Annotated in this window: 90 protein-coding genes (1 of these 90 running past the window's edge); 46 read left to right on the plus strand and 44 right to left on the minus strand. The window is 38.3% G+C overall.

The features are described from left to right. Positions 1–257 precede the first annotated feature (257 nt). Entirely contained in the window at positions 258–668 is a 411-nt protein-coding gene (locus HDC90_RS12695; protein WP_184466886.1) for a VOC family protein, read from the plus strand. 181 nt (positions 669–849) lie between these two features. Here the strand turns inward: HDC90_RS12695 and HDC90_RS12700 are convergent, their stop codons facing one another. The 3 genes from HDC90_RS12700 to HDC90_RS12710 all read right to left on the minus strand — a co-directional run bounded on the left by HDC90_RS12700 (position 850) and on the right by HDC90_RS12710 (position 2542). Then, a complete protein-coding gene (locus tag HDC90_RS12700) occupies positions 850–1152 on the minus strand; it encodes a hypothetical protein (protein WP_184466887.1) in 303 nt (100 codons plus the stop codon). 88 nt (positions 1153–1240) lie between these two features. Next, positions 1241–1681, minus strand: coding sequence for an Hsp20/alpha crystallin family protein (locus HDC90_RS12705; protein ID WP_184466889.1), 441 nt, complete (start codon positions 1679–1681; stop codon positions 1241–1243). Between the two features lie 315 nt (positions 1682–1996). Then, complete coding sequence (locus HDC90_RS12710; RefSeq protein ID WP_184466891.1) at positions 1997–2542, minus strand: ferritin-like domain-containing protein; 546 nt, start codon at positions 2540–2542, stop codon at positions 1997–1999. A 359-nt stretch (positions 2543–2901) separates the two neighbouring features. Here HDC90_RS12710 and HDC90_RS12715 point away from each other — a divergent pair, with 359 nt between their 5' ends. From HDC90_RS12715 to HDC90_RS12750, 9 genes are all read left to right on the plus strand, one after another. After that, positions 2902–3654, plus strand: a complete 753-nt coding sequence (locus HDC90_RS12715) for a helix-turn-helix domain-containing protein (RefSeq protein WP_221451844.1) — start codon at positions 2902–2904, stop codon at positions 3652–3654. A 111-nt stretch (positions 3655–3765) separates the two neighbouring features. Next, complete coding sequence (locus tag HDC90_RS12720; RefSeq protein WP_184466893.1) at positions 3766–6231, plus strand: TonB-dependent receptor domain-containing protein; 2466 nt, start codon at positions 3766–3768, stop codon at positions 6229–6231. Positions 6232–6656: 425 nt separating this feature from the next. Next, positions 6657–7247, plus strand: a complete 591-nt coding sequence (locus HDC90_RS12725; RefSeq protein ID WP_184466895.1) for a TetR/AcrR family transcriptional regulator — start codon at positions 6657–6659, stop codon at positions 7245–7247. Positions 7248–7352: 105 nt separating this feature from the next. Next, positions 7353–8120, plus strand: coding sequence for an SDR family oxidoreductase (locus tag HDC90_RS12730; protein ID WP_184466897.1), 768 nt, complete (start codon positions 7353–7355; stop codon positions 8118–8120). A gap of 1 nt (position 8121) precedes the next feature. Continuing rightward, entirely contained in the window at positions 8122–8694 is a 573-nt protein-coding gene (locus HDC90_RS25535) for an NADP-dependent oxidoreductase (protein WP_255497627.1), read from the plus strand. Beyond that, positions 8691–9119, plus strand: a complete 429-nt coding sequence (locus HDC90_RS25540) for a zinc-binding dehydrogenase (protein ID WP_255497628.1) — start codon at positions 8691–8693, stop codon at positions 9117–9119. The genes HDC90_RS25535 and HDC90_RS25540 overlap by 4 nt, the downstream gene beginning before the upstream one ends. A gap of 236 nt (positions 9120–9355) precedes the next feature. Continuing rightward, positions 9356–10210, plus strand: a complete 855-nt coding sequence (locus HDC90_RS12740) for an NEW3 domain-containing protein (RefSeq protein WP_184466899.1) — start codon at positions 9356–9358, stop codon at positions 10208–10210. Positions 10211–10247: 37 nt separating this feature from the next. After that, positions 10248–11219, plus strand: coding sequence for an ABC transporter ATP-binding protein (locus HDC90_RS12745; protein WP_184466901.1), 972 nt, complete (start codon positions 10248–10250; stop codon positions 11217–11219). Beyond that, positions 11206–12219, plus strand: coding sequence for an ABC transporter permease (locus HDC90_RS12750; RefSeq protein ID WP_221451845.1), 1014 nt, complete (start codon positions 11206–11208; stop codon positions 12217–12219). Before HDC90_RS12745 ends, HDC90_RS12750 begins: the two co-directional genes overlap by 14 nt. A 101-nt stretch (positions 12220–12320) precedes the next feature. Here the strand turns inward: HDC90_RS12750 and HDC90_RS12755 are convergent, their stop codons facing one another. Further along, the gene (locus tag HDC90_RS12755; protein WP_184466903.1) at positions 12321–12953 is read right to left on the minus strand and encodes a class I SAM-dependent methyltransferase; all 633 of its coding nucleotides are present in this window, start codon (positions 12951–12953) and stop codon (positions 12321–12323) included. A 50-nt stretch (positions 12954–13003) separates the two neighbouring features. Further along, positions 13004–13624: a Crp/Fnr family transcriptional regulator gene (locus HDC90_RS12760; protein ID WP_184466905.1), complete on the minus strand. Its 621-nt coding sequence runs from the start codon at positions 13622–13624 to the stop codon at positions 13004–13006. Between the two features lie 367 nt (positions 13625–13991). On the opposite strand from HDC90_RS12760, the gene HDC90_RS12765 reads away from it, so the two are divergent. Beyond that, positions 13992–15503: an alpha-L-fucosidase gene (locus HDC90_RS12765; protein ID WP_184466907.1), complete on the plus strand. Its 1512-nt coding sequence runs from the start codon at positions 13992–13994 to the stop codon at positions 15501–15503. 132 nt (positions 15504–15635) lie between these two features. Here the strand turns inward: HDC90_RS12765 and HDC90_RS12770 are convergent, their stop codons facing one another. From HDC90_RS12770 to HDC90_RS12810, 9 genes are all read right to left on the minus strand, one after another. Beyond that, complete coding sequence (locus HDC90_RS12770) at positions 15636–16196, minus strand: hypothetical protein (RefSeq protein WP_184466909.1); 561 nt, start codon at positions 16194–16196, stop codon at positions 15636–15638. Positions 16197–16243: 47 nt separating this feature from the next. After that, positions 16244–16513 (minus strand): hypothetical protein, encoded by a 270-nt coding sequence (locus tag HDC90_RS12775; protein ID WP_184466911.1) that lies wholly within the window; start codon positions 16511–16513, stop codon positions 16244–16246. 552 nt (positions 16514–17065) lie between these two features. Next, entirely contained in the window at positions 17066–19360 is a 2295-nt protein-coding gene (locus tag HDC90_RS12780) for a GH92 family glycosyl hydrolase (protein ID WP_255497630.1), read from the minus strand. A gap of 42 nt (positions 19361–19402) precedes the next feature. Next, positions 19403–21610: an alpha-N-acetylglucosaminidase gene (locus tag HDC90_RS12785; protein WP_184466913.1), complete on the minus strand. Its 2208-nt coding sequence runs from the start codon at positions 21608–21610 to the stop codon at positions 19403–19405. A 1-nt stretch (position 21611) separates the two neighbouring features. Beyond that, complete coding sequence (locus HDC90_RS12790) at positions 21612–22844, minus strand: acyltransferase family protein (protein ID WP_184466915.1); 1233 nt, start codon at positions 22842–22844, stop codon at positions 21612–21614. Between the two features lie 24 nt (positions 22845–22868). Further along, a complete protein-coding gene (locus tag HDC90_RS12795; protein WP_184466917.1) occupies positions 22869–23846 on the minus strand; it encodes a tartrate-resistant acid phosphatase type 5 family protein in 978 nt (325 codons plus the stop codon). Positions 23847–24047: 201 nt separating this feature from the next. Then, a complete protein-coding gene (locus HDC90_RS12800; protein WP_184466919.1) occupies positions 24048–25646 on the minus strand; it encodes a RagB/SusD family nutrient uptake outer membrane protein in 1599 nt (532 codons plus the stop codon). 11 nt (positions 25647–25657) lie between these two features. Further along, entirely contained in the window at positions 25658–28699 is a 3042-nt protein-coding gene (locus HDC90_RS12805) for a TonB-dependent receptor (protein WP_184466921.1), read from the minus strand. A 61-nt stretch (positions 28700–28760) separates the two neighbouring features. After that, positions 28761–29648 (minus strand): inositol oxygenase family protein, encoded by an 888-nt coding sequence (locus HDC90_RS12810; RefSeq protein ID WP_184466923.1) that lies wholly within the window; start codon positions 29646–29648, stop codon positions 28761–28763. Positions 29649–30145: 497 nt separating this feature from the next. Between HDC90_RS12810 and HDC90_RS12815 the strand changes: the two genes are divergently transcribed. From HDC90_RS12815 to HDC90_RS12830, 4 genes are all read left to right on the plus strand, one after another. After that, positions 30146–31153, plus strand: a complete 1008-nt coding sequence (locus HDC90_RS12815) for a LacI family DNA-binding transcriptional regulator (protein WP_184466925.1) — start codon at positions 30146–30148, stop codon at positions 31151–31153. Positions 31154–31279: 126 nt separating this feature from the next. Continuing rightward, a complete protein-coding gene (locus HDC90_RS12820) occupies positions 31280–32908 on the plus strand; it encodes a sodium/sugar symporter (protein WP_184466927.1) in 1629 nt (542 codons plus the stop codon). Positions 32909–32963: 55 nt separating this feature from the next. Next, positions 32964–34382 carry a glycoside hydrolase family 28 protein gene (locus HDC90_RS12825; RefSeq protein ID WP_184466929.1) on the plus strand — a complete coding sequence of 473 codons (1419 nt, stop codon included), beginning with the start codon at positions 32964–32966 and terminating at the stop codon, positions 34380–34382. 293 nt (positions 34383–34675) lie between these two features. Beyond that, the gene (locus tag HDC90_RS12830) at positions 34676–34996 is read left to right on the plus strand and encodes a hypothetical protein (protein WP_184466931.1); all 321 of its coding nucleotides are present in this window, start codon (positions 34676–34678) and stop codon (positions 34994–34996) included. 25 nt (positions 34997–35021) lie between these two features. Here HDC90_RS12830 and HDC90_RS12835 read toward each other — a convergent pair whose 3' ends face one another. Further along, the gene (locus HDC90_RS12835) at positions 35022–35318 is read right to left on the minus strand and encodes a hypothetical protein (protein WP_184466933.1); all 297 of its coding nucleotides are present in this window, start codon (positions 35316–35318) and stop codon (positions 35022–35024) included. A 268-nt stretch (positions 35319–35586) separates the two neighbouring features. Between HDC90_RS12835 and HDC90_RS12840 the strand changes: the two genes are divergently transcribed. Next, positions 35587–35910 (plus strand): TfoX/Sxy family protein, encoded by a 324-nt coding sequence (locus tag HDC90_RS12840; RefSeq protein WP_184466935.1) that lies wholly within the window; start codon positions 35587–35589, stop codon positions 35908–35910. Between the two features lie 162 nt (positions 35911–36072). Then, positions 36073–37953, plus strand: coding sequence for a gamma-glutamyltransferase family protein (locus tag HDC90_RS12845; protein ID WP_184466937.1), 1881 nt, complete (start codon positions 36073–36075; stop codon positions 37951–37953). A gap of 44 nt (positions 37954–37997) precedes the next feature. Here HDC90_RS12845 and HDC90_RS12850 read toward each other — a convergent pair whose 3' ends face one another. The 7 genes from HDC90_RS12850 to HDC90_RS12880 all read right to left on the minus strand — a co-directional run bounded on the left by HDC90_RS12850 (position 37998) and on the right by HDC90_RS12880 (position 46390). After that, positions 37998–38978 (minus strand): type IX secretion system membrane protein PorP/SprF, encoded by a 981-nt coding sequence (locus HDC90_RS12850; protein WP_184466939.1) that lies wholly within the window; start codon positions 38976–38978, stop codon positions 37998–38000. 17 nt (positions 38979–38995) lie between these two features. Continuing rightward, on the minus strand, positions 38996–39940 hold the full coding sequence (locus HDC90_RS12855) for a gliding motility-associated C-terminal domain-containing protein (protein ID WP_184466941.1): 945 nt from the start codon (positions 39938–39940) through the stop codon (positions 38996–38998). Between the two features lie 34 nt (positions 39941–39974). Continuing rightward, a complete protein-coding gene (locus tag HDC90_RS12860; protein WP_184466943.1) occupies positions 39975–40667 on the minus strand; it encodes a hypothetical protein in 693 nt (230 codons plus the stop codon). A gap of 18 nt (positions 40668–40685) precedes the next feature. Beyond that, positions 40686–43640 (minus strand): DUF11 domain-containing protein, encoded by a 2955-nt coding sequence (locus tag HDC90_RS12865; RefSeq protein ID WP_184466945.1) that lies wholly within the window; start codon positions 43638–43640, stop codon positions 40686–40688. Between the two features lie 708 nt (positions 43641–44348). Next, a complete protein-coding gene (locus HDC90_RS12870; protein WP_184466947.1) occupies positions 44349–44855 on the minus strand; it encodes a GNAT family N-acetyltransferase in 507 nt (168 codons plus the stop codon). Positions 44856–44857: 2 nt separating this feature from the next. Then, entirely contained in the window at positions 44858–45469 is a 612-nt protein-coding gene (locus HDC90_RS12875; RefSeq protein WP_184466949.1) for an FMN-binding negative transcriptional regulator, read from the minus strand. Between the two features lie 30 nt (positions 45470–45499). Next, positions 45500–46390, minus strand: coding sequence for a DMT family transporter (locus HDC90_RS12880; protein ID WP_184466951.1), 891 nt, complete (start codon positions 46388–46390; stop codon positions 45500–45502). A 71-nt stretch (positions 46391–46461) separates the two neighbouring features. On the opposite strand from HDC90_RS12880, the gene HDC90_RS12885 reads away from it, so the two are divergent. Continuing rightward, complete coding sequence (locus HDC90_RS12885) at positions 46462–47895, plus strand: PLP-dependent aminotransferase family protein (protein ID WP_255497632.1); 1434 nt, start codon at positions 46462–46464, stop codon at positions 47893–47895. Between the two features lie 65 nt (positions 47896–47960). Here HDC90_RS12885 and HDC90_RS12890 read toward each other — a convergent pair whose 3' ends face one another. The 5 genes from HDC90_RS12890 to HDC90_RS12910 form a co-directional block, all read right to left on the minus strand. Then, positions 47961–48098: a hypothetical protein gene (locus HDC90_RS12890; protein WP_167294008.1), complete on the minus strand. Its 138-nt coding sequence runs from the start codon at positions 48096–48098 to the stop codon at positions 47961–47963. 109 nt (positions 48099–48207) lie between these two features. Next, complete coding sequence (locus HDC90_RS12895) at positions 48208–49230, minus strand: NAD(P)/FAD-dependent oxidoreductase (RefSeq protein ID WP_184466953.1); 1023 nt, start codon at positions 49228–49230, stop codon at positions 48208–48210. Then, a complete protein-coding gene (locus HDC90_RS12900) occupies positions 49223–51991 on the minus strand; it encodes a hypothetical protein (protein ID WP_184466955.1) in 2769 nt (922 codons plus the stop codon). The genes HDC90_RS12895 and HDC90_RS12900 overlap by 8 nt, the downstream gene beginning before the upstream one ends. Before the next feature lie 268 nt (positions 51992–52259). Beyond that, on the minus strand, positions 52260–52982 hold the full coding sequence (locus HDC90_RS12905) for a hypothetical protein (protein WP_184466957.1): 723 nt from the start codon (positions 52980–52982) through the stop codon (positions 52260–52262). After that, on the minus strand, positions 52966–53919 hold the full coding sequence (locus HDC90_RS12910; protein ID WP_184466959.1) for a hypothetical protein: 954 nt from the start codon (positions 53917–53919) through the stop codon (positions 52966–52968). Before HDC90_RS12910 ends, HDC90_RS12905 begins: the two co-directional genes overlap by 17 nt. A gap of 330 nt (positions 53920–54249) precedes the next feature. Between HDC90_RS12910 and HDC90_RS12915 the strand changes: the two genes are divergently transcribed. The 8 genes from HDC90_RS12915 to HDC90_RS12950 all read left to right on the plus strand — a co-directional run bounded on the left by HDC90_RS12915 (position 54250) and on the right by HDC90_RS12950 (position 65621). Beyond that, complete coding sequence (locus HDC90_RS12915; RefSeq protein ID WP_184466961.1) at positions 54250–55668, plus strand: membrane dipeptidase; 1419 nt, start codon at positions 54250–54252, stop codon at positions 55666–55668. A gap of 34 nt (positions 55669–55702) precedes the next feature. Next, entirely contained in the window at positions 55703–56920 is a 1218-nt protein-coding gene (locus HDC90_RS12920; RefSeq protein WP_184466963.1) for a hypothetical protein, read from the plus strand. After that, positions 56917–57420 (plus strand): hypothetical protein, encoded by a 504-nt coding sequence (locus tag HDC90_RS12925; RefSeq protein ID WP_184466965.1) that lies wholly within the window; start codon positions 56917–56919, stop codon positions 57418–57420. Before HDC90_RS12920 ends, HDC90_RS12925 begins: the two co-directional genes overlap by 4 nt. A gap of 548 nt (positions 57421–57968) precedes the next feature. Continuing rightward, on the plus strand, positions 57969–59051 hold the full coding sequence (locus HDC90_RS12930) for an efflux RND transporter periplasmic adaptor subunit (RefSeq protein ID WP_184466967.1): 1083 nt from the start codon (positions 57969–57971) through the stop codon (positions 59049–59051). 24 nt (positions 59052–59075) lie between these two features. Then, positions 59076–62246 carry an efflux RND transporter permease subunit gene (locus HDC90_RS12935; protein ID WP_184466969.1) on the plus strand — a complete coding sequence of 1057 codons (3171 nt, stop codon included), beginning with the start codon at positions 59076–59078 and terminating at the stop codon, positions 62244–62246. Then, entirely contained in the window at positions 62239–63672 is a 1434-nt protein-coding gene (locus HDC90_RS12940; RefSeq protein WP_184466971.1) for a TolC family protein, read from the plus strand. The genes HDC90_RS12935 and HDC90_RS12940 overlap by 8 nt, the downstream gene beginning before the upstream one ends. A 293-nt stretch (positions 63673–63965) precedes the next feature. After that, positions 63966–64418 (plus strand): VOC family protein, encoded by a 453-nt coding sequence (locus HDC90_RS12945; RefSeq protein ID WP_255497633.1) that lies wholly within the window; start codon positions 63966–63968, stop codon positions 64416–64418. 66 nt (positions 64419–64484) lie between these two features. Continuing rightward, complete coding sequence (locus HDC90_RS12950; RefSeq protein WP_184466973.1) at positions 64485–65621, plus strand: serine hydrolase; 1137 nt, start codon at positions 64485–64487, stop codon at positions 65619–65621. Between the two features lies 1 nt (position 65622). Here the strand turns inward: HDC90_RS12950 and HDC90_RS12955 are convergent, their stop codons facing one another. Both HDC90_RS12955 and HDC90_RS12960 read right to left on the minus strand, forming a co-directional pair. After that, the gene (locus HDC90_RS12955; protein ID WP_184466975.1) at positions 65623–65820 is read right to left on the minus strand and encodes a hypothetical protein; all 198 of its coding nucleotides are present in this window, start codon (positions 65818–65820) and stop codon (positions 65623–65625) included. A gap of 1 nt (position 65821) precedes the next feature. Then, positions 65822–66049: a DUF3606 domain-containing protein gene (locus HDC90_RS12960; RefSeq protein ID WP_184466976.1), complete on the minus strand. Its 228-nt coding sequence runs from the start codon at positions 66047–66049 to the stop codon at positions 65822–65824. Between the two features lie 293 nt (positions 66050–66342). Between HDC90_RS12960 and HDC90_RS12965 the strand changes: the two genes are divergently transcribed. From HDC90_RS12965 to HDC90_RS12985, 5 genes are all read left to right on the plus strand, one after another. Then, complete coding sequence (locus tag HDC90_RS12965) at positions 66343–67554, plus strand: glycosyltransferase family 87 protein (protein WP_184466978.1); 1212 nt, start codon at positions 66343–66345, stop codon at positions 67552–67554. A 105-nt stretch (positions 67555–67659) separates the two neighbouring features. Then, on the plus strand, positions 67660–67833 hold the full coding sequence (locus HDC90_RS12970) for a DUF3606 domain-containing protein (RefSeq protein WP_184466980.1): 174 nt from the start codon (positions 67660–67662) through the stop codon (positions 67831–67833). 10 nt (positions 67834–67843) lie between these two features. Further along, on the plus strand, positions 67844–70540 hold the full coding sequence (gene ligD / locus HDC90_RS12975; RefSeq protein ID WP_184466982.1) for a DNA ligase D: 2697 nt from the start codon (positions 67844–67846) through the stop codon (positions 70538–70540). A 47-nt stretch (positions 70541–70587) separates the two neighbouring features. Then, positions 70588–70884: a Dabb family protein gene (locus tag HDC90_RS12980; RefSeq protein WP_184466984.1), complete on the plus strand. Its 297-nt coding sequence runs from the start codon at positions 70588–70590 to the stop codon at positions 70882–70884. 368 nt (positions 70885–71252) lie between these two features. Next, complete coding sequence (locus HDC90_RS12985) at positions 71253–71450, plus strand: hypothetical protein (RefSeq protein ID WP_116252648.1); 198 nt, start codon at positions 71253–71255, stop codon at positions 71448–71450. Positions 71451–71600: 150 nt separating this feature from the next. Here HDC90_RS12985 and HDC90_RS12990 read toward each other — a convergent pair whose 3' ends face one another. Beyond that, positions 71601–74102, minus strand: a complete 2502-nt coding sequence (locus HDC90_RS12990) for a TonB-dependent receptor (RefSeq protein ID WP_184466986.1) — start codon at positions 74100–74102, stop codon at positions 71601–71603. Between the two features lie 304 nt (positions 74103–74406). Between HDC90_RS12990 and HDC90_RS12995 the strand changes: the two genes are divergently transcribed. Continuing rightward, positions 74407–75552 carry a PAS domain-containing sensor histidine kinase gene (locus tag HDC90_RS12995; RefSeq protein ID WP_184466988.1) on the plus strand — a complete coding sequence of 382 codons (1146 nt, stop codon included), beginning with the start codon at positions 74407–74409 and terminating at the stop codon, positions 75550–75552. Between the two features lie 221 nt (positions 75553–75773). On the opposite strand, the gene mgrA is transcribed toward HDC90_RS12995, so the two are convergent. Continuing rightward, positions 75774–76763 (minus strand): L-glyceraldehyde 3-phosphate reductase, encoded by a 990-nt coding sequence (mgrA, locus tag HDC90_RS13000; protein WP_184466990.1) that lies wholly within the window; start codon positions 76761–76763, stop codon positions 75774–75776. Positions 76764–77152: 389 nt separating this feature from the next. Here mgrA and HDC90_RS13005 point away from each other — a divergent pair, with 389 nt between their 5' ends. After that, positions 77153–78325 (plus strand): aldose epimerase family protein, encoded by a 1173-nt coding sequence (locus HDC90_RS13005; protein ID WP_184466992.1) that lies wholly within the window; start codon positions 77153–77155, stop codon positions 78323–78325. Between the two features lie 72 nt (positions 78326–78397). Here the strand turns inward: HDC90_RS13005 and HDC90_RS13010 are convergent, their stop codons facing one another. Continuing rightward, positions 78398–79063 carry an HAD family phosphatase gene (locus HDC90_RS13010; RefSeq protein WP_184466994.1) on the minus strand — a complete coding sequence of 222 codons (666 nt, stop codon included), beginning with the start codon at positions 79061–79063 and terminating at the stop codon, positions 78398–78400. A gap of 222 nt (positions 79064–79285) precedes the next feature. Between HDC90_RS13010 and HDC90_RS13015 the strand changes: the two genes are divergently transcribed. Then, positions 79286–79894, plus strand: a complete 609-nt coding sequence (locus HDC90_RS13015) for a Crp/Fnr family transcriptional regulator (RefSeq protein WP_184466996.1) — start codon at positions 79286–79288, stop codon at positions 79892–79894. On the opposite strand, the gene HDC90_RS13020 is transcribed toward HDC90_RS13015, so the two are convergent. Beyond that, complete coding sequence (locus HDC90_RS13020) at positions 79891–80523, minus strand: phosphatase PAP2 family protein (RefSeq protein WP_184466998.1); 633 nt, start codon at positions 80521–80523, stop codon at positions 79891–79893. The genes HDC90_RS13015 and HDC90_RS13020 overlap by 4 nt on opposite strands. A 137-nt stretch (positions 80524–80660) precedes the next feature. Between HDC90_RS13020 and HDC90_RS13025 the strand changes: the two genes are divergently transcribed. The 3 genes from HDC90_RS13025 to HDC90_RS13035 all read left to right on the plus strand — a co-directional run bounded on the left by HDC90_RS13025 (position 80661) and on the right by HDC90_RS13035 (position 83088). Beyond that, positions 80661–81704 (plus strand): hypothetical protein, encoded by a 1044-nt coding sequence (locus HDC90_RS13025; protein WP_184467000.1) that lies wholly within the window; start codon positions 80661–80663, stop codon positions 81702–81704. Positions 81705–81718: 14 nt separating this feature from the next. Next, complete coding sequence (locus HDC90_RS13030) at positions 81719–82249, plus strand: metalloprotease family protein (RefSeq protein ID WP_221451846.1); 531 nt, start codon at positions 81719–81721, stop codon at positions 82247–82249. A 323-nt stretch (positions 82250–82572) separates the two neighbouring features. Beyond that, positions 82573–83088 carry a very short patch repair endonuclease gene (locus HDC90_RS13035; RefSeq protein WP_255497636.1) on the plus strand — a complete coding sequence of 172 codons (516 nt, stop codon included), beginning with the start codon at positions 82573–82575 and terminating at the stop codon, positions 83086–83088. Between the two features lie 5 nt (positions 83089–83093). Here the strand turns inward: HDC90_RS13035 and HDC90_RS13040 are convergent, their stop codons facing one another. Further along, positions 83094–83444: a hypothetical protein gene (locus tag HDC90_RS13040; protein WP_184467002.1), complete on the minus strand. Its 351-nt coding sequence runs from the start codon at positions 83442–83444 to the stop codon at positions 83094–83096. A gap of 199 nt (positions 83445–83643) precedes the next feature. On the opposite strand from HDC90_RS13040, the gene HDC90_RS13045 reads away from it, so the two are divergent. After that, entirely contained in the window at positions 83644–84861 is a 1218-nt protein-coding gene (locus HDC90_RS13045) for a sterol desaturase family protein (RefSeq protein ID WP_184467004.1), read from the plus strand. Next, on the plus strand, positions 84851–85543 hold the full coding sequence (locus HDC90_RS13050; protein ID WP_184467006.1) for a lysoplasmalogenase: 693 nt from the start codon (positions 84851–84853) through the stop codon (positions 85541–85543). Before HDC90_RS13045 ends, HDC90_RS13050 begins: the two co-directional genes overlap by 11 nt. A gap of 443 nt (positions 85544–85986) precedes the next feature. Here the strand turns inward: HDC90_RS13050 and pbpC are convergent, their stop codons facing one another. From pbpC to HDC90_RS13070, 4 genes are all read right to left on the minus strand, one after another. Beyond that, on the minus strand, positions 85987–88359 hold the full coding sequence (pbpC, locus tag HDC90_RS13055; protein WP_184467008.1) for a penicillin-binding protein 1C: 2373 nt from the start codon (positions 88357–88359) through the stop codon (positions 85987–85989). Further along, a complete protein-coding gene (locus HDC90_RS13060; RefSeq protein ID WP_184467010.1) occupies positions 88360–89445 on the minus strand; it encodes a Fic family protein in 1086 nt (361 codons plus the stop codon). 260 nt (positions 89446–89705) lie between these two features. Then, positions 89706–90341 carry a hypothetical protein gene (locus HDC90_RS13065; protein ID WP_184467012.1) on the minus strand — a complete coding sequence of 212 codons (636 nt, stop codon included), beginning with the start codon at positions 90339–90341 and terminating at the stop codon, positions 89706–89708. A gap of 82 nt (positions 90342–90423) precedes the next feature. Continuing rightward, positions 90424–96021: an alpha-2-macroglobulin gene (locus HDC90_RS13070; protein WP_184467014.1), complete on the minus strand. Its 5598-nt coding sequence runs from the start codon at positions 96019–96021 to the stop codon at positions 90424–90426. Between the two features lie 133 nt (positions 96022–96154). Between HDC90_RS13070 and HDC90_RS13075 the strand changes: the two genes are divergently transcribed. Further along, on the plus strand, positions 96155–96658 hold the full coding sequence (locus HDC90_RS13075; protein WP_255497637.1) for a nuclear transport factor 2 family protein: 504 nt from the start codon (positions 96155–96157) through the stop codon (positions 96656–96658). A gap of 60 nt (positions 96659–96718) precedes the next feature. Here HDC90_RS13075 and HDC90_RS13080 read toward each other — a convergent pair whose 3' ends face one another. Both HDC90_RS13080 and topA read right to left on the minus strand, forming a co-directional pair. Continuing rightward, positions 96719–97123, minus strand: a complete 405-nt coding sequence (locus HDC90_RS13080; protein WP_184467015.1) for a hypothetical protein — start codon at positions 97121–97123, stop codon at positions 96719–96721. 85 nt (positions 97124–97208) lie between these two features. After that, a complete protein-coding gene (gene topA, locus HDC90_RS13085; protein WP_184467017.1) occupies positions 97209–99770 on the minus strand; it encodes a type I DNA topoisomerase in 2562 nt (853 codons plus the stop codon). Between the two features lie 593 nt (positions 99771–100363). Between topA and HDC90_RS13090 the strand changes: the two genes are divergently transcribed. Further along, the gene (locus tag HDC90_RS13090) at positions 100364–100876 is read left to right on the plus strand and encodes a glutathione peroxidase (protein WP_113947247.1); all 513 of its coding nucleotides are present in this window, start codon (positions 100364–100366) and stop codon (positions 100874–100876) included. Positions 100877–100948: 72 nt separating this feature from the next. Here HDC90_RS13090 and aqpZ read toward each other — a convergent pair whose 3' ends face one another. The 3 genes from aqpZ to HDC90_RS13105 form a co-directional block, all read right to left on the minus strand. Beyond that, on the minus strand, positions 100949–101656 hold the full coding sequence (gene aqpZ / locus HDC90_RS13095) for an aquaporin Z (protein ID WP_184467020.1): 708 nt from the start codon (positions 101654–101656) through the stop codon (positions 100949–100951). A gap of 343 nt (positions 101657–101999) precedes the next feature. Beyond that, positions 102000–102836, minus strand: a complete 837-nt coding sequence (locus tag HDC90_RS13100) for an MBL fold metallo-hydrolase (protein ID WP_184467022.1) — start codon at positions 102834–102836, stop codon at positions 102000–102002. A 46-nt stretch (positions 102837–102882) separates the two neighbouring features. Beyond that, entirely contained in the window at positions 102883–103326 is a 444-nt protein-coding gene (locus tag HDC90_RS13105; RefSeq protein ID WP_184467024.1) for a MarR family winged helix-turn-helix transcriptional regulator, read from the minus strand. 170 nt (positions 103327–103496) lie between these two features. On the opposite strand from HDC90_RS13105, the gene HDC90_RS13110 reads away from it, so the two are divergent. After that, complete coding sequence (locus HDC90_RS13110; RefSeq protein WP_184467026.1) at positions 103497–104726, plus strand: MFS transporter; 1230 nt, start codon at positions 103497–103499, stop codon at positions 104724–104726. 141 nt (positions 104727–104867) lie between these two features. On the opposite strand, the gene HDC90_RS13115 is transcribed toward HDC90_RS13110, so the two are convergent. Beyond that, positions 104868–105887 (minus strand): LacI family DNA-binding transcriptional regulator, encoded by a 1020-nt coding sequence (locus HDC90_RS13115; RefSeq protein WP_370576619.1) that lies wholly within the window; start codon positions 105885–105887, stop codon positions 104868–104870. A gap of 457 nt (positions 105888–106344) precedes the next feature. Between HDC90_RS13115 and HDC90_RS13120 the strand changes: the two genes are divergently transcribed. The 4 genes from HDC90_RS13120 to HDC90_RS13135 form a co-directional block, all read left to right on the plus strand. Further along, the gene (locus tag HDC90_RS13120; protein ID WP_184467028.1) at positions 106345–109512 is read left to right on the plus strand and encodes a TonB-dependent receptor; all 3168 of its coding nucleotides are present in this window, start codon (positions 106345–106347) and stop codon (positions 109510–109512) included. Positions 109513–109516: 4 nt separating this feature from the next. Then, positions 109517–111235 carry a RagB/SusD family nutrient uptake outer membrane protein gene (locus tag HDC90_RS13125; RefSeq protein WP_184467030.1) on the plus strand — a complete coding sequence of 573 codons (1719 nt, stop codon included), beginning with the start codon at positions 109517–109519 and terminating at the stop codon, positions 111233–111235. An 83-nt stretch (positions 111236–111318) separates the two neighbouring features. Continuing rightward, on the plus strand, positions 111319–114345 hold the full coding sequence (locus HDC90_RS13130) for a TonB-dependent receptor (RefSeq protein WP_184467032.1): 3027 nt from the start codon (positions 111319–111321) through the stop codon (positions 114343–114345). Positions 114346–114366: 21 nt separating this feature from the next. Beyond that, positions 114367–115343 carry the 5' portion of a RagB/SusD family nutrient uptake outer membrane protein gene (locus HDC90_RS13135; protein ID WP_184467034.1) on the plus strand. 748 nt of this gene lie beyond the right edge of the window, so the window shows 977 of its 1725 coding nt (coding positions 1–977); its start codon is at positions 114367–114369; its stop codon lies beyond the right edge, outside the window.

The raw sequence follows: 115343 nt of genomic DNA on the forward strand, positions 1-115343 counted from the left end.
AACCTCAAGAGGTGTAAGGGATATTAAATTCTTCTTATTCAGATTGTCGAAAATATATGCTTAAAACATCCCCCCCCAACTTTTCCGCTTGATCCCGGAAAAGTTGGGGGGATTTGAATAATTTCTTTGCAGATAAGCAAAATCTTCATGTGAAATAACACCTGTTTCCTCTTCTGGACAAAATAAAAATTACACCTCTGACAAACAGCTGTCATAAAGCTTTCAGAAATTTGTTCTGAATAAATTAAAGACAAATTATGAATCTCGTTTCGATCAGGATCATTACTGATAATGTCAGTAAATTAATGGAATTTTATGAGCAGATTACCCAATTAAAGGGTATTCGCTTTACAGAAGACTTTGCGGAGCTTCAAACTGCTAACGCAACGCTCGCTATTGGAAGTACAAGAACATTACAGTTCTTCGGGGGATCAGAAGTGGTTAAAGCTGCCGAAAACCGCACGGCAATAATTGAATTCATCACAAATGATGTAGACAGGATTTACCAGGAGCAGTCTGCTTTCCTGGATGCTTATTTAGTACAGGAACCAACAACAATGCCATGGGGCAATCGCTCGTTGCTGTTCCGCGATCCAGATGGGAACCTGGTCAATTTTTTTACCCCCATTAGCGCTGGCGCTATCGAAAAATTTGAAGGCAAAATTTAAGATCGATTATACCTGTTGATGTCATAATAAAAACAAAGACCTGCATACTTGAGTAATTTACATAAGGGGATATTGAAAACGATTCCCTTTTTCTATGTTACTTATTTAATTATTCAGTAATACTTTGCTGACCTTTGAAGATTAAAATATCAAATCTATTGACTTTTTTAAATCACTCAAATCAATAATCAATATTTCCATTCTCCAGGTGGGCAATTCGGAATATTTCCTTGGAAATAATGGCAATATTTTCTTTTAGCTCATCCAAACAGCAGTTTATTCTGCCGATAGGAACGGGCAAACCCATGATTTCTTCCAGGAATTCTATTTTTAATGAACATCCGGAAACATTTTCAGCATTACCTTTTAAACTTGAAAAAATTTCGTTCGCTTCCTTTTTATCCCGGCCAAGAGAAAATTTGCCATAGGTGATTTTTCCACCCGGACCCTGGAGGCTGATATTGATGGTGAAACGGGTTTCCATAGCCAAGCTGTTATATTTTTTCTAAAGGGATTTCAATACATTAATTAATAAAAAATAAAAAGTGCCGCATTTGGCGGCACTTGGGAGATTACTGTATTTCGATCTGTCTGGAGATCGCTTTAGCTTCTTCTTTTTTTGGAATATTGAGTTTGAGTATACCATCTGTATAAGCGGCCTCAATGCGCTCAACATTGGCACTTTCTGGAAGGGTAAATGCCCTGGTAAATGAAGAATAGCTATACTCTCTTCTGTTATAGGTTTTACCCTCAGTATTGTTTTCAGTATGCTGCCCCGTAGAAATGGTCAGCATATCCCGTTCTACCGACACCTTGAAATCTTCTTTTTTTAATCCAGGTGCCGCCAGTTCGATGTGATATTCTTCATTAGATTCGGAAATGTTGACTGCAGGTACGCTGCTTAGACGACGATCGTTAAAAAAGGTATCCCCTAATACGGATTCGAAGATATCATTAAAGCCTGGCAATAATGAACTGTTCTTCTTTTCTGGATTGAATTTAACCAATGTCATAGTTTTTCTCCTTTTAATGTTTTAATAATAAATGGACTATAAATCAATTAATTTAACGCTTTAACCTTCTTTTAAGGTTACACCTCAAGGGTATCAAGTGCTGTGCCAAGGCGATTAGGGTCGACTGATTAACGGTTCTCTCTGAAAATTTTTCATTTTTTATGAAATTTTTTCAGTATCAGAGCTGAAATTTTTTCAGCCTTGTAATGTATCGACATTATTGGTGTGCAGGTGGGCCAGAATGATTATAAGGGTTGTTTTGATATTTTTTTATGAAGCTGGCCTGTAAATTGGTTCAGGCCAGCTCTTATTCTATTATTCAGAAACCGCTTGCGCGTTTACTGCACCCACTGCAATTTCAGTGAGCGCAACATCTGTTGCTTTTTCATTTTCTAACGTCTGGCTCAAAAGGTCAACAATATCATCACGGCCAATATTTTGCGCAAATACCCGCAAGGTTCCATAAGTGGCAATTTCATAGTGTTCTACCTTTTGTGCTGCTAAAATAAGCCCGGCATCACGTGTCATCGTTCCTTTTTCTGTGTCAGAAATAATTCCATTTGCTTCTTCCAGAAGCCCGGCCATCGCATCACATTTTTTTGCGACAGGTTTTTCTTCCAAAAGTTCAAATACTTCTTCCAGTGTTGCAACATGTTCTTCCGTCTCTAAAGCATGTTTTTCAAAGGCTGCTGCAAGTTCTGGACTTGTTGATGCCTTTTGAAGTTTCGGTAATGCTTTTGCCAGGTGTTTTTCTGCCCAATAAATATCTTTTAACTCATCGACGAAGAATTCATGGAATTCAGCGTCCTCAATTTTTCTGGTTTTTGCTGCGCTCTTGGCAGCTGTTTTTGTACTTGCCATAATTACTGTTTTTTAAAGGTTGATATCTAATGAACAAGGCGAATTAGCCGATGGTTTTGATTGATTGAAATATTAAATGGTAAACATTTAAAATGGCTGATGTTGGAGATGGGCCAATTCTGAAAAATGCCTCCGGCAAAAAAACATCATCTGTATTAAGACTGCTAAAAAAGAGTTTTGGAAGACTCAAAAGGGAGTTATATTTGTTGGAAAAAAAATGATGTGATTAAACACGTTAATTTATCTCCATAATAATGCGAATAAGAAAATCTAAGTTTAGCTCATGAGCATACCTATTACTGTTAAAAACAAAATTCAGGAGAACAGGATGCTTAAAGTATCGCCTTTTAGAAAAGGGGGTGCGCACTACCGCTCCACATAAACACAATAGCTATTTCGAAATTATCTATTTATCCAGTGGAAAGGGGTTTCATTATATAGATTCGCAGCGTTTTGAGATTTTTCCTAATAGTGTTTTTTTTGTTAGGAAAGAGCAAATGCACTACTGGGAGCTTACATCTGAACCTGAGGGCTTTGTTGCTATCGTTAAAAAGGGCTTTATTGATCAGAGTATCGACAAGGAGATTGGTAGGCTATTGTTGCAATTAAGCAGAAATGCCGTTTTACAGTTGAAAAATGCAGCATCCGTTAATAAGATCTTTCAATTGCTCGTAGATGAGATAGAAGCAGCAGGTAATCTATCCAATACAGTGATAGAAGGATTGCTAAAGGCTTTATTAGCCAAGATCCAGGCTAGAGGGGAATTATTACTTACAGGCAGAAAACAAGATGGTAATGGCCTGTGTTATCAGTTCCGGGAAATTTTGAGCCAGGAAAAACAGTTAAAAAATAGTGTTGCCCATTATGCTGACAAACTGAATACCTCTCCGCAGAACCTAAACCTGGCATGTAAAAAAGAAATGAAAACCTCTGCTTCAGTGGTACTTTCAGAATTCATTATCAATGAAGCTAAGCGCTTGCTTATTTATACAGATAACACTGTTGCCGAAATAAGTTTTAGCCTCAGTTTTAATGATACATCGCATTTTGTAAAGTATTTTAAGCGTTTCACTGGCTTTACACCCCAAAATTATCGAGCAAGTCTTGTTTAGTACCATATTATTTTCATATATACCGTGATAAATGGAATTTTAGCTGCTTCTTTACAAAATTTAATACCCTTTTTATAATAGCAGATCATTAATCATATTAGTATACCGTTTATGCAACTCTCCAGATCCATCACACTTCTTTTACTTGTTTTTTTTAGTTTGGCCATTAAAGCTCAAAATGTTACGCTTAAAGGTATTCTTATCGATCAGCAGACCAAACAGCCACTCGAATATGCCAGCATGGCACTCTTAAAAAAAGCAGACTCTACAGTGGTTGGAGGTGTATTAACCCGGCCAAACGGATCATTCGAAATCAGCAAGCTGCAGATTGGCCAATACGTACTGAAAATAGCTTATATTGGATATAAAAACAGGTTTATTCCTGTAAACATTAATGATACAAGAGTGGTTAACCTAGGTTCGGTTACACTCATTCCAACCAGCGAGTTGCTAAACCAGGTAAACATTAGCAGTGGGAAGGTTAATGCCTCCAATAAGATTGATAAACAATCTTATCGTGCAGACCAGTTTGAAAGCGCAAAAGGTGGAACCGCAGTTGATGTGCTAAAGAACCTGCCTTCTGTTTCTGTTAATGGAGAGGGGCAGATCAGCGTTAGGGGATCGACAGGATTTCTTGTGCTTGTGAATGGCAAGCCAGTACTTACCGATGCACAGACTGTTTTAAGTCAGTTACCGGCCAACAGCCTGCAAAATATAGAACTGATTACCTCGCCCTCTGCAAAATATGATCCTGATGGAAAGGCAGGTATTATTAATATTGTGACCAGGAAAGGTGCCAACGACGGATTTACATTAACAGCAAATGCCCAGGCCGGACTTCCAAGTACAACCGATTATGATAATAAGGAAAAGCCCAAGCGCTTTGGTGGCGATGTTACGCTGAACTTCAGAAAAGATAAATGGGATATCTCTGTAGGAGGGAATTACCTTAGAAATGATAACGCAGGCTATCGCGAAGGAGATGTGTACACTAAGAATTTTACCAATAATACCATTACACGTTTTCCCTCGAACGGAGAGCGTAGTTTTGATAAATATAACTATGCAGGCAGATTATCTGCAGTTTACACCCCAGATAAAGGCAACTCCTTTTCTGTTGGCTTTTTTAGCGGGAAGCGTTATCAGGCACGATTGGCAGACCTCGTTTACAACAATAGTACATCAGATCTTTCAACAGGGCTACCAATCAGATCAACCACTTATTACAACTCTAACCTGCAAACAAAGGAAGGTACGTTTACGCTGGGTAATCTGGATTATACACACACTTTTGCAGATAAATCTTCGCTGAGCGCATCAGTGCTGTATGAAAATGCTAATCTTTATGGTAATACCAGGAACCGGAATCTGGGATATCCAAATACGTCAGACACTATTCAGTATGTTTTTAATCCCTATAAAAACCCCATTAATGGCTATAGGTTTAAGTTAGATTACGCCGTTAATATTGGTAAGGGGAAACTGGAAAGCGGTTATCAGTTCAGATATGATACCCAGGACGGCCAGTTTGATTATTTTGTTACCCCGGCAACTTCGCAGTTAGATGCCAACCGGTTTAGAGGGAATGCCAAAGCAAAGAACCAGATCCATTCCCTTTACACACAGTATTCTGGCAAACAGGATAAACTGGAATACATTGGCGGACTGCGTTATGAGTATGCCACCAGAACGTTAAATCTATCTTATGATCCGGCAGCCCATGAGCTAGACCTTTCCAACCTTTTTCCTTCCCTGAATTTGCTTTACAATGTTAACGATGGGCTAAAGTTAAAGACTGGCTATTCCAGAAGGATACAGCGTACCAATAATTATGAGCTGAACCCTATACCTGAAAGAGAACATTCAGAAACATTAGAACAAGGCGACCCAGACCTAAAACCCTCTTTTATTGATCTTGTAGAACTCGGATTGACCAGAAACTTTAAAAAGGGCTCTTTTTTTACAACCCTATATTTTCAGAACATCAAAAATCCTATACAGCGCGTAAATAGTGTTTATGCCGATACGATCCTGAACAGGGTATTTACGAATGCAGAAAAAGCACGTTCCTTTGGCCTTGAGCTAGGGACCAATCTACAGCCAGTTATGTGGTGGACCCTATACCTGGGTGGGAACGTTTATAATTATAAGGTATCTGGAGATTTAAATGTACTGGGTAGTAGGTCGGTCGTAAATAATGCGAACTGGGTTTATTCTATAAATGCCAATACCAGTTTCAAACTGAGCAAAACCTGGAGTATGCAGGGAAATGTAAATTATTTATCGAAACGGCCCACTGCACAGGGCGAAGATTCAAAATTTCTGGTTCCCAATACCGCTGTTAAGAAAACATTTATGGACGGTCGTTTTTCTGCAACCCTACAGTGGCAGAATATGGATCTTGGCATGAAACAATCAAACAGGCAAAGGATAACAACATTCGGAAAAGACTTTTATACTACTACCAACTATATTTATGAAACCGATGTTTTTTTACTAAATTTCAGCTTTAACCTGAACAAACTTACAGGTAAATCTAAACTTCCTACCAGTGAATTTGGTGATAAGGAATTTTAACCCTCAAAAGGTAGGACATTTTTGGTATTGTTATGAAATAATATGAACTTGCCAAATGGTAATGAGATCTGAATTCAGAGCGACGACTGTGTTAAGGAAAGGAGCGTTTATTTATGTTTTGTTGTACTGACCTTGGTTAAATAAACCTTATTGTAGCGGCTATACTTTTTGCTACACAGCTAATCATTTATGCAATAACATTCACAAAAAGATAGAAGCGGAAAGAAGGACTGATCCAAGCACAGGACCTTGCTTTACATAAAAATCAAATCCTTTTTTCCGCTATATCCCTCTGCTATGCTTCAGTGATATCACTTCGCCTGGGCTAAGTACTCTTTTTTAAGATGTAATAATAAAGTAATTTGATTATGTTTTTCTTTTGATAAATAAACCTTTTGGTATATTTGATGACGGAAATTATTGCCATGTTATCAAAAGCAGAGAAAACAAAACAGTTTATTTTAGAAACAGCCATGCCTTTATATAACGAAAAGGGTGTTGCCGGAGTAACTATTGATGAGATTCTGGCTGCAACGCGCTTAACAAAAGGTGCGCTTTATGGACATTTTGATGGAAAAGACGATCTTTCCGCACAAGTCATAGACTATTCTTTGGATAAGCTCTCTCAACGCATCAGGTCAGTTGTTTCTACAAAAAAGACCATTAAAGCCAAGGTTTGGGCATTTATTGATTTTTATAAGGATCCAATTAATACGCTGATTCCAGGTGGTTGTCCTATTTTTAATACCGCTGTTGAAACTGATGATAATTATCCCTGGCTGAAGAAAAAGGTGGCAAAAGTTCTTAGGAATGGCCAGGAGGAGCTTACTGCTCTTCTGCAAAGTGGTATCAACAATGGAGAGTTTACTCCGGAACTTGATGCTGCAAATTTTGCTTTTAAGCTTGTCGCTACTGTTGAAGGTGCAACGGTAATGTGCCGGGCCATGGAAGTAACCAAGCCGATGCTTGCCTTAGTGAAAAGTTTAAAAGATGAATTGGCCCGTTATGAAAAATAACTTTTTTTTTGTTTTAGAATATACTAAAAGGTATAAAATATGTTGATGTATTACAAATTATTTAGTCCGTTTTTCGATGGGAAACCCAACTAAAATCAAAAAATAATGAACTTAAAAGGAAAAACAATCCTGATCACCGGTGGTGCATCGGGTATAGGGCTTGAAGCTGTGAAACAGTTTTTAGCAATAGGAGCGGAAGTGATTATTACCGGTAGGAACCAGGAGAAACTGAATGCAGCCAAAAATAAATATCCAGCCATTACTGCCATTCGAAGTGATGCCGGCAATGAGAGCGATGCAAAAGATCTTTTTAATCAAGTAAAAGAACTGGGCGGTATCGATATTTTGTACAATAATGCGGCGGTGCTGGTTCCTCCAGCCAATTTAGGTATTGCAAACACTAAACACACCGAAGGTGCAGCATACGAAATGGAGGTTAATTATCTGGGCGTAATCAGGCTAAATAATCTTTTTATGGATATGCTTAAATCCAGGGAGGAGGGTGCGATAATTAATACTACCTCTATACTCAGCCTGGCTCCGTCTCTGATAGAGGCCACCTATTCTTCCTCAAAAAGTGCACTGGCATTTTATACCGTCTCACTTCGCGAGCATTTAAAAATTATTGGCAGTAAGCTAAAGGTATTTGAGCTTATTCCCCCACTCGTTGCTACCGAGATGACTGCAGAAAGAAATGATAAAAAAATATCGACTCAAGAGATGGTAAAAGGACTAATTAACGGTTTATCCCATAACCATTATACAATTCGTGTGGGCGATGCGAAAATATTTAACATCATTAACAGGCTTTTTCCAAAAACTGCATTTAATTTAATCAATCCAAAGAAAACCCATCAACTTTTACAAAACTAACATGAAAGCATACACCATAAACAAATATACCAAAGACAGACTTCTGCTAGTAGATGTTTCCTCACCTAAAGTTGGTGATGATGAAGTTTTAATCGAGATTCATGCAGCAGGCATAAATCTTTTGGATACAAAAATTAAAACGGGAGAGTTTAAATTATTGCTGCCTTATAAGTTTCCCTTGATTTTGGGGCATGATGTTGCAGGCATCATTACCCAGGTTGGAAAGAATGTAAAGAAATTTAAAGTTGGAGACGAAGTTTACTCGCGCCCGGCAGATTTTCATATCGGTGCATTTGCCGAATATATTGCCATCAGTGAAAACGATGTAGCTTTTAAACCTAAAAACTTGACAATGGAGGAAGCTGCCTCTATTCCACTGGTTGCACTTACCGTGTGGCAAGCTTTTGTTGAGCGTGCCAGACTGAAAGAAGGGCAGAAAGTGTTTGTTCAGGCAGGTTCTGGAGGGGTGGGGACTATAGCCATCCAATTGGCAAAGTATTTTGGTGCAACAGTTGCGACCACTGCCAGTACCAAAAGTTTTGAAATGGTAAAAACACTGGGGCGGATATATTGATTGACTACAAAACGGAGGATTTTGAAAAACTGCTGAAAGATTACGATGTGGTACTTAATAGCCAGGATAATAAAACTCTCGAAAAATCAATTAATATCTTAAAGCCAGGAGGCCAGGTTATTTCCATCTCCGGGCCACCAACGCCTGGTTTTGCACAAGAAATGGGCCTACCATGGTACTTAAAGGCCATATTATCACTGATTAGTTTTGGCATTAGGCGCAAAGCAAAAAAACGTCATGTCGATTTTAATTTTCTCTTTATGAAAGCCAATAGAAGCCAGCTTGGCGAGATTACAAAATTGATTGAAGCCGATATCCTAAAACCTGTGGTAGATAAGGTATATGCTTTTGAGCAGACAAATGAGGCATTGGAATATGTTACGAGCGGACGTGCAAAAGGTAAAGTGGTTGTTAAATTAAAATAGGTTAGTGTATTCATTATAAGTTGCTTAATTGTTACTGTTTTAATCATTATCTTAATAATTGTAGTTTAAAAGGTCCGGGTAGGACTTACAATAGATTGCATTTTAATCCGCTAGAATTGTTAAAAAATGTTAAAATGTTTTGAAAAAAATGCAACTTTTTTTTGTTTTGAAGCCTAATCAGATAACGAAATCAGAAAGCATTTTTTAGAGCAATTATTAATATTTTGGTTTAGATTATGTCAGTACAATTACTACCCGATCCCTTGCGAAAAGGCTTATTTCGCACACTTTTATTATTAACTTTTTTTGCTGCAACGAAACCTCTTTATGCGCAAAATCAAGATGCTCCGAAAGGGACATCCGAATTTTCGGCTAAGCTGGTTAACATCGAATCGGCCGTTAATGAACCATTCCGCTTTTCAGCCTCACTACACAACGGAACAGCTACCCAACAAGTTTATGAACTCAAATCGGAGCTGCCTATAGGATGGCAGATTAGCTACCGTGTAGATGGTAACCAGGTTACTTCTGTTAACTTAGCGGGTGGCCAAACCCGGGAAATAGCCATCGAAATTACTGCATCCGGTAATGCTGCTGCCAGGAAATACATTATTCCTATCAAAGCCGTATCGTCTTCGCTAACATTGCCGTTGCAACTGGAAGCTGTGGTTAAGGGATCTTATGGTGCCAGCCTTAGTACGCCGAGTGGAAGGTTGAGTGAAGAGCTTACAGCCGGTTCTCATAAAGATATTGAGCTTGAATTGCATAATACAGGCACCTTGCCACTATCCTCGCTGAGTATCTCTTCTCAACTGCCCACCGGATGGGAAGCAAGTTTTTCGCCAAGCCAGATTGAAAGATTGGATGGCGGGAAAAAAGTAACCATTAAAGCAACGCTTAAAGTGCCAGATAAAACAATTGCCGGAGACTATAGCGCTACTTTTACATTAGGAGGTAACAATGCCAATGCTCAGGCAGCCTTTAGAATCTTCGTTAAAACCTCAGTACTTTCTGGCTGGATCGGTATACTTATTATCGCCTTGGCAGTTTCGGTAGTATATGTGCTCATCCGTAAATACGGTCGTAGGTAACCACTTTTAAGAAATACTAAAATCTTCAACTAGAAAGATGGAAGCCATCATAGATTTAAAGAACCTATGCAAAAGTTATGGTTCGCATGTTGCTGTTGATAAACTCAACCTAAAGATTCCCCATGGCGAAATATTTGGACTATTGGGGCCAAACGGCGCAGGTAAGACGACCAGTATACTCATGATGCTCGGCCTAACTGAACCCGATAGCGGCTCGGCCATTGTTTGTGGCCATGATGCCACAAGAGATCCGATTGAGGTAAAGCGAATGGTGGGCTATATGCCCGATAATCTGGGTTTTTACCCACAGTTAACCGGTCTTGAAAACCTGATATATATGGCAAGGCTTAACGGGCTGGCAGAAAAGGGAATAACCGAGAATGCCCGCAATGTGATGGAACTGGTAGGACTGAAGGCCGCTTCAGATAAGCCTGCCTCCAATTATTCACGAGGTATGAGGCAAAGGTTGGGACTGGCTGAAGTGCTCATCAAAAAACCGAAACTGGTTATCCTGGATGAGCCTACTTTAGGACTAGACCCGAACGGGGTAAAGGAGTTTCTTGAGCTGATCAAATCGCTGCAACAGGAGCAGGGCTTAACTGTATTGCTTTCATCACACCACCTTCATCATGTTCAGCAGGTGTGTGACAGGGTAGGCATATTCGTAGATGGAAAGTTGCTTGCTACCGGAGATCTGCCTACACTCTCCTCTGAGCTCTTCGGAAGCACCGGTGTAGAAACCAACATTCAGCTCACCAAAATACCAACAGATTTTGATGTAATAAAGGATAGATTTAGTACTTGGCCAGAATTTAATAGCCTGAATATTAGCGGTGTGAACCTGCAATTTAATACAACTCAGAATATTACCCCAAAACTCATTCGTGGGCTTATTGAATTGGGGGCCGATATCGAGGCTGTAAGCCAAAAACAATACGGACTAGATGAGATCTATGAGAAATATTTCGAAAAAAACACAAATTTAATCCCAGAGCATGAAAGCGCTTAGTGAAAGCCATTTTTGGGCAATAAACAAAAATAATTCAAAGGAAACTTACCAGCTTAGCCCTTTTAAGGTGATGGTGAGAAAAGAAGTGTCGGATCATGTGCGTAGCTGGCGTTTTATCCTGCTGCTGGCTCTGGTGGTGCTCACTTTTTTTGCTTCATTGTACATTTCCATGTCTAACATTCGGACAGCCTTTACCAATGTCAATGACCCTGATCATGCATTTTTTTATCTTAAGCTGCTTACTGCTACAGACGGATCTATGCCGCCTTTTCATATCCTGATGAGTTTTTTAGCTCCATTGCTTGGTATTACTATGGGCTTCGATGCTATTAATTCTGAACAGAACAGCGGCTCGTTGACCAGATTGTTAGCCCAACCTATATACCGCGACAACATCTTACTAGCTAAATTCTACAGCGCAATGCTGATTATCGCGACGCTATTTATTTCCCTCACATTGCTGATGATTGGTGGAGGACTGTTTATTACCGGGGTAAGGATTGAACCTCAGGAACTCTTGAGAATTCTTGGCTTTGCTGCACTTACCATGGTTTATGTTGGTTTTTATTTAAGCCTGTCTATTATGCTTTCGGTTGCCTTTCGTCATGCGGCCACCTCAGCCTTAACTGCCCTGGGAATCTGGCTGTTTTTTACGGTGTTTTATCCGATCGTAGTTAATCTGGCTATTAGGGCATTTTTACCAGATGCTGCTTATCTGACTCAAAGTGAGACAATGGCTTATAATGAATTGATTATGAATGTTATGCGCATTGCTCCTGGGCAGTTATATAGCGATGGTGCAACTACCATGCTTATGCCATCTATCAGAAGTTTAGGGCCAATGAGCATGGAGCAGCTTTCCGGTGCTATTCCTTCGCCGCTTCCGTTACGGGAGAGCCTGATGATTGTGTGGCCACAACTTACCGGACTTCTGGCAGGTAGTATTGCCTGTTTTGCGCTGTCTTATTATCTTTTTATGCGTAGGGAAATCAGAAGTTAGTGTGAGGAGGATTGAATAAGTCAGTTTTTCTGTTTAATTTCTGTCCCAGGTTACATATAGTTGCCCAAAATTATATAAACCCGCTCAGTGTGTGGCTTAGGTTATTTAATTTTACAAACAAGCACCAGATCTGTGATGATTAAACCATCCTTATCAGGAGAACTATAGCGTTTTAAAATGAGGGTTTCAAAGTTGTTCTCCTCGAGTGCAGTAGATAAGTAATCTTCTTTATGGTAATTTACATATACTTGGTCGCCTGTACTGGATATTTGGTACCTTGATTTATTATTTTCGTCCTCTTCCATGGTACTTAGATAAAAAATACCATTTGGTTTTAACAATTTAGAAACATTTGCAATTAGATTAATGGCTTCTTGCTGTGTTAGATAGGGTAGGCAAAAGCCGCAGGTAATTCCGTTAAATTTCGCTCCTATAGTGTCGATCTCGCGGCAGTCCATAAGTTGGAATTGAGCTTTAGGATTGTTGATCTTGGCAAGTTTGAGCATTTTTGATGACAGATCGATCCCCAAAATTCGGTAATCAGGTCTATTATCCAACAGGTATTTGGTGATGTTCCCAGGGCCGCAGGCAATATCCAAAACACTGGCATTGTTTGTTGTTATATTATCGAAAAATACCTTGAAAGCTTCATTATACAAGCTAACATCCATAAATTTTTCCTGGTATATTTTTGCTGATTTGTCAAATGCTTCGGCAGCTTTTAATATTTTCATGCTTTCATCAGATCGTGAATAATAGAATTAAAAATAGTATATGTCCTGTATTATGTTCTTTTGTTTTCGCTTGATCGGATCCTGCTCAGCGTTTCCAGCCGTAGGCCAAGGAATGAAGCAATATACCGGAGCGGTACACGGTTAATCATCCAGGGGAAAGCCTGAAGCAGATGTTTATAGCGGCCAGTAGCAGATGGAATCTGGCAGATAAACCCTCTGTCATATGCTGCTCTGTAATAAAGTTCCATGATCTTTCTTCCAATGATGTTTGCTTCCGCAAAATTTTCATAAAGCATAGTCGAGAGTTCATGAGGTATGGCAATCAAATCTACATCCTCTATCGCCTGGAGGTATTCGTCTGATTCTTCTGCAGTCCATAGATTGCGGATGGTTCCAACTATTTCATATTCCTGGCATATCCATGAAGTAATCTCGGTTCCTGAGTCCTTGTAAAATCCCCTTACTACTCCTTTTAAAATCAGGTAAAGATATCTATTGCGGTCTATTGGGGAAATAATGTACCTGTTCTTACGGAAGCTAACTGGGAAGGTGAGGGCATCAATAAGCACCTCCATTTCTGCTGTTATTGGGTGAAAGCTACTGTATAGGACAATAAGTGGAGAAGTGCCGTTATAAGAGTCCCATTTGCTTTTTTCCTGTGCATCCGCCATGATTTTAGTAAATTTAGCTTTACAGATAGGTAAAAGTAATTAAAAGACCAAACTTTTCAAATTTTCGTGTTCAAGATTAGCTTATTAAACTGATCATTTTGCTGAATATGTTTAACAAATAATCTGTCTTTAGTTTTATTTTCATACACGCTAATGATTAAGAAGTTGTATTCTCTTTTCTAAAAATGGTATTTCAGTTTGCGAACTGTACCATACTAACCAGTTTGTCAAGATTGTAGCTGATTAAAAAGTTAATTAATCTTATTGGCTTAGTTTAATTCGGAACTTTTCTGTGCGCGCCTTTTTAATCCAAATATTTGTTAGCCTTATGAAAAAACAAAACTTAACACACACACAAAATTAACAAATGAAGAAAACACTAATTGTATTATCCTTATTATTAACCGTTAAAGCTTACGGGCAACAAAAAAGTATTGTAAGTATTTCCAAAACAGATAATCAAAGCAGTATAATAGCAAAAGCAGCTAATGTTGTGTCATCGCCCAGGCAACTGCGCTGGCAAACTTTAGAGCTAACTGCTTTTTTTCATTTTGGGATTAACACCTTTACTGATCGGGAGTGGGGCGATGGTAAAGAAGATATCTCTAAATTTAATCCCAAGTTGCTCGACGCTGAACAATGGGTAAAAACCATTAAAGCTGCGGGATTTAAACAGGCTATAATCACGGCTAAACATCATGATGGTTTTTGCTTATGGCCAAGTAAATTTACAACGCACAGTATAAAAAATACACCATACAAAAATGGCAAAGGAGATATCGTAAAAGAAGTTGCAGATGCCTGCAGAAAATACAATATCGGTTTTGGTATTTATTTATCACCCTGGGACCGTAATAACCCATCTTATGGATCAGATGCTTACAACACTTATTTCGTAAACCAATTATCCGAGCTGTTAACCCAGTATGGCAAAGTAGATGAGGTTTGGTTTGATGGCGCAAACGGAGAAGGACCCAATGGCAAAAAACAGGTTTATGATTTTGATACCTGGTACACATTAATTAGAAAATTGCAGCCACAGGCGGTTATTGCTGTTCAGGGACCAGATGTACGCTGGGTGGGTACAGAAACAGGCGTTGGTCGTGAAACAGAATGGAGCGTTTTGCCTATGGCCGAACAGAGCCAGGAGAAGATTGCAGCATTATCACAAAAGGAAGTAAATGTAATCCCAACATTATCTGGCTCCTATAAAGACCAGGATCGTGGCAGCAGAAGTAAATTAGTTAATGCAACAGGCTTGGTTTGGTATCCGGCCGAAACCGATGTTAGTATCCGTCCGGGATGGTTTTATCATACTAATGAAGATGCAAAGGTAAAAACACCGAAGCGCCTGATGGAAGTTTACTTTACTTCTGTGGGTAGAAATGGGGTTTTACTCTTAAATATTCCACCCAATACCGATGGATTAATAGCTGAAAGCGATGTTCGGAATTTAGCTGCCTTTGGACAAAAAATGAGAAGCACATTCTCTAATAACATTGCTAAAATGGCAACACTTAGTGCAATATCCGGTAAAAATACAAAGGCTTTATTTGATGGAAAATTGAATACTTATTTTACAACGCTTGGCAAAGATACCACTACGAAAATTGAATTAAACTGGTCTAAAGATGTAACCTTTAATATATTGTCGTTACAGGAAAATATTGCCATCGGACAAAGAATAGAGAAATTTGAAGCAGAATATTTTGATGGCAAGCAATGGATAAATTTCTCCTCGGGCACAACAGTGGGCTATAAACGTTTATTAAAATTTAATGCCGTTACCACAAAAAAAGTAAGGTTTAAGATTTTATCTTCAAGATTGAATCCGACGCTTGCAGAATTTGGATTATATCTTTTAGATGAAAAAGATTAAATTTAACGCTACAGTCTTAAGCTGCCTTAATACAAGGCAGCTTTTTATTTGCTGTTCTTAAAAGGTTGAGGTGTAAAAATTATCCTGTTTTGAACCTCCTGTTTGGCTTGCAATTAGTCAATGCGCCGCAATTTAGCACCACTTATTACGTTCAAAATAAATGATATTATTATCGAAGTTACCCTGATAAGGATTGCCTTTTGCTCGGAAACCATTGGCTACGAGAAAACGCTGACTGCTGGGGGTTGCTGTGGTAGAAAATACAATACCATGATGATAACTGATTTTTTTGAGTAGCATTCTTTTTAATGTGCTGCTGATTCCCTTTTTACGGACTGATTCTCGAGTGAAGGAATACCCAATCTCTAAAAACGGTTTATCTATGTTTGTAATAATACCAGCTTTTTTATACACTTCTTGCAGGTAAGAAATAGTAGGCCTTTTGATAGCCGAAATGCCAACCAGCTTTTTGCCATTGTAGCAGAATGCCAGAAACGCTGCATTGAAAATCTTTAAGGGCAGGTCAACAGGCGAAACTTTATTTCCCTTTTTCAATAGTAAATAAAAATGATGGAGTTGGATCATCGAACAATCGCATGGCTTTTTGATTTCAAAATAGCAATTGCCGAGAAAATTCGGTTGATCATTATAATCCTGATAAAATACCAGGCCGGTAGATATATTGTGGTTCATCAGAATAAATTTAGGAAAGGGTTCAATCTGCCGGTTCTTGTGGCAGTTTATTTGTTCTTGGCACTTAACGATGTGCGTAAAGGACCTGATAAGGCAAGCATTTCGCATACTTTATCATTCCAGTCTATCAACGCATCTTCGGGTGAGGTTCCAAGACCTGAAACATCGTGTTCCTCTTCAAAGGATAATACCGCGTAAAAGCAATCGCCATCCTGGTATACGGATGGTCTAAACTGCATCACAAAAGTGGGTAATCTGTATTTGTTGTAATCAAAATCTACAAGTTTTCCAGGAATCGTTCGGGCCTGCTGTTTCATAGCTTGCTGTTTTATTGAAACGTTGTTGCTTATTTTTTCTTACGGCAAACAAACGTACTAGTAAAATAGCCAATCAATGTTTCCTTAAGGTTAGCAGGTTATTGTTTGTTTGTTAAGTGTTTGGTGGGATGTGTTTGGCAAAAATAGCGGATTATATTTTCTCTAAGCTTAGAGTAGGTATTGCTGAAAATGATTTTTTAAGGAGAAAGCTGCTGAGTTATGCTATGTAACACGTTGAGCAGGAAAATAAAGATGAGCAATCTTTTAATGTAAATGTTTTAACCAATAAAAATAAAATTTTCTTCTGTTAATCTTTTTGGCATAGATATAGTCAAATCTATTATACAGTACTAGCAATGAAGGTTGAAAAGAAAACAATAAACACATCAGATAAGATCGAAAATGAGGTGGATGAAAGCAGCTTCCCTAAAGGGATGATATTTTTTATCCTTGGGCTAAGTACGCTACTTCTGATTTTGATCTTATTTAGGGTTTAATGAGCTGAAATGTTTCTTTGGTATTTAGATGTCGGGTTTATTCTAGCTACTGCGTTCAAAGCGTAGCCGGCTGATCTTGGAGATAAAAGATCAATTCCCCGCCCTTAACCAGCAATTGATGTGTAATTTGGTTTTGGGTAAAAGATTTTCCATTTAAAATGATTTTTGAGCTATAAATAGATTTTTTACTCTTTTTAATGGTTGTTATGGTTAACTTTTTACCATTGCTGAAAGATATTACTGCCCGTTTAAATAAAGGACTTGTGAGCTGATAGTTTCCTGAAACAGGATCTGCCGGGTAAAAACCAAGAGCTGCAAATACATACCAGGCCGACATTTGTCCGGCATCATCGTTGCCGCTTAATCCACCCGCACCTTCATCATATTCTTCCGCCAAAATACGCGATATTTGCAGCTGCGTTTTCCAGGGAGAGTTGGTATAATTATACAAAAACGGGATCTGGTGGCCAGGTTCGTTTCCATGCCAATATTCCTTTTTATCGAAAAGGGAATCCAGCTCATTTTCGAGATTTTTACGACCGCCCATTAATTTAATCAATCCAGGCATATCATGGGGGATGTAAAAAGTATACTGTCTTGGGGTTCCTTCGGTAATATATGGTTCACGGTGATCGGGATAAAAAGGCTTGTACCAGCTGCCATTGGCAAAGCGGCCTCTAACCATCCCAACACTTGGATCAAAGATATTCTGGTAGTTGAGTGATCGATTAAGAAGTTGTTGGTAATCGGCTTCCTTACCCAGATCTTTAGCAATGCTTGCAAGCGCATAGTCATCATAAGCATACTCCAAGGTCCGGCTCACCTGTTCTCTCTTATGATAAGCATTTGGAATGCTATCTTCCATGGGTATATAACCATATTTTAGATAACTGTTAATGCCGCGGCGGCCTTTGCCATTGAGATACGCTGCAGAATCGGGCATTTGAAAAGCATTTTGGCGCATTAAGCGATAGGCTTCCTTTACATCGTAACCACGAATGCCCTTGTTATAGGCCGAAGCCAGAAAAGTAGTAGCGTGGTCGCCAATCATGGCTGCAGTATAATTATTCCAACAGGGGAAAATGGGTAGCCAACCACCTTGTTGCCCTTTTAGTACCAATGAATTGGCGAAATCGTTGGCCAGATTCGGTTTTAAAAGTTCTACAAGTGGTAGTTGTGCGCGGTAAATATCCCACATTGAAAAATCATCATAATAGTTGCCCTTTTTTAAGACTTTTTTCATGTAGTTACCTGCAAATTGAGGGTATCCTCCATCTACATCATTAAATAAACGTGGGTGTTGCTGTGCATGGTAAAGTGCAGTATAGAAAATCCGCTTATTTTTTTCATCAGGATCGCTAACTTTTATCTGGCCAAGCGATTGCTCCCAAACCTGACTGGTTTTAGCCATAATTGTTTCGAAATTAGCTGTGTTAATCTCGGTTTCGAGGTTAAGTTTTGCTGCAGTTATACTGGTAAAAGAAGTGCCAGCGTAAATATTAATAGTTTCTCCTTTTTGTAGTTTAAAGCCCAGATAAGCACCTAAATCTTTCTGGTTTTTAATAGATTGATGCGCTGAAACACTGGCTCCGGTAAACACACCACTTGTTGTAAAGCCTTTGTTTATGCGAATAAAAAAATAGCCGCTAAAGCCGGCTGGCTGCCCCCAGCCCTGGTAAATACGGTGAACAGGATTATAACCTGAAATTTCACCTCTTTGGCGGTCAATTTTAATATATCCTTTACCCTGATCACTATTTGGAGTAATTAACAGATAAACACTGTCTGCCTTCAGTGCTGTAATTTTGATTAGGCCACAACGCAAAGTTGCAGTAGCTTCAGCCATCAGGTTATAACTTTGTAAATTGGTTTTGTAATACGCAGGTGTAGCTACTTCATCCGTATGTGCATAATCAACAGCGTAATCTGTTGGACTGGTTTTCAGTTTTCCGGCAATGGGCATAATGGTAAAGCTACCATAATCTTGCGTACACGAGCCGCTGATCCAATGACTTGCCCTGATGCCATAAAATTTTTTATTGTTGTAATAATAGGGGGCAAGGCATTTTTTTTCCGAAAGTTGGGTTTGTGGCGTCCACTGGGTCATGCTAAAAGGTGGCGCAACGGCTGGTATGGTATTGGCCAGTCTTTCTGTTTTATCTTCTATATGTTGGCTGGCTGGCGTGGTACTTGTAGAAGTGCCTGAAAATGGCTGCACGTATCTGATCACAGATTGCTGCGCAAAAGCCACTGCGCCAGTAAGTATGAAAAGAAATAAAGTAGATATGAAAAATGTTAGCCGTATAACAGCATGCTGACTTCGCATTGTAAATAAGATAACAATTTTCATATCGGTAAAACTATCATATAAGCCCTTTTTACGATGGGGAAATTACTGGTGTATTATCCCCATGGTTTTGCGGTATTTCTGATACATTTCGAGTGCTAAATTTACAGGGTTTCCAACGGTTTTGGTTGGGTAGTCTTTTCGTTGATTTACCCATTTCCATTCCCAGTTGCTTATTTCCTCATTAAATTGACTGGTATTAAAATCGTTTTGCTGTTTTAATGATTGTTCGGCGCGGGTAAAGAAAAGTTGCCATCTTGGTTTATAAAAATCAGTGAGCAAGCCGCTCCACTGTCTACAGGCATACTCATTCAATGGGCTTTTAGCATCGCCCCAAAGGGTAATCAGGTCTTTGGCATTCATTTCGTACAGTGCTTTTTCGGCAGGGGTTTCTCCCCATTGCCTTGCATCGCTTACCCATGGCCCAAGCATAAAGTCTTTTCTACTGGCCAATAGCCTGTCCATATCATCAATCAGCTGTATAAATTTGCTGCTTTCTTTTTTAAATTTAACTAGATCTTTTTTGCGATAGGCCGCAACTATGTTTCTTTGTATAGGCAGAGCGTAATTGGCCATTACCTGCCGGGTAATATCAACCAGATCGTATTGAAAGCCATCACTGGTTTTGCAAAATGCTGCGGCTTTTACAAATTCATCCCAACCTAACAACAAATCTTTTTCCCGGTAATTTAAGGTGGTTTTTGCCCAACGGGTTAGAGAATCGAAGGTAGGACGTGCCTGAATAATCGATTCGGCACCATCTCTTATATATTTGTCAGCCGGCACGTTGTAAACAGTTTTCCGTAATATCTCCCAGCCTTTTAAAGCATTTACATTACTTTTTCCGTAGCGGTTACGCACAAATTTAGGTAGCCAGGTTTTCAGATCTATAGGTTTAGACTGCCAGGTATTGTCCATCATCAGCTCATAAAGCACTGGATTTTGTTCTATACCTTCCATACTGAGGCCTATGCCTTTCATTTTACCACTTTGTGGATTGTTAAGGGCTTCGGCTGGCGCAGTTGCCACTACATCCATCCGGCCAAAGAGGTTGGTATTGCCGCCAAAGTTGTGCAGCATATTCCATATCCACGGTTTACCATAAAAACCTTGTGTGCGTTTCCAAACCGGCTCAATTTCAGTTGCAAGATCCAGTAAAATCATCTTATCGTTCGGCACAGCCTTTAATAAGGCCTCTGTTTGTGGTTCTTTCCAAAATTTTCTATCACTGTAAAACAGCCATCCCTGCATTACCCATACGGCCTTCGGATCAGCTTGTGCCATGCCATCGTAAACCCTTGCGCTCAGTTTACCTAAAAACTCCGGATCGGCAGAAGGTGGCTCATTCTCGTTAAAAGTATCGGCCGAGTAAAGGTGATCGGTGCCCAATAATTCGGTTTGTTTTTGTAGAAATTTCTTCCCGATCTGGGCAAACATCGGATCTTCCGAATCAAGGATATAGGTATCGGCAAAGCCATTGGTCCAGTTGGTGGCTTTTAATTTAGCATTTGGGAATTTGTTTTTGAACGCTGCCGGCACATGTCCGGTAAAGGCTGGTAGTACCGGTTTCATCCCCAGCGATCTTTGCCGGACCAAAATTTTCTTTTGCAGTTCAAAGTGGCTTTTCATCCAGCTTATCGGAAGTGGGCCACCCCAACCATCAATATTACCCATCCAAAACCACGAGAAATAGGCAGGTCCGGTGAAAAAACCTTTAAGTTCCTCATCTGAAAAGCCCATTTCTTTATATAAAAGGTACCAGGTATATTCTTCGCCTGTAATGGCAAGGGGCATGTTGATACCATGTAAGGCCATCCAGTCTATCTCTTTTTCCCAACGCGACCAATCCCACCAGCTCATACTGTAATTAAAAGTACAGTAGTTTAAATAGTAACGATAATCGTAAGGTGTTTCCTTTCTTATTTTCGTTTTTACGGCAGGTAGGGTAGCAGGTAGATTTAAATTGGTACCATTCCAGGTCATCTGGCAGTGCGCGTATTCAGTTAAATAATGATAAAAAGCCGAAGCTAGGGCAACACCACTGCTGCCGCTAAGTACGATCTTGTTATTTTTGCTTTCAATTTCAAAAACATCTTTCCCGTTTACTGCAGCAATACTTTTGGTAACAAAGGCCTGGTGTTGTTTTGGTAAAATCCGCGCAATAAGTTGATTAGATGAGGCCAGGTAAACCTGAGACCATAGGTTATTGAACGATAGTACAAGCAGCGCTACAAATAGTATTTTTATTTTCATATTAAATTTTTAGGAACCACTTTTTATCAAAGAGGAACTTTAAGCCAAACAATTGTATTAAGAGTACACCAGTCCATACGCCGGCCTGTTGCCATGCAATAGGGATAGTATTAATGATTCCACCGAAGAGGAAGTTAGAAGTAGATTCGAAATTGAACAGGCCGTGAGCGAAAATATAAATTAATATCGAATTGGTACCTATCCATATCATGGGCATGCACCATTTTTGATAACTGCACACATCGATAAAATAATAGAAGAGCGAAAAAAGTATAATGCTCCAGCCACCTGCAAAGAGTACGAAAGTACTGGTCCACATGATTTTGTTGATGGGAAAAAGGAAGTTGCCAACTAGTGCAATTAACAGTAATGCAATACCTGCAATGATTAAATACAATGCTTTTTTATTGGGATCGGGACATACTGTTTTATTCTTTATAAATGAACCGGTAAATATGCCTAGCATGGCGGAGCAAATGGCTGGCAAAGTGCTCAGTAAACCTTCCGGATCGTAAACTGTACGGTGAAGCTTACCAGGAAGTATTAAACGATCTATATAAGCGGAAAGATTGCCTTCTGGGGTGAGTATGCCACTACCAAAACCTGGAACAGGCACAAAACGCATGATAAGGTAATAGCCAACTAGGATAGATACAAACCAGGTTATCTGTTTTTTAAGCGGGTTATTGAGGTAAATTAAAGCGGCAAAAAAGGTTGCCAGACCGATTCGGCCCAGTACACTGGCAAAACGGATGTGCTCATAACCTTTCCACTGCAGCATGCCGTTAACCACCATACCCAGTAAAATTAAAATCAGCGTTCTTTTAATCAGCGCATAATAAATCTTACCAGTTGAAGCACTCCCGGTCTCTTTATCCGTAAAATATTTCTGATAAGAAAAAGGCATAGATACCCCTGAAATAAATATAAAAAGTGGGAAAATAAGGTCGTAGAAAGTAAAACCATTCCAGGGCGAATGGTGTAATTGGTTACTGATGCCAACCAATATCCTTTCTAATAAGGAAAGACCCGGATGGGTTGCAATGGTCCAGTCGTAGGGGCTTTGTACCAATGCATGGTCTTCTTTAATGCCATGGGCCAAACCATGAAAAATACCTTCGCCGCTCACAATCCAAAACATATCAAAGCCACGCAAGGCATCGAGCGAAAGTAGCCGTTTAGGTTTCTCTGCTGTTTGTACTGTTGAAGTAACTGTGCTGTTTGGTTGATCCATGGTACTGACGGTGTTTATTTTGGATTATTTTTTAATGAGTGTGTTATAAATAATCTCGCCCTGATCGTTAATGGCTTGTACGCGTAATTGGTTGTTGTTAACCGAGAATAACATAAAACCATATTCTGATGCCACCATTTCGGCATCGGCAATGAGTTTTACAGGTGTTTTTTCGGAAGCTGAACCAGAAATAAAATAATGTGTTTTTCCGGCAGGTTTAATGTACTGCATACTGTGTTCGTGCCCGGTAAGATACACATCTACGCCGTATTTTTCAAAAGTTGATTTTAACGAATTGCGTACAGCTTTGGTATCATATGCCTCGGTTCGGCTGCCGCCAGTATAAATAGGATGGTGGCCTACAACAATTCTCCATTTAATTGTAGGGTCAGCATCAGCCAGAGTTTTAGTCAGCCAACGTTTCTGCGCCGTGGTGTCTTGGCCTTTAACATTTGGGCCATATTCAGCATTGCTGTAAAATTCGGGTATAAGTGGGTTTGTGTCAATAAAAGCAATTAACACCTGGTTATTGAGATCCCCATTGATGGGGAATTTTTTTGCATAGTAACGGGCAGGCATTTTCCATCTTCTGCTGATTTTGGAGTATTCGACCTGTGCATCTGGATTGGATTTGTAATCGTGGTTACCAAGAACCACATACCAGTCCCATTGCAGGGAAAAATCGGTATAAATATCTTCGAAAGAGTATTTAAAAGATGGGTCTTGAGCGCTGATTACACCACTGGGATAAAAATTATCGCCGGTAGAAATGATAAAATTAGCCTTAACATCAGATGCCGTAATACCCATCTGCTTGGCTACCTGCTTTTGATGATCGGCACCGTTACGGCCCCAATCGCCCATGGCGATGAAATTTAAAGCATTACTCTCTTTAATCAGGTTTTTTGTTGCTGAGTTGGCCTGGGCTGAATTTTTTATTAAAGTTTGTGCATGTAAAACGGAAGGAAGCAACACTATAGATAAAAGTAGTCGTTTAATCATAGAGAAGGATTGAAATGTTTAAAATGATTTAAGCCATCTAATGCGAAGAAGAGGGTGTATCATCGGATTTATTTTTCTAGAAGTTTGTCACGTTGAGCCTGTCGAAACGCCTCTCACGGTGTTTGAGCAGATCCTTCCACAAGCTCAGGATGACAATTCTATATTTATTTATGATACAACCTCTTCTAAGAAAAATGTATATTAATTGTATCCGGGATTTTGTTTTAATTTAGGATTTAATATAATGGCTGATGCCGGTATTGGCATTAACCTATGGAAAGTCTGTGCATCTGTTTTAAAGCCCCACGTTCCTTCATACTTACCGAAACGGATCATATCGTTACGGTGCCAGCATTCCCAGGCCATTTCTCTGCAACGCTCTTTATATAAGTCTTCCAAGGTAACTGATGTCCATGCAGGTGAAGTTGTACGAACAGCACGTATCTGATTTACCAATGATAAAGCAGTTTGCCCTTGCGTAGGTGTTGCACCCCTTAATATTGCTTCTGCTTTCATTAATAAAATATCAGAATACCTAAAAACTGGCACGTCGTTATTTTGGTTTCTGCTTGATGATGTACTATCGCAGTAAAATTTATTGTTTCTGTACCCCATATTCCAGGCGATTTCATCATTTCCAGCATCAAAAGGTCTAGATGCATCTCTAAGGGTAACATTTGGTGTAATGTCTACCTGGTAGGTGAGTGCAGCTGAACCATCAGAACCTGCATAAAATTGATCGTATCCTTTTTTAGTGGTCGCTACTGTTACTGGTGAGCCATCATAATAAGTCTGCAATCCTTTTATCCATTGTGCATTCCTTTTATCATTCGGATCATTGAAATTAGCATAATACTCTGGCAAGGTGCTCATTGGTGCACTTGGCGTAAATTTTAAGCTGTATTTTCGCTGTAAAGAGCGTGGTAATGAGTAACGCGAATAAATCATGGTACCATTACTAAAACCTGGATCGAAAGGGATGGCAAAAATAAATTCTTTGATCTGAGGGCCGTTATCAATAAAGAACATTTTTCTGTAATCGCTTTCCAAACTGTAAGGAGAGCCCGAGGCACCAATAATGGCATCGCACATGGCCACAGCATCATTATAACGTTGAGTTCCGGTATACACTTCGGCATTTAAGTACATCTTGGCCAATATAGCATAGGCAGTATATTTATTTGGACGGCCATATGTAGCTGTTCCTACGGCGCTGCTTAAATTTGGCAATACTTCTTTAAGTTCTGCCTCAATAAAATTAAAAACTTCAAGGCGTGTTTTGGTTTCGGGCGGCGTAGTTTGGCCGAAAGTGGTTACAATCGGAATATTACCCCATAAATCCATCATCATAAAAAATGCTAAAGCCCTGGTAGCCCTCACTTCAGCTACTGCTACTGTTTTTCCCGGAGATTCAGGCGCGTCTTTCAGTAAAAATAAGCTTTGATTTGCCTTACTGATGGTTGCTGAAAGCCATCCCCAGCCACTATTAATATGTCCGTTGTCTTTAGTCCACGAGTGTTTATGGTGCATTTCAAATACCCCTCCATCGTACCAGTTTCCGCCTCGGGCAGGCATAATGGATTCGTCGGTACTTAACGATTGCATAAAGAAATAATCGGTACTCCAGTTTTGGCGAAGCTGTACATATACCTGGCCGGTTAACTGAATAAAGTGCTGGTCTGTTTGAGGAAATGTTTCAGGAGTTAGCTGTGTTTCCACTTTTAAATCCAGTTTATGGCAGGAAGTTAATACGCCTAGCGATAACGCAGTTCCCGCAATATATTTGATAAGATTTTTCATCTTTTTAAGTTTTAGTTAAATGATACGTTTAACCCGAATAAAAATGTTCTGGTTTTAGGATAAAAGTTATTGGTATCTACCCCTGGAGCGGTACCACCCTGATTGATCTCCGGGTCTATTCCTTTATAACCGGTAATTACAAATAGGTTATTCGCTGTGGTGTACAACCGAATAGAATTTACACCAGGAATAAGGCCTTTTTTGAAAGTATACCCAAGTGTAGCATTATCTAAACGCAGGTAACTGCCATTCTCTAAGAACCTGCTCGAATATTTATAGGAGTTGAAATCAGATACTGATTCATTTTCAACTTCTACAGGGATATTGGTGAACTGGGCAGTGCTAGGCCTAAATAAATCAGCACGGGTAACGTTCATAATTTTAACGCCTAATGCTGCCCTCATAAATACACTTAAATCAAAATTCTTATATCTCAAATTGTTTGACCAACCTAATAAAGCTTTCGGTTGTGCATTTCCAAGGATATAATAATCGGTTTTGGTGAGTGGGGTCTTTGTTAAGTTACCGTTAGCATCATAATACTGTGAAACACCATTTGCATCTTTACCTGCATATTTAAAGGTGAAAAATGTTCCGATTGGTTGCTCTGGTTTAAGGATCTGCAATGTTAAACCACTTTGTCCGGCACCATCTGGAGAAACAGTCAATCGATCTTCAATGTTAAATCTTGGATCATCCGATAGGGTAATAATTTTATTTTTATTGTGTGCTAAGTTAAATCCCGTAGTCCAGCTAAAGTTATTGGTGCTTACTGGCGTGCCATTTAAAACCAATTCAATCCCCTTATTACTCAATGCTCCAACGTTTGCCGTATAATTGGGCGCTGGGTATAAATTATTATCTACAGGAAATGTTAAAATCAAATCTGTTGTTTTTTTATCATACACATCCACAGATCCAGTTAATCTACCATTAAATAGTCCGAAATCTAAACCAATATTGGTCGTAGCCGTTTTTTCCCATCTCAAATCAGGGTTTTCATTTTGTATGGCACCATAAGCACCCTCTCTTGGCGAACCGTTATAATAAAATTGTCCTACCTGTCCATAAATAAGTTTAGTGGTAAGCGGCGCAAAACCAAGAGAGTTACCTGCAATACCATAGCTACCCCTTAATTTAAGGGTTTTAAGAACGCCTGCATTTTTAAAGAAACTCTCCTGATCAATGTTCCAGGCTGCACCCACAGATGGGTAATAACCCCATGTTTCATGCATTCCGAACACATTTGATCCATCTCTTCTAATCGATCCCTGAATGAGGTATTTGTTTTTGTAATTATAGTTTACCCTTGCAAAATCAGAAATCATCAAAATTTCCTGATAAGTTACATTTGGATTAAAATCGACTCTGAAATCGGGCACCGCATATGGGTTTCCTAAGCTTAAATTGTTATAACTAACCTGGTTAATCGGGAAATTTGTAGAAGTTGCCTGAAAACCATCGTTATTTAACGATTGCTGATAAGAATAACCAACCACGGCATTGATATCATGGTCGCCAAATTTTTTATTCCAGGTTAAGTATGTTTCTATAATTTTATTGGTGTTTTGATAGGCATTTCTTACCGCCACACCATCTTTACCCACCAGGTTTACAAAGGTTGGAGTTGCAGGTGGCTCAGGGGTATTTCGAACATTGTTATACCTGGAAGTATAAATGCTGTTATAAAATGCACCATAAACGTTCTGGCTATTCTGGTATGATGCAGAAACATCGTAAGAGAAGCCGAATGGTAATTTTAAGTTAACGGTTAAATTTCCTAAGATATTTTTATTCTTCAGGTTCTCAGTACCGTTTTCGAGCATAGAAACCGGGTTATAATAGCTGGTTTGGATTAAGTTGTCAAAATAAGATCCATCCGGATTCTTTACTGGCGATGTTGGCAGATAAGTAAGCATCTGCGCCAGTACCGTATTACGGTAAGGAACCAGGTTGGCGTTAGTTACCGAATTGCTGATATTCAACCCGATCTTCAACTTATCATTTAAAGCCCTTTGTTCAATTCCGATGCGGCCAATAAACCTATTTAAATCGCTGGTTTTAATAATACCATTTTGTTTAAAATAATTTAAACTGGCATTATAAGTGGTTTTCTCGCTACCACCGCTCAAAGATACGTTGTGGTTATGCGATAAAGCATTACTGCGCTGTACCTCATCCTGCCAGTTGGTATTGGCACCCTTATCATTTGCTGGTGTGAGGGCTGAATTATTTTTTGCAAGAAATGACTTTAATTGATCGGCATCCATCATGTCGTATCGGTTAGATACGTTTTCTATACCAAAGTAACCATTGTAAGCAATTTGTGCAGCACCTGTTGTGCCTTTTTTCGTGGTTACCATAATTACGCCATTGGCTGCCCTGTTACCATAAATGGCAGCAGCAGCTGCATCTTTTAATACATCAATAGTAGCAATGTCATCTGGCGCCAGAATCGAAATGTCGGCACCAACTACACCATCAATTACAAATAGGGGCGATTGTGCGCCATCACGAAGGGTAGATGCACCACGCATAATGATTGCTGCATTTTGGCTTGGATCGCCATTTCTGGTAATGTTTAATCCAGGCACTTTACCTTGTAACATCTGGCCAATATCACTAATAGCTCCTTTATTCAAATCATCACCCTTAACAGTTGATATTGAGCTCGTAAGTGTTTTTCTGCTGCTCTTTCCATAACCTACAACTACTACATCAGTAAGTGATGAACTGGCCTCGCTAATGATTACCTGGTAGGTAGATGCATTGGTTACGGTAAGTTCTTTTGTTTGATAGCCCAAAAAACTGAACAGGATTTTATCGCCTGTTTTTGCTGAGATGCTAAAGGATCCGCCAGCACCGGTTGAGGTAACCTTACTGGTCCCCTTAACGGTAACTGAAGCACCCACAATAGGCAGTTTAGCATCATCGACTAAATTTCCTGTAATTTTTCGTTCAGTTTGCGCATTGGCAACATTGAACATTTGGCCGAGGAGTAATAACAGCATAAATATGCCGCTATACTTTAAGCGTGTACATTTAAATCTCATGATTTTTGTAAAATTAGATCCATAAATTGGTTATTTGGTTATAAATGTTTGGAGATAGAATTTAAAATTTAATGTTAGGTGGTAAGTATTTAGCTACCAGTGTTTTGTAATAAGGTTCTAGTTCAGCCCAGCTTTTCTGATTGGGGTTTTTAGAATACAGGTCGTAAGGATTAAACAGGTTAACCCATTTAAACATTTCGTGGTCTTTTTCATTCATCAGGTGATCATACGCATTTTCTCTGTGCTGCGAATAAAAAGAGTGATAGCGGAGCATATACAAGCCTGGTTCTGGCAGGTAGGGCTTCATCATATGGTATACATATTCATCATGGCCCCAAGACATATCTACTTGATCTAAACCACAGTTTTGGGTATAAACGCCCAACTTTGTTTGATAAATTTCATTTGTATAATCGGGATTGTTGCTGAAAAATTCAGGATAAACAATTTTATCCGAATAGGCACAGCCAACAGGAAAAGTATCGCCAACTACAGCCCATTGTGGCTCGCCAAACAAACAAAGTACTTTGCCCATATCGTGAATTAAACCTACCAATACCATCCAATCGGGGTGGCCGTCGTTTCTAATAGCCTCAGATGTTTGCAACAGGTGCTGCATCTGGTCAAGATCGGTATCAGGATCAGAATCGTCCACTAACTTGTTCAAAAAATCAAAAGCACTCCAGATCGGCATCTCTTGTTTGTCGAACTTTAAATAATCTGCTTTTTTCTGTTTTACGAAATCGTATGTTTGATAAGTATGGTTTAGCCTGTAAAATTCTTTTACACTATCCTTTTCTGTTTCATCGTAATTTCTGAACTGCTCTTCTTTTTTGTCAGCATTGATGTTTTTTGGATCTGGATAACGGATCAAAATATCCTCTTCCCACTGATCAAGGTTTTGCAACGGATTTTGGTTATCCTTTGAAGATGCGCTTTGGTTTGTCATAAGGCTATAAATTGATTTGGTTAAAAAAAATCGTTGGTTTTGTAAGTTAAAGTTGAGTTTTTGAAAACTTAAAATTTTATGTTTCGCCAACTTTATTTACTTAAACGATTACGTAAAACCTTATGTAGAATTGCGAAATATGGATTAAAATGTTTAAATTTAAGTAGTTGAAATAGGTTTGTGATCTCGTAGATGCCCTTTTCTGCCTAAGGTGTTGGCGAGAGAAATACGCAAAAGAAAAAAAAATAAACGTTGATATTACGATTATTTCATATTTTCGTTTGTGGCCAGATATTTATTCAAATAGAAGAAGATATCGGCTAGCTTAATCAGCTAAATGTTTTGAACATCAACTTCAATGGTTATATCCATATAGCCAAAAAAGCTGCTGTTTTTGATTAAGATGCTGGTGAAAAAGAGGAAGGCTTTGGCCTATCGCAATTCTCGCGATAAAAGTCAGGTAAACCTTAAAAAACTAACAAACAAATTTTAAAGACATGGCGGAAGCAGTTAATATTAAGCGGTTGGCTCAAGAGTTGAATATTTCAATAGCAACCGTTTCTAAGGCTCTTAACGACAGCTATGAAATCAGTTTAAAAACTAAAAACAGGGTATGGACCTTGGCTAAGGAACTGAATTATACACCAAATCCGGCAGCCAGTAACCTTCGGAGCAACAAAACCAAAACTGTTGCAGTAGTTATACCCTGCGTAGCAAACAATTTTTTCTCCTTATCCATAATGGGAATTGAGGAAATAGCCAGACAGTATGGTTACCATGTGCTTATTTATCAAACCCACGAAAATATAGAAGCAGAAAAGGCCTTTACCAACAGCTTGTTAAATGGGCGGGTAGATGGCATTCTTACTTCTGTATCGAGCAGTGAATACAATAGTGAATATTATGCCAATCTGGTTAAGAAAATCCCTTTGGTATTTTTCGATCGGGTGTATGAAAACCTGGATGCTGTTAAGGTAACTACTGATGATTATGACATTGCTTTTCAGGCTACTGAACATTTAATTGAAAGTGGCTGTAGCAAAATTGCCTATTTATTTGGACTTGAAAACCTTCCTGCAGGTAAGGCAAGGTTTGCCGGTTATCTAGACGCACTGAAAGCACATGGGATAGTGGCTCCTGAGCAGCTTGTTGTTAAATATCATGATGACGAAGAATTTAACCTGCAGCAGATAAAAGAATTGCTGGAGGCGTATAAACCCGATGCACTTTTTTCCTCTATCGAAGAATTTATCATTCCTGCTTATTGTGCCTGTAAGGAATTGGGTTTACAGATTCCAGATGATGTTAAAATACTCAGTTTCTCTAACCTGAGTACTGCAAAGCTCCTCAGCCCGTCGCTTACTACAATTTCGCAGCCTGCCTTCGAAATTGGACGTGAAGCGGCAAAATGCCTCTTCAAAATCCTTAATAACAAACAACTGGATGACGAACAGAATATTATACTGAAATCGGTGCTGACTAAACGCGAATCTACGGGTTGTTAATAGGATGAATCTAAGTTATTGATGCCTGATACGCGAAAACGTTTACGTAATTAAATAATTGAATTAAACCTTCAACATTGGGATTTTTTCTGATTTTTAAAAAAAACCAAATGTAAAAAAATCCTTATGAATCACTTGTCTGCATTCGATTATGCTGTTTTTTTGATGTATTTTATCGTTGTTTCAGCATATGGCTATTGGGTTTATAGGAGCAAGAAAAAAAAACGTACAGATACAAAAGATTATTTTCTGGCAGAAGGTTCACTTACCTGGTGGGCAATTGGTGCATCCATCATTGCTTCTAATATTTCTGCCGAACATTTTATTGGAATGTCGGGTTCGGGGTTTGCCATGGGGCTTGCCATTGCCAGTTACGAATGGATGGCTGCCGCCACGCTAATTATTGTAGCCATATTCTTTCTGCCTATTTACATTAAGAACAAAATTTATACCATGCCACAGTTCCTGTCTAACCGTTATAATAATACGGTAAGTACATTAATGGCTGTTTTTTGGCTACTTGTTTATGTATTTGTAAACTTAACTTCCATTTTCTTTCTTGGTGCTATCGCTATTGAAACGATTACGGGCATTCCTTTTAACATATGTATTATTTTCCTGGCTATTTTTTCTGCCATTATTACCCTGGGCGGCATGAAAGTAATAGGTTATACAGATGTAATACAGGTTTTTGTTTTAGTGGCAGGTGGACTGATTACCTGTTATATGGCGCTTAAACTTGTATCTGAGAAGTTAGATGCGCCCAGTGTTTTGGCCTCGCTTCCTTTATTGCGAAGTGAAGCATCTGATCATTTTCATATGATATTTTCGAAAGGAGATAAATTTTATAACGAATTACCCGGTATTGCGGTACTGCTAGGTGGTTTGTGGATCAATAATTTAAATTACTGGGGCTGTAACCAGTATATTGTTCAAAGGGCATTAGGAGCTGATTTAAAGACCGGGCGCAACGGCTTAATATTTGCCGCGTTTTTGAAATTACTCATTCCCGTAATTGTTGTTATTCCGGGTATTGCAGCCTATGTGCTTTATCAGCGTGGTTATTTTCAATCAGAAATGCTCGATGCAGCCGGAACAGTTAAACCCGATCATGCTTACCCGGTACTGATGAATTTATTGCCTGCAGGGATAAAAGGGCTCGCCTTTGCTGCGCTCACAGCCGCTATCGTAGCCTCACTTGCCGGAAAATGTAATAGCATTGCTACTATTTTTACACTGGATATTTACAAGAAGTTTATCAAGCCCGAAGCTTCAGAAACGCGATTGGTTTCGGTTGGTCGTTGGTCTGTGGTTATTGCATCTTTAATTGCTATCGTAATAGCGCCTGCATTGCGGAGTTTCGATCAGGTTTATCAGTTCATCCAAGAATATGTTGGCTTTATCTCGCCGGGTGTTTTTGCTATCTTTTTACTGGGCTTTTTCTGGAAGAAAACCACTTCGCGTGCAGCACTTATCGCTTCTTTATTAACCATCCCTTTATCTACTTTTTTTAAATTCCTGCCTACTATAACCAGCGGCGCTATCGCACCGATTCCTTTCTTAAATAGAATGTCGTGGGTATTTGTGATTATACTGGGTTTAATGGTTCTGGTAACGTTAACCGATCCGAAAAGTAAAGATAATCCGCAGGGACTTGAAATTGACAGTAGCATGTTTAAGGTTACTCCGGCATTTACCATTGCTTCGGTTATTATTTGTGGTATTCTTGCAGCACTTTATACCGTTTTCTGGTAAGTAAATCTTTACTTAAGATAATATATTGTGCTTATTATTAATAAATTTAAAAAAAATGAAGATTAAGGTTTTACTCTTTTTTGCACTGCTGGTTTCTTTCGGTGCGCTGGCCCAAAATAAATTATATAATATTAAAAACTATGGTGCGGTTGGCGATGGCAAAACCAACGATGCAGCTGCTATTCAGAAAACGATAGATGCCTGTTCGGCAGCAGGAGGTGGACAGGTAATTGTACCCGCCGGAAATGTATTTTTAGCGGGCCCTTTTAACTTAAAATCGTTTGTTGATTTAAGGGTAGAAGGAGGTGCTAAACTCTTAGCCAGTCCCGATGAAAAGCTGTATACCCAAAGTGCTTTTAGAGAAAATAAAGGCGAAGGTACCATCTGGATTGGTGGAGAAAAGCTTGAACAGGTAAGCATTAGTGGAACGGGTGTGATTGATGGGAATGGGATTTCGTTTATGGGCGAGGAGCTTAACGATTCCTATGTATTAAAACCCTTTAATATCGTAGATCCGCGACCGCATTTGCTTACTTTAATCGGCTGCAATAAATTGAATATAGATGGGGTAACTTTTCAGAATTCAGCTTACTGGACAGTTCATTTGGTTGGCTGTAATGATGTGTCGATATCGAATATAACGTTACTGAACAGTATAAAGATCCGTAATAGTGATGGTATTGACCTGGACCACAGTAAAAATGTGCGGATTACCAATTGTTTTATCGAATCGGGTGATGACTGTATCTGCTTAAAGAACAGGCGTGAGTTTGAAGAATATGGTGCCTGTGAAAATATTGTGATCAGTAACTGTACCATGACCTCTAGCTCATGCGCCATCAAAATAGGTTCTGAAAATATGGACCGAATCAGTAATGTGCTTATCAATAATTGTAATATCAGGAAAAGCAACCGCGGCATTGGTATTCAAAACCGCGATGAGGGTACGGTAAACAACGTGATTTTTTCTAATTTATTTATCGAATCCAAACTTTTTTCGGATGTATGGTGGGGAAAGGCAGAGCCGATTTATATTACCGCTTATCCAAGAGCAACCAGCAACAATAAAGATGCTGGTTGGCGTTTGCCGAAAGGGCAAACCAAAGGCAGGGTTGGGGCGGTTAAGAATATTTATTTCAGTAATATCCGATGTACTGGCGAAAGTGGGGTATACATCAGTGGCGAAAGCTCGGATAAAATTTCTGATATCTATTTTGACCAGGTTACTGTATACCTCGATAAAACAACAAAAGAAGCAGGCGGGGTATACGATCGTAGGCCAAGCAATGTCGAAGGTCTTGTTAAAAGTGCGATTGCGGGATTTTATTTTGAAAATACGGGATACATCAGTTTACTTAACAGCAATGTAGTATGGGGTACAAATAAGCCAGACTATGCAGGAAAAGCCCTAGAGGAAAAGAATGTTAGTAAAATTAAAACGGTCAACTTTAGCGAAACTACGGTGGGTAAATAAAAAAACACACGTGCTTTTAAGCCAGAGGCTTAATTTATTACATAAAACCAATATATATGATATGGCCAGAAGGGCACTGATAGATTACAATACGAGAATTTACCACCTTAAACTGTGTTCTCCCGCAGCACGCGGCTATACCAAATAGTGTGCTGTTTTTACTTAAACGTTTACGCAAATAAATACACCTAAATTTAATTAAAGGCCTGATTTTTTTAACAACTTCGCTATACCATAGCCAATGCATAAGGCAATAGTGTGGGAAATAATAGCTGTTGTGAGACTAGAAATATATGTTAAAAAGGATAAACGTATTGGTTGATTTACCCGATTTTGGCACTATAGAGTTGCCCTTAGTTTATACAATGAGCATAGAAGGAAGTGAAAAAGGTACTTGTTTGGTCAACTGTAAGATAATGCTTAGTGCCGAAAATCTGCCTGAATGGTTATTAACCACGGCTTTTAGTATTGTGTATACCCAGGCGGAGGCCGAAAATACAAACATTGTTTCAGTGAGTGCCGATAGCAGAACCACAAACCGCTATCATGAAATAATGCTGAGCATTGTATCGTCGTATATTAAGCTCAAAGAAGATCGTGTTGGTTTAAATTAGTTCCTGGCGGTAATTAAAAATATAATTACTTAATTTGTTGAAATTCACCTTGTTGTTTGGTGTTTTTAGTCAGGATTTCACCCAGTGCACAATTAATTTCGTTAATGGTCTTGATACTGAAAACATGCCTGCCTATTAACCATCTTTTGATTTCATCAGGATTAATATCCAATATAGAAGCAAGGTCGTTTTCTGTCGAATCCTTTTCTGCAAGTGCTTTTATAGTTTTATCAGCAACCTCGAGGTTTAACTGTTCTAGTTTCTCAATTGCAGGATTTCCGGTTTCTTCCAACCAGATAGATACAAAATCGTTTTCTTTCATTTTATCCTTTTTTACCATTTAGAATAACAGTATGCTTAAATATCAATTGTCTGTTTGGGCGGCAAATTTAGTGATTAAGCCCATTATTGCAAACCGGAATTAAAAGAAAGATAATAATGCCATTATTGGGTGTGTATCTTTAATTAACCGGATGATTGTATTTATCTTAGTGCTTAGTACAGCCAAAATTTATCATCAATAAACCTCCTTTTCGATTATTTGTTAGGCCTTGCTTATGTTCTAAAGTTTAAATTAAATCAATTTACAAATGGCATCAGATCAGAAATTCGTAGACTTTATAATCGATCAGATTAATTATTCCGAACATGTTACCTATAAGAAAATGTTTGGCGAATATGGTTTGTATTTTGATGATAAGCTATTTGCGCTTGTGTGTGACAATAGGCTGTTTGTTAAACCAACTTTAGCCGGGAGAGCGTATATAATAGATGTTGTAGAAGCACCACCTTATCCGGGTGCAAAAAATCAATTTCTAATCGAGGAGCAATTGGAAGATCGCGATTGGCTAAAAAAACTGGTAAGCATCACGGTAGCAGAACTGCCTGAACCCAAACCCAAGAAAAAGAAATAAAGGCAGGGTTTACTTTGTTTCTAATGTACCAATTAGTAAAAAAGTGGTTAGCTGTTGTAGTGGTACTTAAATTTCGTAACAAGCTTGTTTTATTACCTTGAATTAAGGGCTGTAGTGCTGACACAGGATTGCTATAGTATATATTTTAGCTATATTGTAACTATGAAAAAATTATTCCTGTTTCTATTATTATCACTTTCAATTCGTCCCTTATTTGCACAACAAACGCAGAAACCGATGCTTTACGGCAATAGTTGGATGGCTATTACCGGAAAGCCAATGGCAGCAACAGCGGGAGCAATGGTTTTTCAGCAAGGTGGAAATGCAGTTGATGCGGCATGTGCCATGTTGGCTGCCACTTGCACCATGTGGGATACCTTGAGTTGGGGAGGCGAAACACAAGCGCTGATTTATAACCCGAATACAAAAAAGGTGATTGCCATTAATGCGATGGGTGTTGCCCCAACCGGGGCTACCGTAGCCTTTTTTAAAGCTAAAGGTTATAGTTTTCCACCAGAATATGGCCCTTTGGCCGCCACTACACCAGGTACACCAGGCGGGCTAATCTATATGCTGAGCAAATATGGTAGTATGAGCCTGGCTCAGGTTTTGGCACCGGCCATGCACATGGCCGCAGGTTATGCCATAGAGGCACAGGCGGCAAATAGTATGGAACGCGATAAAGAATTGATTAAAACCTGGCCTTACAGTAAAAAAGTGCTGTTGCCACATTTTGGCGAAAAACGTGAGGCACCAGAAGCAGGAGAGGTTTTTATTCAAAAAGATTTGTTGGCCACGCTAACCAAAATGGTTGAAGCAGAACAAGCGGCACTAAAGAAAGGTAGCTCCCGAAAGGAGGCATTAATGGCTGCTTATGATCGTTTCTATAAAGGAGATATTGGGCAGGAATTTGTTCGCGGAAGTAAAGAACAAGGTGGTTTAATTACCATGGATGACCTTGCGAAATGGAAACCGGTTGAAGAAGAAGCACTAAGTACCAATTATAAAGGCATTGAGGTATATAAATTAAAACAATGGACACAGGGACCGGTTTTGCTACAGGCTTTGAATATACTAGAGAATTTTGATCTAAAGGCAATGGGGTATAATAGCTCAAAATATATTCATACTGTTTATCAGGCAATGAACCTGTCTTTTGCTGATCGTGATTTTTATTACGGAGATCCAAACCAAAATCCTGCTGAACCAATAAAAGGCCTGTTAAGTAAAGAATATGCAAAACAACGCGCCTCACTTATCCAGTTTGATAAAAATGATGCAAACATAGGTCCAGGCGATCCATACCCATACGAAGGGAAGAAAAATCCTTACTTAAATCTGTTAAAAAGCAGAGGTTTTACCCTCGATACAGCTAAACGTAACTTTGCTCCGAAGCACGACCTGGGTAACAATACGCCAAAAGAAATTTACGAAGACCGTTTATGGCGGGGAACAACATCCATAGAAGCTGCAGACAAGGCAGGTTGGGTAGTATCGGTTACGCCAAGCGGAGGCTGGCTTCCGGCCTGTATTGCTGGTAATACTGGTATTGGAATGAGCCAGCGTATGCAAAGCTTTGTACTCGATTCTGCCTTAAACCCCTTTAATGTTGTCGCACCTGGCAAGCGACCGAGAGTGACCTTGTCACCTTCATTGTTTATCAAAGATGGTAAACCTTTTGTATCTGCCGCAGTTCAGGGCGGAGATACCCAGGATCAGAACTTACTGCAGTTCTTTTTAAACATGGCAGAGTTTGGTATGAATGTTCAAAGGGCAACCGAAGCCGCTAACTTTAATACCAATCAGCTTTGGCTTTCTCTTGGAGGTACTAAAACGAGCGATAGAGAACCAAAGCCTGGCCAGATCTTGTTAAATGCCAATACCAAAGAGGAGGTACGTGCTGAACTGAAAAAAATGGGTTATACGCTTAGTTTCTCGGAACGTACCAGTGGCCCAATCAATGCCATTTATTTTGATTGGAAGCACAATAGTTTACAAGGCGGCTCGAGTAACCATGGCGAAGATTATGGTATTGCATGGTAGTATATTGGTTTGATGAATAATAGGTACTACATTTTTATTAATGCCTAAAAATAACACTTTGGTCTTCGGCTCTTTTTGGTTTCGATATAGTAGCCAACAGAGATTTCGTGTGAGCCATAATCATAATTGCTCAGTTTATTAAGGCTGTAATCATAACCATAGCCAATGCGCAGATTAGATCTGATAAACAATTCGCTGATGAAACCAATTGCAGCCCTACTGGTTAATCCAGACTGCAGGTTCTCTTTAGGGTAAATTTTTACTGAAGTGCGATAAACTGCACCAAGCCAGAAACGCTCTTTTACGAGTAAAAAGGCATTTAAATCTAATGAAGTTGGGCCATGTAAGTCGTCTTTAATTAAAAAGGTTGGTTTAAAAACAAAATCGTCATTTACAGGTAGGGCAACTCCGGCACTTAAATAAAAATGAGGCTGAATTTTAACGTTTAGCGAATTATAATCGTCAAATACAGATAAGGTTTTTGATAAGAGGTTATTTGCTGAAAAACCGATAAAAAACTTCTCATTTGAATAATGAATGCCCGCGCGTATATCGGGCATGGTCTGGCTTATTGACCCAATTGGGATACGGTTATCGCCCGTTTCAATGGGATCTAACAAATTGCCGTTTAAGGCTGTCTGTATTACACCTATGCCTAAACCAAATGCGAGGATATTGGTTTCAGTACGATCGAGTTTTATCCTGTAAGCGAAGTTTGCCGATGCATTTAAAGTATTTTGTGCACCTATTTTATCCTTGGTTACAATCATCCCTAGGCCAATACTTTCGTCATTTATAGCTTCATCTGCCGATATAGATAAAGTTTGCGGTGCTCCCCGAATTCCGGTCCATTGTGCCCTGGCAAAAGCCTGTAGGTAAAGTTCTTCTTTATAGCCCGCATATGCAGGATTGATATACATACCATTAAAAACATATTGCCCAAACTGGGCATCTTGCTGCGCAAAAACCTTAACAGTTGATACCGTAATGATTAAAACAAGATATATCTTTTTTAAAATGTTCATGTCTGTATTTGTTTTATTTACCTGATTACCGTTACATAACCTTTGTAATCTTGCCAGTCAGTTGTTGCATTTTTAACTTTAACCACATAGAAGTACGTTCCATCTGCTAATCCCGGAGCCGTCCAGTTGTTCTGATAATGATTGGATTGATAAACCGTACTTCCCCAGCGGTTAATGATTGTTACTTCGTTCGATTCAAAAGATTCCAGGTGTTCAATATAAAAAGTGTCGTTCTTGCCATCCCCATTAGGCGTGAAAACATTTGGTATTCTTAAACCCGAAATCTCTTTTTTATCGGTTGATGTATTATTGGCGAGGTTAGGGTCAAATTCTGTTGCAGTTACGGTTGCAGTATTGGTTACCATGCCCGATTGCTTGGATTTTACCTTGATTACCAGTTCGGCAAACTTGCCGTTGGGTAGTAAGGGGATACTCCAGTTAATGGTTCTGTTTAGCTGATCGTAGCTGGCTACTCCATCAGTTGGCTGGGCTAGATTTTCTAAAGAGAGGTTATCCGGAAGCGCATCCTTAATCGTCAGTTGGGTGGCATCATCTGTACCATTGTTTCTAACGTTTAGATAATACTCAAAAATCTGGTCGCTTACTACAATCTTCGATTCCGAACGCTTTGTTATGGCTACATCAGCAATAAGTTGTGGCAATACAATAACTTTTATTTCATCGGAGATTTCTGATATACAGCCAAATTTATTTTCACTAGCTACTTTATAAATGCCAGCTGTTGCAGTAATAAGGGTTGATTTCGTTTGCCCTTTTATTAACACATCATCCTTATACCATACATATGAAGCTGCCCCAGCCGAATTTGCACGCAGAACCACTGACGACCCTTGCCTGATCGTAATGGTTTGCTGCCCATCGGAAGCAATATGGCACATTGCTGTTTGAATAAAAAACAACATCAAAGCCAATGACAGAAAGGAGGATATCCTTAACCTCATTTATATAACAATAATCAGAAAAACGAAAATCAGCCTAGAAAGTAACCGCCGTTGCCGTACCGGTGATGGTTCCTGGAGTAATGGTTGGCTTTACAGGTTTAGGGCTTACGGTAACATCATGATCTGCCCACTGTGGACAATATTTGTTGCCATTAATTACATAACCTACTTTTAATCTGTGTGTTTTTGTTCCAACAGTTGCCGGAGCCGATGGCGTATAATCTTTTAATGTAGCACCTGATATGGCTGTTTCTACTCCTCCTGTTACCGTATACCACTGGTAGGCCAAATCTGGAATGTTGGTGGCATCAGGATTGGTAACAGCACCAACTTGAGCCAATGGACTTTCCAGACAAAAGTCAGCCGGTGTAAAATTAACCACCAAAGGTTGAAGTACATATACCGGAATTTCCTGTAATTCAGATTCGCAGGATCCAGGTGTGCTTGATTTAGAACTTAAATAATAATAGCCTGTGTTTAAATCGGCCGCTGCGATTTTATTTCCCGAAGCTAAAATAACACCTGTACTTGGTGTTGTGGTTTGTGTTGCACTATATTTAACAATCCAGTCTGCACCAGCTGGAGGAGCGGGTAAAGTAAGATCTGACCCTTTGCAGAATAAATTAACTCCAGTTGTAGTTGGTAAAACCTGAGCAGATACTGTTGAAAATGTGCAGATTACCAGAAATGTGATGGCTAAAATTGCTTTTGTAATTGAATTGTTCATGGGGGACTTTTTTTTAGATTAATATTGTGAACTAGTTTGTACCAACACATGTGGTGCTGATGGTTTTGGATTTATTTTAATGTTGAAATTAATTTGAGTACTGCAACCCGCTGCATTTTTAATGGTCAATACGCCAGAATGGATACCTAATGCAGCATTGGCTGGAATATTAAGCAGAATATTTCCAGCTGGTAAAGGTTGATTGTTAACCGGATCAAAATCTGGTGCATTCCAGGTAATGTTATATGTTGTTGGGTTATTTAAAGCGTTGGTATAGGGTAGAGATAAACTGGTAAAACCCTGGCATATTTCAGGATCGGCGCCCAATGTTAAAGCTGGAAGCGCGTTTACAATTACAATAAAATCTGTTGTTTTCTCCGCACAGCCCTTTGCCGTGGCCGTTATGGTGGCTGTTCCTGTAAATGTATTATCCCAGGTTACCTTACCACTGTTTGCATCAATAACACCTGCCGATAAGGGTAATATGGAGTAGACTATGCTTGTAGCATTTGTTGCAGTTGCAACATAGGTGTCGGTTCCCGTACCAGTACAGCGTTTATCAGTTAATCCACCATTAAAAACTGGAGAACTTACATTTGCATTTACCGTTATTGAACCGGTTGTAGTAAATGGAGTTCCTGTAGTATTAGAAACGGTATAAGTTTTTGGTGGGCCTGCGGTAGTTGGCGTGCCTGAAATGGTAACTTTTTTAGGAGATGAACTATTGGTATAAGTTATCCCGGCTGGTAAACCTGTAACTTGAATACCATTTGAACCCGATGGAATATTGATAATAATATCGTTCATGGCTGTACCTACACATACTTCTCTGTTATTAGAGCCAGTTGTGGTGCTAACCGAGCTCTGATCGTTATTGCTTACCTGATCGGGCTGGGAACCCGTAATTGTTGCGGTGTTAATATTAGTCCCGGTTGTTACAACTTTTGCTGTGATACTTAATGAAATACTGGCATTACTGGCTAAATCGCCAATAGTCCATATCCCCGAAATAGGATCATAACTTGTGCCCGATGGCGCTATACTTGATACATAAGTAAAACCGCTGGGAAGCAAATCTGTGACTGATACGCCAACTGCATTGCCATTACCTAAATTTTCGGCCTTAAGGGTAAATACCACATTGGTATTCAATTCCGGATAAGTAACGTCAACCGTTTTGGTAATAGAACGATCAATGTTGCAGAGCGAGATATTTACAGGGAGCGAAGGCGCACTAATGCCGCAATCCAAGCTGTAACTAACTGTATAATTACCCGAGGTACTGGCCACATAGGTATTGGTATTTGCCCCGCTTATCGCATTTCCGTTAAGGTACCATTGATAAGAAGAAGCATTTGGGTTTGCCGTAAGCGTTGCCGAAGCACAATTGGTTTGCGATACCGTTGGCTGATCGCCCTTTTCGGGGAAACGTGAAATAAAGTTAGACATGGAGAACCCATCACCTTGTTGCACCATCGAAACGGTAAGCCGTTCTGCGCTGGTAATAGTGATTGTTTTTGGTGAGCCAATATCTGCTTTTGTAAAACTGATTAAATATAAACCGGAAGTTCCCAGTGCTTTACGGCTACCGATACTTGGTATCGCTTCAATATCACTGTTGGTATAATTGGTTGTACCCTGTAGGGTTGTGAGGTAGATTTTAGCGGTACTTCTTGTAATGATATAGCCAAAATAAGATAAATCGGTATTGTTATAGGCGGTGAATTTACTGGTCTCGACTTTTTTAGATCCCGAACAACTGGATATAGGTACTAAAGTAGCCACATCAACTTCGCAACCACCACCGCCAGAGATACCAGCCGTACCAGAAAATACACCTACATTTTTAGTCGCCTCAATTCTCGATGATGAATATCGACCTGTGTTTATGCCTGGTGGGTTTTTGTAACTATAAGTTCCATTAATATAGCCATGTTCGAAAGTTACAGTATCTCCGGCTTGGGCCAGCGTATAGGTAGTTACTCTTTTCTGGGCACCATTCATGTCAAAGTCGGTAACTGTAACTACGGTATTGGCCTCTGTTGCAATCACCGTGGTCTGCTCGGCGGTTGAATTACCTTCGCCTTTAACCACTACATACTCTTGCCCCAATGAGGCAATGGGCGGAATTGGATTGTAAGCACCATCTCCACAACCTCCAGGCGCATCAAGGTCTGCAGCGGTATTCATTACAGCCGGCCCAGATGATTCTACCAAAGTTCCCATTTTTACTTTGAAAAGATAACTTTGTCCGGCATTTAATGTTGCCATGGCTACACCAGCTATTTTAACAATCGTGTTATTTTCGGTGGCCATAATGCTATATATAGGAGCGTGTGAACCGGTTGCAAGATTGCCGCCGCGATAGTAGCCTACGCGGAATGAGGTTCCGATTGCCGCATCACCGAAGCTGAAAAGAGAGGCATTACCCTTAATGTCTGTATCTCCACCGTCAGTTCCTAAATTATCTGAGGCAACATTTCTTAAATTAACTGAAATAGATCCGGTGGCTTCTATAATTAATCCGGCTCCGCTTATAACGGTATTTAGCGGGTGTGCAGGTACATCTTTAGGTAATCCGCTAAAGCGTTGTACGTAGGGAGTGCCTTGCACGCAAGTAAAGTTAAATAATATGGTACCATCACTTTTCTTTATTGTTCCGGTAACGGTTCCAATATCTGATGTAATCACAATCTCGTTGGCTTTACTCCAATATTGCCATGGGGCAGGAGCAATATAATGTTTAGAATAGCTGCTTGCAGATAAACGTTTTGTGGTGTTTATGCTGGCTTTTGAAGAAAAAGTGAAAGGTAAATTGTTAAAGCCAGTATTTGTTAGGGTTTTGATTTCATTGCGCGCAAATGCAATATTTGCTGAACAGAGCAATATTATTCCCAATAACCCGTTAAACAAATACAGCAGAAAAGCCTTAACCATAAATAACCTGTTAGAACCCATACGTGGCTTAAACATGGAGCTAAAATTTATTAAAGGCTGAGTGCGTTTTAATAAATTTTGGCATAATAAACCACTTACCTATGTAGGTTAGGTTTTGGTTTATTGTGTATTCTAATGTGTCAGTTTGTAGGGCTCTTTTGGTCGAAAGTAATTAAAAAAATGCACTAAAAAATACCCTTAATATTAATTTTTAATGCACTTTAAAGCTGTTTAAACGCAATTTTTGCATAAATTAAATTGCCTGTATTTCTACTGATACGCCTTTAATTAGAAACTGATTATCTTCTTCCCAGTTATTTGAATTTTATTAATATACAATTAATTTGTAGTCAGTTAATTATGGTGTTTTTGAGGATCTAAAATTATAATAAAAAGCGTTTTAAGTGAAAAAAATGATTTTTCTATAAAAATGATACAATTGATATGAAAATATTAATCTTATCTGCGGCTTAAAATCCATATATCATCATAAAAAAATAACCTTGTAAGCAAAAAAACTTGTGGTATTTTGATTTTTACCGCAATTATCTGGTTGCTATTTGTTGTGAAAATTAAAAAAGAGGTTTAACTATGGGTAACATCATCGGTCACAATGATTTTCATTATAATTAACGCCCAGTAGCGTTAAGATAAGTGCTGAAAATATCATCCTGTAAACGATTGCAACATACAAGACCAAAACCTTTGAATTTGAAGGTTTTTGGACTTAGCACTTATTCACCATTAAATTTGCATTTCGAATAAACTAACTGGCTTATGATGATAGTGTGCCGGGAGCTGATCGGTATTGCTTAACTCATGTAGCCCTAAAAAATCAAATCCAAATTTTTGATAGTGTTGAATAAGTCCCTCGTTTTCACCAACGGTATCTAACCTAACAAAGCATTTAGCATTTGCTTTGGCATATTCTTTTGCCCAGTTTACAATCGTGCCAACCAGGTTCTGTCCTCTGAAATCTGGATTTGTAGCAATGCGGTGAATATAGATGGCTGGATTGAGGTTCTTTTCTTCCCATATTTGCGGATCGCTAAAAGTAGTTGCCCAAATACAGGCTACCTGTCCGTTAATGATTATTTTCCATTGCCTGTTTTCCTTAATTTCTGTTTCGATCATTGAAAGTTCAAATTTGGGCCAATGAACGCTATATTTCGTTTTCTGGAAATCGGTTGCAATTTCGTATAAGCGGAAGATTTCTGCTATATCGTGTATTGTACTATTTTCTATCCGCATGGTTATGGCTTTAGGTTTTTAATGAATGGAGCCAGCTCTCTTTCAACAGCATTGTTGCTATTTTCGAGCTGCGCTACAATGTTTTTTCGTTCTTGTTCCGATTTGTTCTGGCTTAATTTTTTCTTTCCCTGAATATTGTTTACTTCCATTTCGAAAGCTACAATTCCCTGCATCATACCTTGTTTAAATTTTTCTGAAAGACTATCCCATTGTAAGAGATATTCTTTTTCATAATACCTAATCATTTCTTTTAGTGCCTCTTCTTTAGCTTTTTCATCGCTAATAATATGGGCTTTTCCATAAGCATGCACGCTAATATAATCCCACGTGGGTACACTTTCGTGTTTTTCGTAATGGCTGGGAGAGATATAAGCATGTGGCTCGGCGAATATAATAAGTGAAGTATACTGCTCAATATATTTCACTTGCTCATTAGCTTTTGCAAAGTGGCCGCTAATTAACACTTTCCCATTTTTCTCATTTACAACAAAAGGTAGTTGAGTGGCTATTGGTAAATTATTGTGGCTGGTAATGATCGTGGCAAAGCTATATCTTTTCATAAAGGCAATTTGCTCACTTTGGTTATCAAACTTAAAATTATTGGATATCAACATATTTATTAAATTTTGAAGGATAGGTTATGATTATTTAGCAAACTTTTTTGAGCCCGCAACACAGAGGATCACGCCAACTGTAATGGCTAGCATATCCATACTTACTTTTTCATGTAGCAGGGTAGTGGCAAGGGCCAATCCAAAAAAGGGCTGAAGGAGCTGGAGCTGTCCAACTGCTGCGGTTCCGCCCTGCGCGAGGCCTCTGTACCAGAAAATAAACCCAATGAACATGCTAAAGAGCGAGATATAGGCAAGGCTCAACCAGGCAGCAGTACCTACCTCGGCAAATGAAATTGGTTGGTAAATGAACATTAAGGGCAACATTAATGGGAACGAGAGCACCAATGCCCAGGAAATTACCTGCCAACCACCCAATGTTTTAGATAACTTTGCACCTTCAGCATAGCCAAGTCCGCATAGAACAATGGCCAGTAACATTAAAATATCGCCGATTGGTGCAGCATTAATTCCCTGATAAATGGCATAGCCAATTACCAGCAAACTGCCCATAATTGAGAAAAACCAAAATATGGGTTTAGGCCGTTCGCCTCCCCGTAAAACGGCAAAAGTGGCTGTAACCATAGGTAAAAGACCTAAAAATACCAACGAATGTGCCGAAGTAATGTGCTGCAAAGCAAGCGCACTTAACAGCGGAAAGCCGATTACTGCACCCAGAGCCACAATTATGAGCGAGATTAAATGTTTGGCTGATGGTCGTTTTTCTCTAAATGCAATTAATACACCAAGTGCAAGGAGTGCAGCTATAGATGCACGGGCAACGGTTACAAAAATAGGGCTCATATCCATTACTGCTAATCTTGTGGCTGGCATAGAACCGCTAAAGATAAGTACGGCGATAAACCCGTTAAGCCAACCACCTGAAATATGATCTTTGTTTAGCTTAATTACTGCTGCTTTCATGTTTTTTGATTTCTTAATTCAAAGGTGCAAAGGTAAAAGTGATAAATACAGTATCAGTTTTGTATATTTGTATGGGTACAGTTTTGGTGATTATGGAAAAAGTTTACAGGTATAATGAAATAGTAAGTGGAATTGCCACACAGATTAAAGACGGTATTCTGAGAGCTGGAGATAAACTTCCGTCTGTTAGAATGCTCTGCAAAGAATATGCAGTAGGCATGAATACGGCAAAAAGGGTGTTTTTGGAACTCGAAGCCCAGTCGCTGGTTGAGGCCAAGCCACAATCAGGTTTTTTTGTAAGTAACCGTAGGGTAGAACGGCTTCCGCTGCCTGCAGTTAGTAAGCCATCGCTAATTGCAAATCATCGTGAACCGAGCGAACTGAGTAGCCAGGTTTATTCAAGCATTGGTCGCGATGATTTAACCCTTTTTTCAATTGGTGTCCCATCTGGTAGCTTATTGCCGTTGGCAAAACTCAAAAAAGAGATAATTTATGCTACAAGGGCGCTTAAAGAAGGAGGGACAGAATATGAACCACTGCAGGGTAATGTTAAGTTACGCAGAATGGTTGCGGTACGCTCGCTAGCTTGGGGAGGAAATCTTCATGAAGATGATTTGATTACGACTGCCGGGGGAATGAATGCATTAGCTTTTTGCCTGATGGCCTTAGGGAAGCCAGGTGATACAGTAGCCATAGAAAGCCCTTGTTATCCTGGAATTCTTCAACTGGTAATCAGTTTGGGTTTAAAAGTACTGGAACTGCCTACGCATCCGGTTACAGGCATTGAAATAGATGCGCTTAAGAAAGTAGTAGCTAAAATTGATATTTGCCTTTTAATACCTAATTTTAATACACCATTAGGCAGCTGTATGCCTGAAGAACACAAAAAAGAAGTCGTTCAGCTTTTGGCTGCAAATGATATTCCGCTTATTGAGGACGATATTTATGGTGATCTTTATTTCGGTACGCAACGACCAAGATGCTGCAAATCATTTGATACAGCAGGTAATGTATTGTGGTGCAGCGCAGTTTCGAAAACCTTGGCGCCAGGGTACCGCGTAGGTTGGGTAGCACCCGGAAAGTATAAAGAAAAACTACTTAAACTAAAACTGGTACATGCCATTGCCTCAACTTCTGTTATTCACGAGGCTGTTGGTAATTTCCTCAAGACTGGGCGGTACGATCGGCATTTGCACCAACTCCGTCGTACCTTACAGCACAATTACCAACATTTTATAGATGCGGTTACCGAATATTTTCCAGAAGGTACAAAAACAACCCGGCCGCAGGGTGGGCTAGCCATATGGATAGAATTTAATAAAGAAGTTGATACTGTTAAACTGTATGAATTGGCAATGAAACAAAAAATCAGCATTGCCCCAGGCCCTATGTTTACGTTGCAAAATCAATATCAGAACTGTATACGCCTATGTATTGGTCTTCCATGGTCAGATGAACTTAAATTTAAGCTGAAACAATTGGGTAATCTGGTAAAAATGATGTGATCTACTACTGGCATGTACTGAAATTACGGCCAATTGTAGTTTAATGCCGATACTTCTATATTTGATTAAGAATTTGCACTTTCTGGCTCAGGAGTGTTCGGTGTTTCACCCAAAGGCGCTATGCCGCAAGCTGCCCATATAAATTTAAAAATATTTAGAAATTCGCATTGGATATCCCTGTCAGATTGTATTTCGTTTTCCATATTGTGCCGCTTTAATCTGATTATAAAACAAAGAAAGGCTAATTTTGTGTTAACGAAGATAATCTCTTAATGTAAGTATACTGTTGCGTAAATGTTAAGGATTATATTTTTAACCATTAAAAGAAGATTCGGCGTAATATTTATTTAACTGACTTACCTTATCCCTGAAAACCTGCTGGAACCATTGCTGGTAATGCGAACCGGCAATGGCTTCCGAATGTTCTTTGCTAAAAATCCCGGCAATAGTATCGGCAGCAAAGATTCCCGACATTACAGACATCAATATTCCCTGACCAGATGAAGGGTCTAATAATCCTGCCGCATCTCCACATAAAAAAATACGATCAGTGTAAACCTGGTTGTACAATCTCCACCTCATACTGTGTATTTGGATAGGTGAAACCAGTGAAGCATTTAGTAAGGCCACAGGAGCTTGGTAGATTTTGTTTTTCCCAGTCGATACCTGTGTCCAAGTGCAATAATGATTAATTTCTGGTGCCAGCCATAGCCAATTCTGTCCATATTTCTGGAAAGATGTTTTTAAACTGGCCATCTGGTTGTTATTGGTTATCCGGCTGAGTCCACTCCAGCAAATAATAGGATTGGAAAAATTTGTTTTACCGATCTTTAATAATTTACCTGCTACCTGCTCTTTACCGCTACCATCAATTATAAATCTCGATTTAATCTGGTTTCCTGTTGAAGTATTTACTATTATATAATCTTTTTCCCTTTTGATGGTTTTGATCTTTTCGCCAGTTATGGTATTTAAGCCATAAGAAAGTGCCACCGAAAAAAGGCTTTTTACAAATCCAGGTTTATCAATATGGGTACCGGTCCAGGCGCCATTTTCATCCCTACCTAATTCTTGAAAAAGTTCACCATCATAAATTCTGGTATAAGTGCCTCTAGAATTGGAAGTAATTGCTTTATCGGCAGAAAGCATATTCATGAGCGTATCCAGGCCAGGATGAACACTCTCAGCAGGTGTAGACTGGAATGGATAATCCAGCTTAGTAATATCTCCCGTTATCATCACACAGTTTAATTCATGTTGCAAACAGCGTATGGCTGAGGAAAGACCTGCTGTACCCGCACCAATTAGGATAACATCATAAACTTTCTCAATCATATTGCCAATTAAGTTCAGCTTGGCCACCAAGATCTTTAGCAAGGAGTTTACACCAGGCTAAGCGGTTTTGTGTAACCTGGCAAATAACCAGGTAATCAAAGTCCATTCTTCTACGCTTGCTATTGGGAGCTACCCAATTATATGTATGCGGATCTTCTGATTCATCATACTTAGGTTTTGCGAACAGATAGAGGTATCCACTACCTTTAATTCCATCTTTAGGTAATATTGACCATTGTTTCGACTGCCCGACAAGATTTTCGGGTATGCCTATTCCAAGAGCTCCTGCACCCCAGTCTGTAACTTTCTCTGCGCTGATTAGCCAAAGCTTCGAGAATCTAAATGTATTACCCTCAACAGCTGTTTTACACTTTCTAAGGCATTCTATACGGGCCATCAATTCCTGGCAATCTATATTCCTGATTAACGACATGTTAAAGCCAACAGCTGGATTTAGCAAGTTTTCTACATAGTCTGCACGCCCGATATCTGTAAAGTTGATCCGAAACCCCTCCTTAATATAGTCTAAGAATGGGCCTTGTTCGCCATCCCAGCCATAACTTTCTTTAAGCTTGGTTTTAGGGTCAAAAAGCCCTGGATGGCCCTTATGAATGCCAATCTCCTCATCAAGTAGGGGAATAGCTGTAGGTGGAACTGTTTTATCGGTTAAATGAAGTCCCTTTTTTTGTGGAGTAGGTAATGCTGTTAATGAGCCTTGAAAAGTTCTCGCGGCATCGGGCGAAGCCACTGGCCACATACCATTGGCGGCAGCACAAAGTTTCATATCCTCTGGAAAGGGCGATCCCAGGCCAAATGTAGCAAGAAATGTGTCGTTTTTGTCATGATCGGGAGACGAATAAGATGCTTCCCAGCCTGGAGCAAATACAAAGGCAGCGGTATCTGGCAAGAAACTGGTAGACATATAATCCCGTAATTCAGGCGATTTATATTCTTCCTTTCCGCTATAGTTTCCGTTAATAGCTTTTCCTGCACTTGATAAAATAGCCAGCATAGTGTTTTGAAGCTGATGCCCATTGATGTTTTCTGGGATACGAAATGCAGATCTACTTTGGTTAACAGCATCCATAATGTATGGATTTGGCTTAAGGCGGCAATAACTTAAATTCTCAATGCCACCTTCCAAAAAGCTGGTATCCGTTCTGTCGTATTTGGTCAGATCGTAACTATCGGCAAAAGGGAAAAAATCTGGAGCAGCTACAAGCGAATATGCAGGAAGGATCTTATTGTCGAGGTTTACCGCCAGAGCTCCTTTAATTTTACAAGAAATACTGCCCTCACAGATATTGTCTTCAAATAAGGCGGTTTTATAACAGCCATTTTCAATCTCAGCTTCGAAATTACTGGTATGTGCGCCCATATTTTCATACTGGCTGAAATCTGCCGATACTTTATTTCTGATGTTTAAAAACATGGGGACATTTCTTGGCGCATTAAGTCGGGTGGCTTTCAAACTTGGATAAATGCCCTCAGTGAGGATGTAATCAAGGATGTCTAAATTTTTATTTTTTAAAAGTTTAAGCGATGTATACCTCCTATCAGATTTTAATCCTTTTCCTTGCTTCGGCTTTACATTAATGCCCACAATTAATCCATCTTGTTTTGCAACCGATAATAATTTTGCCGGAAAAGCGCTTACCAATAGAGAAGAGCCCTGCTTTTCAACATCAACTAAGTGGTTGTTGCTTGCAGGCTGTAAAGTTCCATCACTACTCGAATTGCTTTTACGAATAAATGGAGCTTCATCGGTGCGATATGAAGCAGACATTTCTACCTGCTTGCTTACAGCTAGTTTTCGTAGTTTTTCGTTTAGGTGGCTTTCATAAAAAACAAGTTCTCCGCCATTAATTAATAGATCTGCGTTAAATATTTTACGGATAGGTTGCAGGAAACTGCGTTGCCTAAATAATCTATCATCATTAGCTTCCTTGCTGTAAAGCGTAACAGATTTACATGGGAGAATTTTCGCGATGAAAAGCCCAAATCTTGATGGCGTTACTGCTATTGCTTTTTGATCAATACCTACAGCTGGTGCATTAATAAAACAACGTTTTTGGGCGTCATAGTTTTTCCCATATTCGCCTATTCTAGAAATGCCTGTTCTCGAAAAAACTAAATCTGCATAAGGTAAAGGTACTTTATCTGCTGGATCTGGAGTTTTATATGTTGGATCTGGTGTTTTATATGCTGGGCGATACTCGTAAGCAAACATAGCGAGTACATAACCTTTTGGTAATTGGTTTAATGGATATTTGAAGGTCTTTAAGGAATAAATATAATCTTCCAGCAGATCAATTTGTTGCAATGAAGGATATTGCGTAGTAGAAAATGGTATTCCATTTAAAATAGGACGTACTCTCGGGCTAGCCAGCGCATGGTATAACAAGCTCATGGATGGGCGACAAGGTTCAATCAAACGTATTCCGGCAAAATCTTCAAATCCTGGTAAAGTATTTAGCGGTTGAAGCGGTTGAGACAGTTTATCGATCAGATTAGTATCCGATCCATCAAATTCAACTCCGGTGATATTTTTTAGATAGGCAATCCATTGGTTATTTTTTAGCCAATCTAATAATGATATAAAATTTGTATTCACTACTGCAGGTGGGGCAGAAGGTGTTAAAAATTCAAAAATATCATCTTCTTTCTTTGCTAGTGGTTTGGTTGCTAGTACCGTTGAAGGAACTGCGCTAGCAAGCGTCAGGCCAATCCCTAAATCTTGGATAAATTTTCTGCGTTTCATTTAGTTGTTGGTTTAAGAGCATCAATGTTAATTTTAAAGGATGTGTGGTAGAAGGGATGAGAATTATAACGAATAACAACGATCCGCTCCGGTTTTCTTTCTGCATTCTTCACAAGTAGTATAGGTTATACCGGTTTCGCTCCACCCACCGTCTTTTCTTTCGAAAACACAATATTCTCCATCTATTTTTACACATCTTAATGTAGGTAAGAAAAATAATTTATCTCTCTTAGCCTTTTTTTTTCTCATTTTTCTCATCATTAATATACTAAGGTTTCAAAATAATGGTGTCTTCATATCTCATAATAAGCGATACTTTATCGCGTAATACATCATCTACTGATATCACTAATGCCTTGTTGTCGCTTAGCTGATTGTCTTGTGTGAGTACAACTTTTTCAATCCGAAGGCTGTCTGATTTAAAGCTGGAGCCATATTGTTTATCCAGTAAAAAATATAGTTTGTTATTTCTCCTATTCGAGGATGTATAAGTTGAGCCTTTAGTCGCGATACTAAAAGTTTCATCAGCAAGGAGGTAGGAACCAGATGCACGGCTGTCTAAAATTCCGTAATAAAAAGGGCTAAAACCTGTGGCAGTATCAGTATCTAACCATGGCCGCTGCACGGTGAAAAATAAAAAGCTATTCTTGTTTCCGCTTTTTGCATCAAATAAAATAAGGTAAACATCGTACTCACTTTTGCCTCCACGATTATAAGAAGTAAACTCATTTTTTCGCTGTTTACTTAGAACCGCCCAGTCTACAAAATGATTCTGCTCCATCCATCCTTGAAGAAAACCTGCTTTATATATTCTTGCAGTGGTGGCATTTTTTTCGGTGGCCAGTATAGATTTGCTTTTGCTGATCACACTTTGCAAAAACGCGTTATCAATATTTTTATTAAAGTTAAACGGATGTTTCCTAACTGTGCAAGAAGAAACCACGGCCGCCAGTATAAAAATAATGAGCCTGCTACTATTTAACTTTAACATAATTGATATTATTAAATGATCCGCCAATAAAAATCCTGTTTACATCATTATTTGGGTGCAAAGGCATTTTGCCAATTACATGTATAAGATCTTGAAAAGAAAATATAGTTCCGTTTTCGCCTACTCTTAACGAACCCAAAACACCCGCGTCAACACTAAAATGTTCGTTTAGCCCAATCCTGAGATGATATTGAGAACTGTTGTAATTCGAATCTTTTTTTCTCTTCGAATGGTCATCGGCAGACTGAGAATATGGGGGCACATCTATACCGATAATTTCAGAAAGTTCGAACAAAAATGGCTGGTAACCCGTAAACTGATCGAAACTTAACTCGCCATAGTTAAAACCCCTGCGGGAGTGTACGAAGAACGAGCCACCACCTGTCCACCAGCGATCAAAACCATCACCAATGCCAAGCCACTTTACAGGTGCAGCACCATCATTATAATAATTAAAGCTAAGTCCTGGACCCGAAAGGGTAACCGACCCCACTACCTGGTTACGCCTATGGTTATTGATTACAATATTGGTAGAGAGCAAGCCAAAATAATTGTTGTTTAGGTTGATGTTGTAGAAGGCTGAATTCTGCATAGTGCGTATCAGTTTCTTATAACTTAACGGATTGCCGCCATATCCGGCAGATATAGAGTTGGTAAAGTCTATTTCAATATTATCGATCAACGGATTCAGATTGGTACCTACAGTTTTTCTGTATATAGAAATACTGCCGCCATAGTTGGCAATAAAGCTATTTTTGTACTCAGCACTCACTGCAAAACCGCCGTAGAGGTTTACGCCAGGAAAAGTTTGCTTTTTTCCGTAATTAAGATTTAAATTAAGTCCAAAACTGAAATATGGTGCATAAACCCAATCTTTTTGAGCATAGCTATTACCATTAAAAAGGACTAAAAGGGCAAGCGTAATTAGGTATTTCATGGTAGAGCGGCTTGATTTAGGTTGTAACAGTAGTTTGTATTGGTTATGCAATTTAATCAATGTGGTACAGAATGCAAATACCCAATAGTAGGTATTTATGGCATTTTCTGTATTTCTAATTAGATTTTATACCCATTATTGGGTATTGGAATCTATCAGGTGATCTGTTATATTTACGTATTCGATAACAGTAAGCGCTGTAGGTTAAAGCGAACTGTTATTTCCGGTTTAGTGCTGTATATTTTTCAATTGATTTAAGATTACCAGTATATCTCCAAGCGGATTTTGTGCTGTGCCTTAGGGGGTATTTCATCTAAAACCTTTCTACTCATGAATATCTCTGTTGCAGATTTACATTGCCACCCTTCTATGAAGCCTTACGGGCGTAGCTTTCCTGACAGGGTACCTGGCACCGATCCATTAATAAAGGACTGCATTTATTTTTATGGCAGTCCACCATTTGTAAAAAAGATTCTCAATAAAATTTTAGGTATTACCAGCTTTCCTCAGGCAGGTATTCAGGCGCTTGAAAAAGGAGGCGTTGGACTTATTTTCTGTTCACTTTATCCTTTCGAAAAAGGCTTTGTCAGAAAAAATGCTTTACCAGGCGATTTAGTTGCCGATAGTGTAAACCTGGTTACCGGCATCGGAAAAGAGCGTATACATTATATTCAGGATCCAAACAATGGGTATTTTACCGACCTGGAGAATGAATATGCTTTTTTAAAAGCTTTAGATGGAAGGGTATTCACTTTTGGATCGAAGAAAATCAGGTATGTATTGTTAATTGATTTTCAACATATGGTTCAAAGCCAAAATGATGAGGTATATACCGTATATATCGGATTGTCTTTTGAAGGGATGCATGCACTTTACAATCGCTTTGAAGATGTGGGGAGCGATGACCCTCTGGTAAAACAAAGTTTAATGGATAACCTGGTTAAGGTAAAAGCCTGGCCACATTGTCCATTGTTTATCACTTTTGCCCATCATTTTTATAATGGATTATGTGGGCATGCCGCTAGCTTAACCGATTTTTCTGTGAAGCTGATCACCAATCAAAGTGTGATGCTTGGAAAAGGCCTTAATGCATTAGGTAAGGATATGATCAGGGCATTGTTATCCAAAACAAATGGAAAGCGAATCCTTATCGATATCAAACACATGAGCATTGCAGCCAGAAAAGAATATTTCGAACTTTTAGATCAGGAATACAGTAACGAGCATATACCGGTAATTGTTAGCCACGGAGCAATATGTGGCGATGAGTATGCTTACAACTGGTTTTTAAGTGCCGATATCAACTTTTCTGATCGAGAAATTGTACTTATTGGACAAAGCGAAGGGCTATTTGGAATACAATTAGATGAAAGACGTATTGCCAGTAGTCATGAAATTGCACTATTTAGAAAGCACCTTGGGAGCGAGGCAATCTTACTCCATGCAGCACTATTTGTGTGGAGACAGATCCGTTATATTGCGGTGTTGCTTGATATCAATAGGCTTCCGGCCTGGGATATCCAATGTTTAGGAAGCGACAACGATGGTATTGTTAATCCGATTGATGGGATATGGACCTCTGCCGATTTTGGATTACTCAAAGACAGACTTCTTATCCATGCAAATGCCTTTGTTGAAAATCCAGATTACAACATGTCCATGCCAGACAATTTGATATCAGGAGAAGAAATTGTAGGGAAGTTTATGACTAAAAATATGCTCAGTTTTATGGAGAAAAATTTCAGGTAATTTCTAAATACAATGGTAAACTAAAGAAAATGATATGAAAAACGATCGCGAAACCATGGATCCTGTAATAAAAAAAGATCTTATCGATAAACTTCTCAATAACAAAATCACAGTTAGCGAACTTGTTCAACTGCGGCCAGAAATTAATGAGTTTGATCTGTCGGAAATTATTCAGCATATTTACGATCTTAATCTGGAGCAGGTACGTAAAATTGCGGCACTACAACCTATCATGGCCAAGGTAGATGCGTTGAAAAATAGCCAGCGTAATACCCGTTTTATAAAAAAAGTAAAAAATAATTTTCGTAAGCATACCGCTAAGCACAACGGCCTTAAAAATAGGGTAGTAGTAGTGGAGGGCGATTCTTGGTTCAATTATCCTATTCTTTTAAGCGATGTAATCGACTGGGTTGCTATGGAGGAGAATATGGCTGTTTATAGTCTGGCTTCAGGTGGTGATTGGCTGATGAATATGGTTAGCGCTAAAAAATATGTAGAACAGCTTTCTACGCTTCAGCCCGATGTATTTATCATTAGTGGGGGAGGAAACGATCTGGTTGGAAACAGGAGAATAGCAGCCATGGTTACACATAAAGGAGATTCTAATGAATTTGAAAATAGCGCTTTTGCAAAATACCTCTATGAAAAGGCGGCCAAGGCGCCAGATAAACCAGAAGATTTTAAGCGGGGTGCCCAATTTATATCCAAAGATTTTTATGCTTTGCTGGCCTTTTTTCAGCTCCAATATTACTTTATTATAAATGGCATTCTTACCGGGGGTAAAGGCAAAGGTGAAAATGGTAAATTTCCGGGAATACAGATTATTACGCAGGGCTATGATTATGCCATTCCAAGCGATAAAAAAATAGCAGGATATAATCCACTCAAATGGTATCGACTGTTTGCACGAACCTTTCTCGGACATGGAGGATGGCTAAAAACACCCTTGCAGCTCAGAGGTATTTACGATCCCGAAGATCAGCGCAAAATTGTTTATGCCATGATTTACCTCTTTAACGAAATGATGATTGATATTGGACGCATATTTAGCGAAATGTTAGGTGAGAATCGGGTATTCCATATCGATTCGAGAGGATCAGTTGGCAAAAACGGTTGGACAGATGAATTGCATCCATTACCCAAACATTTCAAAAAAACAGCAGCAGCCTTTATCCATTGCATTAACAACCCTAATAAAAATGGAACTGCAGTAGTAGAAGTTGTAAAACACCATGAAGGAGGCCAAAAATGAAAAAGATATTAATTTTAGTATTTATCATCGTTTGTGGTGTGATGTCTTTTCAAGGAAAGATACTTCAGCAATTCAGCGGAAAAGGAATCATCAACTTAGAGCTTGCTAAGAAAGATACAGGAGTCGAAATCATTTCGCTTTGGCGCGACACGCTTTACGGAGATCAAACGCTTTTAAACCTGGCACAAAAGAATACACACCTCGATTTTCTGTTTATTTTCGTATATGTACTGCTTATCATGACACTCTCTAATGCGCAAATGCAAAGAGAAAAAACAAGTTGGCTAAATGAATTGCTAAGGCTTAATTTATTTCTGGCATTCTTAATCGGCTCCCTCGATGTTATTGAGAATATTAGGCTACTGCACAGTTTTCATCATCCTGGAAATATAGCTGAATTTTGGAGGACAGATTTTATTGCCTGGCCAAAATTCGTGATAGCAGGTTGGATAATTTTAGTCTATGTTTTCTCGATAATTAAGGGGTATTTTAATAAGTGATTTTGTTTATCATTGTACCTATTACTGACAGATTTCAAAAGTTGGACGTCATTCTAACTGAAGCGTAGTCCCGAGGGAGTTCCTTTGGAACACTATGGTCGAAATGTATGAAATGACAAGTTAATAGTTAAAATTTATATTAGTTTGTCGTCATAAATCGGATTTTATACATCATCTTGAAAATAACTAACAAAAAGCGTAGGAAGGAGCTTTTGTGTTAAAAATCGTAATTTATTTGTCTAATTCTAGTCGTCAAATTGATAATCTGCTCAAAAAGCAGGGCTAAATGATCTGTTTATTGCAATTAATCATCTTCTTTTACTAAAACACAATTTCTCCAATCCAAATCTGAAGTTTAACTTCATTATAACTTCATAAATCTGTATTTATTTCGCTTTCGAATTAAATCATTGCGTAACCATAATTTATTGAAATCAATTAAGCACTTACAAACCTATTGTAGACTTGCTTTTCATTATAAATTGGTTGCCAAGGGAAACTAATTAGAGAAAAAAATAAATCAGATTAAAACCATTCAACAAGAAAAAATGAAAAGAGTTGTCATTTGCTTAGGCTTGTGTACTTTGCTTTACGTAACGGGTTGTACCTCGAAGAAAGAAGAAAAAGAAGAAGTAGTCACTTATGCGGTAACCACGCCGTTAAGAATGGATACTTCGTTTACAAAAGAATATGTTTCGCAGATTAAATCTGTTCGGAATATCGAAGTTAGGGCCCAGGAAAAGGGTTATCTCCAAAATATTTATGTAGATGAAGGTCAGCATGTAAAGGCAGGTCAACTATTGTTTAAGATTATGCCTAAAGCAGCACAATCTGAATTGGCAAAAGCACAGGCCGAAACCAAATCAGCAGAAATTGAGCTTGAAAATACCAAATTGCTGTCTGATAAAAATATTGTTTCTAAAAATGAACTGGCTATGGCTAAAGCCAAGCTGCAATCGGCAAATGCCGAAACTTCATTGGCCAAATTCCATTTATCCAATACCGAAATCAGGGCACCTTTTGATGGGACCATCGACCGTATTCCTTTAAAGCTGGGTAGCTTGGTTGATGAAGGCGCTTTGTTAACCAGTCTTTCAGATAACAGCCAGGTTTTTGCTTACTTTAACGTTTCAGAACCGGAATACCTGAACTACCAAAATGCAGCAAAAGTAAAAGGACAGCAAGAAGTGAGCTTATTATTAGCAAACGGCGAATTTCTCAAATCTAAAGGTAAAGTAGAAGTTATTGAAAGTGAATTTGATAATGAAACAGGGAATATTGCTTTCAGAGCAAGGTTTAATAACAGCGATAACCTGCTTAGGAATGGTGAAACTGGTAAAATCCACATGGTTGTGCCTTTAAAAAATGCCATTATTATCCCTCAAAAAGCCACTTACGATATTCAGGACAAAACCTATGTTTTTGTGGTTGATAAAAACAATAAAGTCCACTCAAGGGCGATTACCATTGCAGGAGATATTTCCGATTTATACATCGTAGGCGATGGCATTACCGTTGAAGATAAGATTTTGCTTGAAGGTGTACAGAAGGTTAAAGATGATGATAAAATTGCCTTTAAATTTCAGCAGCCTCAGGAAGTGTTGAAACAATTGAGATTGAAAACAGAATAATCTAAACCCTTCTATACTTAATTTATGTTTAGTAAATTCATACAAAGGCCTGTCCTTTCTATCGTAATATCACTTGTTATTGTGTTTTTGGGTGTGCTGGCCATTAGCTACCTGCCCGTTACACAGTTTCCTACTATATCTCCTCCCAAAGTAAATATAACTGCAGAATATCCGGGAGCGAATAACGAATTGTTGATTAAATCTGTAATCATTCCACTTGAGCGTGCACTCAATGGTGTACCGGGAATGAAATACATTGCATCTGATGCAGGTAATGATGGTGAAGCATCTATACAAGTGGTATTTAACCTGGGTACCGATCCAAATCAGGCCTCGCTTAACGTGCAGAACCGTGTAGCAGCCGTTACCAATAAACTTCCACCTCTGGTAATCCGCGAGGGAGTAAAAATCACGCGCGAAGAGTCTAACATGCTGATGTATATCAACCTGTACAGTAAAGATCCTAAAATGAACCAGAACTTTCTGTATAACTATGCTGATATCAACTTGCTTTCGGAGCTTAAAAGGGTTGATGGTGTAGGTTTTGCCGATATTTTGGGTGATAGGGATTATGCCATGCGTATCTGGTTAAAACCCGATCGTATGCAGGCCTATAAAATCTCTGTTGATGAAGTAATGAATGCCCTTGAAGGGCAAAGCTTAGAGGCCTCACCAGGTAAAACAGGAGAAAGTTCAGGTAAACGCTCGCAGGCTTTTGAGTATGTGTTAAAGTACTCAGGGCGTTTCAGTACCAAAGAAGGGTACGAAAATATCGTGGTTAGAGCTACTCCTAATGGCCAGTTGCTCCGCTTAAAAGACGTGGCAGATGTAGATTTTAGTGCTTCGGCCTACAATTTATATTCTACTTTAAATGGAAAAGCATCTGCGGCTATCGTGTTAAAACAATCGTACGGTAGTAATGCCAGTCAGGTTATTAAAGATGTGAAGGCTAAAATGGCCGAAATTAAATCATCTTCATTTCCAAAAGGTTTAGATTACGAGATCAGTTACGACGTTTCCAAATTCTTGGATGCATCCATAGAAAAGGTAATCCATACTTTGGTAGAGGCATTTATTCTGGTGGGTTTAGTGGTATTTCTGTTCCTTGGCGATTGGCGTTCAACGCTTATCCCTGCCATTGCTGTACCGGTATCTTTGATTGGAACATTTGTATTTATGCAGTTCTTTGGCATTACCCTTAACTTAATTACCTTATTTGCATTGGTGCTCGCCATTGGGGTTGTAGTGGATGACGCGATTGTGGTAATCGAGGCGGTGCATGCCAAGATGGAGCACGATAAGCATCTATCGGTATTAAAAGCTACACAACAAGCCATGAAAGAGATCGGTGGTGCCATTATCGCCATTACCTTTCTAATGGCATCGGTATTTATTCCGGTAGCTTTTATGTCGGGCCCGGTAGGTATTTTCTACCGTCAGTTCTCTATCACCATGGCAACGGCGATTATCCTTTCAGGTATTGTAGCCTTAACACTTACACCTGCATTGTGTGCCATTATGTTGAAGAATAACCATGGATCGAAGAAAAAGAAGACTCCTATTGATCGCTTCTTAGACGGTTTTAATAATGGTTTTGCCAAGCTTTCGGGTAAATATGAACTGGTGTTAACCAAAGTAGTAAGCCGTAGGATATTAACTTTTGGTATACTGGTGGCCTTTTGTTTAGGTGTTTGGGGATTAAGTGGAAGTGTGCCATCAGGTTTTATTCCGAATGAAGATCAGGGAATGGTTTATGCCATTATCCAAACTCCTCCAGGGTCTACTTTAGAACGTACCGATCAGATTGCGGAGAAACTGCAGAAAATGTGTGAAGATATTGATGGCGTAAAGTCGGTTTCATCTTTGGCAGGATACGAAATTCTAACAGAAGGTACAGGATCCAACTCGGGTACCTGTTTAATTAACCTTAAAGATTGGAGCGAACGTAAACACTCTGCACAGGAAATTATTCAAGAACTGGAAGAGAAATCAAAATCTATACCTGGTGCAACTATCGAATTTTTCCAGCCGCCGGCAGTTCCCGGTTATGGTGCTGCGGGCGGTTTCGAACTCCGTTTATTAGATAAAGCAGGTAGCGGCGATTATAAAAAAATGGAAACCGTTGCCAATGATTTTGTACGCGAGTTGAACAAACGCAAAGAGTTATCATCTGTATTTACTTTCTATAGTGCCAGTTTCCCGCAATACATGCTGGATGTTGATAACGATATTGCACAGCAAAAAGGGGTAAGTATTGATAATGCGATGAGTACCATGTCTACTTTTGTAGGTAGTGATTACGAAACGAGTTTTATAAAGTACGACCGTCAGTACAAGGTAATTGTACAGGCCTTACCTCAATACAGGGCTTTACCAGAAGATATCTTAAAACTTTCGGTTAAAAACAACCGCGATGAAATGGTGCCTTTCTCAGCCTTTATCAAAATGCGACGGGTTTATGGCTTGTCGGAGATAACCAGGCACAATATGTACAATGCTTCTGAGATCAGTGGGCAAGCAGCTCCGGGTTATAGTTCTGGTGAAGCCATTAAGGCCATTACAGAAGTAGCACAGAAGACGTTGCCAAGGGGATTTGGTATCGATTGGGCTGGTATCTCTAAAGATGAAGTATCGAGAGGTAACGAAGCCATTTATATCTTCCTGATTTGTTTAGGTTTCGTTTACCTGGTGCTGGCAGCGCAATACGAAAGTTTTATTTTACCTCTTTCGGTTATCCTTTCTTTACCAGCAGGTATTTTTGGAGCTTTCTTATTCTTAAAATTATTAGGATTGGAAAACAACATTTATGCGCAGGTAGCCATGGTAATGCTAATCGGTTTGCTGGGTAAAAATGCGGTGCTGATTGTGGAGTTTGCTACACAGCGGCATGCCCAAGGCGCGTCGGTACTAAAAGCAGCAATGGAAGGCGCAAGTGTACGTTTCCGACCAATTTTAATGACCTCTTTTGCTTTTATTGCAGGTTTGATCCCTTTGATGATTGCAACCGGACCAGGTAAGATCGGTAACCGTACCATTGGTTCGGCTGCTGCAGGAGGTATGCTTTTTGGTACCATTTTCGGGGTGATTGTGATCCCTGGATTATATTATATATTCGGAACAATTGCAGCAAAACATAAGCTGATCAAAATTGAAGAAGAACATCCATTAACTGAAGAAATTGAGAATAATGTTTAAGAATAATCTTTATAAAGGTCTTGGACTGGCATTAATATGCGTTGCATATACCGCCTGTAAGTTACCCGAAGTAGCCCAACGTGCCGAAAATAAAAATGTACCTGTGCGCTTTAACGGCTCACAGGATACAGTAAGTGCAGCCAGTATCCAATGGCGCAAGTTTTTTACTGATCCAAACCTGATAAATCTGATCGATACTGCATTGAAGAATAACCAGGAGCTGAATATTACCCTGCAGGATATTGAGATTGCGAAAAACGAAATCAAAGCTAAAAAAGGAGAGCTTTTACCAAGTGTAACCTATGGCGTTGGTGCCGGCTTAGATAAAGTGGGCCGCTACACCAGTTCGGGGGCTGGCGATGCTTCTACAGACATTACGCCAGGTAAAGGTGTGCCAGAAATATTGCCCGACTATCACTTTGGTTTACAGGCCAACTGGGAAGCCGATATCTGGCACAAATTACGCAATGCGAAAAAAGGAGCCATCAGTCATTATTTAGCAACCGTAGAAGGTAAAAACTTCGTAGTAACCAATTTAATAGCTGAAGTTGCAAATTCGTATTACGAGTTGTTGGCTTCTGATAATCAATTGGAAACAGTAAAAAAAACTATCGAGCTCCAAAGCAATGCATTGGAGTTAATGAAAATCCAGAAACAAGCCATGAGGGTTAACGAACTTGCCGTGCGTAAGTTTGAAGCAGAAGTATTAAGTTCGAAAAGTTTAGAATTTGATATTCAGCAGGATATTACTGAAACAGAGAATAAAATTAATTTTCTGTTAGGCCGTTTTCCTCAGCCAATTATTAGAGATAAATCTAGCTTTATTGATCTGGTACCAGCAACGGTACAGTCGGGTTTACCTTCGCAATTATTAGCTAACCGTCCTGATATTAAACAGGCTGAGTTAGAACTTGCTGCTGCTAAATTAGATGTTAAAGTAGCTAAGGCTCAGTTTTATCCATCATTGGGTATTTCTGCCGCAATTGGTTATCAGGCTTTTAATCCTTCATATTTATTGAGAACACCAGAATCGTTAATTTACTCTTTAGCAGGAGATCTGGCAGGACCACTCATTAACCGCAATGCCATTAAAGCCGAGTATTTAACAGCAAATGCAAAACAGTTGCAGGCTGTTTACGATTACGAAAAAACAATCCTGAATGGCTATATCGAAGTGGCCAACCAGATGTCGAAGATCAGCAACCTGCAAAAAAGCTACGATCTGAAATCGAAACAGGTAGCAGCACTTACCCAATCAATCGATATTTCTAACGATTTGTTTAAATCAGCCAGAGCAGATTATTTTGAGGTATTAATGACCCAACGTGATGCTTTGCAATCGAAGTTAGAATTGATCGAGACTAAAAAACAACAGTTAAATGCTGTAGTAGATATCTATCATGCCTTAGGTGGGGGATGGAATTAAGGTAATAATTTAAGTTTATTACAGTAATGGTATAAGCATAGTATCAAGTCAAATCCTTATTTGTCTAGGCTGCTTCAATTTTTTGGAGCAGCCTTTTTGTTATGCTTAGAGAGCATTAGAAATCTCTTTTATTCCTGACCAAGCATGCACAGAACGTACAGTTTTGACCTCTTGATATTAACTGTAGCGCCAGATGTTGCCAGCTGACACTATAAAAGCCATTCCATTTGTAAATAAGCCATGACCGAATCACTTTTATTACCAATATTCGCATTTAAGTATGATATTTAAACATGAAACGAATCTTCCTGACCACTGCTATTCTATTTTCTATTATTTTTCAAAAAGCTATGGCGCAAAACAATACCCCAGCCGTTTTAAATCACATTGCGGTTTATGTAAGTGATTTAAAGCAATCGACCGTTTTTTACGAAAGTGTGTTCAACCTTAAAATCATTCCCGAACCTTTCAAAGATAATCGCCATACCTGGTTTACTTTAGGTCCTGCCGGACAGTTGCATTTAATCCAGGGGGCAAAAGGAAATGAAGTATTTGATAAAAACGGACATTTATGTTTCAGCGTTCCTTCTGTTGATAATTTTGTAAAGAAGCTAAACGCCCAAAATATCAGCTTTGAAGATTGGGCTGGGAAAGAAAAAGGAATTACATTACGGGTAGATGGCGTAAAGCAGATTTATTTTAAGGATCCGGATGGACATTGGCTGGAAGTAAACGATGCCAGGTAAATTTTTGGGTACGTCAGCGTTTTGTTTTACCACATCGTTTATATTTATTTCTTATCCCATAAGCCTATGAAACTTAAATATTTTTATGCTTTTTTTTTGATTTTTGGTTTAATCACTCAATCAAAAGCACAAAACGAAAAAGTTGAAACGAATTTCGAGCAAATAATGGAGAAGTTTAGTGCAGTGGGTGCTGCTGTGGCTGTAGTTAAGGATGGCAAGATCATTTATACCCATGCTTTTGGCTTAAAGGATTTAGAAAATAAAAAACCTTTAACCGATCAGGATATTTTCAGGATTGCTTCGATCTCTAAATCTTTTTCTGCAACATCCATTATGCAGCTTGTAGAAGCTGGTAAAATTTCTTTAGATGATGATTTTGGAGATCTGGTTGGTTTTAAAATCAGGAATCCAAAGTTTCCTGATCAGAAAATTACATTAAAAATGGCTTTGTCGCATACCTCCAGTTTAAACGATTCGCAAGGTTATTTAAATCTGGATGTGATCAATCCCGATAAAAATCCAAACTGGGCCAAATGTTATAACGATTATGCCCCAGGAAGCAAGTTTGATTATTGCAATCTTAATTTTAACCTGATTGGTGCCATCATCGAGAAGAAATCGGAAGAACGCTTTGATAATTATGTGAAAAACCATGTGCTGAAACCCTTAGGGCTCTATGCTGGTTATTGTGTAGACTCTTTAGATAGTACTCGTTTTGTTAATTTATACGAATATCATGCCGATACCAAAACCTATACACCCTCACCAACGGCTTATGCACCAAGGAGAACTGAAATTGCAAATTATATAATGGGTTATAGCACACCTGTTTTTTCGCCAACAGGCGGGATGAAAATTTCGGCTACTGATTTAGCCAAATACATGATTATGCACATGAATTATGGCACATCAAACGGTGTTAAAATAATTAATAAAAAGAGTGCGAAAAAAATGCAGACTGCCTTAACCGACGATGAAGGATATGGCTTGGCCATCCGTACTGCAGATCATCTGATACCTGGAGTAAAGCTGAAGGGGCATACAGGTTCAGCTTACGGTTTGTTTAGTACCATGTTTTTTAATCCGAAAGAAAAATTTGGCTTCGTAATTATTACTAACGGAATAAATGCGACCTATACTGATGGTTTTCCCGATTTCAGCCGCGCCGCTATTAATAGTTTATACCAGTCTTTTTTTAAATAGCTTAAAGCAGGTTAGATAAACCATTCTTATGAAAGAAAACAGTTAAAGTTCTAATGCCAGCTTTTGGATGGTTTACATTATTTCCTTTTACTTTTTGGTCGAAAATATTTTTAACAGGCGGCAGATCAATTAGATGTGAAGAATCGGTAATAGGTTGGTCAACCATTATCGTATTTTTGCTTTCATTTTTATAATCCATATCATTGTTGTTGATTCACAAACCTTTGATAAGTACTTCCAGATTTAACTTTTTCCATCATAAAATGTTCCTTCAGTTTGGAAAATTCCATGCTATGCAGCGCTTTTACAGCTGATTTAAGTGTTTCTGTACTTATGCCTAATCTGGCAGCCCAATAATTGCGGTCTTGTTCATCTGCAATGTCGATAAATTCTTTTCTCGCATTCATCGAATGAAGTTGATATTCCATTTTTATAAATTTTGGTTAGTAATATTCATAGAAACAGAATTTATCCATTTTGGTTTTCTGGTTTTGTCAGTAAATTCTCAAAAAAAGTAGATTATAAAAATAATAATAAACTTAGGTTTAGTCATAATTGGTTTTTAACGGGGTAAACTGTAGTTTAAAAGGCATTTAGTTGCTAAATTTAAGTTTTCTTAATGTTTAGAAATTATCCCCAAAAAGAGTAGTATTTTCATTACAAAATATTAGGAAATGTCGATTAGCATTTTTATTATTGTATTGTAATGTAATTTTTACAAATGCTGAATCGTTTTCAAACCAAAACCATAGATCTGTCTCAACGCCCGAAATTTTACCAGGATAACCGTTTTGTTTTATTTCTTTGGATATTGATAACACTTATTTTTGTAATCGATTCTTGGGCAACACATCGGTATAATAACTACCTCATTTTTGAGAATACTTTCAGGAACCTTCTTCACGAAAAATCTCTTTATGCACTGTACCCTGCTTATCACGATGATGCCAATCACTATGGACCTGTTTTTAGTGTTTTAATTGCACCGTTTGCCATAATGCATAACTGGGTTGGCTTGTTATTTTGGAATTTATTTAATTGTTGCCTGCTTTTTAAAGCTGTTCAAACTTTGCCTTTAAGTAAAGAAGAAAAGGTAGCTATCGGTTATATCGCCATACCCTGTTTAATAGAATCGATGCTTAATCAGCAGTTTAATGCAGGTGCGGGAGCATTGATGATATTGAGTTATACGCTAATAAATAAAGATAAAGGGATATGGGCTGCGCTTTGTATCGTACTGGGTACGTTTATTAAACTTTATGGTATTGTTGGCTTGGTTTTCTTCTTTTTTGTGAAAAAAAAGCCAGTGTTTATACTATGGCTGATTTTGTGGTCTGTGGTATTATTCTTACTGCCCATGCTTATTGCTTCTCCTGATTACGTGGTGCACTGTTATGTTGATTGGAAAAATTCTTTAGTAGGTAAAAATATGGTCAACGTGCTGGGTGGAGGGATCGATATTTCCATAATGGGTTTCTTTAGGGAGCTGTTTGATGAGAAGAAGATACCGAATTCTCTATTTCTAATCCTTGGTGCTATGTTATTTATGTTGCCATTTATAAATGTATCCCGTTTCAAAAAACGCAGATTCCAATTAATGATCCTACCATCGGTATTGATTTTTCCGATATTATTCAGCACAGGAGCGGAAGACTGTACATTTATTATCTCTATTGTGGGGGTAGGTGTTTGGTATGTGAAAGAAAGTAACCAAGCTATGAAAAAGGTATTATTGCCGATTTTACTTTTAATTACCTGTAATTTCCCACTGTTATTGTTTCCAGTCTTTGCCAAATCACACCCGCTGTCTTTGGCTATCATCAGTTTGCCTTATTTCCTGGTATGGTTAAGGGTTATTTATATTGCCACCAATAATAGGTTCGACTATGCTGAAGAAACAGAACCAGATATGGTCACTGCGCTAATAGATTAAGTTTTAAAATTTCATTTTTTAAAGGTTTTAACGCCCGTTTGAAAAACGGATGTTAAAACCTTTTTTGTTATCAGGCTGTTTTATAATCATCTAATCAAAATAGTTATGGATGATAAACGAAAAAAAGGTGGTGCTGATCGCACAAGGATCAACATTAACGAAGGTTATGAGCTAGATTATTGGTCTAACAAATTTGGTGTGAGTAAAGACAAACTAAAAGCAGCAGTAGATACGGTAGGCACTTCGGCCGATGCAGTTGAAGATTATTTAAAAAAGTAAAATATCGATTATGAGTTTGAAAAAGTATGTTTCCAAACGCGATTTCTCAAAAACTACCGAACCGAAATCGGGTAAAAGCAGCGATCGGAATAAATTACATTTTGTAATCCAAAAACACGATGCTTCGAGGTTGCATTACGATTTCAGACTCGAAATGGAAGGCGTTCTAAAAAGCTGGGCCGTACCGAAAGGGCCATCAACCGATCCTAAAACCAAACGCTTAGCTATGATGGTAGAAGATCATCCGTACGATTACAAAGATTTTGAAGGCATTATCCCACAGGGCGAATATGGTGGCGGAACCGTGATTGTATGGGATGAAGGAACTTATGAGCCTATAGAAGAGATTAAAGGTAAAAAAGCGCAGGAAAAACATTTATTAAACCAATTAAAAGATGGTTCTTTAAAAATCAAGTTAAACGGAGAAAAGCTGCATGGCGAGTTTGCTCTTGTTAAAACACATGGTATGGGTGAAAATGGCTGGCTGTTAATCAAACATAAAGACAATTACGCATCTGCAGAAGACATTACCAAAGAAGATAAGTCTGTGCTTTCTGGAAAAACTATCGAAAACATGGAAAAAACATCCGATAAGGTTTGGAAGGAAGGAAAAGAGCAGGACTCAAAAACTGAAAAAAAAAGCCTAACGCAAAAAGCAAAGAAGGAGATTAAGCCTGTAGGCGATGAAATAACGGTAGATGTAAAGAATATATTAAAAAAAGTACCCAAAACTGCTATTCCAAAGGATATAAAACCCATGTTGGCCACCCTGGTCGAAGAACCTTTCGACGATCCAAATTGGCAATATGAAGTAAAATGGGATGGTTATCGGGCGCTTGCATTTATCAATAAAGGAAAGGTTGACTTGTTATCAAGAAATAATAAGTCCTTTAACGAAAAATTTTATCCCATTTACGACCTGCTTTTGGATTGGAAAATAAATGCAGTATTTGATGGTGAGATTTTAGTGTTAAATAACAAAGGTATATCTAATTTTGGCTCACTGCAGAATTGGAGAAGCGAAGCAGATGGAGAACTCGTTTTTTATGTGTTCGATATCCTTTGGTATGAAGGTAAGAACCTAATGGAGCTTCCGCTTTATCAGCGTCAAGCCATATTAAATGAAGTTCTGCCAATTGGTGATGACCGGGTACGCTTAGGGAAAGTTTTCAAAGCAAGTGGTGTCGATTTTTTTGATGCAGCCGAAAGGATGGGACTGGAGGGGATTATTGCAAAAAAAATAGATAGCACCTATACCGTAAATTATAGATCAAAAGAGTGGCTTAAAATTAAAGTACAGAAGCGGCAAGAGGTCGTAATTGCTGGTTTTACCAAAAATGCTGATACTACGAAACCTTTCAGCTCTTTGCTTTTGGGGGTATACGAAAAGGAAAAGTTACAATATGTGGGCAAAGTAGGTACAGGATTCTCAGATAAACTTCAAAAAACAATGATGGAGCAGTTTAAGCCTATTATTGTAGATAAAAGCCCCTTCGAAAGTATACCAGACGTAAATAAACCTTCGCGCTTCAGGCCAAATCCGCCAAAGGCAAAAGCAACCTGGTTAAAGCCAGAATTGGTATGCGAAGTTGCTTTTGCTGAAGTGACTAGTGATGGCGTTTTTCGTCACCCTTCTTTTCAGGGCATGCGTGAAGATAAAAGAGCTAAAGAAGTTGTTAGAGAAGTGGAAATGCCAATAGAAAAAATCGTTGACGATGTTAAAGCGCAAAATCCACATGCACAGGCAATAAAAGCACCGGAAGGTAAAGAACCTAAAACTTTATTGAACCCGAAAGATGAAACGCAGGTAAGGAAAATTAAAGGTCATGAGCTTAAATTTACCAACTTGAGTAAAATTTATTGGCCCGAAGATAAAGTAACCAAAAGAGATATGTTCAACTACTATTATCAGGTTGCCGAATATATTTTACCTTACCTGAAAGACCGTCCGCAATCGCTTAACCGCTTTCCCGGCGGAATATATGGCCCTAGTTTTTATCAAAAAGATGTAAAAGGAAAAGCACCAGATTGGGCCGAAACTTTTCCCTATGAAAATGGTGAGGGTGAAAAAAAAGAATACCTGGTTGGGACGGATGAAGCTTCATTACTCTGGATGGCCAGTTTAGGTTGTATAGAAATGAATCCTTGGTTTAGCCGGGTACAAAACCCCGATAATCCCGATTATTGCGTAATTGATTTAGATCCTGATAAACATACATTCGACCAGGTGGTTAAAGCTGCGCTCGAAACTAAAAAAGTATTAGATGCCATAAATGTTCCCAGTTATTGTAAAACATCAGGCTCAACCGGAATGCATATTTACATTCCTTTAAATGCCAAATATAATTATGAGCAAAGCCAGATGTTTGCCAAAATAGTAGTTAACCTGGTGCACAATCAAATACCTGAATATACGTCACTCGAACGCATGGTAGCCGCCAGAAAAGGAAAGATGTACCTCGATTTTTTACAGAATAGGCCAGGGGCAACCATAGCCGGACCTTATTCGCTACGGCCAAAAATTGGTGCAACCGTATCAATGCCCCTACATTGGGATGAAGTTAAGCCTGGTTTAAAAATGAAAGATTTCAATATTTTTAATGCCATAGATCGCTTAAAAGTTGAAGGAGATCTGTTTAAAGGTGTCTTAGGCAAGGGAATCGATTTAATAAAGGCTATAGATAAAGCTAAAAGTGTTTTTGGATAAAGCTTATGATCCTTTCCTAATTCATTATATTTGGAAAAAATTAAAAAATGATTGCGCACCACGTTTTATTCTGGCTAAAAGCCGACACCACCGATGAGCAGAAAGTTGCTTTCCGCAACAGCTTACAAACATTAGAAAATATTGAAGTTGTGAAAAATTTTCATATTGGCGTACCAGCGCCGATTGAGCGTGCTGTTGTAGATACCACTTATACCTTTAGTCTTCTTTTATTTTTTGAAGACTTGGCCGCACACGACATTTATCAGGTACATCCTTTGCACAAATCTTTCTTGGATAAATTCAGGGTCTACTTCGAAAAAGTTATAATTTACGACGCAGAATAAAAGAAATACCTCCGACAAAAATCGGGGGTATTTCTTTTTATGGCTTATTTCAATAAATCGAATTTATATTGATGTTATTTTAAACTTTTGTTAAATCTATTAGTCAATTTAATTTCATAACCATATGTAAAACAATTGTTCTTACTTAAATCATTATTTAGGGAGCAGATGATAGGTTACTATTTTACCAGACCATGATGTAATTTTTTACTGGAATAAATGAATTTTATTCATAAGTCGAATTTATTGAATTACTTGTTGCTAATTAACACTACAATTTTGTATATTTGATACTTATTAATATGTAATTTATAGTACTACAAAACAAAAATGTTTATTTTTACGTAAATACGCTAAACCGCAACCTTATGGAAAAAACAGCTACATTAATTAAAAGAGCATCGCTTAACGTAAATCAGTTAGACAATATTAAAATTGGTGATTTATTGTCTGATGAATATGGTAAATCGGGTAAAGTATGTGAAATCGAGAAAATTAATCGTCATGGCGAATTTCACTATTACTTTAAATTATTTAAATCGGGAACTATCCTAATTATCCTTTAGTTCCTTTGTCGCCCTAAACAACGCTGCCATCATTCTTGCTAAGAAAACAAAGGGCGGTGATGGACGATGTATGGGCGATTCCCTATTTTATAAAAAACAAAAAGCTCCAAATTAACAATATGGAGCTTTTTGTTTAAGCAATTCTTATCATTAGAATTTATAAGATAATGTGGTTACAAACAGGCGTGGAGCAATGGGATTTACACTGTAGTTTTCGTGTACGAAATAGTTTAACTCATTAGTAATATTGGAAACTTTGGCCAATAACGAAAGTTTTTTCCAATTATAACCGGCAGAGACATCAAATGTAGTAAATGCGCTTAACGGAATTAATCTGCTATAGGCTTGAATTTTAGTGTCGTTATAACCGCCGTTACGTGCTCCAGTATAGTAAGCCGAGGCACCAAGCTTCAGGCCTTTAACGCTTCCTTCCTGAAAAGTATAAAATAAGGTGCCATTGGCCGTATTTTTCGTAGAACCAACTAATCTTTGCCCTTCTATTATACCACCTACGATAACGTCTTTAGTTGCATTAGGATCAACCTGTGTTGGTGCAGCCACTTTTAAAACTGTTCTGTCACGGGTTTCTGTATAACGGATAAAGTTATAACTATAACCAGCAATAAAGTTTAAGCCCTTTACAATTGTACCAGTAATATCAAGCTCTAAACCATCACTTAGTGATTTTCCATTAAGCTCTTTAATATTCGTATCGCCATTTGGTGCTCCTTGGGCATTGATAAGTGCCTGCTGCGCAAATTTATCATTCGCAATTCTGTACCAAGTTAAGTTAACCGATAATCTGCCTTTAAATAAATCATTTTTAACTCCAGCCTCGTACTGCTGCAATGTTGATGGATCTAATGGGGCTAAATTTATATCAGTTCCGGTATTCTGAACAAAATTGCTCGAATAGCTGGCATAAATCGATGTTGTTTTTAATGGTTGGTAGATCAATCCAAATTTAGGAGTAAAAGCACTTTCTACTTTCGATTTATCCAAACTATTAACACTTAAGGTTTGTACACCTGTAGCTAGGTTTGTGGTAACTGTTCTTGGTGTTTTCTGGAAAGTATAGCGAATGCCTGCAAGTACTTTAAATTTATCAGTAATCGAAATTAAATCTTGAACAAAGGTACCCATCCGGTATAATGGCGCAAAAACTTCAGAAACAACGTTCACATTAGGTTCAATGCCCGAGCCGAAATAAGTTGATGGATCAAGTAGGTTTACGGTACCATAGTTAAAAGTGGTTGCGTTATTATTGCCATAAGTAAATCCACCACTAGTGGTACGAGATTGATCAGCATCAGCACCAACTAATAGGATGTGACTTATACTTCCTGTTTTGAAATATCCGTTTAAGTTAATCTGCTCGTTATATGTAAATTCTTTTGTTTTAGAGCGGGTAATGTTACGTAAGGCAAAACCATATGGAAGTGGATTTGCTATTTTGGTATCTGCAAATGGACGTTCTGCGCTAAAATAATTACGGTTGTAAGATTGCACGTTGGCCAATACATTTAATTTCCAGTTATCGTTAAATTTGTGGTTAACGCTTAATTGTGAAGTAGCGGTATTCGTTTTGTTATAAGCCCAAGGTGCATTTACAAAGGCCTTACGGCCGATATCAGCAATCTGGTTTTCTACAGTGCCAACGCCAAAATCTGGTGTCATATTGCTTTTTAAATAATCACCCTGTAGCAAGATATCTGTTTTCTCGCCAATTTTATAAAGCAAAGATGGGTTTATGTAAACCCTATCAGAAGTTACACTGTTTCTGAAACTTGCAGCATCTTCGTAGGTTCCGATTAAACGGAAAGCAAGGTTCTTTGTAATTGGACCATAAATGTCGGCTGTTGGTTTATACATGCCATAACTGCCTGTGCGCATTGATACTTCGCCACCATTTTCGAATTTAGGTTTTTTTGTAACCAAATTTACTACGGCTCCACCACTTACACCACCATAAAGCAATGCCGCACTTCCTTTTAAAATCTCAACCGATTCTAAAGTACTAGTTTCAGGCATACCACCACTTGTAGCGCGTGATCCATTTTTGAAAACGTTGTTGGCTCCTAAATTATAACCACGAGCAAAAAAAGTTTCACCACTTACTGAGCCACGATTTTCGGCAAAAGCTACACCGTTTACATTTTTAAGCACATCACTTAAGCGATTGGCTTGTTGGTCGGTAATTACTTGATTTCCTATTATTTGTACTGCCTGCGGAAGGTCCATAGGAGCAATCGCAATTTTACCTAAGTTGGCTGGCTTTCTGTTAGGGGTTTTATAACCGTTAATGGCTACTTCGTCTAATTGCGATAAAGATTCAGCAATAGTGAAATCAGCACTTACAGTTTCACCTGCAACCACTGTAACCGATTTTTCCTGAGCAGAAACACCAACAGCAGATGTTTTGATTGTATAAGTACCAGGAGTTACATTTTTAATCGTGAAATTACCTTTCTCGTCAGTTTGCGTTGTTTTGCCAGTGTTTTTTAAACCAACACTTACATAACTGGCAGGATTGCCGTCACTCGTTTTAATCGAGCCAGAAACTGATCCATTTTTATTTTGTGCCAGGGTACTTCCTGTTAAAAACAGAAAAAAAGCTATAAAATTTAAGAGAAAAGTAAATTTTTTATTCATATTTATTTAGATTAATTCTTATTTGGCGCAAAGGAAGTGTTTTTGCACCGTAATAACAAAATTATTTTTATTTATTCTAAATAAGATTTGCACATGTAAAAGGTGGCTACATTCATTTGTTGATGGAGCAATGGAGTATGTACACAGGCCGCAACAATCTTTAAACAGAAAATACGGTTGTACGATAAATTTAATAATTTAACAGACTAAGCAAACATTTGCCAAGGCCAGCTTGTATGATACTTAGTATAAATTAATTTTATCAAAATATCAGCGTAGTCTGGTTTTAATTTTTAAAATGCAAATGGGAAGTTATTCAAAGGTTTTAAGTAATAATCAACTTTTAGGGGTTCTTTCCTTATCAAAAGATGCGACAGCAATATACAGTTCAGAACAAATTGTAATCGAAATGGCCAACGATGCCATGATTGCTTTTTGGGGTAAAGACCGTTCCATTATCGGAAAACCTTTAGAAGATGCTGTGCCCGAGTTAAAGGGACAGCCTTTTATTAGTATGCTGAAAAATGTGTTGCTAACAGGCATTACAGATAAAGGTAATGCCATTCCGGCTGAAACTATAAGGGATGGGAAGTTACAAACCGCTTATTATGCCTATGAATACCGGGCCATTAAAGATGAATCTGGAATACCTTATTGTATTCTTCATACCGCCAGCGATGTTACCGATATGGTAAACGCGAAAAAAGCCATTAAAGAAACTGAACTACAAAGAGAAGCACTTGATCAGGAACAGATCTTAATCGGTGTAAAGGAAGAACAACAAAAGAATGATTTTATCAGTATGGTAAGCCATGAGTTGAAAACACCCTTAACTTCTATTAGTGCTTACGTTCAATTGATGCAGAATCGACGTTTAAGCGATCCTTTTGTAGTAAATACCTTAGATAAAGTTCAAAAACAGATTCGGAAAATGAGCTCAATTATTGGCTCTTTTTTAAATGTATCGCGTTTAGAATCGGGAAAGATACACTTGAATCTATCTCATTTTGACCTCGATAAAGTTATTAGTGAGGTTGTAGAAGATTTGAGATTGATTCACTCCACTAATCAGATTACTTTTGTAGAGGGGGAGCCTAAATTAATCCATGCAGATAAAGATAAAATTAGTTCTGTTATTTCAAATTTGATTAGCAACGCTGTAAAATATTCAGATTGGAGCAGCACTGTTTTGGTTAAATCGGTAACCAGAGGAAATGAAGTGTATGTTTCTGTAAGCGATCATGGCATTGGCATCCAGGCGCATGATATGGAAAAACTTTTTGATCGGTTTTACCGTGTAGAAAACCAGCAAACTAAAACCATTTCGGGTTTTGGGATAGGCTTATACCTCAGCGCAGAGATTATAAACTTGCACCACGGTAAAATTTGGGCAGAGAGTAATTATGGCGCTGGTTCTACCTTTCACTTTTCGCTCCCTATAAAGCCCTAATTTCAAAGCAAAAGCCTATTCTCGCATGATTAATTGCTGTTGAGGTTTCGACTCGTTTAAGAAAAAACAAATAATAGGGTGACAAATTGAGATGAATCGTCATTTCGACTGGGAGCAAAGCGAAATGGAGAAATCTTTGAATCATGTTTATTGGATTGTTCAAAGATTTCTCCTCCAAAGGAGTTCTTTTTGCACACTGTGGTGCAAATTCGGGCTGATTTTTAACTTAAAATTTCATCAATCAGTTTTACTTCAGTATCACTAAATCCGATGTTATCTAAAGCTTTAATTGAATCAGTAATCTGCTCTGGTTTACTGGCTCCTATCAGTACTGTTGTAATTCTATCGTCTTTCAATATCCAGGATAAAGCCATGTGCGCTAATTTTTGTCCACGAGATTTGGCAACATCATTTAGTTTGGCAATTACAGCTAACTTCTCTGGTGTAATATTGCTTTCTTTCAAAAAAACACCACTTGTAGCTACTCTCGAATCGGAAGGAATACCATGTAAATATTTATCGGTAAGTAAACCTTGCGCCAATGGCGAAAATGGAATACAACCCACACCATTTTGTTTCAAAACATCAAGTAAGCCATTTTCAACCCAACGTTCAAACATCGAATATTTTGGCTGATGGATTAAACACGGCGTACCGTTATCTTTTAGAATTTCGATCGCTTTTGCTGCTTCTTCGGCTTTATAATTCGAAATACCAACATACAAAGCCTTTCCCTGTTGAACCAAGAGACTCAAAGCTCCCATAGTTTCCTCAAGTGGGGTTTCGGGATCTGGGCGGTGGTGGTAAAAAATATCAACATAATCCAGTTTCATACGTTTTAAGCTCTGGTCTAAACTAGAAACTAGGTATTTTTTCGAACCCCAATCGCCATAGGGCCCATCCCACATCGTATACCCCGCTTTGCTTGAAATAATCATTTCATCACGGTAGCCCTTAAAATCTTCATGAAGGATTTTTCCAAAAACTTCTTCAGCCGAACCAGGGGGCGGGCCATAATTGTTTGCCAAATCGAAATGCGTAATTCCACTGTTAAAAGCGGTATAAATTAAGTTTTTGCTATTTTCAAAAACGTTTACATACCCGAAATTATGCCATAAACCCAACGATATTGCGGATAATTTTATGCCACTGTTTCCACATCGGCGATATAGCATTTTGTTGTAACGATCTGTTGAAATGATTTGATTCATATTTGGAATTTGATTGCCGCAATAATAATCAGTTTTAGCGGATTTTAATCGATTATTGATTAATATTATCTTCTTCTAATAAACAAAATGCCGAAAGTTCAGTTAAGCTGCATAACAATCTTTATGCTGAACTTGTCTCAATAGCTAATATTTAGCTCATCTTTTAAAAAGATCCTGAGATTTGGGAAGAGGACTAAAATAAATCAAAAATTTTAATCATTCTACATTTTGTTGTCATTACTTCTACAAATTGTATCATTGCTGATTTTTAAAATAAATTATTTTTAAGATATGCTTTTACTTACTTCTAAATCGTTTTATTTGTAAAATTAAGTGATATACTTAAAATTAAAACCATAATTTAAAATCTCAACCAAGTATTCCATTTTATGAAACTACAATCATTAACAAGCCTGGCTATGCTAGCTGCTATTGGCTTTGCATCGTGCCAATCCGGAACCAAAAAATCTTCATCAGCAGATAGCTTACAAAACGACTCAGTAGCCGTTGTAAAACTTCTTGCCGATTCTTTTAAAAAGGAGATTGATGGTAAACCAACAGCATTATATACTTTAAAGAATAAGAATAATGCGGAAGCCATTTTTACTAATTATGGTGGGCGCCTGGTTAGCTTACTGGTACCAAATAAAGATGGTAAGTTAATTGATGTGGTAGTGGGTTTCAAAAGCATTAATGATTATGAAAAATCAACCGAACCTTATTTTGGCGCAACGATTGGCCGATATGGCAACCGCATAGCAAAGGGTAAGTTTACACTTGAAGGTAAAGCCTATTCGTTATTTACCAATAACGGACAGAATACGCTTCATGGCGGAAAAAAAGGTTACCAATACGTGGTTTGGGATGCCAGTCAGCCCAATGCCAATACTTTAGTACTTCATTATTTATCAAAAGATGGCGATGAAAATTTCCCTGGTAATTTAGCTGTTAAGGTAACTTACACGCTAACAGATGATAATGAATTGAAAATGGATTACGAGGCTAAAACCGATAAAACCACAGTTGTAAATTTAACAAACCATGCATTTTTTAATTTAAATGGGGAAGGAAGCGGTGAGATTTTGAACCACGAGGTACAGATTTATGCAGATGAATACACACCTGTTGATTCTACTTTGATTCCGACGGGAAAAATTGAAAAGGTTAAGGGAACCCCATTCGATTTCACCACTGCAACTACTATTGGTGCACGGATAAACGATAAAAACCAACAGTTAACCTTCGGTAAAGGTTATGATCATAACTACGTGCTAAATAAAACCAAAGCGATGGGCATGTTTCACGCGGCTACTGTTAAAGGAAATAAATCGGGAATAGTGATGGATATTTATACACAGGAACCGGGCCTGCAATTTTATAGCGGCAACTTTATGCAAAGTAAAAATACCTTTAAAACTGGTGTTAAAGATGATTTTAGAACAGCATTTGCATTAGAAACACAACATTTTCCTGATTCACCAAATCAACCCGCTTTTCCATCAACGGTATTAAAACCCGGACAGGTGTATAAAACAAGCTCTGTATATAAATTTACCAAATAATCGTTTTGGCGATTGCTACATCCCAACAATGATAAAATAATATGGTCTGCAGAAATGCAGACCGTATTTATTTTAGAAAAGTTCTTGTAAAACAGGATCTGTATAATCTTCTATAAAAGAAATAATGTTATGGTAAGCTGCAAATTCTTCTTTGTTGTGCATAGTGGTGAGTACAATACATTTCATCCCGGCATTTTGCGCTGCTTCAACACCTTTTGGTGCATCTTCAAAAACTATACATTCGCTGGCTGCAACGCCTAAAATTTCAGCTCCTTTACTAAAGGTTTCTGGATCTGGTTTACTATTTACCACATCTTCCGCGCTTACAATGGCTTTAAAAAATGAGCGAATGTTTAAATTATCAAGTACAAAATTGATATTGAAGGGAATAGCTGCCGATCCAATAGCCATTTGAATGTGTGATTGTTTTGCCTTTTCTAAAAAATCGCCTAAGCCAGCTATTAATGTTAAATGTTTTTTATAAGCTGCTTGATATCTGTGTTCTTTTTCGATAGAAATCTGATCAATCTGTTCTTGAGAGAAGTGACCAATGCCAAAAACACGTTCTAACAGATCTTGGTTTTTTCCATACATCTGTTTTTTAACCGCATCGAAGCTAATATTAGCTCCTAAATCTTTTGTAAGTATGTTATGCCAGGCCTGATTATGGAAAGCCATATCGTCAATCATGGTTCCATTAAGATCAAAAAGAAAAGCTTTGGGTTTATTATTCGTCATGGCGGCAAAATTATCAGATTTTTTTTATGATTTAGTTAAAATATAGTGATCAAAACTAAAATTTAATGAATAATTTGTTCCTTAAAGTGGTATCAAAAACGGATCATGCGAAAAATAAATTATACACAACTGTAATTTTTGGGCTGTAATACTCGTTTTTATATTTGGAAATCCGATATTCAAGTAATAACTTATATAGTTTTAAAATCGGGGATAAATATTATGACCACTTTACATTCTGAAATTGATCCTCTTCTCAAATATTTAAGTGAACTGCAGCCATTAGGAAAAGAAATAATTGAGCGGGTAAAGGAGGGAACATTCAAAATGTCTGTGCGTAAGAATGAGGTTTTGTCTAACCTTAGCAATATTGGTGGCGATGGTTTGTTCTTTATTGTTAAGGGATTGATGCGGGCTTTTGTACTGGATGAAGGAAAAGATATTACCGCCTGGTTAGCGGATGAAAACCACCTGATCGGGAGTATTCGGAACCCTGGGACGCTTATCCCGACTTATCAGGAACAATATCAGGCGCTGGAAGACTCAGAACTGCTTATACTCCCGTATCGTTTTATTGACGATATGTACACACAATTTCCTGAAACCAATATTTTAGCCAGAAAATTATTGGCTATAAATTACCATATGTCGCAAGAGCGATCTATTTTGTCGCGAATCCCTACGGCCGAAATGAGGTACAAACAGTTTAAAATCGGATATCCTACCATAAAGTCTAGGGTTCCACTAAAATTTTTGGCGAGCTATCTGGGGATGCGAATTGAAACTTTAAGCAGAATCAGAAGGAAAGAAAAACTAGACGAAAAGAATTAGTTCGTTTTCTTTTTAAAGTAAAAATAGCAAAGTGGGAAAAGGCAGATTAAGCCTAACAGAAAACCTCCAACCGTATCGGTAAACCAATGTGCACCCAGGTAAATTCTGGATGGCGCAATGGTAATTATCAAAAATGCTGATAAATAAGTCACTAGATTTCTAGTTAGCCTGGACACATCTTTCAAAGTAGTCATCAAAATAATTAAGAACCCAAAAAAGAGTGTATAAGAAAGTACGTGCCCGCTGGGATAGCTTTGAAACCGGTTTACTTCCACCAGCCGTACGTAAAATGCAGTAGGGCGTGGACGGTTAATTATATTTTTTATACCCAGAATAATTAATCCTGATAGTAAAACTGAAGAAATAAATAGTCCCTCGCGTTTATATTTCTGCTGATAAAATATAATCGCCACTACTACTACCGAAAGTAAAGAATAGGGGAGTTCGCCAAAAAAACTGATAGCCAACATTAATTTATCTAACCAATCTGCATGGTATCGTTGAATAAATAACGAAGTTTTAATGTCAAATTCAAGTATGGGGTGCTGCGCAATAAAAAAACTTAGATAAGTAAAAGCAGCAATGAGTACAAAGAGTATAAAAATTAGTGTATTCCGTTTTAAAAGCATGTGTGTAGGTTGATGGAAAGTTAAAACTAGGGATTTTATGTCAATAGAAATAAAAAAATCCAAGCTTTTTAAATTAGATACACTTAATAGCCGAAATTGTTAAAAAATATTATCTTTATTGCTTTAACGAATCTCACATGCAGGAAAATCATTTTACAGAAGGTGCGCCAGAAAGCCATTTTAACGAAAGTCTGTGTGCAAGCTGTCAGGTAAACGTATACGAGCCTAGTTATCCCATTAATTTATGTTCTGATTGCCGAAAAAGTTTAATCAAGTATCCTATACCCAAATGGATTAAATTTTTTGCACTCGGCATCTTAGTGGTGATGGTGATCAGTTTGGTGCGTACACAACAATATATCTCAGCTGCAGTCCACTTAGGTAAAGCGGAGAACGCAATTGATCAAAAACATTTTGTAACAGCACAACGAGAGTTGAATTTAGTGTTGAATAAGTTCCCGAAAGACTTTAATGCCAATGCTTACATGATGGTTGCAAGTGCTTATAATTTTGATTTTGAAGCCTACCAGATTGCTTTTGACAAAGTAGCTGATATTAAAACAGAGGATGAAACTTTATTGAAAACGGTAAATGCGGCCTCTGAATATATTGCCCAATCGTTTCCCAAGGATACGTTGATGTATAAACGTATTGTTGCGGCTGCAAAGGATAAAGAAAAATTATCCGCACTGGTAGATAGTACCGACGAAATTGTATTAAAAACGCATATTGCCAATTTTTTATTCGAGACAAAAGATTATGATCGGGTAGATGGAATTGTGAACAAGGTTTTGGCGACTGATCCTAATTTTTATCAAGCTTTGTGTTTGAAAACTGCTGTTAAAAGAAATACAGCCAAATATGATGAAGCTTTGGCCCTTTGCGATCGATTATTGGCATTTAACGCCGAAGATATTTATATTTTATCGCAAAAAGCAAGGATTGAACTTAAGCGAAAACATGATAGAGCAGCTGCCGTTTTTGCTTCAAAGGCCCTGGCCCTCGATCCTGAAAATGACAGTGCTATTGAAGCTATGGCAATGGTAGACTATTTTGCCGGTAGGAAAAAAGAAAGCCTGGCGAGTTTGGCCAAAATAAAGACCCACGAAACTCACTCGGGCGATAGTACCATATCGAAACGTTTATCACCCATTATTTTAGGTTCAGAAATTTATAGGTAATTAGAAGATCAATCATGTTTGTTCCAGGTATATTAATCAGTATCGTTACTTTTCCAGGTGTAATTGTACACGAACTTGCCCACCAGCTTTTTTGCAGGTTATTTAAGGTTCCCGTCTTTGAAGTTTGTTATTTTAGACCCGAAAATCCTGTAGGTTATGTTTTACACGAGCCCGCAACAAAGGTTTATCAAACGGTACTTATTTCTGTAGGACCTTTTATTGTTAACTCGCTTTTGTGTTTTATCATTGGTTTTTCAGCTTCTCTGCAGTTTAAATTCGATTCGGCCAACGTTTTAGATTATTTACTGATGTATCTGGCCATTTCGATCGGTGCACATGCATTTCCAAGCACAGGTGATGCAAACAGCTTGTGGAATGCAGTTGTAAAATCGAAAACTACTTCCTGGTTGTCTAAAATTGTGGTAACCCCTATAGTCGGTTTTATATACGCGGGTGCTTTGGGATCTTTCTTTTGGCTTGATATTATCTATGGGGGTGCCGTAGCTCTAGGGTTACCTTATCTGATTATTAAATTTTTAGTATAAGAAAAACTACAAGACCAAAATATTCATCAAGGAAATAAAACGATTCATCAAGGAAATATGCCTATCTGTATAATTCGTTATGATATATTGAAATGATTTTTAATCTTCGGGGCAGATAATAAGGATATCTATGCTTACGAGGTTGGCAGGATTAATTTCCTGCCAACTGAAGGAGCACTCATTCTACAATTTACTCATAAATTATACTTTTTGTATTAACGCTCGCTCCAGCCGAAGCTTACCTCCTTTAAATTAGGAGGTGCTTAGGTTGATCGGTATTGCCCGTTTCTACCATCCAATTTTTAAACAATTTACATCTATTAATGGTTTTCTTAAGTATGGAGCCTAAGCCATATAAAGAGGAAGATATTAAAGTTCCCCGCTTCGAAGAAAGTGCTGGTTTTTACACTACTACAGAACGAAGTATGAACATGTCTAAAATTAGGGCAAAAAATAGCCAGCCTGAGCTGAAACTTCGTAAGGCGCTTTGGGCTAAACAATTGAGGTTCAGAATCCATCCCAAAAATTTCCCCGGCAAACCAGATCTGGTCATTAATAAGTACAGGCTCGCCATATTTGTAGATGGCGATTTTTGGCACGGATATAAATGGGATGAAAAGAAATCAACCTTAAAAACAAATGCTGGTTTTTGGATTCCAAAGATTGAACGAAATATACAACGCGACAAATATATTAACCAACAGCTTCATGCTAATGGTTATACCGTAATGCGGTTTTGGGAACACGAGGTCAAAGAATGTTTAACTGCCTGCGTTAATCAGGTTTTGCTTTATATAGAGGCGGCTAAAGCGGCAGTAATACCACAGCTTGATGATTAAGCTGTTTATTTTACAACAATCTGTTTCGGATCGGTAACTAAAATTTGTTTTTTACCTTTAAATTCTGATATAATTCCAGTAACACAAATTTTATTTCCCATAAACATGCTTGAAGGTTCTGAAGGGAATTTACGCTCATCTTCTTTATTGATGACTACTGTGAGCAGTTCTTTTGGATAAGCACCGCCTAAATTAATTAGCGTTAATTTATCTAAAGCCTTTGCACTATATACCGAATCACAAATGGTTACATTTTTACCGATATATTGAGCAGCATCTTTAGCTAATACCAGCGTTTGGCTCTTTGCATAAAATGCCATGGCCATTGGCAGAAGAAAGAGAAATAATTTTTTCATAGATGGGATGATTTTAAATGAAAATTTAACAACGCCAAAAACATTAGTTTAGCCTTTGCAAAGGTAAGCTGAATTTGATAGAAATTAATAACTAAAAACCTAACAAGCGCAAATATTACATGGATTGGATTTTATGTTGAGCTGGAAATTTTCTAAATTGTAAGGTAAATATTGCTAGCCAAATATTTTTTCTGTTTATATGAAAGTAGACTACATTGCATTATCTGTACCGATATTTTTTATTCTGATCGGAATAGAATTGGCCTATAATTTTTATAAGAAACTAAATTATTATCGGTTTAATGACAGTATTGCCAATTTAAGTCAGGGTATAGGGCAGCAACTCACCGGTATTTTTATGAAAACCGCGTTGTTTTTTGGTTACAAATATATTTTTGAGCATTGGCGCTTATTTGAATTACCTAAGACAATATGGGTTTGGGTACTGTTATTTATTGGTGTCGATTTTTTCTATTATTGGTTTCACCGGATGAGCCATGAAATAAATGCTTTATGGGCTGCGCATGTTGTACATCACCAATCAGAAGAATACAACTTAACCGTAGCGTTAAGGCAGAGCTGGTTTCAGGGCTGGTTTAGCTGGGTATTTTACCTGCCATTGGCTTTCGTTGGTTTTGACCCCATCATGTTTTTAACATTAAGCGCTTTCAATACTTTGTACCAGTTTTGGATTCATACCAGGGCCATTAAAAGCATGGGCTTTTTAGAGTATATTTTAAATACACCATCACACCATCGGGTACACCATGGTTCTAATCCAAAATATATTGATAAAAACCATGCCGGTACATTAATTATCTGGGATCGCTTTTTTGGAACTTTTCAGAAAGAAGAAGAAGAGGTTTATTTCGGTATAACCAAACCTTTAGCCAGTTGGAATCCTGTTTGGGCAAACCTTCATTATTGGGATGATTTGGTTAAAACAGCAAAACAATCACCTAAATTAAGTGATAAGGTTAAAGTTTTTCTTAAACCTCCGGGCTGGTTTCCATCGCACCTGGGTGGATTTCAACCTGCACCTGAAATAAATATCGAAACCTATAAAAAATATAATCCAGTATATCAATCGAAGCTAGCAGGCTATGTCTTAACCCAGTTTTTGGTTGCTTTAACAGCAGGATCTGTGATATTGTTTTCTTATCATAAAATGGAAAACATCGCTTTGGTTTGCGGGGTTATTTTTACCATATTAACATTAATTACCTGTGGCGCTTTATTGGAACATAAAGTTTGGCAAATTAGGTTTGAGTATTTTAGGTTGTTATTTGGGGTTTTACTGATTTTGTTTTTGAAATTAACTGTAGGATATCAAGTAATTTTTATGGCTATCCAGTTAATATCCGTAATTTGGTTTTTTAATTTGCAAAAGGCAAATCCTAACCCTGATGAAGACTAAACTATTTTCATTTATATTTTTCCTCGTATTTGTAATTCAGCTGTATGCTGAGTATGACAATAATATCGAGCTTCTAAATTTCTCTAAACCATTAATTGTCGCAATGCTTCTAGCCTGGCTTTATCTTAGCACAAATTTGAAAGGACGTTTTCACAAGAGAATTTTTACAGGATTAATTTTTGCATGGATTGGCGATATTTTGCTGATGTTTCAAAGTGGTAAACCTAGCTTTTTTATATACGGGTTAATCGCTTTTGTAGTCTGTCATATTTTTTATATCAGGGCGTTTACACTCGATCATAGATCGAATCCTAACCACAAAACGCCCTACTTTTTGTGGGCCGTAGGTGCTTTTGCCATTTTTTGCTCTGGCCTGTTTTTCTACCTGCAGCCAAAACTAGGCGCAATGCAGTTCCCTGTTTTAATGTATGCTATTATTATCACCGTTATGGCTATTATGGCTGTTAACCGATATGGGAAAGTGAATATTTTTAGTTTTAAACTCATTTTATACGGTGCGTTGTTTTTCTTATTGTCAGATAGTGTGTTGGCTGTGAATAAATTTGCTCAGCCCATTCCGCAGAGCGGGGCTTTAATTATGGCAACCTATATGATTGCGCAGTATTTAATTGTTTATGGAACAATTTCGAGGCAGCTAGTGGTTACCAGGACTGAGGTGTAGTTACCTGAATTCAATTATTTTTTTGCTATAAATATTTTGGTTATCAGTTTTTTGTGTTGTATTTGGCTTATTGCAGAAATAATTTTTGCATTTGGAGCGCAAAGTCTGTACTAAACTATAAGTTTCTTCCCGTTTTCTGCTTATACGCTTCGCTGCCTCGTGCCTCGTTGCTGCAGGGTAACGCTGCCAACCGGGGCTAAATGGCCAATATAGTATTTCATTTGTGGGGTTGTTGGGCGCAGAAACCCTTGTTACTAGACCCGATTGCGATGTAAAGCCCACAGCGCAGACTTGAAGTAGGACTACAAGTCGCCAAGAATGGATATACCCTCCATTTCCCTGATAAAAATTGTCATTTTGAAGTGTAAAAACTTGTAGTAAATTTAATTTTCCTATCTGGCAATTTGTCTTTATCAGTAAAAAACTGTGGCTAACATTTGCAATTACTTCTTTTCTTTATCTAAAACTGTAAAAGTTTGCACCAGCCTTTCTCCGTTCTCATCAACCAGGGTTAAAGTATGTTTACCTGGTGGCGGACTAATGGCCAATTGATGAAAATTAGTGGTGGTACTAACATATTCATTATCAATATGCCAATATATTTTAGCACTTGGATTTCTGTGTGCTGCATTAATCACAATTTTACCTCTTGTTCCATCTAGCTCTAAGGGAATGTAAACTATTGCATTGTTTTTCGGATAAATTACCTCCATTGCACTATTTCCGGCAGAGAGGTCACAGCCAGCTTTAAAAGGAGGGAGGGATTTATAATCGCTATTTTTTATTTTGTAATAATATTCCATTGCTGGTGGTAAAATAAACCAGCTTTTGTGTTGCATATGTGTTATACTTTCACATTGGTCGGTAACCCTAAAAATACCTGTTCTATCCAAATGAATCAGTTTGTGAAAAGGGCAAATGGCAGTCTTTTCTCCTGAAACTGGGACAAGTTCTTGTGCTACTTCAGTACAGTATTCCCCTGCTTTGTAGCCACTTTTTTTACATATATTAAGCTTTTTGAGTTTGGTTGTGGGCGTTTCGAACCATTTTCCATTGGGTAATAATCTAAAAATATCGAAGAGTACCGGTGCTGCTGCTTCTATTCCAACAAGACCAGGCCTACCTTCGCCATCGGCATTGCCCACCCAAACGCATACCACATAATTTGGGTTTAGGCCTATGGCCCAGGCATCGCGGAAACCAAAACTCGTTCCCGTTTTCCATGCTACCCTTTGCGATGAGGAAAATTGTTCCCACAAACCTTCATCACCTGGGCGCATCACTTCTTCCATGGCATTAAAGGTGGCCCATATTGCACCATGGTCTAAAAATGAATTGCGCTGATAATCTTTTTCTTCTTTGGTTTTATTGTTAAAGTAAGTTGCCTGTTTATAATCTTCAGGATTGTAAAGGCCTTTAAAGGTGTTAAAATGGTTTAGTGTACGTACCATGCCCATGTAAGTGTTGGCCAGATCCCACATCGTAACTTCACTGCCACCCAAAATTAACGATAAACCGTAATGATCTGCTGACTGGTTCAGTGTTCCTATCCCCATTTTTTTTAATTTATCGTAAAAACGTTCATATTTATATTGCTGCAACATTTTTACCGCAGGGATATTTAAGGAGCGGCTCAGCGCTTTATCAGCAGCAATGGCACCATCATAACCTAAATCATAATTTTGTGGCGAATAGCCCGCTATTTGAGTCGGAATATCTGGAACTAGGGTGTGCGGCAATATAAATCCATCATTCAACATACTGGCATAAAGCAAAGGTTTTAAGGTACTACCCGGACTTCGTGGTGCTTTAATCATGTCCACATGGCTTTGCAGTTCGGTATTTTCTGGCTGATAGATATTTCCTACATAACTTAATACATGGCCAGTTCTGGTATCAAGTACCAGGGCAGAAATATTGTTGATGTCGTTTGCCCGATAGCGGTTATTGTATCGTTTTAATATGGCATTAACTTTTAGTTGTATGTTTTCATCCAATGTAGAAGTAATTCTAGTAAAAGAGATTTTAAGACCCGCGCGTTCTACTTTAAAACGGTTCAATAGATGTGGCGCATTTTGAGGCAAGGGCATAGGCTTACCTGGAACGGGTTCTAACTTAGCTAAATTTGCAGTGGCCTGATCGATATATTTTAGTTTAGCCAGCTTATCTAATAAATCATTTCTTTTTTTAATTAATCTCGTCGAGTTTTTACCAGGATGAACCAGCGACGGGCTGTTAGGAAGAACGGCCAAGGTGGCCATCTCACCCCACGAAAGTGTTTTAGCATCGCGACCATAATATCGCCAACTTGCTGCCTCCAAGCCCACCACGTTACTTCCAAAAGGAGCGTTAGCAGCATATAAACCTATAATTTCTTCTTTTGAATATTTTATTTCTAAGCGTAAAGCTAAAATCGCTTCCAATAATTTTTGCCAAACCGTTCGGTCTTGTTTTCGTGATAAACGGATTACCTGCATGGTTAATGTACTGCCGCCACTTACCACGCTTTTAGCCTTCCAGTTTTGCCGCATGGCTCTGCTCATGGCCAATATATCTACGCCAAGGTGGCTATAAAACCGTTTATCTTCAAAAGCAATAATGCAATCCTTAAATTTTACCGGAACGCTATCAGCTACAGGGAAACGCCACTGCCCATCGCTGGCAATTGCGGCACTTAATAAATTACCATTGCTGGCCTCGATAACATAGGAGGTAGGCGTTTTGAAAAGCTTTGATGGTAATGAAAAAAGGAAAGCCAAAAGCAGTGTAAAGCAGATGAGATCGGAAATAAGGAAAGCTTTTGGGATTTTGTTCATTTAATTTTTTTCTAAAATATCAAGTAATTTATAATTGATATAAAGCTTCTCTTTTCCCACTTTTGTTGATTTTAAGAACCCGTTAGATTCTAATGAAGTAAGATAATTTCCTACTGTTTTAGGTGTTCCTAAATTGGCATTTGTCAGTGTTTGTCGTTTTGTATAAGGTAATTTGAATAAAATTTCAATTAAGTCTTTTGAATACACTTTGGGTAATTTCAATTTAATTTCATCAGCCGTTATCTCCATTAATCTGGTGATATTTTCCAATTGGGTTATACCTTTTTTCGCTGTAACTTCTATCATATCTAGCATAAAAATGATGTAAGGTTCCCAATTATTATTTTCAGTTACGGCTTTTAGATTTTTATAATAATCATTTTTATTCCTGATGATGTATCCGCTCAAGTAAATGGCAGGAATGTGTAAAAGCTTACTTATTTTTAAATATAATAAAAGTAAAATACGTCCGGTTCTGCCATTTCCATCAGCAAAAGGGTGTATTGCCTCAAACTGATAGTGCATGACCGCCATTTTTATTAAAGGATCGATTTCTTTATTAGTATTTATGAATTTTTCTAAATCGGCTAATTTTTCTCTAATAATGTTTTCACCTGTGGGTGGTGTATAAATCACTTCACCTTTATTGTTTTTTAAAGTTGTTCCTGGGGTGTTTCTAATTGCCGCCCGGTTTTGTTTTATACATTGTACGATCTCTATGCATAAATTTGTAGTGATAAAGGGTTTTTTCTCTAGTTTTTCTAAACCCAACCACAAAGCTTCTTTGTAATTTAAGACCTCCTTGGTTAAACTATTCTCAAAATTACTGTCAGCTACCAGATTTTTGTATAATTCATCATTTGTTGTAATAATATTTTCTATTTCTGAACTGGCTTTTGCTTCCTGTAAATGAATGGTATCTAAAAAAAGTGTTGGGTTTGGTAAATTAACGAGTGCACCATTTAATTGCGCTAGCGCTCTGCTTGCAGAAATTGTTTTAAGCAATATCTTCTTCGTTTCAATATCCTTATTAGGAGGTAATAAAGGTAATTTATTGTAAGGTATTTCTCGTTTAAAGTTTTCCATAACAGAAGTGATTTTTACCTGTATAAATAAAACGAGTGTAAATATAATGAAATTTTACACTCGTAATTTAAACGAGGGTAAAATTTACACTCGTAATTTAAACGAGGGTAAAATTAAACACATTTTACCCTCGTTTTTAAAGCATTCTAATAATAGGAGTGATACAATAACATATTGTATTTCTTAAAGCCATTTCGTGCCTCCATAACAACTAATGTAGGGCGCGGAGTTATAAAAAGGAGCTTAAGCGCACTATAAATTTATTTATCAAGCCCCTTATTTAATATCGTTTCAAAAACTGGCTGAAAATGGATTAAAACTTTATCGTTAATGAGTTTGTAATTCTCTTTATCAAAAACCACATCATCGAATTTGTGATTTTTATAGCCTGGTTCCAAGAGTATTTTAAAATCATTGCTTCCTTTTATGTATCTGATTAAGGAAAAGTTATAGAACAACATTGGGCGCTTATCATATATACTTAATGTGGCTATGCCAAAATCGTGATTAAAACCATAAAACATTTGCATAGGATCTGTTATGGTGTAGGCATTTTTTTTTCTAATCATTATAATTTGATCCAGATTGTTTTTAATGCAGAAATCTTCAGCATAAGCAACCATTTTTTTGTATTTATATCGTTCAGAAAAATACTCAAGTTCGCTAAAATCAAAATTTTCTAATTCCTTATTTTCGATGTTCTTTTTATTTAAATAAGTAGTTAAAAAAGTTAGCAGATTAAAATTCAAGTCATTTTCGGCAAGTACTTTTGGTTTAAATGCACCTTTAAGGTAAACATAACCCATTTGGTAGTTAACGTTTGATACAATTCCGGTTTTTTGCGCAATTGAACACAAGGGAATGAGAAAAACTAGGATTGTGAATATAATTTTCATTCGGCTGTTTTCTGTTTTTAATTGATTTTCCTTTTTTAATCTTAAGGTCGTAGCGAGATGCTACGACCAGTATTTGCCAATTTTACTTCACTACTTGCACCCATTTGCCAGCTTCAGTCGCAGAAATATCGTTGTTATACATCGCTTCGCACTGAACGGCAGATAAATAGTATTTACCTAAATAAGAAGCATTAAGTAATACTTTATAAACTAAACTTTCGCCTTCTCTTACATTAAAATAAGTGAAAACGCGGTCATCCCTAATATCCTGGTAGGTAAAAGGTGATGAGGCTAAAATACTTTGGTTGTCATTTACACGGGTATTGATGATTTCCCAGCCTGAAGGGAAAATTTGAGTTAGTGCCATTTGTTCGTAATAGCCCATTCTGCCAGGGTTTTTTACCGTTATTTCTGCATAGAAATCAGTTCCTTGTTTTAAAGTTGTTGGGTCCAGTATTTTACCATTTAAACGTTTGTAAGTTACGCTCATATCCAATACCTCTGGTCGGTTTGGCAAAAAGTTGTTCTGACCTGCAACTGGTTGTCCTTCTAAAACCAAACGAACAAACAATACATTATTACCATTATTGGTAATAGATGCCGTATTTCCTTTAAAGGTTATAGGCGTACTGTTGATGTATTGATTTGAACTTACGGGTGCCGATTTCCCATCCAGTATATACTGATATTGCAGTTTATTTGCCGATTGATTTGAACCACAGAATTTAGCGATAGCCAACAAACTATAAGCGGTTGTTTGCGTGCTGTACCAAGTGTTTTCGCCTAATTTTGAAGCTAATGGTTGTAATAAACTCGCGGCTTTTGCTTTCTGACCAAGTAAGGTTAGGGTTTCTAAAATCATCGCTTCATCTCGTACATCTGAGCCATAAGTTCCGCCTAATTGTTTGTAAGCCTGAATGGACGTATCTAAACCCCTGATCATATTTTGGGCAACATCATTTTGACCAGCCAGTTTATAAGCAGCGGCCAATCGCCATTTTGCAGCGATTGATAAGTATTCAAAAGCTTTTAAACGGTTCATTGCTGCCATTTCGGGCTTTTTAGCTAAAGCAAGCATGTACAAACGATAGGCCTGGGATAAATCTCCTCCATAAAAATTATTGCTGTTTGGTGCCCAGTTTGCTGCTTTTGATTTTTGATAGCGCAATAGCTCATCTAAAAGACCAACAGGAAGGGTATAACCAGCATTTTGTGCTTCAACCAGGAAATGACCGGCATAATTGCTTCCCCATTCATCAGAAGTGCCTTCACCAGGCCAGTAAGACAAACCGCCATCTGTAGTCTGGAAGCCTTTAATCCGGTTTATTCCAGCTTTAATGTTTTTCTCTGTTGTTGCTTTTTGCTGTTCATTCAACGGGCTTAATCTATCCAGGAATAATTGGGGAAATATCCCCGAGGTAGTTTGCTCTATGCAACCATGTGGATATTGAATAAGGTAACTCAATCTTTTGCCAAGGCTGATTGCAGGGATAGAAGAGACCTCTAATGAACCAGAATTTGTTCCTGTCATACCGATTGGTAAATAGTTAACAGCCCATTTGGTATGCGGTTGAACAGTTGCTGATACCACATTAGTTACGTAAGGATTTGGATTTCTGATATCCATTTCCACATCATAAACTGTTTTTTCGGCGCCACTTTGTGCAATCACTTTTACTTTGGCAATGCCTACTGTGTTGGGTGCTTTAACTTCAAAATAGGTCATTTGCTCGCCTGTTTGTTTGTAGTAAAGCTGCTGTTTGTTACTGCCTTGAACAATTAAATTACTTGCTTGAAGTTGTACTGATACATTTTTTAGGTTATTCTCTGTGGCAAAAACGGTTACTGGCAAGGTGAAACTTTCTCCCGGACCAATAACTCTTGGCAGGGTAGCCAAAACCATTAATGGCTTTTTAACCTGAACCGATTTTTCGGTAAAACCATATGCAGCATCCTGTCCGGCAACTACCATAGCTCTTACTGCACCTATATACTGTGGTAATTTAAACTTATGTGTTTTACTTTCGCCTTTGCTAATGGTAAATGGTCCCATAAATTTAACCACTGCTTTAAAACGGTTAGCTTTTGCAGGATTTAAGTTCTTGTTGATACTACCATCACCACCAATGCTTAAAATACGTTCTAAATTTCCGCCCCACGCACCTAAAACATAGTCGAATAAATCCCATGTTCTTACCCCCAATCCTTCTCGGGCATAAAATGCGCCATGTGGATCTGGTGTTTTAAATCGGGTTAAGTCTAGCAAACCTTCATCTACAAGGGCAATGGTATAGGTCATTGCTTTGCCATTCTGTTCACCAACAGTGATGGTGTTTTCGGTTTCGGGTTTGATTTTATCCAACATTTTTATGGTTGGTTTTAGGATGGTTTGCGGATCTTCAACCGAAAGTGGAATAGCACCATACATCCTGATTGGTAAATCGTTTACCGTTTGGGCATGCGGCTGTAATAAAGTGATATTGGCAAAAACATTAGGTGCCATCTCTTTCTCCGCCTTAAACTTAAATTGCGTTTGCCCGGCTTTGGTATCTATCCAGAAAGTTTTTAATACCCGGCTTCCATTTTCAATGGAGATTAATGCTCTTCCATTTTTACCCGTTGGAATGGTTAAAGTAATATCTTTTCCAACAGTGAATTTTTCTTTATTAGCCGTGAAAGATAACATAGACGCCTCTGTTGGGTTGCTGCCCTGTTCGCGCTGTGCCCAGCCCGGCCAATCTACATAAACAGATTTTCCGGTAACATGTCCACCATTTACATCGCGTACTAAAATAAGATAACGGCCCCACTCTGGTTCGTCAACACGTAAATTCCAGCTTCCTTTCCCGTTAAATAAGTTTATCTGATGACTTTCTACCAGCTTGTTGTACTGGTTTTGGGTAAAGTTGGCGTAGGTATATTGATCATCCTGTTCCCACCACCAGCGCCATTGCGTTTTATATAATTCTACCTGAACGGTTTTGCTTCCACTCAATAATTTTCCGTCGGTATTTACATTTACAATTTCTATTTTATGGTCTTTTCCAGTAACCAGCATGCCACTTAAACGGTCACCTTTTTCTGGTCGGATGCCCAAATAATTGTTATATACATGATAAGGTATGCTAAAATTATCGATGCTGAAATTACCCCCAGGTTCGAAAACTTTGGTGGTAAAGTTTGCTCTTAACACACCAGGAGCGGTATTGTTCTCATTAAGGTTGGTGTTAATCTGGGCAGTACCGTTCTGGTTTAAAGTACCTTCAAAAATGGTTTTAACCTGCGACTGGAAGTTAACCGTAGGGTTATCAAAACTAAAACCTTCAAAGCCTTTAAATTTGGTTTCGGTGGTGTTTAAGTTTACATCAACCTTTGCTTTTAAGTTTTGTGCAACGGCACCGAATAACCATTTGGCGGATAGGGTAGCGGCTGATGTTCCCGAGCTTAAATATGTTCTATTGCCAACGTTGAAATCAATTTTCAAGCGGTTTGGCATAACGGTTTCAATTTTTAAGGTTTTGGTAAAAGTAGCACCACCTGCTTTAACTTTGGCCATCCAGTTACCAGTAGGAGCAGTACTTTCTGTAGCGGTTTTAAAGGTATAGAATCCATTTAAAGGTTTGCCATTGATCAATCTTTTATAAAGCTGACCTTTAGGGTTATAGAACTCCATGGTTACCGGATAATTGGCTGGCAATTTTTTTAGTTTGTCTTCCAGCACGAAAGAAACAAATAAACTGTCGCCCGGTCGCCAAACGCCACGTTCACCGTAAATAAAGCCTTTTAAACCACTTTGGACTACATCGCCACCCACATCGAACCTACTTAAAGGAAGTGAGCTTCCGTCGTCTAATTTGAGGTAGCCACGTTCTGAGCCATTTTTAGCAATTAATAAGAAAGGTTGACGTTTCAGGTCAAAGCGAGCAAAACCATCACCATCAGTTTTGGTGGTAAAAATGATCTGTTTCTGGTAATCCATTAATTCCAGGTTTACACCACTTAATGGTTTTGCGGTCAATAAATCGGTTGCAACAATGAGCATGCTGTTATCGTTGCCCCGTTTGGCTACCAAGCCAATATTCGAAGCAATTAAGTTTCTGCTGGCCCAGCGCTGGTTGGTGTAAAACGATGGTGTACATGGATTGTCTTTGTCATTCCACCGGTAATTTGGCGGGTAATAATTATTATAACGCTGCCAAAAGTCATCGTCTTCATCAATCTTTTCACCATAACCTTCGTAATCTCCATATTCAGATTCTTCATCACTATTACTGCCATCTGCTTTTTCTTCCCCTACCTTACAATTGTAGGCGTTATATTCCCGTCTGAAAGCAATGGTAACCCTGTACATTGCGCCAGGCTCTGTACGGATCATCTTGTCAAGATCAAGGGTAAAACGGTTCTTTTTATGAAGGTTAAGTGCCTTGTCTTCATCTAATCGTACCGTTTTTTGCAGAATAGGCTTGGCAACCCTACGCAACTCGTTACCGTCTTTATAACCATTGGTTTGAAAAAACTGCGGTATGTTGTTTTCGTAAATTTTAATTACTGTAACATCAACAGCCTTTAAATTAATCGCCTCGAAAGGTAAAACCAGCTTTCCGGAGTTGGGTAAAATCGTACCTGCACCAGCAATGGTAACCGAAGGTAATTTATCTTCGAAAACAAGGTTGGCCATTTTGCCATTGGCTAGTTTTTTAGCATTGATATTTTCAACGCCCGCATTTACATTTAGTGCATAATTGCCCTTAAGTTCTTCTGCTGCATAAACTTTAACCTGACTTGCGTCAATGGTGTATCTTAGATCGCTCAGATTGCCGAGCGTTATCATGCCCGTTAAATCTTGCCCAACACCAATTGGTTCAGAAAACTGTACCAATGCATAATCTTCTTCACCCTGAATGGCCTTCATATCCAGGATTTCGAATTTATTTATTGCCGGAACACGCACTTCTACGGTTCCTTTTTGTTCAGCATCAATGGCATCGCCGTCCCAATCTATTTTTAAAGTTTGGTCGTTTCCGGTTTTTTTTATACTATCGATAGTAAATTTCGAGGTGTTTTTTGCGGGATCATGCTGCCATTTGATTTTTAATTTTTGGTCAAAATCCAACGAAACCGCTTTCTCTATTTTGCTGCTTTCTTCAACATCGGCAGTGGCCACTTCGCCCGTTAATTTCATGTAATCCAGTGCAGTATTGTTCTGCGAAACCAATCCGTTTTGAGAGAGCATTAGCCCCGGGGTAATTACTTTAAACTCAAAGTCGAAATCTTCAAGACCTTTTTCTGTAGCAGAAACTTCCGAAAGTTTAAAGGTAGCCTCATAGTTTTTGCCAGGCTTGAGGTTTTCATCAGGTCTAAATTCAACCGTTTGGGGGTCTATCCAATAGGTTTTACCTGAGATAGAAGGAGAGAAGTCGAAAAGTTCACGTGTATCTGCTTTGCCCAGATCCTGCATACCTGTTGCCGCATTGGCGAGGTGGACGCGGATAAAACTCTTTTTTGAAATGGTACCGGAAGTATAAGCTTCTATATATTTCGCATAAGCCTGGTTTTCTTCGTGGTTTTTCTTTTTTCTATTAAAATAGATAAATACAATTGCTGCTATTGAAACAGCTAGTAATCCGATGAAGATAAATTTCTTTTTTGAGGAGGATTGGTAGGTAGATGGTTGTTCCATGAATGAAATTCGTTAAGATAAATGGGAATATAATGGTGCGGCTGCCGCAATTGCTATGCCGTAATTGATCTGAATAAACCGAAATCCCTCTATTCCTTCCGAAAATTAACTAAAATTCAGGTTAAAATTAATTATGTTGAAAATTAATGCCTATGGTTTGTTCCTTTGCATGGTTTTGGATAAGTTTACAGCATCAATCCCAATACAACCAGATATGATAAAGAAACTTTTGATTTTTTCGTGTTTATTAATTTCTACACAGTTTTGTTTTGCGCAGAAGGCTGAAGTAGAAAATGCAGTTAAACTATTGACCAAACTGATGGTAACCCCGGATAGTGTAGCTCTCGATAAAATTGTGCTTAATAATTTAAGCTATGGCCATTCTAGTGGAAAGATACAAACTAAACAGGAATTTATGCATTCATTACTTTCTGGAGAATCTGATTTTGTGGATATTAATTTAACTGATCAGACTGTTGTTCTTCAAAATAAAACAGCTTTGGTTAGGCATACCTTAAGTGCTAAAACAAACGATAAAAATGTTCCTGGGAATGTGAAATTGTATATTCTTTTAATCTGGAGTAAAGAAAAAGCAGGATGGAAGTTGCTTGGTAGACAGGCAGTTAAAGTGCCTTAGTTCAGTTTCCAGTCTTAAGTCCTAAGTCGGCAGTCCAGACTCTAGACTGCCGACTTAAGACTATTTAATCATCACCCCAGGTCTGTTTACCAAAGGGATTTTAATCAGATTCGAATCGATGATGCTTTCTGGCAGGAAAATAAATTTCTTATCGTAAATGGTGCTGCCAATGTAATAACTCAACCAGTATTCGTTTGTTAAGCCAAAAACTTCAGGATCAATGGCTTCTACCCCTGCAAAAGAATGCGCTTCCATATCGCCTACAAAATGCCTTAATACGGAAGTTTTTACCTGCTTGCCATCCTTTTCACCATAACCTTTAGAGCTGATTAAAACATTGGTTATCGGTTCATTTTTTAAATTTACGAGATAAACCGTCCAATTTTTTACTTCAGGAGTTTCACCCATCAATACAACGGCCATTGCGATATCTTCAACTGTATTTTCTGGTAAATCTGCTTTCATAACCACTATTTGTTCTCATACTGAATTTATTTTAGCATGTTTAAGATAAAGACGCTGAAACAAGTTCAGAGGGGACGATATTAATTTATTTCTTTTTAGCTACGGCCTTTTTAACAGGTGCTTTTTTCTTTGCCGGTGCTTTTTTCTTCGTTTCGAAAGCATTAGGCACTTGCTCTACAATCATTTTTTTAACCACTTCCAAATCAATATCAGCCAATTCTTCTGGTGTATATTTTTGCTTGGTTGCCTCGTTATTCCTTAATTTGAGCATCAATTTACCAAAACGGATAAACGGCCCCCAACGGCCATTTTCGATCGAAATTTTTTCGGCTTCCCAGGTTTTAATGTACCTATTGGCTTCTTTCTCTACTTTTTTGCCAATTAATGTATTAATATCTTCCTGTGTTAAGTTATCGAAATCGTATCCTTTTGCCGGGATATTAATAAATAGATCGTTCCATTTAATAAACGGACCAAAGCGTCCTTTACCTTTTGTAACGCCCAAACCTTGGTAATAAGCGATAGGTGCATCGGCATCCATTTTCTCTCTGATAATTTCAACCGCCCTTTCATAAGTTACTGATAAAGGTTCTTCATTTTTAGGAAGTGATATAAAACTTTCGCCCCATTTCACATATGGTCCAAAGCGGCCCACACCGATCACTACTTCTTTACCTTCGAAATCAGGCAACTGGAAAGGAAGTTTGAACAGCTCCAGGGCATCATCCAAGGTAATGGTTGCCACTGATTGATTACGCATTAAACTGGCATAACGCGGTTTTTCTTCCTCGTCAAGCTCACCTATCTGCACTAAAGGACCAAATTTACCCACTTTGGTATAAACATTTTTACCAGTGGCAGGGTCAATACCCAATAAACGTTCGCCAGTAGCGCGTTCAGCAGTTTCTAAGGTTGTTTCTACTTCACTGTGGAAAGGATTATAAAATGAGTGCAGCATTTTAGTCCATTCTTGTAAACCTTGGGCAATTTCATCAAATTCCTTCTCCACTTTTGCTGTGAAGTTAAAATCGACAATACCTTTGAAATGTTCTACCAGGAAGTCGTTTACTACCTCACCGATATCAGTAGGGAAGAGTTTTGATTTCTCTGCACCTGTAATTTCTGCTTTGATTTCTTTTTTTACCTGTCCATCAGTTAAAATGATAGAAGTAAACTTTCGTTGTTTGCCATCTCTATCTTCTTTAACCACATAACCACGGTTTTGCACTGTAGAAATGGTAGGGGCGTAGGTAGATGGACGGCCAATGCCTAGTTCTTCCAGTTTTTTAACCAAACTAGCTTCTGTGTATCTTGCTGGCGGGCGCGAATAACGCTCTGTTGCCTGCATTTCTTTTAAAAATAATTCTTGTCCTTTTGTTAAAGGAGGCAAAATTGCACCGCCTTCTTTTTCTTCAGTTTCTTCATCATCAGTAGATTCCAGATAAACTTTTAAGAAACCGTCGAACTTTAATACTTCACCTTCGGCTACTAAATGTTCTTTTCTGGTTGAAGCAGTAATCTGAGCGGTTGTTTTTTCAAACAAAGCCTCACTCATTTGTGATGCAATTGAACGTTTCCAGATTAAATCATATAAACGTTTTTCTGAAATATCTCCATCTACAGTATGTCTGTCGAAATACGTTGGGCGGATGGCTTCGTGCGCTTCTTGTGCACCGGCTGATTTGGTTTTATATACCCTTGGCTGATGATATTTATCGCCGTAAGCAGATTTAATTTCGGCGGCAGCAGCATTAATTGCAGTTTCTGATAAGTTTACAGAGTCAGTCCTCATGTAAGTAATCTTACCCGCTTCATACAGCCTTTGTGCAACCTGCATAGTTCTGGCTACCGAAAAACCTAATTTTCTCGAAGCTTCCTGCTGCAGTGTTGAGGTGGTAAATGGGGCTGCCGGATTACGTTTTGAAGGCCTTGTTTCTAGACTGGTAATATCGAACCTGGCATTTACACAGTCTTGAAGAAATTTTTCAGCATCAGCCTCATTTTCGAAACGTTGTGGCAGCTCTGCTTTTACAATTTCTCTTCCTTTGCCAGTAGAAAACTGAGCAGTGATTTTATAGGCTGCAGCAGCATTAAAGTTTAAAACTTCTCGCTCTCTATCAACAATTAAGCGTACGGCAACTGATTGTACACGGCCTGCAGATAATGATGGTTTAACTTTTTTCCATAAAACGGGAGAAAGTTCGAAACCCACCAAACGATCTAATACACGGCGCGCCTGTTGGGCATTTACCAAATTATAATCAATTCCACGCGGACTATCAATTGCTTTTAAAATGGCTGGTTTGGTAATTTCATGAAAAACAATACGTTTTGTTTTCTCTACTTTTAGGCCTAAAGTTTCGAATAAGTGCCACGATATTGCTTCCCCCTCGCGGTCCTCATCGGATGCTAGCCATACCATTTCGGCTTCTTTAGCTAGTTTTTTTAGTTCGGCGACGACATTTTTTTTGTCAGTAGGTACCTCGTATGTTTGGGCAAAATTATTCTTGATATCAATCGCCATATCGCCCTTAACTAAATCACGGATATGGCCATAGCTAGATTTCACCAGGAAATCTTTGCCTAAATAGCCTTCTATAGTTTTAGCTTTTGCGGGTGACTCGACGATTAATAAATTTTTGGCCATGAAATACGTTTTTGTGCAAATAAAGCTATAATTAAAGCATAAATCCAAACCTGAAGAGAATTTAATACATTTTTTTTATTAGATGAAGGTTAAATCTGCCTATTTGTGAGAAGTTTTTAATTTGGTTTTAATTTTTTTGTTTTTGAAAAACAACATCAATGCAATTGGGTTAGGGTTGGTCTCGCCCGCGTTTCTGCCGATGAAAAATTGGTATCTCACTTCGCTCGGGTTTAGGTGGCTTGGCTGATGCTACTATTGAAGTTTTAATAGTTTTGTGCTAAACTGAAGTTACAAAAAAGCAGCAGGTTGCTGTTAATAGCCCACAGCGCTGGACTATAGCGATAGCAGGACTGTAATTGCTCAGAATTACTGCACTTGCATTTTCTGATCGAAAAAGAATTGATTCTTTTGAATGCAGCTAGAACTAAAATTTCATTAAAAAGACGGTGAAGAGGATTTTTTGATGAAATAAACCGTTTTTCTTACAATCGCAAAGCCTTAAGCGCTTTAATGATGCATATCATATAATTTACAGGCACATTACATCAAGGCAACCGATTTGTGACTATATTCGTATATAAAATAAAAAAACGATGATCAGCACAATTTTAATCCTATTAAACTTATTGGTGTCGCCACCAAAAAATGTTTACGATTTCAGCTTTAAAACCATTGATGGTAAAGAAATTAAGCTGTCGAAATTTAAAGGCAAAAAAATCTTAATTGTTAACACGGCTTCTAAATGTGGTTTTACCCCACAGTATGAGGATTTAGAAAAATTGCAGAAAGAATATGGCAAAAAGGTGGTACTAATTGGTTTTCCTGCTGGTAACTTTGGTGGACAGGAGTTTTCTACCAATGCTGAGATTAAAGAATTTTGTACCGGAAAGTATAATGTTTCATTTTTACTTGCCGAGAAAAGCAGCGTTAAAGGCGATGATATCAGTCCTTTATTCAAGTATTTAACTTCTCAGACCAATACTGAGGAGCAGGGCGATATTAAATGGAATTTTGAGAAATTCTTAATCAACGAAAAAGGAGAGTTAGTACACCGTTTCCGCTCGAAAACAAAACCTACTGACGAGGCAATTGTTAAAAACTTATAAAACTTAGGATTTAGAGGTTAGCATTTAAATACTAACCTCTAAACCTTAAATTGTTGCATCTTTTTATTTAAACTAGTTTTTCTCCAAAACAGTTCTCCAAACTAAAGCACTAAGTGCTGCACCAATAATTGGCGCTACTATAAAGAGCCAAACTTGACTTAATGCTTGTCCGCCAACCAATAAGGCAGGACCAATGCTTCTAGCAGGGTTTACTGATACTCCGGTTACCGGGATACCCACAATATGAATGAGTGTTAAACTTAAGCCAATTGCCAGTCCGGCAAAGCCTCCATTGATATTTTTAGTGGATGTTGAGCCAAAAATGACCAATAAGAAAATAAAGGTAAGTACAATTTCGGCGATAAAACCAGCGTGTAAGCTGTAATGCTGTGGAGATAGCGCTTCAAAACCATTTTGCCCCAATCCATTTACTGCTAAAGAATATTCTGGTTTTCCTGAGGCAATCTGCAATAAAATAAATGCGCCTGCAATGCCACCAAGTACCTGCGCTACAATATAATAGGCAGCTTCGCTAATTTTCATACGGCCTGCTATGACCATTCCGATTGAAATGGCCGGATTAATGTGACAGCCAGAAATATGCCCTATGGCATAGGCCATTGCCGTAACTGATAAGCCAAAGGCAAAAGATATGCCTAATAAGCCAACTCCGGTTGTACCATTTGCACCAGCTATAACCGCGCTACCACAACCCATTAAAACCAGTACGAGTGTGCCTAGAAATTCGGCACTGAATTTAGAAAGTTTACTTGTCTCCATATAATTTATTATTTAAAGGTTTAAATATTATATTGGGATGATTCTCAATCGAATATAACTAAATTTTTAGAATATAAAATGGAATGAAGTATTGGCAATTTTAGCCTGGGTAAATTGAAAAAGAGAGTATGAGAAAGGGGGTTAAATCCATAAGCCCCCTTTAAACCAAACAAACTATTTATGAAGTTTATATAAAACGCCTGTTTTGATAAAAAGTTTTCGAGAAAATTAATTATTTGCTGTTAATAATAGCTTTGCAAGATCAATAGTAGTTTATTGTTTAAAAGTAGGCTATTCTGTAACCGAATTGATAAAACAATAAGTTATTTTTGACTTTATTCTGTTAAAACAAATTGAGTTGTGCTGGCTGGTGTAAGCTTGGGTCGAAATTGTAAGCTTCAGGTGTATTTTGCATATTGCTCACATAATATAACGCTGTTTCCTCATGTCTTGAGGCAACTTTAACAAGAATATCACCGGCAACATTTTTAAAAAGGTTTTCAACCAGCTCCGGGTCGTTATTGTCTTTTGATAAGTGGCTCAGTAATAAATGACTCATATACGGGGCTTTGTGGTTGATAAAAAGCTCCAGTGCCTGTGCATTGCTTAAGTGGCCGTGCCCGCTGGTAATCCTTCTCTTCAAAAAATAAGGGTACCGGCCATTTGCCAGCATCTGTGTATCGTAATTAGCTTCCAGGAATGCGGCATGGCAGTTTTTGAAATGAGTAATTAAACGGTCGCATACTGTGCCTATATCTGTAAAAACACCAACTCTTACCTCGTTACATTCAACGGTAAAACTATAAGGGTCAGCTGCATCGTGAAATTTGGAAAAGGCAATAATTTTTAAGCTGCCAATCTGAATGTGCTGTAAATGATTTAATGAAAAGGTATTGTTTACATCTAAAACTAACCTGCTGCTTTTTAGGGTAGCTGTGCTAATGTAGACTGGGAGTTTATATTTTTTAGCAAAAACCGCTAGCCCTTTAATGTGGTCGCTATGTTCGTGTGAGATAAAAATAGCTTTTACTTTATTTATCGGTAAACCCAAGCGGTTCATCCGTGTTTCAACCTCTTTACAGGTTAGGCCAATATCAACCAAAACAGCTTCCTTATCATTACCTACATAGTAACAATTGCCATTACTGCCCGAATTGATTGATGTAAAATATAGTGCCATTTTAAGCCTGCAAGATAAGGCTTATTTGACGAAGGAAAAAAGAAAACTATACTCTTGTGCCGTTATGTTCTACTAAGCGCGAAAGCAGGGGTAGGAAAGCCTGTATGAGGTTGATTTCTTCCGAAGAAAAGATTTTTTCCATGGTTTGTGCTAACCATTCTTCTTTTATTTTTCTACTGGCAATAATATGTTTTTCGCCAAGTTTGGTTAAGCCAATAAAAACCTTTCGTTTATCTTCTTCGCTGGGGAAACGTTCCACGCATTTGGCATCGAACAGGCGGTTGATGATCTGAGAAATAGCCTGTTTTGATACTCTTTCCATGTCTGCCAGCTCTGTAGATAGCATTTTTCCATGTTGTTCGAGCAGCGACATGGTCAATAATTCGGCGTTACTAAAGTCTGAACTTACATTCTGCTTGCGTAACTGTCTGGTTAGGCGGGTAACAGTGCTTCTTAACTTTGCTGCAATCTCTTGTGTTTGAGTAGACATCTTATTGGTAAATAAACTTTACAAATATAATATTTTAATTCTATTGGTGAGCTAAATGGTTTTTTAGTTATGCTTAAATTATGATTCTATTGTGATAAAACCACATGTTTTTTGTTTTAGTGTTTGGTTAAAAGTTTTTACCTTTGTAAAGTTACTTTACTATTTTAATCATGAGTATTTTTCGTTCGTTAAAGCATTACAATTACAGGTTATTTTTTACAGGTCAGGCAATTTCATTAATTGGTACATGGATGCAGCGTGTAGCCGTTAGCTGGTTGGTTTACCGTTTAACGGGATCGGCTTTTTTGCTGGGACTGATTACTTTTTTAAGTTTAATCCCTTCGCTGGTATTGGCGCCATATGCTGGTAGCTATGTAGATAGGCATAATAAGTATAAAATATTGGTGATTACCCAGGTAATTCTGATGCTACAGGCTGGTGCCCTGGCCTTAATGATCTGGTTTAAAGTATACGATATGTTCTGGATTGCGGCGCTTTCACTGGTTCAGGGTTTGGTAAATGCTTTTGATGTTACCGCCCGCCAATCGTTAATGGTAAATTTGATTGATGATAAAGAAGATTTACCAAATGCCATTGCGCTCAACTCATCAATGTTTAACGCCGCCAGGCTTATCGGGCCGGCGTTGGCAGGAGTAATTTTGAGTACCTGGGGTGAGGATATTTGTTTCGTGATCAATTTTGTAAGCTTTATTGCAGTGTTAGGTTGTTTAGTGATGATGAAGCTTAAACTCACTGTGCATCAAAAATCGACGGAAAATATCTGGACCGACCTGAAAAAGGGGTATGATTACCTTAAATCATCTCCTGATTTGGCCTCTATGGTATTAATGATGGCTGCATCGAGTTTATTGGTCATTCCTTTTACTACGCTTTTGCCTGTTTTTGCGAAAGATATTTTTAACGGAAATGCCACAACATTTGGGTGGTTTGAAAGCGCTGCAGGACTTGGAGCTTTCTTTGGAGCCATTTATATGGCTACTTTAAAAGCAGGTCAGAACCTGCAGAAAATAGTAATGATGTCGGGTATTTTGTTAGCCATTTCAGTTGTGGCGCTGGCTATATCACCATCACTTATTCTGGCTTTAATTTGTACCGGCTCAGCTGCTTTAGGTTTAATGGCACAAACTTCATCCATTAATACCTATTTACAGACTCATGCCGACGATGTAATGAGGGGCAGGACTTTAAGTTATTATATTATGGCTTACCAGGGCGTGTTGCCAATCGGAAGCTTATTAATGGGGTACCTTGCGCATCTTTTCGGTACGCAAGTGGTGGTTGCTTTTGAAGGTGTTGCAGGGTTGTTGATTGTTGCGGCGTTTGTGTATAATGAAAAACACAGGAATCAGTTTAAGGGTAATGCAATGTCGTTGAATTAATATATCATCTGGATTTTTTTGAATATTGGTATGTGTGATCGTCACCCTGAATTTATTTCAGGGTTTCAATAGATAGATAAAGATGCTGAAATAAATTCAGCATGGCAATCGCGTGTATACGGTGCACAAAATGCAAAACACTTACCCATGCACTACCAGCTTACAATCGACCATTATTTTTTGGTAATTCTGAATATCGATTTCTTTATTGATTAATTGTATCAATAACTTAATGGCATTTTCACCTACCGATTCAGGGTTTTCTTCAATAGAGGCAATAGGGGGTGAATCAAGATAACTGATGAAAGAGGTATTTCCAAATCCTATACACTCAATTTCGCCAAAGTTGGGGTGGTTTATCGATCTCAGGTATTTTATCGCGTCGAACAGGATAGGCTCTTTAAAAGCCACCAGCGCAGTCGGCATATTTTCCGGATTAGCAAATAAATTCTTAATTGCTGAGATGGTATTTTCCTTATCAAAATCGGTATAAGCAACCAATTCTGATGAAAATGGCACCTGATTATCTTTTAACGCATTAATGTAGCCATTAAAGCGATCGTGTGTGAAATTAATCATTTTCGGACCGCCTAAGTAGGCAATCTTTTGATGTCCTCTGTCTATTAAAAATTTGGTGGCCTGGTAACAGCCCTGAAAAGTATTGCCCAATACTTTATGGCAGCTTAGGTTAAAACTTGGGTTTCGGGTATAATACACTACTGGAATGCCCATGTTTTCGAACTGGTCTAAATGTGCGAAATCTTGTGTGTGTTTTGATATGGCCACAATTAAACCGTCTACCCGGCTCCGCAACAACATATTTGCAGATTGGATCTCTTTTTCCAGATCATCGTGAGATTGACTGATGATCACGTTGTATCCATTTTGTGTAGCAAACTGCTCTACACCATAAATACTTCTGGTAAAAAAATGATCTAAAAGATTGGGTAGGATAATACCAATAATCCGTGATCTCTTTTCCTTTAAGTTAATAGCTGATTTATTTGGCGTAAAATGTAAATCGCGAGCCATTTCCTGAACACGTTGTTTGGTGTATTCGTTTATGGTTGGGTAGTTGTTAAGGGCTTTTGATACTGTTGATACTGACATCTTTAACTTCTCAGCCAAGAATTTTAGCGTAACAGGGGTATTGTTCATCATCTTTTCCAATCTCAATGCATAGTTAAGAAAAAAAATACAATTATTTCAAACGTTTGAAATGAGTTTCAGTTGATTTTATTGCGTTTTAACCTACTTTAAAACGTTTTAATCTTTTAAGCTTTTCTAAATTCGTTATCACGAACACTAACTAACCAAATAAACATGATGAAATCTTTACTTACTCGCTTCAGTTTTAAAAGGGCATTTACTGAAGTACGAGGTTTAGTTGCAAAAACTAATCTCATTTTGTCGCAAAAATATTACATTTCAAAGGTAACATCATACCATTCTCAAGATGCTTAAGCAAAAAGCTCAAACATTTTCCTAATCACTCATCACGCAGCGGACGGGTAATATTAATACTAAACTAATTGGATGTGTATGGTTACATATCTAGTTATTAAGGGCCGACTGTGCATTAAATTTTAACAAAATAGATTTAATATTTATTACAATTATGGATAGACTTTACAATTTAAGAAGCACTTTACCATCTGTTGGATTTGAGAAAATTCAATGGTTAAAAGTGCTTTATACCTTCACTTTACTTTTTCTGATCAGCGCCTCTTTTACGGCTTTCGCTCAAACAACGGTAACTGGTACGGTAAAAGATAACAAAGGGATTACCTTGCCTGGCGTAAGTGTGAGGATAAAAGGAACGCAGATAGGAGCAGTTACAGATGATAACGGAAAATATGCTATTAAAGGTACTACAGGAAGCTCAATATTGGTTTTTGTTTATGTAGGGTATGCCACAAAAGAAGTTGCGGTTGCTGGTAAAACTGTAATCAACGTAATCATAGAAGATGATGCACAGGGATTGGACGAAGTAATGGTGGTTGGTTATGGTACGCAGAAAAAATCGACCTTAACAGGTGCTGTTGCACAGATCAGCTCAGAAGATATCATGAAATCGCCAACGCCGAACCCTACCAATAGCTTAATAGGCCGGCTACCTGGTTTGCAGGCCGTTCAAACCAGTGGGCAGCCGGGGGCTGATGCTTCAACACTTAAAGTACGTGGAGTGGCCACTTACAATAACTCTTCGGCAATTGTTGTGGTAGATGGGATTGAAAGACCCAGTTTTGCTGATGTAGATCCAAGTGAGATTGAAACGGTAACCGTTTTGAAAGATGCGGCTTCTACCTCAATTTATGGTATCAGGGGAGCAAATGGTGTAATTGTAATCACCACTAAGCAAGGAAAAATCGGTAAACCGCGCATTACCTATACGGGGAATGCTGCTTTGCAGACTTATACTGGTTTGGCTGTCGGATTAAATGCTTATGATAATGCCCGCTTGTTAAATCAGGCTTATAAAAACGACGGTCAGGCTGCACCTTTTGCCGATGATGAGCTACAAAAATTTAAAGACGGATCAGATCCGATCGGTTATCCGGATGTACAGTGGTTTGATTATTTAACACGTAAATTTTATCCTCAAATTACACACAATATCAATATTAACGGAGGAACAAAAATTGCTAAATATTTTGTTTCTGCAGGCTATTCATTTCAGGATGGTATTTTTAAAAAGTTCGATTCTCCTTATGGGATTAACACTGTTCCTAATTTTAGCCGTTACAATTTCCGATCGAATGTTGATTTACAGCTGAATAAAGACTTTACCGTTGGGATTAAGTTGGGCGGGCGTTTTTCTAACCGTTACCAGCCTTCAGGTTTATTGTCGTCATCGGCATTCTCCTATGATACCATTGAAGGGATGATTTCGCGAATTCTCCAGGTTCCTGCTTATGCTTACCCGGTTACTTTGCCTGATGGCAGAATTACAGCAAATCCAAACGTAGGTATCAACATCTGGAATCCTTATGCTATTTTAACCCGTTACGGAACACGTAATGATGATAGCAATACGATTGAAAGTACGTTTAACCTCGAATATAAATTAGGGTTTATTACCAAAGGTTTATCGTTTAAGGCCAATTTTGGCTACGATTCTTATTTTGTAAACCAACAGCGTAGAAATGCCAACTGGGCAGCTTATGTTTACGACCGTAAATCGGGTGCCATTACCCTTTCTACTGATACGAGGAACCGTGATGAGCCTTTAAGTTCTATTATCAGCGTTACCCAGGGAAGTACAAATTATAACTTACAGACCGGTTTTTATTACGACCGCGATTTCGGTAAAAGCAATGTATCCGGTTTAATTTTGGGTACCCGCCAACTGGTACGTACCAATGGGGGTGATATTTATACTGCACCGCCAAGAGCTGCACAGGGTGTGGTGGGCAGGGTAACCTACAATTATGCACAAAGGTATTTTGCAGAATTTAATGCAGCTTACAACGGATCAGAGAACTTTGCGTTTGATGGTTTCTTAGGTTTCCCAAGTCAGCAATATGGTTTTTTTCCATCATTTTCTGCCGGATGGACCGTCTCAAACGAACCTTTCTGGAAAAAAAACGATGCAATAACCTATTTAAAATTTAGAGGAAGTTATGGTTTGGTAGGTAACGATCAGGGAATTGGCAGGTTTTTATTCTTAACGAGTTATACTTCAATCCCAACAACTGTTTTTCCGGCGCTTCAGTTTGGGGCACCAAATTCGCCAACTACTTATCCAACAATCTATATCCCGGATAATGGATTGGGAAATCCGAAAATTACCTGGGAAACCGGAACAAAACGGAATCTGGGTATGGAGGCACGTTTCTTAAAGGATGCCTTGAAACTAAACGTTGATGTATTTGATGAAACCCGTAAAGATATTTTAACTTCTCCAAAAGATCAGCTTTTATCGTTCGGACATATTTATCCTTCATTAAACGTTGGCGTGGTTTATAATAAAGGTTATGAAGTAGAACTGGATTACCAGGGTAAAGTTGACCAGTTTACCTTTGGATTGAACGGACAATTGAGTTATGCCAAGAATATTGTTAAAAACGCATCAGAACCAGCCGGAACACCCGATGCACAAAAAACAGAAGGTAAACCGGTTGGCCAGTTTATTGGCTATTTAAATGATGGTTTTTACACTTCAGCTGCTGACGTGGCTGCTTCTGTTAAACCGCAAGGGGGCACACCGATTCCGGGTGATTTAAAATTTAAAGATTTGAACGGAGATGGTGTGATCACTCCTGATGATAGAACATCAATTGGCTATTCGCCAAATCCTGAATACATTTTCAGCATTACACCACGGTTAGCTTATAAAGGCATTACCTTATCGGTAATGTTTCAGGGAGTGGCACATGTAAGTTCGAACGTAATTTTAACAGAGCAAAATAACGGACAACAGATGTATCCGTTCATGCTTAATGCCTGGACACCTGAAAATGCTGCTACAGCTACATGGCCTGCACTACACGCAAGGGGATATACCGGTTTAAACTACTCACTTAACGATTTTATTCTTCAAAATGCAGCCTACATTAAATTAAGAAATGTAGAGTTGGCCTGGACTTTACCACAGGCCTGGACAAGTGCTTTGAAAATAGGAAGCGTAAGGGTGTTTGCAAACGGTCAAAATCTATACACATGGACAAAGTTTAAAATGTATGTAGATCCGGAAAACCTGAACACCGTTAACCAAACTTTCCCGCTTCAATCGCTTTATCCATCATCTAAAGTTTTCAATCTTGGTGTTAACGTTAATTTTTAATAAGATGAAAAATTATAAAATATATTCTTTAGTTTTTTTACTTACACTTCTTTCAATTTCTTGTAAAAAAGATTTCTTAAACCGGACTCCCGAAATTGCTTTAGATGATAATGGGGTATTTGCCGATCCGCTTAGGGCCGCAAGTTATGCAGATGCAGCATATAACTATATGATTAATGATTATGCCAGGTTTAATGATCACCGCGGTTCTACTTCGCAGGCTTCTGATGAAGCGGTATCAGGTAACTCCGAATTTACGGTTACCACATTAAACAGGGGTTTGTATCACGATCATTCTAACGCCGCATCTTTAAACGATATGCGCGATGTTTGGACAAGATGTTATGCCGGTATTGCTATCAACAATAAAGTATTGGCCAGAATGGCCAGCGTACCTACAGCTTCGGTTTTTCCGAAACAGAGAATTGAAGGCGAAATGCGTTTTTTACGGGCCTTTTCTTATTTCGAATTGATTAAAAGATTTGGTGGTGTTCCGATTATGGATAAGGAATATAGCGTTAATGACGATATCAATTTTCCGAGGGCATCTTACCAGACCTGCGTTGATTTTATTATTACCGATTTAGATAAAGCCATTACATTACTAAATAACGACGCCGATAATGGTACTTCAAATTACGGAAGGGCAACTAAAGGTGGTGCATTGGCCCTTAAGGCAAGGGTGCTTTTGTATGCAGCAAGCCCGCTGAACAATCCAAATAACGATAAAGCAAAATGGCAACTGGCTGCAGATGCGGCTAGTAAAGTAATGGATGGTAGCAGTGCCGGCCAGGTTTACGCTTTGCAGACCACCTATGCTGATATATTAAATGCGGCTTCCTCGCCTGAGTATATTATGATTAAAATCAGAGGTCCAAGGGCAATTGATGGAATTTTGGCAGATTATGCCATGTCTCCAGGTTCTGGCGGTGCACAAGGGCAGATGAACCCAACACAAAACCACGTGGATATGTATGAAATGGCAAATGGTAAAGCCATAACAGATGCTACCTCTGGTTATAACCCTCAGCAACCTTACCTAAATCGCGATCCACGTTTTTACGCCAACATTCTTTACAATGATCAAACCTGGCAAGGCAAAAAAATCGAAATGTGGTCTTCAACCTCACCTACGGGCGTAGTAACTTATGGTAAAGACTGGAACCCGACAAACATTATTTATACAGCTACCCGCTATTACTGCAAAAAATACTGGCCTGAAACTTATGTGCGCTTAGGCGGTACCTCAGGTACAGCGTTAATTAATTACATTTTCTTCCGTTATGCAGAGGTTATGTTAAACTACGCTGAAGCGCAGAATGAAGCAAATGGCCCCGATGCCTCTGTTTATAAACAGTTAACCGATATCCGTGCACGTGCAGGAATAGCCGCAGGTACCAACAATTTATATGGGTTAAAAGCCAATATGACTCAAGATGAAATGAGAGCAGCTATCCGCCATGAACGTGCAATAGAACTCGCTTTCGAAGATCACCGCTGGTATGATATTATGCGCTGGAAAATCGGTCCTGAAGTTATTGCCACACCAATGTACGGCATGAATGTGGTTAAAAATGCCAATGGTTCATTTTCGTATACCCCTGTAGTACTGGGCCCAAATTTTCAAAAAACATATACTGCTAAACAAGACCGTTACCCAATACCCAGATCTGAGATTTATAAGAGTAATGGGGTGTTGATCCAAAATCCGGGATGGGAGTAAGCAAAATGTTTAATATCACGCAAAACAGATTTTATTCAGTTATGAAATTATCAAAATATATAGTTTGCCTTCTTTTTTTATGGATGGCAGTACTAAGAGTTAGCGGTCAAACACCCGATGAGGCACTGACTGTTACCAGCAAAGTTTTAGACCAAAATAAAACAGCTCTTCCTGGTGTGGTAATTACCATACAAGAAGATAAAAGCAACAAATCTATCATAACAGGTGCGGATGGCTCTTTTACCATTCATACCACATCAAGCGATGTACTTGTTTTTAAGTTGATTGGTTATGGTTTGGTACTTAAACCTGCATTGGAAGTAAATAATGCACCGGTGATCTTAAGTAAAACACTTGTAGACGCTGGAGACGATGACAATGTTTATATTCCATTTGGCGTAAGGAAAAGAAGAGAGATTACGGCAACCATCAGCACCTTAAAAGCTGATGATCTTCCTCAGATTCCTTCATCCTCTTTAAACAATGTATTTTCGGGCCGTTTATCAGGATTGGCCATTATCCCGAATGGATCACAGCAGCCTGGTTATGATGTTTCCAGCTTCCTGATCCGTGGACGTTCATCTTATAACAATAACCAGGAACCTTTAGTATTGGTAGATGGGGTGGAGCGCGATTTTAAATCGATGGATTTAGGTGAAATTGAAAGTATCAGTGTGTTAAAAGATGCAGGAACCATAGCCTGGTATGGCATGTATGGTGCAAATGGGGTTATTTATGTAAAAACCCGCCGTGGCAGTGCAACTTCAACAAAAGTTACGTTTGATGCGCAGGCCGGTATACAGCAGCCCTTAAATATTGCCAGTCCGCTTGATGCCTACTCTTATGCAACACTTTATAACGAAGCGCTTGTAAACGGAGGTGCTGCACCTACATATAATGCTGCAGCGCTACAGGCTTACCAAACCGGTTCTGATCCTTATCGGTATCCGAACAACAATTTTGTGAAAGATTATATCAGGCAGGCTGCGCCTACACAGCGTTATGTAGCTACTGTTACCGGCGGTAATGCCTTTATTAAATATTATACTTTGTTGAGTGCTTACGATCAGGCAGGTATTTATAAAGGTGGTAATAACCCTACTTATGACGGGAATACTAATTTTAACCGCTATAACCTGCGTACTAACATAGATTTACATGTAAGTAAATCTTTAGATGTATCACTTGATATAGGCGGGCGTATTACCAATCTCCGTTTCCCGAATATCGGTACCGGTACTTTCTTAAACACGGTGTATGGTACCCCTGCAAATGCTTTTCCTGTATTAAATGCCGATGGAAGCTATGGCGGAAATTCGATCTTTCAAGCCAATAACCCCTTGGCAATGTTAGAATCGAGGGGTGTAAGTACCGATTTAACAAGGAATTTATTGGCAACGATAATTGCAACCCAAAAACTGGAAAGCATTACCAAAGGCCTATCTTTTAATGTGTTTTATTCTTATGATGTAGCTGGAACGTACCGTTATGGTTTTAACCAGACTTATGCCACTGTTGATCCATTTGCTCCAGGCGGTCCTGCTACTTATGGAACAGCATCAATTGTAAGTTATGCCGCAAACTCTTTTATGGGTAATCTGCGTAGAAACGAATTATGGTTAGGTTTTGATTATGATCGTACTTTTGGTAAACATGGGATTAAATTTACTACACGTGGCTCAAGAGCAAATTATTCAACCTTTACTGCTTTAGATCAGCGTAGAGAAGGATGGTCTAACCGATTATCTTATAATTATAACCAACGTTATTACATGGATCTGATCGGAACTGTTTCTGGGTCTGAAAGTTTTGCTCCGGGTAAACGTTACGGCTTCTTTCCAGCGGTTTCGGCAGGGTGGATATTATCTGACGAAAGTTTTATGAAAAATACTTCAGGTTTTCTTGATCTATTAAAAATACGGGGATCTTATGGCCTGGTGGGCAATGATGCTACCGATAATTTACGCCGCTTTGCTTTTAACGATTATTTTAACAGAAGTGGTACCGGATATAATTTCGGCACAAGTTACACCGGGGTAGGTGGTACCGAGCAAAGGGCTTTGGCTAACCCTAATTTAACCTGGGAAAAGGCTTATAAAGGAAGCGTAGGTTTTGATGCAAAGTTGTTTAAACAATCCCTTTCATTTAGTGCTGATTATTTCTCTGAAGATCGGAAAGATCTGTTAACCAATTCATTACTTCCAAATGTGCTTGGTCAAACACTTTTACAGGTAAATGAAGGCGAGGCGTCTTATAAAGGTTTTGAAAGCAATCTTAATTTTTATAAAAAAATCGGCGCTGTAAATCTGAATCTGTTTGCAAACTACACTTATACCAAAAGCAAAATTATCTCTATAAACGAGGGTGCTGGTATTCCAAGTTATCAATCAAGGGTTGGCCACGAAGTTTCCAGCGTAATCCAAGGCACAGGTTATGTAAGTAGTATGTTAGAGGCCATTGGAATTTTCCAGTCACAGGCAGAAGTTAATGCATCACCTGTGCAGCGTTTTTCAAGAACGGTAGGTCCTGGCGATATTAAATATAAAGATCAAAATAATGATGGCGTAATCGATAACCTGGATTTTGTAAACACCGATTATAATTTCGTTCCAAAATCTTTTTATGGTTTCGGAGCAAGTGTAGCCATTAAAGGTTTCGATCTTAACTTCCTTTTTCAAGGCATGGGAGGTCGTAGCATCAGTATTCACGATTTGGTCATATCCGGCAACTCTACCACTGGTTACATTAACCAGTTTAGTGTAGATCGGTGGACGCCCACAAATCCAAACGCTGCTTATCCTAGGTTATTGGTTGCCGATCGTGGGAACAATACCCAAAATTCTGATTTCTGGGTGCGTTCTGGTGATTATTTAAGATTAAAAAATGTGGAGTTAGGTTATTCTCTTCCCGCATCATTTGTGAAAAGGTTAAAACTATCACAAGTGAGGTTTTATGTAAGCGGATTAAATTTATTGACGTTTGATAAACTCGGCAATTTAGATATCGATCCTGAATTACCAGAATCAGGTTATTCTTACGGAACAACAGCCTCCGGTGCTTATTACCCGTACATGAAAATCTATTCATTTGGATTGAACTTGAAATTTTAATTACACTGTAATCTTAACAAGATGAAAAAAAATATATTCTACATACTTCTTGCCGCATCAGCAATTTATATGGCAGGCTGTAAAAAAGATGGCTTTTTGCAAGATGGCACAGTTACGCCAAACGGCGATGTTTCTGAAGCTCAGGTTTGGGCAAATCCTGATTTTGCGAGGAATTTTTTAAATAATATTTATGCTACGCTTTCTGATCGCTATAATTTGGATAATGATGGGGCTATGCTGGCTTCAGGTAGTGATGAAGCTGTAAATTCCAATCTTAATTCCAGTATTAACATTTTGAATAATGGAACCTGGGGTCCTGTTAGGGTAGTGGATGATGTTTATACCGCTATGTATAGCGGCATCCGTAAAACCAACATGTTTTTGGTTAATGCGCCAAAAAGTGTCATTATTCCTTCTGATGGCTTAACCTTTGCCCAGGATATTGCCAGGTTGCGAGGTGAGGCTTTCTTTTTAAGGGCATTTTTTTACTTCGAATTGGTAAAACGCTATGGCAGCGCTGTACTGGTGACCAGGGTCTTAAACGCTGATGAGAATTTAGATTTACCTAGAAATACATTTGATGAATGTGTTAGGCAAATATCTTTAGATTGTGATTCGGCAATTGAAAGATTACCGATCGGTCCAACCGATTGGGCAGTAGCAAGCAGGGGAAGGGCTACACAAACTGCCGCAATGGCCTTAAAAGCAAGATTGTTATTGTATGCTGCAAGTCCGCAATATAACCCAAGTGGCGATGCAGCCAAATGGCAGGCTGCTGCTGATGCTGCCAAGCGATTGATGGATACGGGCAAACACGCCATTTATTCTTCTTATCCAAATATCTGGTTATGGAACGTATCAGGAGCGGCTTATAATACCGAAGTTATTTTTGCTACGCAAACACTTAACACCAATAGCATCGAAACCAATAATGCGCCGATCAGTTATGATGGGGCTAATGGCCGTACCAACCCCACACAAGAATTAGTTGATGCCTT

Origin of the sequence: Pedobacter sp. AK013, assembly GCF_014205835.1 — a bacterium.
Classification (GTDB): Bacteria; Bacteroidota; Bacteroidia; order Sphingobacteriales; family Sphingobacteriaceae; genus Pedobacter.

Coding starts and splice junctions, on each gene's coding strand:
- HDC90_RS12750 (WP_221451845.1), top strand. CDS start 11,206: ATGAAAGCGCTTAGTGAAAGCCATTTTTGGGCAATAAACAAAAATAAT.
- HDC90_RS12915 (WP_184466961.1), top strand. CDS start 54,250: ATGAATATCTCTGTTGCAGATTTACATTGCCACCCTTCTATGAAGCCT.
- HDC90_RS13115 (WP_370576619.1), bottom strand. CDS start 105,887: ATGATGAACAATACCCCTGTTACGCTAAAATTCTTGGCTGAGAAGTTA.
- HDC90_RS13005 (WP_184466992.1), top strand. CDS start 77,153: ATGAAACTACAATCATTAACAAGCCTGGCTATGCTAGCTGCTATTGGC.
- HDC90_RS13090 (WP_113947247.1), top strand. CDS start 100,364: ATGATCAGCACAATTTTAATCCTATTAAACTTATTGGTGTCGCCACCA.
- HDC90_RS12705 (WP_184466889.1), bottom strand. CDS start 1,681: ATGACATTGGTTAAATTCAATCCAGAAAAGAAGAACAGTTCATTATTG.
- HDC90_RS12875 (WP_184466949.1), bottom strand. CDS start 45,469: ATGTTGATATCCAATAATTTTAAGTTTGATAACCAAAGTGAGCAAATT.
- HDC90_RS12855 (WP_184466941.1), bottom strand. CDS start 39,940: ATGAGGTTAAGGATATCCTCCTTTCTGTCATTGGCTTTGATGTTGTTT.
- mgrA (WP_184466990.1), bottom strand. CDS start 76,763: ATGAATCAAATCATTTCAACAGATCGTTACAACAAAATGCTATATCGC.
- HDC90_RS12745 (WP_184466901.1), top strand. CDS start 10,248: ATGGAAGCCATCATAGATTTAAAGAACCTATGCAAAAGTTATGGTTCG.
- HDC90_RS12995 (WP_184466988.1), top strand. CDS start 74,407: ATGGGAAGTTATTCAAAGGTTTTAAGTAATAATCAACTTTTAGGGGTT.
- HDC90_RS13025 (WP_184467000.1), top strand. CDS start 80,661: ATGCAGGAAAATCATTTTACAGAAGGTGCGCCAGAAAGCCATTTTAAC.
- HDC90_RS12950 (WP_184466973.1), top strand. CDS start 64,485: ATGAAACTTAAATATTTTTATGCTTTTTTTTTGATTTTTGGTTTAATC.
- HDC90_RS12730 (WP_184466897.1), top strand. CDS start 7,353: ATGAACTTAAAAGGAAAAACAATCCTGATCACCGGTGGTGCATCGGGT.
- HDC90_RS12955 (WP_184466975.1), bottom strand. CDS start 65,820: ATGGATTATAAAAATGAAAGCAAAAATACGATAATGGTTGACCAACCT.
- HDC90_RS12870 (WP_184466947.1), bottom strand. CDS start 44,855: ATGCGGATAGAAAATAGTACAATACACGATATAGCAGAAATCTTCCGC.
- HDC90_RS13100 (WP_184467022.1), bottom strand. CDS start 102,836: ATGGCACTATATTTTACATCAATCAATTCGGGCAGTAATGGCAATTGT.
- HDC90_RS12990 (WP_184466986.1), bottom strand. CDS start 74,102: ATGAATAAAAAATTTACTTTTCTCTTAAATTTTATAGCTTTTTTTCTG.
- HDC90_RS12775 (WP_184466911.1), bottom strand. CDS start 16,513: ATGAAACAGCAGGCCCGAACGATTCCTGGAAAACTTGTAGATTTTGAT.
- HDC90_RS12845 (WP_184466937.1), top strand. CDS start 36,073: ATGAAAAAATTATTCCTGTTTCTATTATTATCACTTTCAATTCGTCCC.
- HDC90_RS13080 (WP_184467015.1), bottom strand. CDS start 97,123: ATGAAAGCAGATTTACCAGAAAATACAGTTGAAGATATCGCAATGGCC.
- HDC90_RS13050 (WP_184467006.1), top strand. CDS start 84,851: ATGAAGACTAAACTATTTTCATTTATATTTTTCCTCGTATTTGTAATT.
- HDC90_RS13045 (WP_184467004.1), top strand. CDS start 83,644: ATGAAAGTAGACTACATTGCATTATCTGTACCGATATTTTTTATTCTG.
- HDC90_RS25535 (WP_255497627.1), top strand. CDS start 8,122: ATGAAAGCATACACCATAAACAAATATACCAAAGACAGACTTCTGCTA.
- HDC90_RS12760 (WP_184466905.1), bottom strand. CDS start 13,624: ATGGCGGATGCACAGGAAAAAAGCAAATGGGACTCTTATAACGGCACT.
- HDC90_RS12960 (WP_184466976.1), bottom strand. CDS start 66,049: ATGGAATATCAACTTCATTCGATGAATGCGAGAAAAGAATTTATCGAC.
- aqpZ (WP_184467020.1), bottom strand. CDS start 101,656: ATGGAGACAAGTAAACTTTCTAAATTCAGTGCCGAATTTCTAGGCACA.
- HDC90_RS12930 (WP_184466967.1), top strand. CDS start 57,969: ATGAAAAGAGTTGTCATTTGCTTAGGCTTGTGTACTTTGCTTTACGTA.
- HDC90_RS13030 (WP_221451846.1), top strand. CDS start 81,719: ATGTTTGTTCCAGGTATATTAATCAGTATCGTTACTTTTCCAGGTGTA.
- HDC90_RS12880 (WP_184466951.1), bottom strand. CDS start 46,390: ATGAAAGCAGCAGTAATTAAGCTAAACAAAGATCATATTTCAGGTGGT.
- HDC90_RS12770 (WP_184466909.1), bottom strand. CDS start 16,196: ATGAACCACAATATATCTACCGGCCTGGTATTTTATCAGGATTATAAT.
- HDC90_RS12725 (WP_184466895.1), top strand. CDS start 6,657: ATGTTATCAAAAGCAGAGAAAACAAAACAGTTTATTTTAGAAACAGCC.
- HDC90_RS12830 (WP_184466931.1), top strand. CDS start 34,676: ATGTTAAAAAGGATAAACGTATTGGTTGATTTACCCGATTTTGGCACT.
- HDC90_RS12710 (WP_184466891.1), bottom strand. CDS start 2,542: ATGGCAAGTACAAAAACAGCTGCCAAGAGCGCAGCAAAAACCAGAAAA.
- HDC90_RS12980 (WP_184466984.1), top strand. CDS start 70,588: ATGATTGCGCACCACGTTTTATTCTGGCTAAAAGCCGACACCACCGAT.
- HDC90_RS12935 (WP_184466969.1), top strand. CDS start 59,076: ATGTTTAGTAAATTCATACAAAGGCCTGTCCTTTCTATCGTAATATCA.
- HDC90_RS13020 (WP_184466998.1), bottom strand. CDS start 80,523: ATGCTTTTAAAACGGAATACACTAATTTTTATACTCTTTGTACTCATT.
- HDC90_RS13130 (WP_184467032.1), top strand. CDS start 111,319: ATGGCAGTACTAAGAGTTAGCGGTCAAACACCCGATGAGGCACTGACT.
- HDC90_RS12850 (WP_184466939.1), bottom strand. CDS start 38,978: ATGAACATTTTAAAAAAGATATATCTTGTTTTAATCATTACGGTATCA.
- HDC90_RS13125 (WP_184467030.1), top strand. CDS start 109,517: ATGAAAAATTATAAAATATATTCTTTAGTTTTTTTACTTACACTTCTT.
- HDC90_RS12945 (WP_255497633.1), top strand. CDS start 63,966: ATGAAACGAATCTTCCTGACCACTGCTATTCTATTTTCTATTATTTTT.
- HDC90_RS13040 (WP_184467002.1), bottom strand. CDS start 83,444: ATGAAAAAATTATTTCTCTTTCTTCTGCCAATGGCCATGGCATTTTAT.
- HDC90_RS12800 (WP_184466919.1), bottom strand. CDS start 25,646: ATGAAAAATCTTATCAAATATATTGCGGGAACTGCGTTATCGCTAGGC.
- HDC90_RS12925 (WP_184466965.1), top strand. CDS start 56,917: ATGAAAAAGATATTAATTTTAGTATTTATCATCGTTTGTGGTGTGATG.
- HDC90_RS12695 (WP_184466886.1), top strand. CDS start 258: ATGAATCTCGTTTCGATCAGGATCATTACTGATAATGTCAGTAAATTA.
- HDC90_RS12860 (WP_184466943.1), bottom strand. CDS start 40,667: ATGAACAATTCAATTACAAAAGCAATTTTAGCCATCACATTTCTGGTA.
- HDC90_RS12785 (WP_184466913.1), bottom strand. CDS start 21,610: ATGAAAATAAAAATACTATTTGTAGCGCTGCTTGTACTATCGTTCAAT.
- HDC90_RS13060 (WP_184467010.1), bottom strand. CDS start 89,445: ATGGAAAACTTTAAACGAGAAATACCTTACAATAAATTACCTTTATTA.
- ligD (WP_184466982.1), top strand. CDS start 67,844: ATGAGTTTGAAAAAGTATGTTTCCAAACGCGATTTCTCAAAAACTACC.
- HDC90_RS13110 (WP_184467026.1), top strand. CDS start 103,497: ATGAGTATTTTTCGTTCGTTAAAGCATTACAATTACAGGTTATTTTTT.
- HDC90_RS12985 (WP_116252648.1), top strand. CDS start 71,253: ATGGAAAAAACAGCTACATTAATTAAAAGAGCATCGCTTAACGTAAAT.
- HDC90_RS12940 (WP_184466971.1), top strand. CDS start 62,239: ATGTTTAAGAATAATCTTTATAAAGGTCTTGGACTGGCATTAATATGC.
- HDC90_RS13105 (WP_184467024.1), bottom strand. CDS start 103,326: ATGTCTACTCAAACACAAGAGATTGCAGCAAAGTTAAGAAGCACTGTT.
- HDC90_RS12895 (WP_184466953.1), bottom strand. CDS start 49,230: ATGATTGAGAAAGTTTATGATGTTATCCTAATTGGTGCGGGTACAGCA.
- HDC90_RS12805 (WP_184466921.1), bottom strand. CDS start 28,699: ATGAGATTTAAATGTACACGCTTAAAGTATAGCGGCATATTTATGCTG.
- HDC90_RS13065 (WP_184467012.1), bottom strand. CDS start 90,341: ATGAAAATTATATTCACAATCCTAGTTTTTCTCATTCCCTTGTGTTCA.
- HDC90_RS13070 (WP_184467014.1), bottom strand. CDS start 96,021: ATGGAACAACCATCTACCTACCAATCCTCCTCAAAAAAGAAATTTATC.
- HDC90_RS12790 (WP_184466915.1), bottom strand. CDS start 22,844: ATGGATCAACCAAACAGCACAGTTACTTCAACAGTACAAACAGCAGAG.
- HDC90_RS12885 (WP_255497632.1), top strand. CDS start 46,462: ATGGGTACAGTTTTGGTGATTATGGAAAAAGTTTACAGGTATAATGAA.
- HDC90_RS13015 (WP_184466996.1), top strand. CDS start 79,286: ATGACCACTTTACATTCTGAAATTGATCCTCTTCTCAAATATTTAAGT.
- HDC90_RS13035 (WP_255497636.1), top strand. CDS start 82,573: ATGGTTTTCTTAAGTATGGAGCCTAAGCCATATAAAGAGGAAGATATT.
- HDC90_RS12795 (WP_184466917.1), bottom strand. CDS start 23,846: ATGATTAAACGACTACTTTTATCTATAGTGTTGCTTCCTTCCGTTTTA.
- HDC90_RS13010 (WP_184466994.1), bottom strand. CDS start 79,063: ATGACGAATAATAAACCCAAAGCTTTTCTTTTTGATCTTAATGGAACC.
- HDC90_RS12900 (WP_184466955.1), bottom strand. CDS start 51,991: ATGAAACGCAGAAAATTTATCCAAGATTTAGGGATTGGCCTGACGCTT.
- HDC90_RS12740 (WP_184466899.1), top strand. CDS start 9,356: ATGTCAGTACAATTACTACCCGATCCCTTGCGAAAAGGCTTATTTCGC.
- HDC90_RS12820 (WP_184466927.1), top strand. CDS start 31,280: ATGAATCACTTGTCTGCATTCGATTATGCTGTTTTTTTGATGTATTTT.
- HDC90_RS12835 (WP_184466933.1), bottom strand. CDS start 35,318: ATGAAAGAAAACGATTTTGTATCTATCTGGTTGGAAGAAACCGGAAAT.
- HDC90_RS12970 (WP_184466980.1), top strand. CDS start 67,660: ATGGATGATAAACGAAAAAAAGGTGGTGCTGATCGCACAAGGATCAAC.
- pbpC (WP_184467008.1), bottom strand. CDS start 88,359: ATGAACAAAATCCCAAAAGCTTTCCTTATTTCCGATCTCATCTGCTTT.
- HDC90_RS12910 (WP_184466959.1), bottom strand. CDS start 53,919: ATGAAATACCTAATTACGCTTGCCCTTTTAGTCCTTTTTAATGGTAAT.
- HDC90_RS12765 (WP_184466907.1), top strand. CDS start 13,992: ATGAAGAAAACACTAATTGTATTATCCTTATTATTAACCGTTAAAGCT.
- HDC90_RS12920 (WP_184466963.1), top strand. CDS start 55,703: ATGAAAAACGATCGCGAAACCATGGATCCTGTAATAAAAAAAGATCTT.
- HDC90_RS12865 (WP_184466945.1), bottom strand. CDS start 43,640: ATGTTTAAGCCACGTATGGGTTCTAACAGGTTATTTATGGTTAAGGCT.
- HDC90_RS13075 (WP_255497637.1), top strand. CDS start 96,155: ATGTTGAAAATTAATGCCTATGGTTTGTTCCTTTGCATGGTTTTGGAT.
- HDC90_RS12720 (WP_184466893.1), top strand. CDS start 3,766: ATGCAACTCTCCAGATCCATCACACTTCTTTTACTTGTTTTTTTTAGT.
- HDC90_RS12810 (WP_184466923.1), bottom strand. CDS start 29,648: ATGACAAACCAAAGCGCATCTTCAAAGGATAACCAAAATCCGTTGCAA.
- HDC90_RS12905 (WP_184466957.1), bottom strand. CDS start 52,982: ATGTTAAAGTTAAATAGTAGCAGGCTCATTATTTTTATACTGGCGGCC.
- HDC90_RS12780 (WP_255497630.1), bottom strand. CDS start 19,360: ATGAAAATTGTTATCTTATTTACAATGCGAAGTCAGCATGCTGTTATA.
- HDC90_RS12965 (WP_184466978.1), top strand. CDS start 66,343: ATGCTGAATCGTTTTCAAACCAAAACCATAGATCTGTCTCAACGCCCG.
- HDC90_RS12840 (WP_184466935.1), top strand. CDS start 35,587: ATGGCATCAGATCAGAAATTCGTAGACTTTATAATCGATCAGATTAAT.
- HDC90_RS12890 (WP_167294008.1), bottom strand. CDS start 48,098: ATGGAAAACGAAATACAATCTGACAGGGATATCCAATGCGAATTTCTA.
- HDC90_RS13120 (WP_184467028.1), top strand. CDS start 106,345: ATGGATAGACTTTACAATTTAAGAAGCACTTTACCATCTGTTGGATTT.
- topA (WP_184467017.1), bottom strand. CDS start 99,770: ATGGCCAAAAATTTATTAATCGTCGAGTCACCCGCAAAAGCTAAAACT.
- HDC90_RS12700 (WP_184466887.1), bottom strand. CDS start 1,152: ATGGAAACCCGTTTCACCATCAATATCAGCCTCCAGGGTCCGGGTGGA.
- HDC90_RS12825 (WP_184466929.1), top strand. CDS start 32,964: ATGAAGATTAAGGTTTTACTCTTTTTTGCACTGCTGGTTTCTTTCGGT.
- HDC90_RS12815 (WP_184466925.1), top strand. CDS start 30,146: ATGGCGGAAGCAGTTAATATTAAGCGGTTGGCTCAAGAGTTGAATATT.
- HDC90_RS12755 (WP_184466903.1), bottom strand. CDS start 12,953: ATGAAAATATTAAAAGCTGCCGAAGCATTTGACAAATCAGCAAAAATA.